The organism is Paenibacillus taihuensis (assembly GCF_003386535.1).
GTDB lineage: Bacteria > Bacillota > Bacilli > Paenibacillales > Paenibacillaceae > Paenibacillus_Z > Paenibacillus_Z taihuensis.
The window spans coordinates 57,672-172,651 of record NZ_QTTN01000011.1 but is presented as its reverse complement, the minus strand read 5'-3'; the positions used below and the strand labels follow the sequence as shown (position 1 = coordinate 172,651).

Genomic DNA, 114,980 nt, shown 5'->3' with positions numbered 1-114,980 from the left:
TTCGATTTTTGCAATAAGGAGTGAGTAGATCATGGCCCGCGTATTGATCGATTCCGGACGCCCGCGCTGAGGAGAACCACTGATCGCGTGTAGGATGGTCCCAATCGGCAAATGGGATAAAATAGCTGTATATTTTGCTTCTGCCTCAAATTCCATTAAATCCTCGAAGGAAAACAGCTCTTCTTGTTGAATAGAGTACATAGGAGTGCTCCTTTCTTTTCTCAGTTATTTGGTGTGGTAACCATAACTTCGAGAAATTGGGGAGGCACTCCTTTTTTGCATGCTAAAAAGCCTTTAATTCCAAGGGGTTATTCATTATGAAATTGACTCTAAATCCACTCATTTTCGTTTGAAAATGCTGTTTTGTTCATCTACGTTGGATAAATCCACCTATTTTCGGCAAAACGAGCAGAAAAGGGCTGTTTTGATCAATAATGAGTGGATTTATCCATTATAGACCTCGAAATAGGCTCTTAAAGCCTTTCTATAGTGGATTAATCCATTATAAGAAACGCAAGTAAGTTAGATTGAGGCTCTCAATCGAGCCGCGGGATTTTCTCAGTAGTCTGTGAGGACCAGGCTATTGTTTGCAGGAAACGGCAGTCCGTTCCCTTACATCCCGCTATACTGCTGCTCCGTCATCCCCAGTACCCCCATAATAAATGCTCGAAAACCTTTTCCCCGTGGTTCCATCGCCCAGTATTCTTCGCCGTCTATTTTCACCTGCTGGCATCCAGTAGCTGTAATGGTTACGCCGCGATCCTGATAGATGTTCTTGAATTGCAGCTCGTAGTTGACGCCGTTATCGAGTGGACAGTGCACGATGTCCTTCGGAAAAGCGGGCAGCGCATCCAATCGATCGATAATGCCTTGGATCGCCGTGATATCCTTGATTGTCCGCTCGAACTCTCCGTTAGACAGATTATGAAGTGGATCTTGTCGATCCACGATCAGATAGGGCTGATCCTGTTCCGGCACAGGCTGGTCCTGATTCGAGGATGAGCATGAGCTTAGTGACATGATAACAAGCACGGCTGCAAACAATATCCTTAATGTCTTCAGTTTCATCAGTATTCTCAATGTCCTCATAGCAAAGCAACCTCCGACATCCACTTAAACTTCTAATCCATAGACGATCAATCGTTGAAAATGTTACAAGCTTGGCCGCCGACGCCACGCGTCACTTCCTCTACTGCAACGGAATCCCCTGCTGCAAGCTGCGATACTCCTGCGGCGAAATGCCTTCCTTGCTCTTGAACGTGCGGCTGAAATGCGCGCCGTCATAGAAGCCTGTCGCATACGCGATCGTCGTAATCGGCATCGCCGTCGTCTCGAGCAGCCGTTTGGCGTGTTCGACGCGGATCGATGTGATGTAGTTGCCGATGGTTATGCCCGTTTCCTGCTTGAACCGGTGATTGAGATAGCGCTCGTTCAGTGAGTAGCGTTCGGCTATATCCGTGAGTTTAATCTTTTGCTCCGAACGGCAGAGCTCGTGCAAATCATTAATAACCGAATGAATGAGCCGCTCATGCGCACTCCGCCCAGCTTGTACAATCCCATGATAAATACGGACCAGCACATGCAGGAAATGCTGCTTCACCAGCACGGAATCAAACCTTCCAAAGCTGAGATCCGCCATAATCGAGCGAAAATCCTGCTGCAGCCCTTGCAGCTGAAGCGGCTTCGTATCGAGCTGGAGCTGACGGAACAAGTCGCGAATGGCACCCGCAATCTCAGGCTTGTCCGCGTAGAAGCCGATGTAATACAGCTGGAAATCGCCGTCCGAGCATGTGCTGTTGCGAAGTGTGTCCTGTACAAATAGCAGGTCGCCCTGCTTCACATCAACGGTATGCCGATCCTGCTGCAAACGGATGCTGCCGCTGACCAGATAGGAGAACTCAAACGTGCGGCCAGGCCCATTCCAGCCGCGGTTTTCCCAGAAGCCGCAGGAGTGAACACGGATATGATTCCAATTGCTGTCGAGCAGCTGGATCAATGACTCAAGCTTTGGAAGAATCAGGTTGTCAGCCATATTTTCGCCTCCGATCATCTTACAATTATACAAATCACTCGATTCTTTTACAATCAGGATCTGGATTTACCCGTTATATTGAGTGTATGGAAATACAAACAATCAAACAAACAACTGACGAAGGAGCGAGAACGCTAATGTTGAATAGCATGACACGTGAGCAAGAGAAAGCAGCTCAGGAATTTTACGAAGAGAATGGTTATTGGGTGAGCGATATTGTATTTACGCCGGAGGAAGTTGCCGAGATGCGTGCGGCACATGACCGTATCTGGGCACTCGATTATGACGGTGACGGATTCCCGCTCTGGGAGTGGAAGCCGGACGACAAGCCGGGACGTCTGCGCAAAATCGATAACGCATGGTGGATTAGCGATGTAGTGAAGAACGCGGTGACGAGCCCTAAGCTTGGTAAGCTGGCGGCGAACCTGATGAACTCGGAAGAAGCGCGCGTTTGGTATGACCAAGTCATCTACAAGCCGGGTACAGGTAAAGGCGAGAGCACTTCGGTCGGCAATGTGGGCTGGCACCAAGACTATACGTACTGGCAATGCACGAATACGACGAACCTGGTAACAGCATGGGTTGCGCTGCAAGATACGGATCTGACGAATGGCTGTATGTCGGTCATCCCAGGCTCGCATAAGTGGGGACTGCTGAACTCGGACGGTTTCTTTAACGAGGAGCTCGAAGCCGTGAAGAAACAGATGGAAGTGGAAGAGAAGCAGTGGCGCGAAGAGCCGCTCATTCTGAAAGCAGGTCAAGTGAGCTTCCATCATTCGCTTACGATTCACGGCTCGCGCCAGAACTTCTCCAATGATCCGCGACTATGCGTAGTCGGTCATTATTTCCCTAAAGGCATGGCGTACGAGAAGAAACAAAACGTCGATAACATCCGTTTGCTGGGTCCTCGTCCGAAGCAAGGAGACCTTTTTGACAATGAATATTTCCCGCTTGCTTATTCGGCTTCAGAGCAGGTGTAGCGCGGCTTTGTGCCGCAGTTTTTGACGAAATGGATCGCAAATAAATGGCAAAGGTCGAAGGGCTACCCCCTAAAACCGAATGCTGCTCCCCGAACGGTATTAGCGAAAGTAAAAAAGCGGCAATGACCGTATTCGCGAGGAGAGTGGCACCACATGAAAACAGCCATTTTGAAAAAGGCGGCAGTTACGTCCGTAGCATTACTAACTCTAGCAGGTGGCGCAGGCAGCGCTTTTGCACATGGAAATGACAATGGTCACGGGAACAACAACGGCAAAAATGATGACAAAAAAGATAAAAACAAGCACGAGATCAACCTTCAGTTCAAAGACGAGAAGGATCTGAAATGGGCGCTTGAGTACATCATCCGTCTTGCTTCCAAAGGCGTGTTCAACGGCTATGAAGACGGTACATTCAAGCCGCAGCAGAAGATTACACGCATCGAGTCGATCGTTGCAGCTGTTCGTCTGATGGGATTGAAGGATCAAGCGGAATCGCAAGCAGAGATGAGCACGAAGCTGAACTTCAAGGATGCTGACCAGCTTACGAAGAAATATCCTTGGGCAGTTGGCTATGTAGCAGTTGCATTGGAGAAGGATCTGTTCACAGAAACAGATACAGTTATCCAACCGGACAAGCCTGCAAGCCGTCTGTTTGCAGCAACGCTGCTTGTTAAAGCAATGGGTCTTGATGCAGAAGCGAAGGCTAAAGTGAACTCTCACCTTGACTTCAAAGATGCAGAGAAAATCCCAGCTGGTTCCGTTGGTTATGTAGCAGTCGCAATCGAGAAAGGCCTGATCACTGGTTACCAAGACGGTACATTCCGTCCGAACCAAGAAGTTACTCGCGCTGAGCTGGCTGCACTATTGGGCCGTACGGACGAGCAGCTTCCTGATAACGCCAATGATGCAGCAGCAATTACAGGTAAGCTGAAAGCAGCAGCATCGAACGGTTCGATCACAGTTGTTAAAGCGGACAACACGGAAGCTGCGCTGACGCTTGATCCGAACGTATTTATTTTCCGTAACGATGTGAAAGCAGCGGCAACTGCGCTGAAAGCTGGCGATGAAGTGCTTGTGCGCACGTTCAACGGCAAAGTCGTATTCATCGAAGTAACGAAGCCGGCAGCTGAAACGCCTGCAGTTACAACGCAAGCAGGCCTGTTCAACGCGTTCTCGCTGAACGCGGATGGCAAAATCGCAACTGTATCGATCACGCAAACGGTGAACAACTCTACGCAAGCGCTTGTGCTGAATGTAGCGCCTGATGTTATTATCGTTGGCGATCAAACGAAGCTTGTTGTTGGACACGCAGTTGAGCTTACTGTTATCAATAACATCGTTTATTCCATCAAAGTGCTGGCTTAGTCGGTAACCGATAGCCCCGCACGCCTCACAAACCTCACAAGCCTCGCGTTCTGCCGTTACGGCAGGCGCGAGGTTTTTTATGTCCGTGCAGCGTGCTTATTTTTCATTTTGCGTAAAATTTGGTAGTATCGGTGAGAGAAGAGGAGGTGCGCGTCAAATGGATTCCGTGCTTACGGTAAAAGGATTAACTGGCGGATACAGTCCGCGCAGGCCGGTGCTGCATGATCTGTCGTTCGAGGTCGGCGCCGGGGAAATGGTGGGGCTGATTGGACTGAATGGCGCTGGCAAAAGTACCGCGATTAAACATATTCTTGGCCTCATGCAGCCGCATGCAGGGGAAATTCGAATCGGCGGGCATACGCTGGCTGAGCAGCCGGATACGTATCGCAGCTCGCTCGCCTATGTGCCGGAGTCGCCGCTTCTGTTCGATGAGCTCACGGTGGAAGAGCATCTTCGTTTGACGGGAATGGCGTATAACGTGCAGGAATCGTTGTATGAACAGCGGAGTGAGAGCTTGCTGAAGGAGTTCTATATGGCACCGAAGCGGGGAGCGTTCGCGGCACACCTATCGAAAGGGATGCGGCAAAAGGTGATGATTATGAACGCGCTGCTGGCAAGACCGGCGCTCTATGTCATTGACGAGCCGTTCCTCGGGCTTGACCCGCTTGCGATTCGGTCACTGCTTGATAAGCTCGTTGAGGTGACCAAAGAGGGCTCCGCCGTCTTCATGAGCTCGCACATTCTGGCGACAGTCGAGTCGTATTGCAGCCGATTTATCGTGCTTCATCAAGGCGTCATTGTGGCGCAAGGAACGCTGCAGGATGTGTGCCGCGCGGCTGGAATGCCGGAGGACCGCAGTGCGGGCGTGCTGGAGGAGGCGTTCTATCGGCTTGTAACGGGAAAAGCCAATGGCGGAGGCGAGGGAGCTCATCATCATGGAACGTTCGGTTGATGCGCTGTGGCGCTCGAGGTCTGCCGCGTTCTGGCGGGAGTCGATGCCGTATTTTCGCTATATGGCTCAGAGCGGTCTGCCCGGAGTCATCATTATGGCGCTCCTGGCAGGCATTACCGGCTATGGCATGCTGCTGCGAAACCTGCCTGCGAACTTCCCGGTCGTGCTCGTCGGCGTTATCGTGCTGACGCCTCTCGTATGCTGGAGTCCGCTCCGTACCTGGCTTCGCGAGGCGGACATCGTCTTCCTCGTGCCGCGCGAAGCGGAGATGCCAGCCTACATTCGCCGCTCGATGAGATATAACGGAATGGCGGGCATAGCGGCCGTGCTTATTGGCTGCGCGGCGTACTTGCCGCTCTACCACGCCGGCAACGGACGGACAAGCTTGTTTGTTGTGGTGCTTGCCGTATTGTTGCTTAAGCTGCTGCATATCGTCGCGGCTTGGAGGGAAAGGCAGATCGTTACTGCAGGCAGCCGCAGAGTGCTGCGCGTCTTGCGCTGGGCGGCGACGGCTCTCGCCATTGCTGCGCTACTCAAGGCATCGCTTCTTATCCTTTTCGCGAATTGCATCGTTTTGCTCGCCATCATCTACAATCGGCTGCCGCGTTATCCAATTCCTTGGCTGACGCTGATCGAGGAGGAGAGGCGTACGAGGCGCAGATATACGCTGTTCTTCAGCGCTTTCGCAGATATACCGACCGAACCGGCTTGGGTGAAAACGCGCAGGTACGCAGCTTGGGCAGCGAAGATGATTGCATACCGCAAGTCTAACGCATTCTTCTATTTATATACGCAGACGCTTATTCGGACAGAGCTTGGCGGGATATTGCTGCGGCTGACGGCACTTGGTCTATTTACCGGCTGGCTTGCCGCCTATGAAGCATTATGGGCGGGCTGGGGTTCCGCCGGCGTCTATCTGCTCTTCGTATGGCTGACGGGCATTCAGCTAAGAGCGCTCGCGCAGGCGCATCGCCATTCGGTCTGGCGGCATGTGTATCCGCTGCCGGAAGAGACGCGCCAATCGGCTGTCCTTCGCGTCGACCGCAGAGCATCGCTGCTGTGCGCGCTCGTGATTTGGCTGCCGCAGTGCATCTGGCTCGTGCCCCAAGGCTATGCGCTGCAAGCGGTCGCCGCACTTGCTGTTGCATTAATCTACGTGCTGGCGCTGCGACCGAAGAGCGTGAAGCGGAAGATGTCGGCGGATCCGGAAGAGGATTAACTGACGTCACTCTATTCTAAATTCCGACGCATTTAATTGAGGCGTTTCTTCGAGCATCATGATTTCTCGCAAAATCCGTTTGGTGAGGCGTTTCCAGAGCTGGGCTGAAGATACCCGCGAACCGGTATACGGCGGTGAATGTGCCGGAACAGCAGCAAGGGCAGGCGGCGCAGTTTCAGTAACATGAAAAAGGCAGTTCCTTTCAAGGAGTGAAATCCTTGAGAAGAACTGCCTCTTTATTTTACTTGCTTGCTACTGCAGCTTCTTGCACTGCTTTATAGATCGTATCGAACAGCTCTTCCAGGTTCTCTTCCTCGATGCAAGAGAATGCAACGCGCAGGTCTGTCTCGCCTAGCGCGATTGTGCCGATCTGATACTCGTCGAGCAGGCGCGTACGCACCGTTTCGGCATCGACTGTGTTCAGCTTGAGGCACATGAAGTAGCCGGAGTTGAACGGGTAGTAGGACCATACGTCGCCGTAGCGGCCACCGTCGAGCAATTCTTTGACGCGGTTCGCGCGGGCTTTCATAATGGCGTATTTCTCTTCCTTCTGCGCTTCGAACTCCGGCGATTGCAGAGCTTTCAGCACGAAGGTCTGCGACGGATGCGGACCGCTGGAGATCGTCGCACGGATAATGCCCATTGTTTTCTGTTCAAGTGCATTAAGCAGTGCGTCCGAGGAAGCGGCATAGGTGATAAAGCCAACGCGGAAGCCCCATACGTACTCTTCCTTCGTAGCGCCATCGACCTTGATTGGCAGCACGCGCGGGTGCAGGCCAGCCAATTGGCCGAACAACGATTCATGCATCGAGCCTTCGAAGAAGAGGCCGAAGTATGCATCGTCTGTAACGGCAACAACGTTGATGCCGGCTTCAGCTGCTTCGTTAAGCGCTGCTACGATTTCTTTGCCTTCTTCAGCGCCTGGCGTGTAACCAGTCGGATTGTTCGGGAAGTTCAGCACGACAATCGCTTTGCCTTTGTCCTTCTGCGCCAGTAATGCATCGCGGAGGCCTTGAGCATTGAAACGGTTCTCGCTGTTATATAGCGGGTATTCTACAATGACTGCGCCGCGGCGGATACCGAAGGTCAGCTCGTAGTTCTCCCAGTTTTTATTCGGAATAATGACGGCGTCACCGACATCGGCGAACAGGTCTGCAACGATGCTAAGGCCGTGTGTAAGTGCGTTCGTTACGACAGGATTGCCATAACTCTTATTCGCGAGCGACGGGTTCTCCTTCAGCATCTTGCTGCGCCATGCAGCACGTAGCTCCGGCTTGCCTGCCGGCGGTGCATATTCATAGAGATCCTTCGGGTTATAAGCGGAGAGTGTGTCTTGGATAACCTGCAAATGCATCGGCTGGCCTTTCTCAATTGCGATACCGATCGTTGCATTATACTTCTTTGCCTTTGCTTTTGCTTCGGCCGATTGGCTCAAAATGCCTTCCTTCGGAAAGTAGATCGCTTTACCGAGTGTGGATAACATAGCGAAAACATGGCCGTTCTCGCGCTCAATCGTGGCGTTCAATGCTTCAGCAAGTGGGTTCATGGACTTCATTTCATCCTTCCGGCGATTCATTCTCATTATTGGGTCCCATTGGAAACCGTTAGCTGATATTATAACACTTATTCGGAGCGGAAGACCATGTTCTCTCATTATTTTTTATACTTTTTTGGAGGAGACTGTCCGTGAACGATTGAAGCCAATATTGGCAAAGGAATCGCAGTATTGTATGATGTCATCGATGATGTTGTACAAGCAAGAGGAGGAAGCTGTCATGCTGCATTGTCCGCCGACATCCTTCATATTGAAGACCGCTTTTGCCAAAATCGTCTGCGAGCCCGGATGGAAGTGGCAGAAGCGCGAAAAGCCGCTGGCAAATTACGATTTATTCTACGTATGGAGCGGCAGTGGTGAAGTCATATTAAATGGCACACCGTACCCGGTCAGCAAAGGCAGCTGTTTCTTATTTAAGCCTGGCGATCATACGAGCGCAACTCATAATCCGCAAAAGCCTCTCGTGCTGACGTATATTCATTTTGACGTGGCGGATCCGGTTGATGTCGTTCCACAGTCGTATCGGATACTGAACGAGACGGTGGATTTCGAGCATTTGCTGTCGCGGTATGTGCGCCTGTTCTTGGTGAAGACGTTCGCGGCTGAGGAAGAAGCGCAGCTGATTTTGAAGCAGCTTATGATCTATCTGCTGCGGGAGGATATGGAAGGTCCTGTTGAACGCAAGGGCAGCAATCAGCTGACCGAAGCGATTCATGAGATCGCGAACTTTATTCGGCAAAATCCGGGTATCGTGCACCGCGTCGAAGATTTGGCGCAGCGAGCGCAGCTGTCGCCGAGATATTTTTCGATCAAGTTCAAGGAAATGATCGGCACATCGGTGCAAACGTATATGATTCGGACGCGTATCGAACGGGCGCAGCATCTGCTCATGCATGCGGGAATGAATGTGACCGAGGTTGCTGACGCGCTGGGCTATCGGGATATTTTCTTCTTTAGCCGCCAGTTCAAGCAGTATACGGGGAAGAGTCCGTCGGAAATTCGCTAATCGGGGAAATTAAAAAAAGCGGCAGGATCGCAGAGATCCTGTCGCTTTGCTGCGTTTATTAGGCATTTAATGTGCCGAGCGGTTCGCCCATGCGGACTTTCAGCCCCGTCTTCATATCCGGACGCGGGGAGAAGCTGTTGTCTTCGGTCAGGAGCACAACAGTGGAGCCGAACTCGAAGTAGGCGAGATCGTCACCTTTGTCCATTTTGTCACGGAGGGGGAGTACGTATTTAATGCTGCTGACGTTCATCGCGCCAACTTTTACAATCGCTGTCTCCGCATTGGCATGTCTCATATAAGTAATCAATCGCTCGTTGCGGCTTAGCACCCGGCGCATATGGCGAAGTCCGAATTCGTTGACGGGATACACTTTGCCTAGCACATGCTCGCGTTCCACAACTGTACCTGCGATTGGCGTATGTATGCGATGGTAATCTGTCGGACTTAAGTAGAGCACCATATAGTAGCCGTTCTTGTAATTCTCCATGCGCGGCGAGCGGTTGAGCAGTTCCTCGATCGTATAATCCTGGCCTTTGACATTAAGAATTGTACCTTGTTCAATCGGGCCGCAGCCGGTAATGAGGGCATCCACCGGGCTTACAAGTGCAGCTGGATCCTGATCAATCGTTCGTGCGCCAGCCTTCAGCCGACGGGTGAAAAACTCGTTCAACGTGCTGTATTCGTGCAGCTGCTTCTCGGCTTCCTCTATAGCAATCCCGTACATACGGGCAAATTTCGGGATAAAGCGCCGGCTAGCGGGCGACTGGGCAAATCGACCGGTTATTCGCGAAATCCATTTGCGCGAGCTAAGCTCGGTCATTGATCGGAGCAGCCATTTAGTCATGCCGGTAATTCACGTCCTCTCTAGGTTTACGGGGGAAAGTCCTTCGATATCTGTTGTCTGTGAACTAGTGTGACATATCGCGACTTAATTAGCAATAGAGTTGATTTCCAGTACGTTTATCGGAAGCATGAATAGGCGAATACTGGCGTGTGAGGTGAAGAATATGGCGGGTTTTGTTCTTGTTGGGGTAATTATTGGAGCGGTGCTGCTTATTTGGCTGAGAGGGAAATCGGACGGGGTCAAAATGCTGCTCGATGGCTTGGCGGTTCTGGCCTATCTCGGCTTTTTCGTTCTAGGTGCTGCAAGCGTGGCAAGGACGATAATGGACGATACGGTGTTTATGACACAGGTGCACGAGGTGTTTAACAGCCCGATTTTTCTCGTGAGCGGTGCATATTTGGGGCCATACGGTTTGGCTTTGCTCGTACAGCAGATGGTGGGCAGACGCAGCTAGAGTTAAAGAAGAGGCGAATGGTACAAGAAATAGGGCCTTTCGCGCGTGTCCATGCTCGTCAGCTTCACGTATGCTACGTTAGCAAGCTTAATCGCATGAGAGGCGGGCTTTATGAATGGCTAGACCGAGAATCGCTTTTGTAACGCCGGGGACGTTTCCTCTCCCTTCACAGAACAGCAGCTCTGTAGAACGAGTGGTGGAGAAGCTGGTTCCGCTGCTTGTGCCTCGGATTGACGCGTGTATTTATGGCAGAAGCAGCCGGACGCTCGGGCGTTGCGGGAAGCTAAGCGGTTCGGCGGTGGAGCGGTTTCCCGCTGTGAATAAACGGCTTTACTTGAAGCGCGTTGGTCATGCCTTGCGCCGTTTCCAGCCTGAGCTAACGCAGGTGGAGAACCGGCCGCGCTATGTACTTAGACTTCGGAGACAGCAGCCGAACGGCAAAATATGGCTGAACCTGCACTCCTCCACGTTTATTCGCAAAAGTGTGATCAGCGAGACTGAGCTTGAGCGGAGTTTCCGGGCAGCAGATCGCATTATCGTTAATAGTGAATACCTGCGAGAGGACGCGGCGGCTCGCGTACCGGCGTACGCACATAAGCTGCGGGTCGTCTATCCCGGTGTAGATACGGAGCGGTTCGTCTCTCAATATACGCCGGAAGGCGCTCGCAGGCGGATGCAGCTGCGTTCGGAACGGGGCTGGGCAGGGCGCAGTGTTGTGCTCTTTATGGGCAGGCTGTTGTCGATCAAAGGCGTGCACCATCTGCTTCAGCTTATGCCGCGGCTGATCGAAGAGCACCCGTCGGTACTTCTTGTTATCGTAGGCGGAGCTTTCTACGGATCGAAGCGGACGACGGCTTATGTGCGCGAGCTGCACCGGCTTGGCAGGAAGATGAAGGGGTATGTGCAGTTTGTGCCTTATGTCCCTTATGGCGAAGTGCCGGGCTGGTTTCTCGGCGCCGATGTCGCTGTCGTGCCGTCGGGGAAGCGGGAGGCGTTCGGGCTTGTGAACGTAGAGGCGATGGCATGCGGATTGCCGGTCGTTGCTACTCGAGCTGGCGGGATGAAGGAGATCATTGAGGACGGCGTGACAGGGTATCTTGTGAATCCCGACCAAGTCGTGCCCGAGATGAGAGCGCGTCTATTGGAGCTGTTGCAGAGCGACAGGCTGAGGCACGAGATGGGGCTGCGGAGCCGGGAACGGGTGGAGCAGCATTTCACGTGGCAGCATTCTGCGGCGCGGTGGCTGGAGCTGTTCGATGAGGCGCGGCTTGAGGCGGGGGTTATAGATAGGTTATAGGTAGAGGTAGAGGTAGAGGTAGAGGTAGAGGTAGAGCGGGAACGAGTATATTAATTAAAGCAGTGAAGATAAATAGAGTAAAAAGCATGAAAAATATGGTTGTAATTTATCGAAATACTCGGTAATATGGGATTTAATAGTAATGAAATGTATGTACGAAGCAGGAAGCACCTGCTTGCGGGCTGGTTATTTGGCTTGCAGGCGGTGCTTTTTTGTTTGTTTTTTAAGGGATTTCTCAAATTACATCATGATAAAAGGAGAATGAGAGATGAGAAATGTAAGGACGGTACTAGTTGGATTGACTTGTGTGGCTGTTGTGATTGCGCCTATGAGTTTAGTGGGGAGTTCAGCCTCTGCAGCTGAAAAGGCTACCAAAGTGGAATCAAAACTATCAATTAAGGTGTTATACAATGCGCGTCAGTTGCCATCTGATGTACAGCCTGAGAGTGTTTACGGAACGACATTAGTGCCGCTGCGCGTGATATCGGACAAGCTTGGCGGCAAGATTACGTTAAAGGGTAAGCAAATCAGTATCGTTAAAGGAAAGAGCACACTTGAGCTGACAATTGACACAGCTTCGGCAACGATAAATGGTAAAACGGTTAATCTGCCTGTGCCCGTCAAAGTCAAGTCGGGACGGACACTGGTGCCGCTTCGTGTCATTAGCGAGGGGTTAGGTGTAGCAGTGAAGTGGGATTCTGTTAGTCAATTTGTTTGGATTGGCAATAAAGATGTGCCCAAATTAGAAGATGCTGTGAAAGCTGTAGATATTAAACCTTACTTGAAGTACTTCTCTGGAAAACAAGGGAAGATGATTGTTAGTGATGGTTTTAGCCCGACGAAAACAAAAGCAAGGATTATTAAGGAGACTGATTTTCCTCTCATAATTTCGGGTGATATCTATTACCGACTGGATCTAGCATATTTTGATGGTAAAGAAGTAACACGCGCTGTTACCAATGATAAAGGAGTAATGGGAACATCCTTTTATGTTTTAGAGAAAGGGAAGTCGGCTAGATTTAGGTCTGAGTTTTCTGGAATTCGCGAGTCAATTGGTGATTATCGAATTCATTATAACCGTGTTGCTTCTTCGATCGATGAAAACGATTTTGGTATGAAAAATTACGAATCTTTTAGAATTAAACAAGCTGATTACATCGGCATTTTTGCGCCATCTGATAGCGTTATACTCGTTGACAATTATTTCGCCAACTAGAAGGAAGGTCACTTTGTGAAATTGAGAAAATATATATCTGTCTCCTTGCTAGGAGCGGTTGTACTCTCTCTTCTTTCCCCGTTTATGGGTTTGTTTACTGCGAGTGCAGCGCAGTCGTTGGATTTCGGGAATGCGGGAGTCAACCTATACAAAGATCCTAGCGGAGATCCGCTTAAAAGGTATGCTGTTGGATTTATGTCTTATGATATTTGGAGTGATTCTAGCGGTGCCTGGACTACAAAAAAACCTGGTGATACCGTTTCTACAAGTGAACTAAAACACACCTATACATTTCCAGCAACAAACCGAATTATTAAGAGCGTTACTGTAAAACCGTTTGTTGCATCTTCAAAATATGGTGAGTATTTTAACGGATCAAGAAATACGGATAATTACAATTCGTATCAACCGTTTTTCTCAACTAATACTGGAGGTCCGTATAAAGGAACGACAACAGGAGAAGGCACAAACTCGGTAACAATCGATGTATCGATGACAGGGAAGTTAGAGTCAGCTAACACTTTTGACATAAGAGAAATGTCTGCCATAGACCCTTGTTCTGGGTGTAATTCTAACGTAAAGGGGTTTCGATACTACTACCCGGTCTTGTTCGAATTCACGCTCGAAGGCCAGTACGAAGTCCATAGCGTTGCAACGGATGGCACTTCGCTAGATTCTAAGATTCCCATTCAGAAGGGAATCATGAAGGTTGGTTCGACTTACCCGCCAGCACCAGGCACGAATCCCAATTACGTCTACGCCGGAAAATATAAGAAGTCCACCAACGGCAACGATCCACAAACCAATCCTTTCATGACTGACTCTGCAACGTTCACCTATGATGGGAGCTTCGACCAGTACATCATTAATTATTACTACGAACCGAAGCCTACAAGCGGCCAGATCAAGATTACCCATGTCGATGAGCAAGGACATAGCCTTGACGGAGTAGCCGGTCTTAAAGACTCGACGAAGACTCTAATCGACGGTCAGACATATTCGTTTCAGCACGATGAGCCAACTGCCGGATCAGGCTATACCTACAATGGTTACACGAAGGCGACAAATGGGGGCGAGGCTGATATTTCTTCCCTGACACCTGCCGCTTCTTACAATCTAGGTAAGTACGACTTAAAAACATTTGCGCCACTCGTGAAACTTGCCTATGTATATCATCTTGAAAATAAAGGCGAGGTACATATCAGACATATGGTGAGAAACGGACCGACAGGCACCTTCTCGCAGGAGAAAGAAGATATAATTCCTGTTGCTATTTTTCCATTTTCGGGCACCTATAAGGCTGACAGCCAGTATGGAAAAGCACTTGCCAGTAACTCGTCATATATCACTTATATCGATTACCAAGGAGCGCTAAAAGACCAACCGATTAATCTCACCGTATCGCAAACCGATGCGTATATCTCTTTCTATTACGAGAAGAACATCGCTGGCCAAGTGCAAATACGGCACATGGTAAGGGAAGGTCCAACAGGAGCTTATAAACAAGCTCAGCTCATTGTTGAAGACGCTAGCGCGCTGCCATTTAACAAAACGTACGGTTTTGATAGCCAGTATGGTGATATCAAAGGGAGCAACTTGTCATATGTTTATTTTTCCGACCTAGTGACCCCGATGACGAATCAACCTGTATATCTGGATGCAACTCGTAATAAAAGTGGTTTTGTTTCTTTTTTCTACGAGACACCAGCCAAGTTCACTGGAGATTTCGATGTGGTGCCCTCAAGTATTGCTTATAAGGACTCATTCAAGCTGCAGCCACGCGATTTTCTATTAAACGGCTGTCCTTATAAATACCACTACTATAAAATCGAACGAGACGGAACAACTTGGACAGGTCCTGCAGTTTACGGTATGACTTCGGATTCGAGTTATACATATGGTAATTATCCTTGGAATATCGGACTCGGCTACCATAGTGTCTACATGAAGATCGTAACAGATTGCGGCGTCTCCGACTGGATTGGCCCAGAAGTTCTGAATGTGTCTGGACCCGCGAATAATAATCCACCAAGTTTCAAGATCGGTTTTGTTCATTCCTATGACAATAAGCATCCTCTGCAGGAGGTCGTAATTAATACTGTACTCGACCTCATCTATATTGATGATCCTGCTGTTCCAACTCCTCATGATCCAGACGGGGACGATGTGATCTTCATGGGATTTGATACTGCGGCGAGCAGCGATCCTTTTGTTCAATCCATACCATCTAATAGTTATGCATACATCGATGGGCAGCACTCTCTTAAGATGGACACGCTTGGGTATCACCGAGTCTGCGGCATGATGCGTGATACTTTTGGAGCGACATCCACAACGTGTACCATGATAAAAGTAGTGCCGGAAAATCCAGTTCCTATTCCTGGATGTCCGGTAGAAGTTATTGCAAATCATCCTGTTGATATGACAAAGTTTGATGCAAGTCAGAGTTACAGCCCAATGGGAAGAACGATTAATCACAGTAAGGATGAATGGACGAACAGACAGACGACGTATACCAATGACTCGAATGAAGATATCCATATTGTTGTGAGCTTAGATGTGTATGACGATTCCGGTTTGAAGTCCATACAAGCAGGAACGTGTACGATTACTGTAAAACCTGATCTTCCGCCAATAGCAAAGCTGCTTGTACCAAGTGTAGGACTGCGGGGCGAAACGGTAACCATTCCGAATCTGTCTACGAGTCCAGACGGAGATCAAATTATTAAAGCCGAGTATAAGTACAAATATGATACCAATAACAATGGTTTCTACGACAATGATTGGCAGGACATACCAGGTACGCTGGAAGAACTGACGTTCATACCGAACAAGGTTGGCAGGTATCTGTTCTATGTGATGGTGACGGAAGAGTATGGGATGATTGGCGATACGTCCGGATGGACTGCATTATCCTATACACTGAACGTCTCGAACCTTGCGCCGGAGGTGTCATTCGATGTGGAGGGGAAGAATCCGCAGCCAGATTTGGATCTTCCAATGAGCTATCCCGCTCAGGACATTCTTAATACGTGGGATCTATTCGATATGAATACGGGAGACAGAGTTGCGAACCCGAAGATAAACTGGTCGATCCGCAACGGTACGCTTGAGGGCGGGACAGGAAAGCAGCCGGAACATCAGTACAGTCATTTTTACTCAGAAAGATATTTCAATAATGATTTTTACAATGATCAGGTTGAGCCTACATTTGACTTTGGGTATGGTGCGAACGGGTTGTCTCCATATCGATCAGCTGCAGGTTCGAGTACCGTGTCAAGTCCACTGCTTGACGCGAATAATTACCCCATCTACTTAAATAACAATCCGGTCTTCCGGACGAACGCAAAGTATTTCTATTTCTTATCTGACAGCAATACGATCTATGCCATGAATAAGTCGAAGATTGTTAATCCGCAGCTAGCTAATCCAACAGGATTTAATATTACCTATTCGTATCCGAATGGATCGCCATATGATTTCATGCTCGCATACCCAAATACCTCAGGTACGAGAGTGAGTTTCGAGCTAGGAGATCGGACGCTCTATGTAATCTATGGAAATGACGTCATCACTTATGATGCCTTTACAGGTGCGCTTATTAACAAGGCATCACTGAATGGATGGAAGCCTACTGAAGATTTATTTCCTCAAGGTAGAAGGAACTTGAGATATGCATCTACTTTCACGAAAAATGACAATCTTGTTCTCTTTATTCAAGGGAAAGCATTAGAGTTCAATAGGAATGCCGAGGTTGTCACAAGTAAACCAATTGCAGCTCGTCCAAATGTCCCTTCGTGCTACTTTGACCCTGCAACCGTGTACAAAGATACGAAAGGCAATTATTATGCGTACGAGTCTTGTTATAGTGCACCAGGTGAAAAAGTGGCTGTCATTAAACTCGACTCGAACTTCGATTTACAATGGAGAACTATTCTGGGCGGAGAATTCAATATCATTGGTCCGTGTAATCGCGGTTTTTATCAGTCCAATGACAATTACCCTGTTCTAATTATGAACCCAATGAAAGGAGAGGTGATCGCCAGAAGCTATACCTATCCTGGTGGATGGGATTGCAGCTCCTACTTGGAGAGCATCGATATGGATTCAGGTCATTCGATTAGCGTAACCGGTCAATATGACTTCACTTCGGAGTACGCCAATTTTATGTTCCTTGCGGATGGAACGAAGGTAGCGAATAAGAAAGACAGGCAGCCAGAAGTATTAACCATTGATGGTGCGCGCACTGTACTTGGCAACTATACCTCGTCGGGCGGATCGTACTGGACGAATGTGTTTCCATACCTAGCCAACTACTATTTTTCATTCCCAGAGAGCACCAATAGTCACCAGGTTGCGTCCTATACGAATAATGCGACCTTCTTAATGTATATCGGGGATGGGATGTATGTGACGCTCGGACACTATACGACGTGGGGAACAAGGGTTGATTCCCAGTGGGTCCCTTGGCTTATAAAAAGTGCGCCGTCAACGAACGCATTTCCAGAGCGTTTTAGACTTGGTCATTTTATCTCCAAAGACGAGTATGGTGACGCCGAATTAAACTTTTCAATGAAAATGCTGTCTACTACTTATGATACTAATGATTTCGGATTTTCCTTCCGGATTCAGAACTTAGACAATCGTTATGCAGTAGAAGCAACGAGTACATCTGTTGAACTCGTCAAATATGTTGGTGGTAACCGAACCGTGCTCGGAAGTGCAGCATATCCATTCAAGAATGACACGAATGCCGTATTCAAGATTAAAGCAATAGGAAAAGAGCTCACGATTTTCCTAAATAAAGTGCCTATTATCGAAACGCAGGACAGCAGCTTTACATCAGGACGTTTTGGGCCTTATTCAGACAAAGCGAATATCAACTTCTGGGGCATTTCTGCGAAGCAGGCGAGTGAAATGAACATCTGGTCGGATCAATATGCAATCTTGGACGAGTCCGGGACCGATGCTTCTGCAGAGGTCGAATACAACAACATTGTTTTTAACGATCCGGAAGGCGATCCGCCGACACAAGGCAAGTACACTTGGAGCGTAAGCCATACGCCGCGATTTATACATAATCAAGGCATATCTACACTTGATGGTAAGACGTTCAGTAATGCACAGTTGAAGTTCGATAAGGTCGGGGATTATGTCGTGGGCCTAAGGGCGAAGGATGACCCAAACCCTGACTATTTATCGCCTGACGACACCTTTGATGCTTATCGCAAATTGTCCAATATGTTTACGAAGAAAATCACCGTTCACCGCAGGCCGATCTCAGACTTTAGTCTTGCAATTCTAGCGGACAACACGGTGGAGTGGACTGATCGCAGCCATGACCCAGACAGATATGAAAGCTCGACCGATTACTCCACGGAGAGCACGGGGATTGATTATCTGGCTACAAAAGGGATTATGGAGAAGTTGTTCTATTACATCACTCCTAGTGGTGACTATGCAGCGAAGAAGCTCGTGAAGCCTGCGGAAGTTGGAACCTACGAGGTAGGCATGGCGGTTCGCGACGAATATGGTGCATGGTCGGAATACACAGTGGTCACAATGGATGTTACGGCTTTGCCAGCTCCGAATACTCCGCCAGTTCCTGGTTTTAGGACCAATGTGAAGAGTGCATTCCGAGGTGAATCTATTACTATCGTTTCAGAAGCCTACGACAAAGAAGATGGCGATCGCACAAACCTGCCGCACCAGTACTATATCAAGAACGAAACAACAGGCAGTGCTGAAGTGTTTGCAAGTGATTCGCGCACGAGCTGGGATAAGGCATTCAACACGATAGGGCTCTTCACAATCCGGCAGATCGTTGAAGATTCCGTTGGCGATGCCTCCCAGTTTAGCAAACAAGTAAGCATTGTGAACCAGATACCAAGCGCGGATATCTACATTCCAGGCAGCACAGATCAGCTTAATCCTACCAAGTTGACCCTGTTGCGGCCTGCGTTCAAATGGAATTATTCGGATGCAGACGCCGATTCGCAAGCGCAGTACGAAATGAAGATTTATCGCTACGGCGGTATTCTTGAATATCAGTCTGGTATCAAATCCATAAGTGATCGTTTCTGGACGCCAGGCGTGGATCTGCCAGAGAAGGTCAACATGTACGCCATGGTTCGCGTCTTCGACGGATACGATTGGAGCGAGTGGAGCGAGCCGAAGTTCTTCTATATCGAGACGAATCAGCCGCCGACTGTTGATTTTGATTGGAAGCCGAAGCCGCTCTATGAAGATGATGATATTATTTTGCTGCCGAAGATTACAGATCCTGATCATGATAATTTGACGGTCACCTATCTGGTCACGGACCCTTCGGGGGCAAAACAGACTTTTGCATATGCAGCCAGTTATCCTTATGTAGTAGCGGGTCCGACGATCAAAGCGAATCGTGCAGGTTCGTACACCGTTCAGCTTACCGTCTCCGATGGAAAAGCGCCGCCTGTGACTGTGAGCAAGCTCATCACGGTACTGCCGCTAACGGTCAGCGGGAAGGTAATGCACACCGACGAATGGGATAAGCGCCGCAAAGAGAGCAATAAGAAAGCATCCGGGGATGAGAACAGTCCGCGTGCGGCTCAAGTTTTCTGGGCGGGAGAGCGGTTTATGCTGAGTGCCAATACGACTGACACGGACACAGCAACTGCTGCTAATGAAGTGAAGGTGACGATGAACGGAGTAACGGTAAGCCTGACTGCTGCTAATTCGGCGCATACGGGCTGGAGCGGGGACATGTGGCAGGCGGATTTTGAGAAGCTGCCCGAAGGACCGCTGACTTTCACGTTCAAAGCGATTTACAGCAACGGAGCGGTGAAGATAACACCCGTGACGATCGTCATTGCAGGAAATGTTCAGCAGACGGTCGGTGTTCACCGCAGGCAATAAAAGCCGTTAAATTATAGTAAACTGCCTCCACTTGGGGGCAGTTTTTCTGTTTGCATGCGTATTTTGACATTGTGGTTGTGTGACCAGCCCATGGGTGAATGCATATGATACCTATGACATTGAAGTGGAAGAAGGAGAGGGCTATGGCGAAGAGCAGCAAAGGAAAAGGCCCCAAAGGGCGCAAGCCGTTATTTTACGTGGATAATCCGAACGCGTCGGAGTTAAAATGGCTCGAGGAATTGAAGAAGAAGAAACCAACGACAACGGCTAAAACGGGCACATCTGACAAGAAGCTGGTACAGGTTAACGGGGCAGCGCCTGCATTAGAGCAGGAAGCGGCAGTAGAGGGGCAGCAGGATCAGAATACAGAAGCTGTGCAGCAGCAAGCTGAAACAGCAACTGTTTCTTTTGAGGCGGTTAGTACAGCACCAGTAGAAGCAGTGGAAGCGAAACCAGAACCAGTCGTAGAGGCTGCGGCTCCACAAGTAACGGAAGTCGTGGAAGCAGCCAAAGCGGCTCCAGTTGCGCAACCGGTTGCTCCAGCAGCTCAACCAGAAACGAAAGCTGTCGTCCAAACAGAACAACAGCTGCAGCAGCAGAAGCAACAAGAAGAGGAGCTCCATGCGGAATACATGGAGGAGCTGCTTCAGCAGGAGCTCGTCAAGAAAGAGGAACTGCTTGAAGAGAAGCGTATGCCGGATTCACCATTGCCATTCATACACACAGATGATATTGCTGATGATGCGATTACGACGGAGAAGCTGGCTCATAGCGCTGTAGACTCGACGCGCATTAAGCCAGGCGCGGTGATCACGCAGACGATTGCTGATTTTGCGGTAGAGAGCATTAAAATTGCCGATGGCGCGATTACTTCCTCCAAGCTTGCCTCGGAATCCGTTACGAGCGATCACCTTGTGAAAAACGCGATCTCCGGCCAGAAGATCCGTGATCGCTCCATCACGGGCGAGAAGCTGCGCGACAACAGCATTACTTCCGAGAAGCTGGCGGACCGTACGATTAGCGCGGATAAGCTTGCCGAAGGCTCGATTGAAACGAAGCATCTGAAGCCGATGATCGTTACGACAGAGCTGCTCGATGATCAGTCCATTACGTCGGGCAAAATCAGAAGTGCTGCCATTCGCACCGAGAACATTGCGAACGAAGCGATCTCGACTTCGAAGCTTGCCGAAGGCTCCGTCACACGTTCGAAGCTTAGAGACGGCTCCATCACGAGCGAGAAAATTAGCAGCGGAGCTGTTGAGTCGGGCCACCTGCAGCCTGGGCTGTTGCTCGCAGAGCATGTTTCCCCAGGTGTACTGCGGGGAAAGCATCTGGCACTCGGCGAAATAACAGCAGACCATCTAGTCGAGGGCGCGGTGGGAACAAGGGAGCTTCAGGCGGGAAGCGTAACAACGGAAATATTAGCGCAAGGGGTAGTCGGACCAGGGGAGATAAAGGCAGGGGCCATTAAAGCGCACCATGTCACAGACGGCGAGATCGTGACGACGCACTTGCGTGACCAGTCGATTTCGACGCCGAAGCTGGCTGATTTCTCGATCTCGACCATTAAGCTCGTTGATCAAGCTGTAACCTCCTCCAAAATCGCGGATCAAAGCGTTACAACGAGCAAGCTGACAGATGACGCCGTTCATGGCAGACATCTCAGCAGGCTGACAATAAGCGGCGACAAAATCATTAGCGACATGATTGAAGAGCGCCACATGAAAGAAAATTCGGTCGGCTCCAAGCAGCTGATTGCAGATAGTATCGAAGCGGCGCATCTTACCGCGAATGCCGTTACGGACCAGAAGATTGCACCGCAAGCCGTGAAGCAAGCTCATATCAGCGGCGCGGCAGTAGGGCAGGCGCAGCTGGCTGACGCATCGGTAATCGAGCGCAAGCTGGCGGACGGAAGTGTAAGCAGTGCGAAGATTGGCGAGCTGGCGATTCAGACGAAACACATCGCTGACGAGTCCATCACGTTTGACAAAATCGCACCGGAAGCGATTCGCGCCTTCCACTTGTCGCCGGGAACGGTGACGGAGGAAGCGATTTCGCCGGAAGCGATATCGGCCGCACATTTGCAGCCTGGTCTTATCGACGCTTCGCACCTGAGAGAAGGAGCTATCGAAACAAGCGCGCTGCAAGACGGAGCAGTTAAATCCATCAAGCTCGCAAGCGGTTCGGTAACAGAGCGTCACTTAGCAGCGGGAGCGGTATACTCGCATCACTTGGCGGACCACATCGTCAACTCGGTGAAGCTGTCTCCAGAGAGCGTATCGACAGATAAGCTGACGGATTGTGCCGTTACTTCGAGCAAGCTGGCCGACAGCAGCGTAACGACGGCGAAGCTCGTGAACGGTTCGGTAACAAGCGATCAACTGGCACCTGGCACGATTACGCGCAAGCACCTGACGAAAGGTGTTGTAGAAGGCGACCATATCAAAAGCGGGGCAGTTGGAGAGCGGCATCTCGCAGCCGGCATCATCGGCACCAATTCGCTCGCATCCGGCTCGGTTACAAGCGAGAAGCTTGCAGCAAGCTCGGTAACTGGCAGCCACTTGGCGAACGAAGCGGTGAACAGCCAGCATTTGGCGGAGCAATCGATCTTTGGCGTACACTTAGCGCCGGTGAGCGTGCATGAGGTTCACCTCGGCAACGATTCGGTCACATCCTCGAAGCTGGCAGAAGGCAGCGTAGCAAGCTACCATTTGCAAAATGAATCGGTCGGATCGCGCGTCATCGAACCGTCCGCAATTCGCAGCCAGCACGTAGCAGCAGCTTCGATCGACACGAATCATTTGGCAGAGTCGTCGGTGGGCAGCAATCATTTGAAGGTCGACAGCGTGATGCAAATTCACCTGACGGATGAGTCGGTTGGCACCGATCAGTTGATCAACGAAGCGGTAACAGGCGGCAAGATAGCGCAGCTGGCAATCAACGGCGACCACATTCAGCTCGAGACGATTGCGGGCAAACATTTGAAGGCGGAGTCGATCCAGGGCTACCACATCCGCAAAGGTTCGATTACGCAAGCGCATCTGGCATCGGAGTTCTACACGTTTGAGAAAGCGCCGGACAGCATCATTCATGGCAGCAAAATCAAACGGGGCACGGTTGGCAGCGACTTATTGAGCGACGGAGCAGTAAACGGCGCGAAGCTGGCGAACGGCGCAGTCGGTCAGGAAGCGCTCGGCACAGGCGCTGTCGGCGAGAAGCACCTTCAGAACGGTGCAGTGACTCTTGGCAAAATCGCACCGAAGTCCATCGCGGGAGCGCACTTGATGTCCAGTTCCGTTGGCACCGAAGCGATTGCGGATGGAGCGGTAACGAGCGGCAAGCTGGCAAGCGGCGCAGTTGGCGCAGAAGCGCTCGGCGAAGGCGTCGTTGTTAGCGCGAAGCTGGCGGCAGGAGCAGTTGGCTCGGAAGCGCTTGGCGAAGGTGCGGTTGGCAGCTCGAAGCTGGCTAAAGGCGCGGTTGTCGCGGAGACGATCGGAGACGGTGCAGTAGTAAGCGCGAAGCTGGCAGCGGGAGCGGTTGGAGCAGAATCGCTGCGTGACGGCGCGGTTGTGAGTGCGAAGCTGGCAAGCGGAGCGGTTGGCGCGGAAGCGCTGCGTGACGGCGGAGTCATCAGCGCGAAGCTGGCGGACGGCGCAGTCGGCAAAGAAGCACTGCGCGATGGAGCTGTAATTGGCGCGAAGCTGGCAGCAGGCGCAGTCGGCACAGACGCGCTCCGAAACGGTGCGGTAGATAGCACGAAGCTGGCGGCAGGCGCGGTTGGCAAGGAAGCGCTGCGTGACGGTTCGGTCGTTAGCGCGAAGCTGGCAGCAGGCGCTGTAGGCGCAGAAGCATTGCGCGAAGGCGTTGTTGACGGATCGAAGGTGGCAAACGGAGCGATCGGCGAACAGCATCTGCAGGATGGCGCAGTAACGGCTTCGAAATTGGCGCAGCGTTCGATTAGCGCAGGCCACTTCCTCCCGGGATCGGTCGGCAGCGAAGCAATCGGCGACGGTTCGATTGTAACGAATAAGCTTGGCGACGGCGCTATTACCGGCACGAAGCTGGCACCTGGAGCGGTTGGCGAGAACAGCTTGCAGAACGGTGCAGTTACGCTTAGCAAAATCGCGCCTCGTTCGCTGACAACAGCGCATTTCATCCCAGGGGTGATCGAAAGCAGCTTGCTGTGCAACGGCTCGGTCACGGGTGAGAAGCTGGCTGAAGGCGCAGTCGGCACGGATGCTTTGGCAGACGGATCGATTACGGCATCGAAGCTGGCACCGGGACTGCTCGAGCAGGAACAGCCGGAACTGGTGGACGGCAGCGTAACGGAGAGCAAGCTGGCGAACGGTGCGGTTCAGGCGAGCAAGCTCGCTGAAGGTGCAGTGCAGTCCAGCAAGTTGGCGGACGGCGCTGTAGGAGCAAGCAAGCTGGCGGATGGAGCGGTCGGCAGCGAGAAGCTGGTTGACGGTTCGGTAACGGCAAGCAAGCTCGGCGATGGCGTAGTAGGAGCAAGCAAGCTTGCAGACGGCTCGGTCGGCAGCGAGAAGCTGGTGGATGGTTCTGTAACGGCAAGCAAGCTGGCGAACGGTACGGTGAGCAGCGAGAAGCTGGTCGACGGTTCGGTAATCGCAAGCAAGCTGGCAAATGGTTCGGTTGGCAGCGAGAAGCTGCTCGACGGATCGGTAACGGCAAGCAAGCTCGGCGATGGCGTTGTAGGATCGAGAAAGCTTGCAGACGGCTCGGTCGGCAGCGAGAAACTGCTCGATGGCAGCGTAACGGCAAGCAAGCTCGGCGATGGCGTAGTAGGAGCAAGCAAGCTTGCAGACGGCTCAGTTGGCAGCGAAAAACTGGTTGACGGCGCAGTAACGGCAAGCAAGCTGGTGGACGGTGTAATCGGCTCGAGCAAGCTGGCAAATGACTCGGTCGGCACTGAAAAGCTGGTCGACGGATCGGTTACTGCAAGCAAGCTTGCAGACGATTCGGTCGGCAGTGAGAAGCTGGTTGACGGCAGCGTAACAGCAAGCAAGCTCGGTGACGGTGTAGTAGGAGCAAGCAAGCTTGCAGACGGCTCGGTCGGCAGTGAGAAGCTGGTTGACGGCAGCGTAACAGCAAGCAAGCTCGGTGACGGTGTAGTAGGAGCAAGCAAGCTCGCAGACGGCTCCATAGGAAGAGATAAGCTGGCTGATGGTTGTGTAACGGCAAGCAAACTCGGCGACGGAGAAGTCATCGCAAGCAAGCTGGCATATGGTTCGGTTGGCAAAGATAAGCTGCTGAACGGATCTGTCGGCACAGAAAAACTGGCAGACGGCGCAGTTACCGCTGACAAAATCGCTCTCGGCTCCATTACGGCAGCACACTTGGCGCTGAATGCAATTCCAGCTCAAGCTCCGGCTGCTCCTGCGAGCAGCACAGTCGATTCCTCGACCTTGGAGAATGGCAGCATCGGAGCGGAGAAGCTCGGCTTTACGCCGGTAACGACGTTGAAGCGCCAAGCGCCGGTGCTCCAGCAGTTCGGCCTTGCGCCGTACAATTTCCAAGGCAGCATGGGCGAGATGCTTGACGTCACGATCGGCTTCGACCAGCCGTTCAGCAGCCCATCCTATGTGTTCGTCGCAACGACGGATCAGCCTTCCTGCTTCGCGGTCATCAAGACGAAAACCGCGGCATCCGTACAAATCACACTTGTACGTACGCGCATTACGCCGGAACCGATCGGTCTCGTGAATTGGATCGCGATCGGCCACTAAAGAACCGCATATCGCACGGATAACAAGCCGGAGCGTCTTCGCATAGAAGACCTCCGGCTTTTGCTATTCGGTCCATCCTATCTGTCATCATAGAACGATCACTAGATTATCGTCCCATTGCGCACCTCAAGGCAAGAAGTGAGGCGTACGCCTTAACGTACAACAGCCGTTCCTCTTACTCTCAACTAGCCATACACTATGTGGTAAAAGACAGTATAGCCAGAGGTGAAGATGTCTATGAAGCCCGTCGCAATAGCCGGCTTGCACACGCATAGAGGTTTGTACCTTACGGAAAAGCAGCCGCGGCAAATCGGCCTAGAGCCGGCTAACTTCAATCATGTTTCATCGTCATCATCACAACCTAGCAGAACTAACAAGAAGAGGCAGCTAGGAGCCAAGATCTCAGCCGCATCAGCTTCCGGACGGAAGAACAGAGCTTCCGGCTCTTCTTCAAGAAAAACAACAGCCGCATCCTCAACGACTCGACGCACCAAAACAAAAACAAAATCGAATGCAAAAGCCAAAGCCAAAGCCAAAGCCCAAGCAGCCCATCCAACTCAGCCGCCGAATACATCCGCCCAGCAACCGTCCCAAGCTTACATCCCGCCTGCTGCGAAGCCGCATATTATACCGGTCGAAGCGCAAGCGGCGGACTCGCCAGTCGTGTCGGTCATTATCCCCGTCATGAACGAACGCCGCACGATTGGCCGTGTAATCGAACAAGCAAAGCTAGTTCATCCGAGCAGCGAGGTTATCGTCGTCATCAATGGATCAACAGACGGATCGGCTGTGATTGCGAAGCGCAAAGGAGCTCGGGTGATTCAGTTCGAGAAGCCGCTCGGCCATGATGTGGGACGAAGTGTAGGCGCGATGGCGGCGAGAGGGCAGGTGCTGCTGTTTATTGACGGCGACATGGTGCTCCGCGCGTCGGAGCTGAGACCGTACGTCAACTCGGTGTTAAGAGACGGGGTCGATGTTGCGCTGAACAACTATTCAGGTCCGACGAACAAAGCAAACGTTCACAGCGTTGTGCTTGCCAAGCATGCGCTGAACGCGATGCTCGGCCGGCCAGACCTGAAGGGAACGTCGATGACGGCTGTGCCTCATGCGCTGAGTCGCCGGGCGCTAACGGCAATCGGGACAGAAGCGCTGGCCATTCCGCCGCTTGCGCATACGAAGGCGGTACAGCAGGGACTTGCGGTGACGACGGTGAATCGCATTAACGTTGGCAAGCTCAACCTGCCTCGGGTAAAGCGGGAGCGAACGAATCCGCTGGAAATTCTCATCGTTGGCGATCATCTGGAGGCGATTGACTGGCTCGCGAAGCAAACCGATGAGCGCGGCGGCTACGTGGATGCAATGCGAAAACGTGAACTGGCGAGGTGATGGCATTGATGCGATCTGGTAAGAGCAAGCGCGTTTCCGGCACCGGCAGCGGCAGCAGGAAAGGAAGCGGAAGAGGGAGACGGCCGGGCAAGACGGCGGGCACCTCGCATCATGCGGCATACAATGCCGGGGTTGCGGAAGGGACCTCGCTGAATCAAAGCGGAGGCGGGCGCTTGAGCGGCCACGAAGCGAAGCTGCAGATGAACGAGCGCTGGACGAGACGATGCATGGCGAAAGGCGCATCAGCCGGGACTGCGGGCAAAAGAATCCAGGAGAGCCGCGCGTTCGCTGCTGGCTTTGCCGCCGCACTCGGCCAACCGGATAGCGCATGGCAGCCGGTCCAGCTTACGAGGAGCGCAGCGGCAGTCGTGTTCGCGGGGCCCGATGCGAATCCGGCCAGCATCAGGCAGCTGCTGCGGCTTCCGCTCGAGGAGATCATCGTCGTGCAGGAAGGGGCGAGCGAGGCGCAGTTCGCTGAGCTCAAGGCGCTTCCGGAGATTAAGATTTTGAATCCGGGGGAGCCGCTTGGCGCTGATGTCTGGCGCGCTGTCGGCGCCAGAGTGACGCGAGCGGATATCGTGCTGTTCGCCGATGCCGCGCAGCTCATCGAAGCCGAGAAGCTGGCGCAGCTGCTGGGAGCAGTCCAAGCAGGGGCGGATGTCGCGCTGGTCAGCTACGCATCGCGGCTCGGCCCGTTCAGGGAATGGGATGATCTGATGCGCGTGCGAGCTTTTGTCAATTGGACGCTTGGCCGCAAGGAGCTTGGCGTAAGCTCCATCGGGCTGCTGCCGCATGTATGGGCGAGATCGGCGATGGATGCGGTCGGCGTGAAGATGCTCGCCGTCCCGCCCCTGGCCCATGTAACCGCGATTCAGCAGCGGCTTCGCGTTCAAGCGTGCCCGATCGCGAAGCGCACGGCGAACGAATCCGGCAAGAGCTACCAAGGGCTGCCTCCGCAAGCCAGCCGTAAACTTACGAACGAATCGTTACAGACCGTCTTCGGCGATCACATCGAAGCGCTGCGAGCTGCGATGAAGCTGAAGGGCGCACGGCTTGCGATGCCGGATAATTCCAGATGCCGCAGTGCGGCAGGAGGCGCTGAGTGATGAACAGCGATACAAAGTACGGCACAACGAGCATCATCATCCCTTTCTTCAACGGGGTGCATCTGCTGCAGGAAGCCATCTCCGCGATTAGGCAGTATACCGACAAGTCGCTGGTCAGGGAAGCGGGACAGACGGAGCCGATGTACCGGCTTTTCGGCTTCTGCATGCTGTTCAAGAGCTCCATGTTTGAGCGGATTGGGGAGCTGGACTCGCCAGGTCACTACGAAGACGACGACTACAGCTTGCGCGCACGGATGCGCGGCTACAATTTGCTCATGTGCAAGGATGTATTCGTTCATCACAAAGGAAGTGCCAGCTTTAAGCGGAAAGATCCGAAGGAGCTGCAGCAGCTCGTCGAGCGCAATTGGAGCCTTTTTATCTCCAAATGGCATGTCGACCCTGCGACGTTCTTGTAACAGATACTTAAGGAGGTCATGGATTTGAAAGCTGTCATCTTGGCCGGCGGAACGGGAACGCGATTGTTGCCGCTGACGAGGCTGCTCAACAAACATTTGCTTCCGGTTGGGAAGCAGCCCATGATTTGTTACAGCATCAATAGCCTCAAGGAAGCAGGAATAACAGACATCATGCTCGTTACGAGCCGTCATGCAGCGGGTATGTTCACGGCTTTCCTCGGAAGCGGTCAGGAGTACGGCGTGTCGCTGACGTATCGAATTCAAGAGGAAGCGGGCGGAATAGCACAGGCGCTTACCTTGTCGCAAACATACATTGCAGATGACCCGAAGTTCGTCGTGCTGCTCGGCGACAATCTGTATGAAGAATCACTGCGGCCGCATCTGGATGCGTTCGCGCAGCAGCCGGATGGCGCGATGGTGCTCCTCAAGCAGGTGCCAGACCCGGAGCGCTATGGCGTTCCTCTGTTCGACGAGAACGGGCGCATTACTTACATCGAAGAGAAGCCGCAATATCCGCAGACCGACAGCTGCGTGACAGGCATTTACATGTATGACAGCAGCGTGTTTGCATTCATCGCGACCCAGACGCCATCGCAGCGCGGAGAGCTGGAAATTACCGACGTCAACAATGTGTACGCCAGCCAAGGAAAGCTCGAGTATCGCCATTTGACTGGCTGGTGGACGGATGCCGGCACATTCCAGTCTCTTCATGAAGCCGCGATAAAAATGATGGGTGATGAGCGATGAGCAAAGGCATTGGTCTCGGCATGTCGATACGCACGAGCACGAACCGCGCACCGCTGAGCAGGGTGAAGCAGCCATCTGTCACAACAAGCAAAGTCCAATCGCAGCAATTGACGGATGCCCCGGCAAAATCAACCTCAAAAGCAGCGCATAAGCCGGCAGTCAAACGTACACCAGCCGCAAGCGGCGGCACATCCGGCGCATCTGGCGAAACTCACCGCCCGATCTCACGTCCGCGAGGCACGAAGCGGAGATCCGGCGGCGGTCGGAAGCGGCCTCTTGGCGGGAGACGCAACAGGCGTAGACGGAGAACGCCTGCACTTGCTCATCCTCCAACCGAACAACGGCAATATCACGACAACGCGTTCACAGCCGGTTATGAGCTCGGCAAATATGAAGGCGGCGAGCACATGCTGGAGCAAGCGCTGCCGCTTCACCTGCTCTTGCCTGAAGTCAGCCTGCAGGAGGTGATTGCGCTCGGCGCTGCCCAGCTTGTTCCGAGATGCGTGCCGCTAATTGGTGTGCATGAGGTTTACGGCGAGATAGAGCAGGCGATAGAAGAGCGCCGTCCATGCTCAATCGTCCGGATTGGCGACGGAGAATTGCTCACGCTGGCGCAGGACGTTGTCTATGATGCCGGCACGATTAGCCGCGAAGGCACCTTCCTGCCTTATGCAGGTGTCGTGCCGCCGGACCTTGCCGCGCGTGATCAGCTCGTGGAGGCGATTCGCGGAGCGACGATTGTCGGCGTGCCGCAGTCGCGGCGGAAACATTTTCACCCCCTGCTGCACGCGGTATTTCGCGCGAATCATATCGACCTCGGCGCACTCAGGCTGACGAGTTCGACTGTGAACTATGCGCTGGAGCAGACAGGGTTGCTTAGCCGGCTGCTCCTTGGCAAGCAGCTGCTCGTGATCGGCAATACAGCACCTGCTCTTGTGCATGTGCTGGCACAGCATGGGTGCGCCATCTCCGGAATGATTACGCCGGTTCGAGGGGTCAAGGATGTGGACCGCGTCATGCATGAGGCGCATGGGATTGTGTTCGACCTTGCGCTCGTTTCCGCAGGCATACCGGCCGTCACCATTTGTACGCGGATTGCGAATGAACTTGGCAGAGTAGCGCTTGATTTTGGCCATATGGCAGATGCCATTGTAAAAGGACAGCTGACCTTTTAACGGCTCGGCGACAGAACAGGAGCGTGATGAACCGATGAGAAAGCTAGCGGAATCGCGACGTCCGAAGCGAAATCTCAAGCGTCGGCAGCGGCGGGCGGTGGTTCCTACCCGGTCTAGCCAGTATCAGACCGGGATGAATTCAGGCTATCAGGAAGGGCTGCGAACGGGACAGAGCAGCTTCGGTACGTATTTTGAAGGCACAAGCATCATCATTCCGAATTATAATCAAGTCGATTACTTAAAGCAGTGCATCGCAAGCATCCGCAGATTTACGAATCCGCCTTTCGAGATCATCGTCGTCGATAATGCTTCCACTGATGGCGCGGGGGCCTATCTGGCTTCGCTGGGGAGCGCTGTTCGCTACCGCGTGCTGGAGTCGAACCGCGGCTTTGCTGGGGCAATCAACGTCGGCATGATGATGGCCCGGGGCTCGTATTTGCTGCTGCTCAATAACGATACGGTTGTGGCGGAGAACTGGCTGAGCAATATGCTGGCTTGCCTGAACAGTTCGCCGACGGTTGGGATGGTCGGCCCTGTGACCAACTATATTAGCGGTGACCAGCGGATTGAAGTGCCCTACAAGACGGTCAGAGGAATGCCGAACTTCGCGAGACAGCACAATGTGTCTAATCCATCGCGGTGGCAGCAGACGGACCGGCTGACGGGCTTCTGTTTGCTGATGCGCCGTGAGTTGTGGGATCGGACCGGCTTCATGGATGAAGGATACACAGTCGGCAATTATGAGGATGACGACTACAATATCCGTGTCCGGTTGCAGGGCTACTCGCTTATGATTGCGCGCGATACGTTCATTCATCATTTCGGCAGTGTCAGCATAAGGGCGCTCGGCGAGCGGGTGACGGTCGTGAATGATCACAATAGGCATGTGTATATGGAAAAATGGGGCAATCCTCACGATCTTGTCCATTTCGTGCGGGGCATTGGGCATGGAATGATTCCTGCAGGCGAGACCGCCTTCTTCCCGCAGCATGTTATCGTTCGGGGCAGCCGAGACAATTTCTACTGGATCGAAGACGGCATCAAGCGCCTGATCGCCGGTCCGGTTGCAATTCCGGCTACGCGGCTGTCGCGTGTCGAACTCCGGCGCTGGCCAATTGGCGAGCCGATCTCGGTAGAGGAAGCGCAGGCGAAGTGGCATGGCGTGACCGTGGAAGGGCTGCCGTGGTCGGAGGGGCTGATGGCTAGAGGCATGGACGGTTTGCTGTACATGGTCGAAAATGGGACCAAGCGCAAAGTCGCGAGCGCGAAGGCGGCGGAAGACTGGCACCTGGTCTTGAAGCCCAATATTGCGTTCACACCGGAGCAGATCTCTTCACTTCCTGAAGGGCTGCCGATCATTGCGCCGATAAGAACAGCGGATCATCTGTAACTCATCGACTAACCAAAAGGCGTGTGCCATGCGGCAGCCGCCTCGCATATGCTAGCGTATAGACCGATCCGCCTCTCGTAATACGAAGGTACAGAGAAGGGAGCCTCTCGTAATGCAGCATATTGTAACGGAAATGATCGAGCATATGTCCCATTCTCAAGCACAGCTGGCACGCGTACTGGAGGCTGAGCGCCATGTTGCTGTACGCATGTCGCAGCTCGTGCATGGGCTGCCGGATCAACATCCGAATTTTGGCGGCTTCGACGGTTTGATGGATAATTCGCAGGCGGTGACGAAGAGCGTCGTCGCCTATTTGAACAGTATTGCCGAGCTCCAGGAATCGCTGGCGCTCACCATTACAGCGGTCATGAAAGAGTGTGCCATTGAAGACGATGAATAGCGGCAAGGAGCGTGCGCGGGAATGAGCCGGGAAACTTCATATGCGAGAATGCTGGACGCTTCCGCCAGGGTGCAATGGAACGTTGCCATGATCCTTGAAGCGAAAGCAGTAGAAGCCGAGAAGGTGCGCGTGTGGCTGTGCAATCATGTGACGGCCGACGCGTTCGTCGATGAGCAGGACCGTTTCAAATCGTCACTGAACGTACATGAGCAGCTCGTTGAGGTCATCTATGGTCTTGCGAAGCTGAATCAGGGCATGACCAGCGTGCTGAAGGCTGCGCTGCGCCATGTGGACGACATGAATATGGGAAATGGGATGGAGGGCATGATGGGCGGCGGCACCTTCGACCTGGGAGAGAAATTCAAATGAACTGGAATGAAAAAGAACGTGAAGTTCGGCTCGAGCTGATCGCTTCGCTAACCCGCAGCCAGCGGGCGATTGCCCGCATTCTGGAGTCAATCGCAGATTCGGCGCAGCATTCGCCTGGCCTTGCGGATGTGATATCACGCAATATGAAGTCGCTTGCCGCCTTACAGCAGACGCTCACTGCGATGTCGATGGCGGCAGCCGAGCCTGCGCGCGGACAGCTTGCATCGAAGCCGTGCAAGCCCGCCAGCAAGCGAGTCCCTGCGAAGCCATGGTTCAGCAGCAGCTTATGCCACGAGCAGCGTGACGCAGCAGCTGGCAGGCACCATTCCCCGCCGAAGCGGAAGAGGAGGAATTGAGAGTGATCGGAGCTGCAGGCAATGGCAACATGAAGATCAGCAAAGCAGCAGGAGTACGTAAGCCGCGGAGCATCAGTCCAGCTGTTCAAGCTACGGGAAAGCGTCGCAAAAGAACGGTAAAGACCGGGGGCGGCAGCACCAGAGGCGGCGCGCCCGGACAACGCAGGCTGCAGCGCGGCCGCAAGCGCCGGTACAAAGGGCAGAGCAGCTACAATCGTGCATTCGATCAAGCGTACAACCAAGGCTACAACCTCGGCTTTGCCAAAGGATTCGAGGATGGGCATCAGCTTGCATACGAGCAGCAGCCTTGATGGAGATTGAGCGGGAGCGTCAAACATAAAGCCAAGAGTCGTTTTGGGATGACTCTTGGCTTTATTGTTGCTGCTTAGGTCGCCATCGTGGCAACCTATGTTGGATGTATCCACTCATTTTCGCCGATTTAGCCTATAGGATAATTGTTGGATTGATCCATTATAGATCATCATTTTCACGAACAACGCAGCCGCACACACCGTCGCTCCATCAATAAAGCCTCCCTCTGCCCAGCGCAGAGAGAGGCTTTATTTGTCATTTTTATTGCTCCATTATTGGAAGCTCCGTTTTGTACCATTCGTCAGCACGGGCAAGCTTCTTGTATCGCTCGTCATGCTGGAATGGCAAATGGGACAGCTAGGGAATTCTCCGAACGAGAATTCACTTCTCATCCAGCAGGAGCATTCTTCATTACTGCATGTCCAAATGGCTGTCTGTTCCTCCGGAATCGGTTCAACGTGCTTCTTTGAGAAATGAATAATCAAGACCCCCTTCGTATTTCGCACAAAAATCGGCTCCGCATCAGCATTTCGCACGGGAGCCGATCCTCTTACGCTTGCCTAACCTCTTTTAATATGTGACTGTAATCCCAGATTTATACTACTTTTTTTTGAAGCTGCGTTAGGTCAGGGTCAAACGCCAATTTTGAACGCTTACGCGGACAAGTGACCAAGAGCCTTGCCTGTCACTCGCATATATATGGTGCAGAACATAATGGGGCAGGTGTGCGTGAGTGCGTTTAAAGCGAAACGGAATTGCCAAAGCGGCAAGGGCAGGATTCGCGGCGGGGTATGCGAGCGGCCAAAGGGATGGCGCCTGCGATTCGATCTGCCAGCACATCCAGCTTCCGGCGCCGAAGAAGCTGAATTTGTGCGTCCTTTACATCCCGCAAGGCTTTGAGGCGATTGATCAGGGGATTGTCGAGGCGCTCAGGCAGACGGTGCGCGAGGTGCATGTGGCTGATCCGACGATAATGGCGGAGCAGGCTTCGTTCATCCGTCCGGATTGGATGCTGGTGCTGAACGGGCTGCATGTGTTTCCAAGCAATCATTTAGAGCAGGTTGACGCTGTGCGTGCGATGGGGGTCCGGACGGCGATTTGGTTTGCCGACGATCCGTATGTGACTGCCGATACGATACACATCGCGCCGCGCTATGAAGTCGTGCTGACCCATGAGCTGAGCACGGTTGATCTGTACCGGGAGCTTGGCTGCCAAGAAGTGATCTACATGCCGCTTGCCGTTCATCCGGGGTGGTTCAAGCCGATGAAGGTGGAGGCCAAGTACCGCAGCGATATTTGTTTTATCGGGCAAGCTTTCTGGAACCGAGTGGAGCTGTTCGACGCGATTGCGCCATACCTGAAGGGGCGCAAAGTATTTATCGCCGGCGGTTTGTGGGATCGGCTGCGCAGCTATAAACAGATGAAGCCGTTCATCCGCCACGGCTGGCTGCCGGTGGAAGAATCGATCCGCTATTACAACGGAGCGAAGATCGTCATCAATATGCACCGCACGACAGAGGCGGGCAAGGACAACAAGAACACGTTGAATTTGCCTGGACGCTCCATTAATCCGCGCACGTTCGAGATCGCCGCATGCGGCACGCTTCAGCTTACGGATCAGCGTGAAGATCTGCCGTGTTATTTTCTCCCGGGAATCGAGCTTGAAACGTTCAATTCGCCTGAAGAGCTGGTAGCCAAGCTGAACTATTATTTAACCCATGAAGAGCAGCGCCGCCAAATTGCCATGCGCGGCTTGAAGCGTACGCTTACCGAGCACTCCTTCGTGCAGCGAATCCATACGGTTGCCGAGGTGTTGAAATGGTAGTGCGGGCTAATGTAAGCATAAGTGCGGGAAGGACGAGAGGAGTGTCTGTAATGAGGAAATCGCCGCGCAAACGAAACAGCCGCGGACGCAAGCTGGTCAAGTTCCCGGCTGTATCCAGAGGAAGAGCGGACGGGTTCAGGGTCGGTTGGCAGCATGGCCATTGGTTTGGACAGTGCGAGTCGGTGCTGCAGCGTACGATCCGCCCCTACGGCCTCAAGCAGGCGCATGTCATGTTCGTGGCGACAGGGAAAGGCTTTCCCTATTCCCCAATCGATGAGTCAGTTGCGAATGCGCTGCGCGGACAAGTGACCGAGCTGACGATTACCGATTCGCAGCAGCCTGTCGCCGATATCGCTTTGCGGATCCGGCCGGATATCGTCATCGTGCTGGACGGCTTGCAGTTCAACGTCATCCATGCCGAGCGGATGCGCCAGGCTGGCATTCGGACCGCGATCTGGTTCACGGATGACCCGTATTATACGGATATTACGAAGGGTATCGCGCCTTTCTTCGACGAGGTCTTCACGCTGGAGCTCGTATGCGTCGATTACTACCGCCAGCTCGGTTGCCCGAGCGTGCACTACTTGCCGCTTGGCGCCGATCCGGTCCATTTCAGGCCGCGCAATCCGCTTCGCTCGCAGCGCCACGACATCTGTTTCATTGGCTCCGCCTATTGGAATCGGGTCGAGTTCTTCAATCAGGTGACGAGGTACTTGGCGACGAAGGACACGCATATTTCCGGCATTTGGTGGGAGCGGCTGCGTGATTTCAAGCTGATGCAGAGCAGGATCGGGCTCGGCCGCTGGATGGGTCCGGAGGAGACAGCGAACATGTACAATGGCGCCAAAATCGTCATCAACATGCATCGCGCTACTGACGACGAGACATTCAACAACAATAGCGCAGGCATTACGGCGGTATCGCCGAATCCGCGTACCTTTGAAATATCAGGGTGTGCCACGCTCCAGCTGACGGATATACGCAGCGATCTTGTTTCCTTTTATACCCCTGGCGTCGATATTGTCACCTACGAGTCCCCGCAAGAGATGGTGGAAAAGATTGGGTACTATCTGACGCACGAAGATGAGAGAAGAGCAATCGCCATGAAAAGCATGCACCGGACGATGACCGAACATACGTACAGCAGCCGGATCGAAAAGATGCTATCGATTCTTTTTCCAGGTTAATAAGCATGTTTGAATAAGGTTCATCTGTCGTGCCAATTAAGAGGCCTCGGACGGATGTGGGCGCCTGCTCGTTTGAAACAAACGGGTGAGGCAGGCCGATTAAAGCGTGTGGAACCGAAATTCTGGTCGCGGTAGCGGCGGTGGCAGTGGCAGCGGGGGGACGTCTCTCTACGGGATGGACGTCATCGTCGCGCACCGAGACACGCGACCTGCTCTCTACTGGATAGCGGATAGCCGGCAAAGGACCGTCCCGCAGCAATCATCATGTAGATGATAGGGACGGTCCAATTTATTTTCCAAAATGTTCAAAAGCTACTTGTAGGCGGCAGCCCAAATCGGTATGATGAGATTAAGCGCTTAATCTGCAACTGAATTGTGGTGATTGGCGCTCTTTTTATAAGCTCGGGTAAAGCGCTTAACCTTATAAATGAATAGGAGGAACAGAGCATTCATGAGCACGATTCGGTTAACGATGGCGCAGGCGCTGTTGAAGTTTTTGGACCAGCAGTACATAGCGGTAGACGGTGAAGAAATTAAGTTTGTCAAAGGGGTCATGGGCATATTCGGTCATGGCAACGTGACGGGGATCGGGGAAGCGCTTGAACATGCGGCGGGCGAGCTCGTCTATGTGCAAGGCAAGAATGAGCAGGGGATGGTTCATGCCGCGGCTGCTTTCTCCAAACAAAAGAACCGCAGACAAATCTACGCGTGCACCTCTTCGATCGGTCCCGGCGCACTGAATATGATTACGGCAGCTGCCACCGCAACGGTGAACCGGATTCCTGTGCTGCTGCTTCCAGGCGATAATTTTGCCAGCAGGCAGCCGGATCCGGTGCTTCAGCAGCTTGAGGTTGTAAGCGATTACAGCGTTTCGGCGAACGAGCCTTTCAAGGCAGTAAGCAAGTTCTGGGACCGTATCGTTAGACCGGAACAGCTCATGACTGCTGCTGTTCAAGCGATACGGGTGCTGACGGATCCGGCTGAGACGGGAGCCGTTACGCTGGCGCTCCCTCAGGATGTGCAAGCAGAAGCTTATGACTATCCACTCTCGTTCTTCGAGCGGAAGGTTCACTATATTGATCGCCGTCCGCCGGCGCCTGAAGCGATCAAACGCGCGGCAGCGCTGCTCTCGAACAAGAAGAAGCCGCTGATTATTGCAGGCGGCGGCGTGCTGTATGCAGATGCGACGCGCGAGCTGGCGGCTCTGGCCGAGGCGTATCACATCCCGGTCGCAGAGACGCAAGCAGGCAAGAGCGTGCTGCCATGGAACCATCCGCTAAATGTCGGCGGCGTTGGCGTAACAGGTACGCTTGCAGCGAACAAGCTGGCGCAGGAAGCCGACATTATTATCGGCATCGGCACGCGATACTCGGATTTCACAACGGCATCGAAATCGGCATTTACGAATCCCGATGTCCAGTTCATCAATATAAACGTCAGCGCGTTCGATTCCTCCAAGCTGAACGGTGTTGCGATTACCGCCGATGCGAAGGAAGGACTGCATGCGCTGCACTCCGCGCTTACGGGCCTGCAGTACGCAAGCAGTTACAGCGCGAACACGATCGCTGAGCTGAAGCGAGAATGGGACAGCGAAGTGGACCGCCTATTCGCGACGGAGCATGAGCTTGGCCTTGCGCAAACCCGCGCACTCGGCGTTATATCGGAAACGATTGATCCAAGTTCGGTTATCGTCTGTGCTGCGGGCAGCCTGCCTGGCGACTTGCACCGCGTATGGAGACCGGCAGAACCGAAGACCTATCACATGGAATACGGCTTTTCGTGCATGGGATATGAAATTGCAGGGGCGTTCGGCGTTGCCCTCGCGGAACCGAACCGAGAGGTGTATGCACTCGTCGGAGATGGCGGCTATCTGATGCTGCATTCGGAGCTTGTCACCAGCTTGCAGGAAGGGCGCAAAATAACGGTGCTGCTGTTTGATAATCACGGCTTCCAATGTATTCATGGCTTGCAGAAGAGCCAAGGCAGCGCTGGCTTCGGCAACGAATTCCGTTTCCGCTCGGAAGAGACGGGGCGGTTGACTGGCGGGTATTTGCCGATTGACTTTGCCGCACATGCGAGAGCGCTCGGAGCCAAATCTTTCAAAGCGGGCAACGCGGAAGAGCTGCGGGAAGCGCTGCAGCAGGCGAAGCGTGAAACGGTGACAACGCTGATTGAAATTCCGGTTGTTCCGGGCACGGGAACCGTCGGCTATGAATCCTGGTGGAACGTCGCTGTTCCCGAAGTATCGAATAGCGCCAATGTCGTGAAGGCGGGAAAAACGATGAATGAGAAGATCCGCTCCATCACTCTACTGTAGACGAGGAGACATTCGACAATGAGCAAACTGCCATTTCGGCTTGGCATACATCCGATTAACTGGGTCGGCGAGGATGTGAAGGAACATGGTGACGAGACGACGTTCGAGCAAATCGTCGATGAGATTGCGGCGCTCGGTCTCGCCGGTACGGAGATGGGGCGCAAATTCCCTGCCGACACGGAGGTATTGAAGCAAGAGCTGGAACGCCGCGGCATCGGCTTGACGTCGCAGTGGAAGTCCGTTCTGTTCTCGGATCCGTCTTATCATGAGGCAGAGCTGGAAGCTTACAGAGCGCATGCCAAGTTTCTTCAGGAGATGGGCAGCACCGTCATCAGCACCTGCGAAGCAGGCGGCTCGCTTCACTTCGATCCCCGGCAATCGCCTCGCGAGGTGCAGCGTCTGAATGAGGAGCAGTGGGCGGCATTGGCTCAAGGATTGAATGCGGCAGGAGCAATCGCCAAGGAATACGGGCTGAAGCTCACGTACCATCATCACGGCGGAACGGTCGTTGAGCGTCCGGAGGAAATCGATAAACTGATGGAACTCACCGATCCGGAGCTCGTTTACCTGTTATTCGATACAGGCCACGCCTACTATGGCGGTGCTGATCCGCTCGAAGTGCTGCAAAAGCATTACGACCGCATTGCATACGTACATTTGAAGGATGTACGTCAGGCAGCACTCGACAGAGCGCGGGAGGAGCAGGCCGACTTCATCACGTGTATCCGTAACGGCGTGTTCACGGTTCCAGGCGATGGCTGCATTGATTTTGCCCCGATTATGAATGAGCTTGTGACACGTAATTATACGGGATGGGCGCTGCTCGAAGGCGAGCAGGATCCGAGCCTTCATCCGGCTTATGAGTATGCAAGCAAAGCGCTGCGCTATCTGGATTCCCTCATTGCCGAGGAAGGGGAGCGTTGATTAATGGCGACATACGTAACCTTTTCACAGGAGAAACCGGTTGATTTTACAGCGATTGGAAGGCTCTGCATCGACCTTAATGCCAACGAGATTAACCGACCAATGGAAGAGACGATGACGTTCACGAAATATGTAGGCGGTTCTCCGGCTAACATTGCGATTGGCATGTCCCGGCTCTCCCGTAAGACTGCTTTTATCGGCAAAATCGCAAATGATCAGATGGGACGCTTCATTCACAGCTACTTGGAACGATGCGGCATCGATACGTCGAATGTCGTTACGGACAGCACAGGTGCGGTAACGGGGCTGGCTTTTACCGAAATTAAGAGCCCCGCGGAGTGCAGCATCTTGATGTACCGGGACAATGTCGCGGACTTGCTGCTTAAGGCCAGTGAGGTGGATGAGGAACTCATCGCTAGCTCGAAGATGCTCCTAATCTCAGGAACGGCACTCGCGAAGAGTCCTTCTAGAGAAGCTGTGTTTCAGGCGCTGCAGTATGCGAAGAAGCACGGCACTGTCATTGCCTTTGATCTGGATTACCGCCCTTATACATGGACGTCGAAGGAAGAAACGGCCGTTTACTACAATCTCGCTGCGGCGCAGTGCGATATCATTCTCGGCACGCGGGAAGAGTTCGACATGATGGAAGTGTTCGAGCAGAATCCGGAGCACAGCGATCAGGTGACAGCTGCCAAGTGGTTTCAGCATGATGCCAAGATCGTCATCATTAAGCACGGCAAGGACGGCTCGATCGCATATTCGGCCGACGGCAAGAGCCATCGGGCGAAGAGCTTCCCGGCGAAAGTGATCAAGACGTTCGGAGCCGGCGACTCCTACGCGGCAGGGTTCCTGCACGGCATTATGCACGGCTGGACGCTTGAGCAATGCATGGAATTCGGCAGCGCGGCAGCTTGTATCGTTATTTCGAGCCATAGCTGCTCCGACGCGATGCCGACCGAGAGCCAAGTGCTGCAATATATCGAGGACTGCAACAACGGTCTCATAACGGCGAATTAAGCTGATTAGGAAGGGGCAATCAAGCATGACAAATACGCATACGGACTCGCAATCTCAAACGCAACCGCAAGTGCTGCAAAATTGGATCGGCGGGCAATGGGTCGTTTCGGGCGCATCCAGCTATGAGAATGTCTACAATCCTGCGACGGAGGAAGTGCTGGCGCAGGTTCCGCTCTCGACGCGCGAAGACGTCGACGCTGCTGTGAACGCTGCGAAGGAGGCGGCGGCTGTGTGGGGCCGAACGCCGGTTCCGCGCAGGGCACGCGTGCTGTTCAAATACCAGCAGCTGCTGATCGAGAACTGGGAGTCGCTCGCAAGACTCGTAACGCTCGAGAATGGCAAAAGCTACACCGAAGCTTACGGCGAAGTGCAGCGCGGCATTGAGTGCGTTGAGTTTGCTGCGGGGGCGCCGACGCTGATGATGGGCAAGCAGCTGCCGGATATCGCATCGAATTTGGAATCTGGCATGTACCGCTATCCGGTTGGTGTCGTTGCAGGCATCACGCCGTTCAATTTCCCGATGATGGTGCCTTGCTGGATGTTCCCGCTTGCTATTGCTTGCGGCAATGCCTTTGTTCTGAAGCCGTCCGAGCGTACGCCGCTGCTTGCGAACCGCCTCGCCGAGCTGTTCCATGAAGCAGGTCTGCCGAGCGGTGTGCTCAATATTGTGCATGGCGCGCATGATGTCGTGAACGGGATTTTGGAGCATAAAGGCATCGCTGCTGTGTCCTTTGTCGGCTCGCAGCCTGTAGCCGAATATGTGTACAAAACCGCCTCCGCACATGGCAAGCGCGTTCAAGCGCTGGCTGGCGCGAAGAATCACTCGATTGTCATGCCGGATGCTGATCTCGATCTGACCGTCAAGGAAATTATTAGCGCTTCCTTTGGTTCTGCGGGCGAGCGCTGCATGGCGTGCTCCGTCGTTGTGGCTGTCGGCGAAGTCGGCGATACGTTGGTGAACAGACTGATTGAAGCGGCTGACCGCCTTACGATCGGCAACGGTTTAGAAGAAGGCGTGTTCCTCGGCCCTGTTATTCGCGGAGCCCACAAAGAGCGTACGCTCAAATATATCAATATCGGCGAGAGCGAAGGCGCATTGCTCGTGCGTGACGGACGGAAGGATGCTGCGTGCTCCGGTGACGGTTATTTTGTAGGCCCGACGATTTTTGACGAAGTGAAGGGCGGCATGAAAATTTGGGAGGACGAAATCTTCGCGCCGGTGCTGTCCATCGTTCGTGCGGAGTCGCTTGAGGATGCAATCGAGCTCGCCAATCGTTCCGACTTTGCCAATGGTGCCTGCTTGTTTACGCAGAACGGTTCGAACGTCCGCCAATTCCGGGAGACAATCGACGCGGGGATGCTTGGCGTTAACCTTGGGGTTCCGGCACCGATGGCGTTCTTCCCGTTCTCTGGCTGGAAGAAGTCGTTCTACGGCGATCTGCATGCCAATGGCGCAGACGGCGTTGAGTTTTACACACGCAAGAAAATGGTGACGGCACGTTGGTAGAAGGTTCATGACGAGGGGGCAACTATAGCATGCAAAAGGTTAAAGTCGGCATCATCGGAGCGGGCCGCATCGGCAAAATTCACACGGATAACTTGCTCCGCCTGCCCCAGGTCGAGGTCGTTGCAGTCAGCGACCTGTTCGCCGGAGCTGAGCTCGAGGCTTGGGCGGCAGAGCGGGGAATTGCTGCCGTAACGAAGGACAGCGGCGCGCTTCTCGCAAATCCGGAGATAGACGCTGTATTCATCTGCTCTTCTACCGATACGCATGTGCCGCTTATTCAGCAGGCGGCTGCGTCGGGGAAGCATATTTTCTGCGAGAAGCCCGTCAGCATGGACATCAAGCAGACGATGGAAGCGACGAGAACGGCTGAGGAAGTCGGCGTGAAGCTGCAAATCGGATTTAACCGCCGGTTTGACCATAATTTCAAGCGAATAGAAGGGCATGTCCGCGACGGCACAATCGGCACGCCGCATATCGTGAAGATCACCTCGCGCGATCCGAATCCGCCTCACAAAGACTACATTCGCGTGTCCGGCGGCATGTTCATGGACATGATGATCCACGATTTCGACATGGCACGCTTCGTGTCCGGCAGTGATATCGTAGAGGTCTATGCGCAAGGCGCCGTGCTCATCGACCCGGCCTTTGCCGAATACGGCGATGTGGATACAGCAGTTGTGTCGCTGAAGTTCGCGAATGGCGCGATCGGCGTCATCGATAACAGCCGGCAAGCGGTGTACGGCTACGATCAGCGGGTCGAAGTGTTCGGTTCCAAAGGCTTGATTGCGGTTACGAACGATTACCCGAATACCGCGGAGATCAGCACGGCCGAGGCGGTGTATCGCGACAAGCCGCTGCACTTCTTCTTAGAGCGGTATCAAGCGGCTTATGAAGAGGAGACGCGCATGTTTATCGACTGCATCGTGCATGACAAGCCGGTTCCGGTCAGCGGAATCGACGGACTCTCGGCGGAGCGGGCTGCGCTTGCGGCGAAGCTGTCGCTCGTGCTGCAGCGGCCAGTGAGAACAGATGAAGCGGTGCAGCTTGCGGAGCAGCACTTGCATTTCGCATAATGGAAAGGATGCATGAGCGGATATGTCGAAATTAATCGTTAAACCGGCGGAACAGCCGGACGATCAAGGTCGGTTGCTTGCCATTACGCCGGAATCGGCGGGCTGGCAATACGTAGGCTTCGAAGTGGTTCGGCTTGCGGCCGGCGAGTCGATCAGGCGCGTTACGGGAGACCGCGAAGCATGCATCGTGCTGTTAAGCGGCAAAGCGGACGTGAAGACGCGGAAGAAGGCATGGCGCGAGATCGGCAGCCGGATGAGCGTGTTCGAGCGCACGCGGCCTTTCTCGGTGTACGTCCCGAACGGCGAAGAGTTCGAGCTCGAAGCATTGACGGAGCTAGAAGCCGCGATATGCACGGCACCGGGCTTCGGCAATCATGAAGCGCGGCTCATTAATCCGGAGGAAGTAGGGCGCGAAACGCGCGGCTACGGCAATATTGAGCGTCAGATTCACAATGTGCTGCCTGAGCAGCAGTCTGCGGACAGCCTTCTCGTTGTAGAGGTATTCACGCCGAATGGACATTGGTCCAGCTATCCGCCGCATAAGCATGACCGGAATGCGCTGCCGGATGAATCGCTGCTGGAAGAAACGTATTATTTTAAGATCGAGCAAGAGAGAGGCTTTGCGATCCAGCGCGTGTACACCGACGACAGATCGCTTGACGAGACGCTCGTCGTGACTGACGGCCAGGCTGTCCTCGTCCCTGAGGGCTATCATCCGGTGTGCGCTCCGCCAGGGTATAATTGTTATTATTTGAATGTAATGGCCGGTCCGGTTCGGACGTGGAAGTTCCATAACGACCCGGATCATGAATGGATCATGGTCAATCCGAGCGCGAAATAAGCATTCGCTCGTTCGGAGGATCGGCCTAGGAAGGAATGGATGATGAAAGCGACGATTTACGACGTAGCTCGTGAGGCCGGTGTATCTATAGCTGCAGTATCGCAGGTGATCAACGGCAAAGGGAAAATAAGTGAGGAGCGTCGTGCCGCAATTGTCAGCGTGATGGAGAAGCTGAACTACAAGCCGAGCGTCATCGCAGCCGCGTTAACCGGCAAGAAAACCTATACGCTCGGTTTGCTTGTTCCCGACATTTCCAATCCTTTCTTCGCCGAGATTGCACGTGCCGTGGAGGATCAAGGCAGCCTTCATGGTTACAGCATTGTCATCTGCAGCACGGACAACCGCGACGAACGCGGCGAGAACTACTTGTCGCTGCTGGAGCAGAAGAGCGTGGATGGCATCATCATCGGAACCGGTATGGGCGGCAAAGACATGCTGGAGAAGCTGCTCGCGAAGTCGGTGCCGATCGCAGCCATTGCCCGCGAGATGTCAGGCTATGATGTGGAGACGGTTGTCATCAACGACTACGAGGGCGGCCGGCTTGCGGCTCGCCACCTCATCGAACTCGGGCATACGCGAATGGCGGTACTCGCGGAGAGCGCGAAGATTCCGAGCTCGCAGGAGCGGATTCGCGGTTTCCGCGATGAGCTGGCCGCAGCAGGGCTGGAGCTGCCGCCAGAGGCAGTACGTGCGAGCGAGCGCGACCTGGTGAAAGACGGCAAGCGCAATGCAGCCGCGCTTCTGGATTCCGCTGAGCGGCCAACGGCGCTGTTCTGCTGCAACGACCTGCTCGCGATCGGCGCGCTTCAAGGAGCGAAGGAGCTCGGACTTCGGGTACCGGAGGACGTTTCCGTTGTCGGCTTTGACAACACTATCCTTGCATCGGTAACCGACCCTGCGCTGACGACAATTGCTCAGCCGACTGACAAGCTCGGACAGCTTGCCGTCGACCTGATCCTAGGCAAATATGAAGCAGAGCCGCCAAAGCAAACAGGTGCATCGAAGCAGCGGATCGTGCTGGAACCAGCTCTGATTGTGCGGCAATCGACAAGTCAGCCGGCCGGCCGTTCTAATTAAGTTTAGACGGCCGAGTCCGCTCGGAGCTTTGTTACGTTGAACTAGTTACGGTTTATGGTTTTATGGTAGCGATACCAGAAACGATGGGAGGCAAGAACAATGGAACATCTAACGATAAACGGCGTTACCCTGTCTCGTCTTCTGATGGGGACCGGCGATATCAGCAAGTTCAACGGCATGGAGATGCTTGATGTTTTCGCTGCCGCCGGGGGAACGACGATTGATACGGCGCATCAATACCGCCGAGCCGAACTGACGATTGGCGAGTGGATGGCGGCACGAGGGAACCGCAGCCGGATGGTCATCATGACGAAGGGAGCGCACCACGATGACGGCAGTCCCGGAGCGCGGGTAAATGCGGAAGCGATCCGCAAGGATTTGTACGAAAGCTTGGAGCGGCTGCAGACCGATTACATCGATTTATATGCGCTTCACCGCGATGAGCCGGGCACGCCGGTAGGGCCGATCATGGAAGAGCTGAACCGACACTTGGCAGAGGGACGTGTACGGGCGATCGGCGCTTCGAACTGGACGTACTTGCGCATTCAGGAAGCGAACGATTATGCCCGTGCAAATGGCCTCAAAGGCTTCATGTTCAGCAGTACGAATCTCGCGCTAGCGACGGCGAATGAGCCGAGATGGGTCGGCTGCGAATCCGCGGATGTGGCTACCTGCCAATGGCATGAGAGTAATGGGCTCCCCCTTCTTTCTTGGTCGGCGCAGGCAGGCGGCTTCTTCACTGGACTGTTCTCGCCGGAAGATCGTTCGAATGCGGACATGGTGCGCGTCTACTACAACGAAGACAATTGGCGGCGTTACGAGAGGGCACGAGCGCTTGCCGCGCGCAAAGGAGTATCCGCGATGCAAATTGCGTTATCCTTCGTGCTGAACCGTTCCTTCCCGACAGGGGCGATCATCGGGCCGCGGACGGAAGGGGAGTTGATGGATTCCGTGGAAGCGATGGGAATCGAATTGACTGCGCAGGAACTGGAGTGGCTTGATCTAAAACGCGAGGAGCTGAGTGCATGAGAGAGAAATTAGCGGCGCAGCTGTATACGCTGCGAAATGAGTTGAAGAAGGATTTCCCGGGTACCCTTCGGGAAGTGAAGCGGATGGGCTGGAGCGCCGTCCAGATCGATGGCCTGCACGGCAATGATCCGCGCGAAATCGCCTCCGTATTGGATGAGCTAGGCCTCCGGATTGCCGGCATGCATGTCGGCCTCGAGCGGATGAAGCATGATCTGCCAGCCGTGATCGAGGAAGCTCGCCTGTTCAAGACGAAGGACTTCATCTGTCATTCGCTGCCCGATGAACTGATGAATCCGGCAGGATACAAGAGTGTTCGAAGCGATTTGCGAGAAGTGGCGAGCAAGGTTGCGGCGCTGGGTCTTCGGGCAGGTTACCACAATCATGATTTCGAATTCCATACCACGCTGGAAGACCAATACGCGCTGGATTATGTGCTGGAGCTGGACCCGGCTAATCCGGTTTACGCAGAAATCGATACCTATTGGGTCAAGAAAGCGGGTCTCGATCCCCTTGCCTATATGCGGCAGTATGCCGGACGCATGCCGATCATGCATTTGAAGGACATGACGAAGGACGATCGCCAATATTTTGCCGAAATCGGTACGGGCATCATCGATTTCGCTCCCATTATTGCGTGGGGGGAGCAAAGCGGCGTTGAATGGTACGCGGTAGAACAGGACTACTGTCCAGGAAGTCCCCTTGATAGCTTGGCAATAAGCCTGGAACACTTGCTGAAGCTGGAGCCGGAGATCAAGCGAATCATGTCATGATAAATCTTTGTAAAGTTCGATTTAAGCTCTAGCCATATTCATGTAAAGTTGTTATAATTGTCATATGGTAACGCTTTCTTAGTCGGTTTCTCAGCAGCATAGAATATTTTTTTTCGAGCATTCTGGAAACGTTACCAGATTGGAGCATCTCGCAAAGAATTTATTAGATGAGAGAAGAAGGTGATTGTTGAGCCTATGTCATCACATGTGTCGGCGACTACTCCGGGGGCGAAGCCGAGAAAGCCAAGAACAACCTTATGGAGAACAATTGTACTGCACCGTTACTTGTACTTCATGCTGCTCCCATGCCTCGCGTTTTTCATCATTTTCAACTATATTCCGATGGGGGGACTGCTGCTCGCGTTCAAAGAGTATAAGTTCAACAAAGGTCTTCTCCACAGCCCGTGGGTTGGTTTCGATTATTTCAAGCAGTTCTTCAACTCCTATCAGAGCAAGCAACTAATCGTGAACACGCTCATTATTAGCAGCATGAAACTCTTCTTGTACTTGCCTTTCCCCATCTTGCTTGCGTTAATGTTCAATGAGGTCCGAAACAAGTGGTTCAAGAACATTTCGCAGAGCATCCTGTATTTGCCTCATTTCTTGTCTTGGGTTGTTGTCATTGGTTTGGTACAGCGACTGCTGGCGCCCGATACGGGGCTGCTGAACGAATTCTTCTCCAGTATGGGCGGCGATGGCAGCACGTTCTACATGATGGACCCGAAATACTTCTATCAAATCATGTTCGGCAGCCATATGTGGAAGTCTCTTGGCTGGGATTCCATCATTTATATGGCCGCGATAGCAGGCGTCAATCCTGATATGTACGAAGCAGCCAAGATTGATGGGGCAAGCAAATTAAGAGAAATTTGCAGCATTACGCTCCCCTCGATTATGCCGACCGTCGTGATTTTGTTCATTCTCTCGCTTGGCAATATTTTGTCTGCCGGATTCGACCAGCTTTACCTGCTCCGTACCCCGGGTAATATGCAGCTCTCCGATATACTAGATACATATATTATCCGCGTCGGTCTGCAAGGGGGTCAATACGGCTATGCAACAGCCGTCGGTTTGCTTCAGGGGTTAATTGGATTGGTTCTTGTCGTCATCGCTAATCGGGTCTCGCGCAAGGTTTCAGACACGTCACTCTGGTAACGATACCATATCTATGAAGTCATTAATCAAGGTGGAGACGTCATTGGCGTATTCATAAAAATTGATCAAAAGGGGTAAAACGCATGAGCAGAAAATGGTTAAAGGTTCTGACTCTTCCTGTCATGGTTTCTATGCTATTGTCCGGCTGCGCAGGCAACAACAGCACGAACGATGCGAGCAAGGATGAAGGTTCGAACAGTAAGAATGCGACAACCAACAATGCAGCTGCTACAAATGCTACCGCTTCAAACTCCACTGACGGCAAACCGGCTTCATGGATCGCTGACCGCAAGCTCAAAGGTCTTATTTTCATGGATTCAGATGATTATACCGAGGATATGAACCCAGATATCAAAGCTGAAATCAAGAAGGAAACAGGCATTGATTTTGAGATCGAGCTGATGAAGGCGGACCACTCCATCGACGGTCTGATTGCCGGCCTTGCGGCGGGCGACCTTCCTGATTTCGTCGCCTTTTATTTGAACAACAGCGGACGTCCTGAGATGCCTGTCGTTCTTAAGGCAGCGCGCGAGGGAATGTTCACGGATTTAGCTCCGCTCTATAAAGATACGAAAGTGTTCAGCAAATATTTGCAGGACGGCTTCCTTCCGGCAGATACGCAGTACGGCGTTATGTTCCGGCCGGAGTTTAACGGATCGGCCTACTTCACGCATATGAACATCGACCGTAATGGCGGCCAAGTAACATGGAGAGGTGTCGGCGGGCCGTACATCCGTAAAGACATCGCAGATGCGCTCGGAGTGGATCCGCGTACGATTACGACCACCGACCAATTGTACGATCTAGCGAAGAAGATTAAGGCAGGTAACTTTAAAGACGATAACGGCGCGCCTGTAACGCCGATCGGACCTCGTTACTGGGGCGGGCAAGAGGTTGGAGCGCTCTTCGACGATTTGGAGTGGGGAGCAACAGACCAGCGCATCAAAGCAGATAAGGACGGCAACATTCTGCACGAAGCAGAGACGGATTACGCAATCAAGAAGGTTGAGTACGTCCAGAAGCTTCTGAAAGAAAAGCTGCTCCATCCGGAGTTCTTCACGATGGATGAGAGCCGGGCGACAGAAGGCGCGATTAACGGTTCGTGGGGTATTGTTGCGGATATGCACAGCTATCAGGACTTCGAACAGAGCCTGCGTTATGAGCCGATTGGTCCGATTAACAAAGTGGACGGTTCTAACCAGAAGGTACTGGACTTCAAAACCGGTTACTCCGCATGGGCAATTCCTTCAACGACCAAGAATCCAGAGGATATCGTGAAGTTTGCGGATTGGCTCGCAAGCCGTCAAGGCAAGCTGCTGTGGAAATACGGCATCGAAGGCCGCGATTACACGCTTGATGCCAAAGGCAACCCTGTTGTGAAGCAGGAGGTTCTTGACTTGAAGGCCAAAGATCCGAACGCGGCGAAGGCGCTTGGATTCGCAGGCGTAGGCAACAACTGGGGCGATATTCTCGGTAGCACGGACAACGATAATCTGGCGGACTTCGGTGAAGCGAATTACGGCGATAATGCCAATGCGAATCAGTTCCCGGCGGTTGAGAAAATTGCCGAATACTACGGCCTTGATCAGAAAAACAAGGATGCCCTTGTCGTTGACGCCTATCAGCCGACCGCTTTCCTTGGAGAGTTTGCAAGCGGCACTGATTTGAAGACAGCGATGGACAATTATAATGACAGCTTAGTTCAAGCTTACTATGCGAAAGACTTGGATCAAGCGAAGAAAATCCTCGATAGCGCATTGAAACAGCTGAAGGCTGCAGGCCTCGACGACTACTTGAAGATGCTGAAAGACAAGAATGCGGATCCGAAGACGAAAGTGAAGCTATAACAATCCATACGCCCTTAGAATGAATAGAGTCAGGCGGTTTCGTCCGCATTCCGGATGAAGCCGCCGTTCTATTCCGGATCCATATTGCTCGTCAATGGAGGGATTACGCGGTGAATGATTTTTATAAGTTAAGCGCGGGCGAACGAATCTTTCGAGTTGTAAACATCATCATTATCACGTTTCTATGCCTATCGGTTATTCTTCCATTTCTCAATATATTCGCATTGGCGTTCAATCCCGGCAAGGATGCGGAGAGAGGCGGAATCTATTTCTTGCCTCGTATGTGGACGATGGAGAACTTCAAGAAAGTGTTCGAAGCTTCCAATATCGCTACAGCGTTCGGAGTTTCGTTATTCCGTACCATTGTAGGCACGATTTCGAGCGTCCTGCTGACGGCGATGGCCGCATATGCACTGAAGAGCAAGACGCTTCCTGGCGGAAAGTTCTTTATGATGATTATTTTCTTTACGATGCTGTTTGGCGGCGGGACGATCCCCTTCTATATGCTGCTGTCCAATCTTCACTTGACCAATACAATCTGGGTTTATATCATCCCGAGTTTATACAGCGCATGGAACTTGATCATCTTCCGAACATTCTTTCAGCAGATTCACCCGAGCTTGGAAGAGTCGGCTAGAATCGACGGCTATAATGATTTGTCGATTTTCATGCGGGTCATTATGCCGCTCAGCCGACCTGTCATTGCGGTTATCGGATTGTTCACGGCCGTCGGCCATTGGAACGATTGGTTCACCGGCGCGTTCTTCGTTCGCAAGGCAAGCCTTCGCCCGATGTCCACGCTGCTTCAGGAAATGCTGACAAGCGCCGAAGCGATGCGCGACACCTTGAATCAGGCTGCAGGTTCGACCAGGTATCAGCTGCTGGATAAAATCCAAATCACCGGAAACTCGCTTAAGATGGCGACCATCATTGTCGTCGTGGTTCCGATTATTATCATTTATCCGTTTGTTCAGCGTTATTTTGCCAAAGGCGTTATGATCGGTTCGATGAAAGAATAGCACGAGGGGATGGGCTTACGCATGCGCATTGAGAATGGTTACTCGAATAAGGGGCAATGGTGGAAGGGGAGCTTCCACAATCATACGACGAACAGCGACGGCTGGTTCCCGCTCGAAACCGTGTACAAGATGTATGCCGGCTATGATTTTCTGGGCATTTCCGATCACGATATCATAACGAAGCATGAGGGCGAGCGGCAGATTAAGAACGTATTCGAAGCGATCGAAGTCAGTAGTCCGCAAACGCACATGCTGCTTGTGAATCCCCCGGGGTCGCTGCTGGATGGGTACAGCAATGCATTTACGATTGAGAACTATCAGCGGCTTGCGGATATGACTATCGATAACGGGGGCTTCTCGGTGCTTGTTCACCCGAACCGCTTCTTCTCGCAGTTCTGGAAGATGGAAGACATGATGCGGATGGAGCGCTGCATCGGGATTGAAGTCTACAATGGCGACGGCAATCCGGAGTACGATATTGCCTTCGACAAATGGGATGCGCTGCTATCCGCAGGGCGGAAGGTGTGGGGTTTCGGCAACGATGACTCGCATGTGTATGGGCAGGAGAAGCGGGCTTGGAATGTAGTTCAGGCGGAGGAAAATACGAAAGAAGCGATTCTTGCCTCCATTAAGCAGGGCGACTTCTATGTTTCGACTGGCTATGGCTTTGACCGTATCCAGGCAGAGGGCAGCACGATTGTAGTTGATCTTCGCTCGAATGAGCTGCTCGATAAGATGTACAAGTATGTTACTTTCTTCGGTCGAGATGGCAAGGTGCTCAAGGAAGTAACAGGCCGCATTAGTCAAGCCGTTTACGAGTGCCAAGGCGATGAAGGCTATGTGCGAATTGCTGCTTATCTGGAGGGCGGATATGCGGCCTTTTCTCAACCGCTCTTCGTTAACTAGTGAATTTCAGTGAATAATCCGATCCGATTAGAGGGATTGGAGCATTGATGTCGAACGGTCTTTTTACGAAATATTAGTAAAGTAGGTGAGTTAGATGCAGCCCAAAATAAAAGACGTGGCACGCCTGGCGGGCGTTTCGGTTACAACCGTATCCCGCGTGTTAAACGGCGAGAAGTATGTGAAGGATGATCTCAAGCGGCGCGTGAACCTAGCCATCGAAGAGTTGGGATATGCTCCAAGCCATATTGCCCGTAGTTTGGTGCGTAACAAAACGAACCTGATCGGCGTCATCGTGCCTGACATTACATCGAGCTTCTATGCGACCATTCTCAGCAGCATCGAAGAGGCGGCGAGTGATAACGACTATAATTTGCTCGTGTGCAATATTAGCGAGGATATCGATAAAGAACAGAAATATCTGAATGTCTTTCAGGAAATGCGGGTAGAAGGCATCATTATCATGCATGAGAAAATCAATGACGAGATTCGCGGAATCATCCATAAGATGAAAATTCCGGTGATTTTCTCAAGCGTGAAGCCGATCGATCAGCAGTTCGTATCGGTCATTGTCGACGACTACAAGGCTGCGTACGATGCGACGAATTATCTCATCGGACTTGGCCATGAGGCGATCGGTTTCATCGGCGGGGACATGAGAGATATCACTTCCGGACAGAACCGTTACAGCGGCTACCGTAACGCTCTGACAGGTGGCGGAATCCGGATCGTCCACGAATATATCCGCTTCGGCGACTATAAGGTGAAGAGCGGATATGAGCAGATGAAGGAGCTGCTGCGGGTGAAGAATCTCCCGACGGCTGTGTTTGCAGTGAGCGACGATATGGCGGTTGGCGCCATGAACTGTATCCGCGATAACGGTCTGCGCGTACCCGAGGATATATCGGTTATGGGCTTCGACGGAAGCCAACTGACCGAATTGACTCGTCCGACGTTGACCTCGATGGAACAGCCTATTCAAGAGATGGGCAAAGTAACGATGCAAGTGCTGTTGAAGCAGGTGGAGACCGGCGAAGTGCCGGATCGCGATATTATTCTGGAGCACCGGTTGGTTTCGCGAGAGAGCTGCATGGCAAGAGGCAAGCAATAGTTAGCATAAGAGGCAGACCTATACTTTGGATGAGACGAAAGATGAGGGCGCTATGAAGAAATACGATGCGATTGTCATAGGCGATGCTAACATCGATCTGGTTGTTGCCGGAATGAGCGAGCTGCCTAAGCCGGGACAAGAAGTATTCGTCCGCAATATGTCCGTTCATGTAGGCGGCGGGGCTGCCTTGTTCAGTATGGCTCTGGCGAAGCTGGGGCTAAGACTGGCTTTTAACGGCATACTGGGCAAAGATGGTTTCGGACAGTATGTACGAGATCATTTTGATTCCTATGGAATCGATACCAGCTACATCTTGAGCAGCAGCATAGGTACGGGGATATCGATTGCGATCAACCCGGAGAATGACCGCTCCTTTATTTCATATCTGGGTTCAAACGCCGAGCTGAGCTTGAAGCAGCTCCAGATGGACAGCGTCGCAATGGCGAAGCACGTGCATCTGACGGGCTACCGGGGCAGGCGGAACCATGCCGAATATATGAATGCAGTGCGGGAAATCAGAGCACTCGGCGTCACAACTTCAATCGATGTCGGATGGGATGAGACCGGCGAATGGTTCTCCGGCATTTTTGAATTAATGGGCGCAGTGGACGTATTCTTCATGAATGAAGTGGAAGCCGCGCATTATACGGGGCTTGCCGATATACAGGACATCGTGCGGCATTGCACACAGTATGCGCGCCATATCGTCATTAAATTAGGAGCAGCGGGAGCCGTTGCGGCGATCGACGGCAAGCTTAAGTTCCGTTCTGGCTTTCAAGTGCCGGTCGTCGATACGACAGGCGCGGGGGATTCGTTCAATGCCGGTTATATGTACGGCTTCTTAACCGGGAAGCCTGCCGAACAATGCTTGTTATACGGCAACGCTTGCGGCGCGATGTCGGTCTCGAAGGCCGGAGGCAGCACGGGAACACCTGACCGGATCGCATTGGAACGGTTTATCTCCGAGAAGAGCGGCTGTACGACTGATAGTTGGGAAACGGCGTAGCGAAAAATCGGCGGATGGAGGGCTTGCGATGAAATTCGAAATGAGCCGCAATGCGGCGGTGCAGACGATCATTTTGCCATGCTTCACGCAAAGCGCAGCGGAGCTCGCACAGAAGATAGAAGCGCTGCGGCATGCAGCGCTTCTGCCGTATATGGGTTCAAACGGGACCGTGACGTGGTTCTACAGCCGGAACGGAGAGCCTAATCTGCTGCTCGTTGGGCTCGGCGAAGCAGAGAAATTCCAGCCTTCTCTCGTTCGGGATGCTGCGGGAAATGCGGGACGAGCGCTCTTCAAGGATAAACAAGGAACGGCTCTCGTATCCTTCGAAGCGCTGCAGTGCCTGCCTTCACCGGGCTTGTCCAGCTTGCTGCCTGACATGCTTGCCGCTTGGGTTGAAGGCTCGCTGCTTGGCACATACGCGTTCGATGCCTATAAATCCAAGAAGACAGAGCGCATAGACGTGGATATCTACTTTGATTGCGAGATCTTGGAGGAGCTTAGGCAGGCCATCGATCTCGGGCAGATACGCGCGGAGAGTACGATGTGGGCACGAGACCTGACGAATGAACCGCCTAATTACCTGCGGCCTCGCGACTTGGCGGCTAGAACCTTGCAGCGTTTCGCAGGCACACCGGTTCAAGTATCGGTATATGAAGGTGAGGAGCTGCAGAAGCGCGGATTCACAGGCGTTGCTGCGGTCGGCAAAGGAAGCATTCATCCGCCGGTGTTCATAGAGCTTCGGTATTGCACGGATGCGTCGAAGCCGCTTGTTGCATTGATCGGCAAAGGCATTACGTTCGATACCGGCGGCATTAGCCTCAAGCGAGACAACGACATCAGCGACATGCGCATGGATATGGCAGGAGCTGCAGGCGTGCTGGGAGCGCTCGATGTTCTCGTTCGCAGCGCCGCAGCAGCAAACGTAATCGTGCTCGTTCCTTCGGCGGAGAACAATCCTTCCGACCGCTCGATGCTGCCGGGCGAAGTCATCCGTTATGCGAATGGCGTCGCCGTCCAGGTTGGCAATACCGACTCGGAGGGCAGGCTTATATTGGCGGATGCCTTAGTGCATGCGCACCGGCTTGGAGCCGAGAAAGTCATTGATATGGCGACACTGACGTATTCGGTCGTCGGAGCGCTCGGTACAAGCATTGCGGGTATTTTCGGCAACGAGGAGCTAGTGCAGTCATTATTGCATGCGGGAGAGCCATTCGGCGAGAAGGTATGGCAGCTGCCCCTTGTCGATGAGTACGAGAGCTATCTGTCGAGCGACTATGCCGACACCTCCAACATCAGCAGCGGGAACGGAGGCGGAGCTATTATGGCGGCGCTGTTTCTGCGCAAATTCGTCCATCCCTCTCTCGAATGGGCGCATATCGATATGAACGGCCCGAAGGATTGCTCTTCCGCCAAAGGTCAGCTTGCCGCCGGAGCGACCGGTTGGGGTGTTCGATTATTAGCTTCATACTTGATGCAATAGCAGAAGACCCCGCGGGAAAGGAACGTTTCCCGCGGGGTCTTCTTATTACAGCAGCTCCAATATCGTAACGCCATAAGCAGGCAGCTCGACAACACCGTCAACGGGCGAGCCTGTCAGGATATCCCTGGCGGCTTGCTTCACCTGAACCGTAGCCGGCTGCTTGGAATAGTTCAATAGAAACGCATAAGCAGCAGCCCGATCGCCCTCAGATGCCCGAATGCCAAATTCAACCTCGGCCGGAGCCTCGATGAGCGACGACAATCCAAGCTCATCCAGGATGGCATCAACAATCGGCTCGCTCTGCGGGCCTGCCCGGCCAGACAGATAGCATAGCTATCAAACCGATTCATATATTTATAAAAAAACAATTCTCGTGAAGGGAAATACAAATATGTATTGAATGTATACAATATAAATACTTTATGTATTTATAAATGCGAAGGAAGATTGCAAGAAATGCGGGTGCAGCCGCGCGGTTGTCCATGCTTCAACATGGCTGAGCTTGCATGCAGTGACGTACAAAGGGAGGAGCGAAAGAAGATGGTTTGGAGAATTGGACTTGTTGGGACAGGATACTGGTCGGAAAAGCATCTGCAAGCTTGGAGCCGCATTCCGAATGTGAAAATTGCCGCACTGTGCAACCGAAGCCGAGACAAAATGGTCGAGAAGGCGCGCCGTTACGGCGTCCCTGAGACTCAGCTGTACGGAACGCCTGAGGAAATGCTGGAGCAGGCGGATATCGATGTCGTCGATATTGTGACAGGACCGGAGACGCATCCGGCATTTGTCGAGATGGCGGTTAAGGCAGGGAAGCATGTGCTGTGCCAAAAGCCTTTTGCCGAGTCGTATGAGGAAGCCCAGCGAATGGTACAGGCAGCAGCTGATGCAGGCGTACGCCTGATGGTGACGGAGAATTGGCGCTGGCTGTCGATCTTCCAGACGATGAAGCGGGTGCTGGATGAGGGCGAGCTTGGCCGCGTGCTGGCGGCGCGTTATTTGCATTCGGATTATTTTACGATGCGGATGTCGCCGGATATGAAGCTGCCGCAGCCGTTCTTGGCGCAGATGCCGCGCCTTCTCTTCTATGAGATGGGCGTGCACTGGTTCGATACCTGGCGGTTCCTGCTTGGCGAGCCGAAGCGGCTGTATGCGGAGCTTCAGCACAACAGTCCGCATGTCGTCGGGGAGGATTCGGGCATTGTGACGCTCGGACATGACGGTTTCTATGGAATTCTGGATATGAGCTGGGCAACTCGCCGAGAGCTGCATGGAGCACTTGAGCCGGACATCGTTCTGGCGCATCATGTCGAGCAGTTCGTCATTGACGGCGACCGGGCAACGCTGAAGCTGTATGGCGACGGCAGCATCGCAATCATTGATAATAACGGTGGCAAAAGAGTGATTTCCGGGCCAACCGATCTGGATCACGAGGAGAGCCATTACCGGTTATCGTCACATTTTATCCAATGCATGGAGTCAGGCGAGCCGTTCCAGACGAGCGGCGAAGACAATTTGCGTACGCTGCGTTTAACGTTCTCCGCCTACGAAAGTGCGCGCACGCATCAGGCGATCAGCTTTGAATCGCACGCAGCCGAGGGGGTATAGAACTTGACCATGAAAGCAGCCATAATGACAAAGCCTTTTCAGATTGGCATCGAAGAGGTGCCAAAGCCCGTACCAAAGCCGAATGAAGTGCTTGTAAAGATGGAGGCGGCGGGGATTTGCGGAGGAGATATCCACTACTATGACGGCACGCATCCTTACGCGGTATATCCGCAAATTTACGGGCATGAGCTGTCCGGCGTTGTCGTCTCGGTTGGCGCGGACGTGACGAAGCTTGCGGTCGGCGACCCTGTCATCGTTGAGCCGACGGTCGCTTGCGGCAGCTGTTATCCATGCCGGATCGGCAAATACAACTGCTGCGTGAAAATCGATATGATCGGCGGATTTCGTCCCGGCGGCTTCGCGGACTTCGTAACCGTTCCGGAAGCGTATGCGCATCTGATGCCGGATGGCATGAGCCACGAGGTCGGCGCGCTGTGCGAGCCGTTCTCCATTGGCGCGCAGGTCGTGCACCGCGCCGGCGCTCATGAAGGTGCCGTTATCACGATTCTGGGCGTCGGTCCAATCGGCCTGACAGCGCTCATAATGCTGAAGCGGATGTACCGGGACGTGACGGTGTATGCCGTTGACGTCGTTGCCGAGCGGCTCGCGCGGGCGAAGCAGTTCGGCGCGGACGGGCTTATAAACCCGCGGGAACAGAACACGCTGGAGACGATCATGAAGCTGACCGGAGGCGAAGGCTCGCACATCGTTATTGAATCGGCGGGGCTGAAGCTGACGATGGAGCAATCGATTCAGCTTGTCAGTCCAGGGGGACGCATCGTCATCGTCGGATTGACGAATGATGAAGTGACCTTCCCCGGCGTTCTGTTTACGAAGAAGGAAGTGGAGATATTCGGCAGCCGCAACAACGCGGGGCGGTTCCCGGAGGTCATAGATTTCCTGCATCGCAATTCGGACATTGCGGACGGCTTCGTATCGCTGCGGATGCCGTTCACGGATATTGCGGAAGCGCTTCATCTTGCGAAGACGAAGCCTGGCGAAGTGAACAAAATTATACTGACCTATGAGGGATAAGGAGCGGTTAAACGATGATTAGAGGGATCGATCATATTGCGATCGCGGTACGGAGTATCGATGACTCGCTGGCTTATTATACAGAGGAGCTGAAGCTGCCGCTTGTTCACGACGAGCTGCTGCCCTCGGCAGGCGTAAGGCTCGCGTACGTGCAGGCTGGACCGATTATGATTCAGCTCGTTCAGCCAATCGGCGAGACGCCTATCCGCAAGTTTCTTGAGGAGAAGGGCGAAGGGCTGCATCATCTGTGCTTCGAGGTTCAGGACATTCCGGAGACGCTCACGCAGCTGGTTGGAGAAAGTGAGACGAGAGTGGTTATGGGAGGGCGTGACCGGCGGGCTGCCTTCCTCAGTGCGCATTCGAATGGCCTCATCCTCGAGCTGACCGAGACAGATCCGGTTCGGGGAGGATGAGGGCTGCATGCCGATACGGGCAAAATGGGTCGTATTCGACGATGATCCGACAGGCACGCAAAATGTAGCGGACGTTCCGGTTATTCTGCGATCGACTCGGGAAGGATTCCGCCGTTTCATGGCTCAAGATCGGCACGCCGTTTACGTGCTGACGAACACGCGGGCAATGCAGACAGAGGAGGCGGTGCGCTATCTCGAGTCGATTGTTGCGATGATGGACGAAGAGGCCGTGGAGGCAGGCGTTGACGTCCGTTATGTGCTTCGCGGCGACTCGACGCTTCGCGGGCATATTTTCGAGGAGCTGGAGGTGCTGTGCCGCCGCGATGGCAAAGCTTCGCCGGTTGCGCTGTTCGTGCCAGCCTTCCCGGAATGCGGGAGGATGACGGTAGGCGGCATCCATTATTTGCTGCAAGGGGAAACGCGGGTGCCGGTGGCGGAGACGGAATTTGCGCGTGATCCCGTGTTCGGGTACGCGAGCAAGACGATGCAGGATTGGGTGCGCGAGCGGGGACCTGGCTGGACGGCGCGCACCGTGGTTTTGGCGGAGCTGCGCAGCCGCGGCGCGGCAGCGGTTCGCGACGCGCTGCTGCTGGTGGAGCCGTACACGGTCGTCGTCCCGGATGCGGAGACGACGGATGATATTCGCCTCATCGCGGCAGGGCTGGATGAGGCGGAGAAAACAGGGCGGCAGGTCGCGGTCCGCACCGCGGCGACCTTCGCGGCAGTCCGCTGCGGGCTGGCGGGCCTCACGCTTGATAGCGGCAGCGCTGGCGTAGGCGAGGCGCGCCGGCTGTTGATCGTCTGCGGCTCGCATACCGCAGCTTCGTCGCGGCAGTTGGCGCTGCTCGCGGAACGCACCGGCGTGGCACCGATTATGGTGCCGACGGAGCGGGTGATGGAGGCGAGTGCAGATGCGGAAGCGAATGTGGCTGCGCTCGTTGATGAACTGGCTGCAAAGCTCCGGCAGCAGCTGGAGAACGGCGGAGTGGCGCTGCTCTCCTCGGAGCGCGTGCGCCAGGAACAGCACGGCACGCTCGCCGACGGCGCGAAAGTGATGCATGCGTTGACGGAGACGGTGCGCGCTGTCGCTCCGTTCTGCGATGCGGTCATCGCCAAGGGGGGCATCACTTCCGCGCAGGTCGCGACGGATGGGCTGCAGGCAGATGAAGCGGAGGTATGCGGGCAGCTCGAGGCTGGCATCTCGCTGTGGCAGCTCGAGGCACGGCTCGGCGACGGCGGGGAAGAGCGGCGGAGAATTAGCTATGCCGTTATCCCCGGCAATGTCGGCGATGATGGCGCGATGCTTCGAATCGCAGGCAAGCTGAAAAAAATGATCTAATCGGAGGATGAATCGATGATTGCAATCGTGGGAGCAGGAGCGATGGGCGGCATGTTGGCTGCCCGGTTAACGGCGGCAAAGCATGACGTAACGCTGATCGACGTATCGGAGGCGCTAGTTGCCCGAATCAACGAGAACGGGCTTATTGTGGACGGCAAGGAGGGGAGCGAGCAGGTTAATGTTCGTGCGGCCTCGAATCCTAGTGTTATTGGCGCGGCGGACACGGTCTTCTTCTTTGTCAAAGCGCAGCATACCGATGGCGCGGCCAAGCTGGCCGCACCGCTTGTCGGACCGGATACGACCGTGGTCAGCTTGCAAAATGGCTGGGGAAATGCCGATGTGCTCAGCAGCCATTTTCCGCTGGAGCAAATTGTTGTTGGGGTGACGTATCACAGCGCAACGGTGGTCGGACTTGGGCATGTGGCGCATACCGGCAAAGGCGCGACCTTTATCGGTCCGTATGCCGATGGGCAGACGCTGGATCGGGCAGCGCAGGTCGGGGAGCTTCTGAGCGACGCCGGAATTCCGGCTGAAGTGACTGCGCTTGTGAAGACAGAAGTATGGAAGAAGCTGATCCTTAATGCCGCGACGCTTCCGACATCTGCATTGACGGGGCTGTGCGCCGGTGTGCAAGGTGAACCGGGACCGCTTCTTCAGCTCGTGGACGACTTGGCGGCAGAAGCGGCGGCAGTTGCCAGAGCGCTGGGGTATGCGATTGAGACGGAGGAGCGGATTCAGCGCATCCATACGGTTCTCGAAGGAGCAGGCAAAGGAAAATCCTCGATGCTGCAGGATGCCGAAGGGCGCCGCAAGACCGAGATCGAAGTGATCAACGGCGCTGTTGTGAAGGCCGCTGCGTCTCTCGGCATCGATGTACCGCTGAACAAGGCGATGGTTGCGCTGATTGCTGGACTCGAAAGGGGCTGGAGGCAATGACGACGAAGATTCATTTTCTCGGGATGGCGGGCTATGAAATTATCAGTGACCGGCATCGTATTCTGATCGATCCGTTTCTTGGGGACAGCCCTCATGCGCCAATGCGCCATGAGGAGTTGGAGAGACCGGACGTAATTCTCGTGACCCATGCGGCCTACGATCATCTCGGCGATACGGCGGCGATTGCGGCTCGTGCCGGCGCTCCCGTCGTGTGCGGCGGCGATGTGAAGGCGGTGCTGCTTGAGGCAGGCATACCGGAGGCGCAAATTCATCCGACGGTATGGGGAATTGTCGTCGAAGTTGGCGGCGTCATCGTGCGTCCGGTCGAGAGCCACCACTGGTCGCAGACGCGGCTGAAGAACGGCCAGTATGTATCCGGCGTGCCGATGGGGTTTATTGTGGAGCCTGAGCCAGGCGTGCGCATTTACCATTGCGGCGATACCGCGATTTTTGGAGATATGAAGCTGATTGCCCAGCTCTACAAGCCGACTGTAGGCTTGATGGGCTGTGCGAATTCGCAGGCTTTGCTGGCACGGGCGAATTTTGCCGGGAAGCTGCTCACGGGCGAGATGTCGCCGTACGAGGCGGCGCTTGCCTCGGAGTTTCTAGGCCTGAAGCTGGCTATCGCTTCGCATTATTTGGATTTGACGAATGAGACGGAGCGGGGCGAAGTGGAGCAGTTTCTGGCTGCAGTTCCTGAATGCGATACCACGGGTGCGCGGCAGGCAATGTACATGGAGGTTGGAGAAACGATCGAGCTGAACGGCGATTCGGTACTGGTGCGAAGGGGAGTTGATCGCGATGCGGCTCATGGCGTGTGAGGCAGCTGGACGGATTTTTGTCGGTGTAGAGAAGGATGGCGGCGTCGTTCCGACCAGCTACGTTACGATGAAAGAGCTTGTGCAGGATGGGGAAGAAGGACTGGCGAAGGTTCGCCAGGAAGCAGCCGCAGGGGAGGTAGTTACAGCAGGCTATCGGGTGCTTGCGCCGATTGCGAATCCGGGCAAGGTACTGTGCGGCGGAATTAATTATCTCAATCATAAGGAAGAGAATCCGAAGGCGGTGTTCCCGACGCGTCCTTCCGTTTTCTCGAAGCTGCCGACGGCGATTATTGGTCCAGGCGAGCATATCGTGCTTCCTTATGCAGATTGTCAGGCGGACTATGAGGTGGAGCTGGCTTTTGTCATCGGGAAGAGGGCGAAAGGCGTCAAGAAGGAGGAGGCGCTTGATTATATATTCGGCTATACGGCGTTGAACGATGTCAGCGGACGGGAGCTGCAGTTCGCCCTGCAGCATGAGATTATCGGCAAAGGAATCGATACGTTCTGCCCGCTTGGCCCGGTGATTGTGACGCGCGATGAGATCGCAGACCCGAACAAGCTGCAAATTCGCAGCTACGTGAACGGCGAGCTCCGCCAAAATGCCAACACCGAACTGATGCTGTTCCATGTACCGACGCTTATCGAGGCCATTACCGCTTATATTACGCTTGAACCGGGAGACATTATCTCGACCGGAACGCCTGCGGGAGTAGGTACTTTCCGCAATCCTCCGGTGTACTTGGCGCCGGGCGATTACGTGGCGGTTGAAATTGAAGGCATCGGCAAATTGGAAAATCGCGTGGTAGCCGGATGGTAAGCCGCAGCTTCGAGAGAGATGTGAGGCAGCTGCGTTACGGCACGGCGGAAGCGATGCCTGAGCGGAAGAGGCTGCAGGCCGGTCCGCTTACAGCAGTGCTGGAGGATGGCGGGCTGCGGTATATCCGTTACCGGGGACAGGAGATTGTCCGCGGTATATATGCAGCGGTGCGTGACCAGAACTGGGGCACGATTAAGCCTGTCTTTCGCCATTATCAGGTGACGCGGCGTGGGGACTCGTTCGAGGTCGCGTTTGTCGCGGAGCATCGGCAGGGCGAGATTGAGTTTGAATGGAAGGGTTCGATTGTCGGTTCGGCGGACGGCACGATTACATACACATTCGACGGTGTTGCTGGCAGCAGCTTCCTGCGAAATCGGATCGGATTTTGCGTGCTGCATCCTTCCTCGCTCGCGGGATGTCCGGTTGAGGTGGAAACGGCAGATGGCAGCATCGTCGCGGGGACATTCCCGGAGCGGATCTCGCCGGATCAGCCGTTTCTCGATATGACGGCGATTCGTTGCAAGATCGGGGAGGAGCTTGCGGCAGAGCTGCGGTTTACGGGCGAACTGTTCGAGATGGAGGATCAGCGCAACTGGACGGATGCCTCCTTCAAAACTTACTGCACGCCGCTTCGCATCCCTTATCCCGTGGAAATCGCAAGCGGGCAGCGCGTGCACCAGCAGATTGCATTGCGGTTGGTTGGCGATGTGCCGCAGATTAACGATGATGCTGCTGGCGACGGCGCAATAATGGCTAAGGCAGTGGCTGTGGCGGATGATACTGCCGAAGCGGTCACTGTTGAGTTGGGTGGCGATGTTGTCGGACATGTGCCTGGAATTGGGCTATCCGTAACGCCAGGACATCTGCATGATGATGCGGAAATTGAAGCGCTTCGGCAATTGCGGCTTACTTATCTGAGAGCCTTGTTGAAGTTGGAGAATGGCTGGGAGCAAAAGTTGGCTTGCGCGGCAAACGCTGCGATAAAGCTCGGGGTCGGGTTAGAGCTGGAAGTGCTCGTAAGTGTCGCCGATGAGGAATTGCTGCGGGACGTTCGGCTTAAGGCGCTGGTTGAGGCTATTGTGGGCTGTGGTGCCATAGTGGATGCCGTGTTTGTTTACGAAGACTCTTGCATTGTAAGCTCGGAGGCGTTATTGGTAAAGCTGCGAAGGCTGCGCGATGAGGCAGGGCTTCAGTTTCGTGTCGGCGGAGGCACGCGGGCGTATTTCGCGGAACTGAATCGCGCGGAGCTGCCGCTCGCTGAGATGGATGCGGCGATGTACACGATCAACCCGCAGGTGCATGCGTTCGATACGGCCTCGCTGGCGGAGACGGTGTCTGCGCAAGGAGATACGGTGCGCAGCGCTCGCGCGCTTATGCCGGGCTTGCCTTTGAGCATCGGGCCGATCACATTCAAGCCGCGGATGAATCCGGTGGCGTCCAGCGAGGAAGGCCGGCGCAAAGCAGAGGACCGCGCGAACCATGTTGATGCGCGCCAGTGGTCCTTGTTCGGCGCGGGCTGGACGCTAGGCAGCATACACCATTTGGCCAAGGCCGGCGCGGAGCGGGCGTGTTATTACGAGACGGTCGGCCCGCTAGGTGTGATGCGGGAAGGCGCGGCATCGGCATTTCCGCTGTATCATGTGCTCACTGCTATCGGCGAGGTGTCGCATGGCGCGGCAGAACTGCTGGAGTGCCGCGTCTCCGACTCCTTGAGCTGCGAGGCAGCGTCGGTGCGGGGACACGACGGGCGAGCGACGCTGCTGCTCGCCAACTACAGGAATGTCGCGGTGTCGTTGCGAGTGACGACCGCTGGCAGCCTCGGGTTCGCGCCGTCGCGGCTGCGCGTGCTGGATGAGCGCAGCTTAGCCGTTCGCGGCGGCTCGGCTCCGGCGGACTTGTCCGCAGACGCTGCGCTTCGGCTGGAGGAGCGTCCGCTGCCACAGCCGGCAGCAGCGGACGGCGTGCTCGAGCTGCTGCTGCAGCCGTTCGCTTTTGCAGTTTTGGATTGATGCGGAAGCTGAGAGTCGGAGAATCCGACTCTCAGCTTCTTTTTCGCGCGATCCCGCCACTGAGAGTCGGTAAATCCGACTCTCAGTTAGCTTGCGCCGCGACTTTGCGGGAGAGTTACGTCTGAGAGTCGAAAAATCCGACTCTCAGTTTTAATTTCCCGCGATTATGGAGCTGAGAGTCGGAAAACTCGACTCTCAATGGCTCGCTCGACGCCGCACTCCCAATCCCCTTTCTCACGCGCTGACCAGCGCCAAAGTCTGCCCCGAGCGAGGCAAAACCCTCTCTCAGTAGTCGCCATTCTCAGCTTCACCACCTCCTGCCACCCACAGTCGAGCAACATCCTACTACCCAATCAGCAAGTAAATGAAGTTCACCAAGTCAGCTCAATATTACGATGTAGGTAGATGGATTCCCGAGGTTGGCCGCCACCGCCAACATGTGGCTCAGCGCCGCGCGCCGTTCTTAGCACTGCACGCCGGGAGGCGCGCGTGGTGCTATCGGCGCAGGCTTTTTCGTTTCTTGGCAAGTTATCGAGCAGCAGCCATTTGCTAGATTCCACACATTTTGCTTCATAGAAAATGTTTCCATATAATAGACTAATAAAGCAGAGCGAATGACTGAGGTGAAGAGAGCGACCATGACGACCCCCGCACAGATGACGACTTCCATACAACCAATAATCCGATTAGCGACTACAGCCGATATCGACGTCCTTGTCCAAATGCGCTACGACTTCACGATGGAGGATTATCCCGAGCTGCAGCAACAGCGACGCCATTCCGACACTGACACCGACATCGAGGATTTCCATCGCACTTGCTCGACATTCCTCGAAAGCGCCATCAATGGCGGTGAATGGTTCATCTGGGTCGCAGAAGCAGACGGTCAACTCGTCTCGCATATGTACCTGCAGCTCATCCATAAAGTGCCGAGGCCGGGCAAATGCGAGGACCCGTATTTCGGCTACGTCACGAACGTCTATACCCGCCCTGCCTATCGAGGCCGCGGCATCGGCACGCAAATTCATCACGCGATGGAGCAGTGGGCGATCGCCAATAACGTAGAATTTCTCATCCTTTGGCCAAGCGAGACAAGCGTTGCTTTCTATGAACGGAGCGGGTTCCGCCCAAGTGCGGAGGCGCTGGAAAAGCACTGGTAGCCCATTTTGAAAATGTGGAGATGACGCGCCTTTGATCAACAATCTCATTATCGTATTCATTATGACGATGATAATCCATACGACTGAAACGCTGTCTTATGCGGTGCGGCTTGCAGGCGTCCGGCTGAATAAAATCGCCGTCGCACTCTCGTTAACCGGCATTATCGTGCTCGTCTCTCGCACGGCGAACCTCGTTCAAGCACCGCTCACCGCCAAATTCGTCGATTATGCGAAGCATCATACAACGTTCCATCTACTCTCCTATTTGCGGTATATTTTGCTAGCCTCGTCGATAGGTACTCTGGTTGCGATTGTTCTGTTTCCAACCTGCGTGAGTCTGTTCGGCAGATTGATCTCCAAGCTGGAGGTCGCGGGCTCGCTCCCGAAGCTCTTCACAAGCGTCACGATCGGCCAGCTGAAGAATACGAAATATTATCTAAAAGCACCCAAAATCAACTTCAAACGTTTCCGCTACCTCGGCATTCCGAAAAAGTTTATTTTGCTCAGCATGATCGTTACTTCGTTCTATACCGTCGGCGTCCTGGCCTCCCTGTACGCTGCGCATATTTACCCGCAACTCAGCACCACCGCTTCGCAGGCGTCCGGCCTCATCAACGGCATGGCGACAATCCTGCTCACCATCTTCATCGACCCGCAGCTCGGGCTCATTACGGATAAAGCGTTGAACGACGAAACGCATCGCGACCGGCTCGGCAAAATCTACGTCGTACTCATGACCGCCCGCTTCTTCGGGACGATGCTCGCACAGTTCGTGCTTGTCCCTGCGGCTTATTTTATCGGCTATATTGTTAAATTGATCTAAAAACAACAAGCCTGCCAGGCCCATATGAACTGTGACCCGCACACTTTTTTCAAAGTGTCCATCTTGCGGGTCACAGTTCAATAGGAGCCAGCAGGCTTGTTGTTTTATCCCGGGAGCTGTGCGAGCAACGAGTCGAGCAGCCCGGCATACGTGGCATTAACCATATTCGCTTCTTGCATGACGGTGTTGAAGTTGCGGACGGTTCCCATCTGCTGATGGCGGCGGTAGACAGTCAGCACTTCGTTCAGGTAGTGAAAGTCAACCCGCGACAGCAGCACGCGAATCCATAGATCGTAATCATGCGTATATGGCAGCGCTTCGTTGAAGCCGCCAACTGCCCCAAACAGCTCTTAAGTCATCATGACCGTGCAGCCGTTGACGGGACAGCCGTGGCGAATGCCGTTGATGAATGCTTTTGCCGATGGAAACTTAATTGCTGCAGCATGCTGCGTGATCGTGCCGTACTCGTTAATGACATGATAGTCCGGGCAGATACGCGCTCCGGTCCGCTCCATGTACGCCACTTGATTCTCCACTTTGTTCGGGAGGAACCGATCGTCAGAGCTTAGTCATGCGACATACTTGCCTGTAGCCATTTTGATCCCATAGTTGAGTGCGCTGCCCGTACCGCCGTTCGCCTTGCCCAGATAAATGATGCGGGAGCGGTATGGTGCAATCACATCCTGGTGCTTCGTTGAACCGTCGTCTACAACGATAATCTCCACGTTCGGGTAGGTCTGATAGAGTGCGCTGACGATCGCTTGATCGACGTAGGGATCGTTGTAGAACGGGATAATGATAGACACTTTAGGCAGCATAGCCGTTCACCTCGGAGGAGTTTATCTATCTTCACTATATGGGGACAGGGCGGATGCAGACACAGCAGTGTTCTTAGGTCATAGACTATTTTGCAAGTATTAGTAGCCATAGGGACGGAGCCTCAGGGCGACCAAAATGTTAACGATATCAGCGGCATAGCGGCTTGGCGACGCTTGGGTTAATGCTCTAGCAGAGGCCAGTGGTGCAGGCGCCTAGGTAGTGGGGAGCGTGGCGTGTAGGAGGAGGGGCGGGGGAGGACGGCGGAAGGACGAAGGACGAAGGTGGAAATGGTGAGTTTGGGAAAAGAAGTCCAGCAGACCAGCTACATAGGTGGGAATGGCGGGAAAAGTATCCCTTAGGTATCTACATTCGCCGAAAGTATCTCAATTCCACCAAAGAGAGTACTCCAGGTATCTACATTCGCCGAAATTGCCTCGAAACCACCAGAGAGAGTACTCCAGGTATCTACATTTGCCGAAATTGCTTCGAAACCACCAAAGAGAGTACTCCAGGTATCTACATTCGCCGAAATTGCCTCGAAACCACCAAAGAGAGTACTCCAGGTATCTACATTCGCCGAAATTGCCTCGAAACCACCAAAGAGAGTACTCCAGGTATCTACATTTGCCGAAAGTATCCCAATTCCACTAACATCCCTCCCCACATCCACCTCCTCCAACTAACCAAACACAAAAAAAACCTCCGCCGCCCAAGCGGTAGAGGTTTTCTTCGCGCATCACGCGCTAACTATTTCGCGTTCGCACTATCTTCATACTTCTGGATAAACGTGAACGCATTGTCATGGTGCGCGCCGTTGATGCGGATGCCGGCGATGTATTCTTTGCCGATAACCGGCAAGTCTTTGAGCAGCGGGCTGCCTGAGATGTCGACGCCGTAGACATGCTGCGTCGGATCGTCCTGCGTTACGGTCTTCAGCGCCGATTCCGGCTTGAAGGTGAAGCTCACTTTGCTGGCATCATCGCCGTCCAGCGGAAGCAGCGAGCCGTCCTGCGCCAGCTTGATGAAATTCGGTTTATCCATAATGTACACATCGGCTTTGTTCATCATCAGGTCGATAATACTCTTTTGCATCAAAGCGGAGTCTTGTTCGCTCTTCATCTCTTGAGGGACGTAAGTGAAGTAAGCGACTACCCGCTTCCACTGCGGGAACTGCGACACGAACTTCGACTCAAGGGGCTTCAGGTCGGACATCGGATACGTGCCATCCGCGCTGAAATATTCCCCGAAGAAAGACACGCTCACATCCACTGGCGGCAGCTTCGCGAGCTCAGCTTGTTCCTGACGGTGATTGTTATAGGCGTTAATCCCATAGATCACAGCAGCGATTAATACAATGACGCCGAGAACATGGAACTTATAATAGCTGAAGAAATGGTCGATCTTCTGGACCGTCGGTCCCATCTTTTTATATTTGCCGTAAGACGCCTCGTTGTACTTCTCCATCGTCTTCTCGTCCTCATGGCCAAGGATAAGCCGGTACGCGCGATTGATCTCTTCCAAGCTGGGCGAACTCGAATCTTCCTGCTCACCTGCTTCGCGCTGCTTGTTCGAGCGGTCGCGCCGGAGCAATATAAAATACCGTTTTTCCACTTCTTCCTTCGATGCACCTTCAGTCAGGCCGAGCAATTCATAGGCTTGTTTCATATCGTCCATAGCGGGGCTACCTTCACTTTCTATTAAACTTGTAAACGCATTACTACTAGTATACTTTGTTTGGCCCCAATCGACAAAATAAAACAAAACAGTCCCTCAAAAGCTCGTAAAAAGCTCGTCAAAAGGGACTGTTCATACGCCTAAGTTACAGCGTCCATTTAAGCAGCAGCGCCGATTCGGTCAAGCCGCCGCCGAAGCCGTACAGCAGGATCGTATCGCCGGAAGCGATCCGTCCGTCCTTGATTGCGAGATCCAGCGCCAACGGAATGGAAGCCGCAGATGTATTGCCATACTGCGCCATACTCGTTATCGTACGCTCGAGCGGAATGCCGGTGCGCTCGCAGATCGATTCCACGATCCGCATGTTCGCGCTGTGCGGCACGAACCAGTCGATCTCCTCGACCGAGTAGCTATTCTCCTCGAGCAGCGTCTTGATGCCCTTCGGCACAGTGGTAACCGCCCACTTGTACACTTCACGGCCATTTTGCACGATCAGCCCGTTCCCTTGAATCGGTTGACCATTGATTGTAGATGCGAGGCTGGAACGGTACAGATGCCGTCCGTCTTCGCCGTTTGTTGCGGAGTACGAAGCGAGAAAAGCGCCTTCGTCAACCCGCTCCAGCAGCGCCGCTCCGGCACCGTCTCCGAACAGGATGCAGGTGGTGCGGTCTGTATAATCGGTCGCTTTGGACAGCGTCTCCGCGCCGATGACTAATATTTTATGATAAACGCCGGAGAGCAGAAGGCCGTTCGCCATTTGGAGCGCAGCAACGAAGCCCGCGCATGCAGCTTGAATGTCGACAGCGCCGCAGGATGGGATGCCGAATTCAGCTTGCACCCGAGCCGACATGCTCGGGAAGAAGGTGTCCGGTGTCGTCGTAGCGACAATAATGTAGTCGACGTCTTCAAGTACAACGCCATAGCGCAGCTGCAAATCGCGGACAGCGCCGAAGCACATATCGCTGCAGAACTCATCGTCTGCGGCTATGCGGCGTTCTTTGATTCCCGTTCGTTGAAAGATCCATTCGTCGGACGTATCCACCATTTTCTCCAAATCATGATTCGTCAGCACGCGTTCAGGCACAAAAGTGCCAAAGGCAGTAATTGCAGTATGAGATCGCAGAGAGGAGTGCGGCATGGAAAATCAACTCCTTAGTATCTAGTGTTAGTACCAAGTACTAATTTTCTTATAGCGTACTTAATTTTATGCTTGATGTCAAGAAAATTAGAGAAGAGTGAGTGTCGGCATAGAGTTGCTTAAATTTTATTATGTTTCCGTACTGCTAAATTATCCTAGGATTCCAGTAGGATGGCTTTCTCTAGAATAATTTACATACCAGAGCGGAAACCTAAAATTGCCAATTCAAACGTAAGGGAGGCCAAGCTTGATGGATAACCTCCGGAATAACGAAAACAAATTTCGACGCTACAAGGCCCATGTCAGCATCGCTGGCACGACCCAATTGCACTTGCGAAATCCTTACATCATCGCTTGGTGGTCAGCTGCTTTCCCAGGCTTCGGTCATCTGATTCTAAGTAAGTATTTACGCGGGCTGGTGCTGTTTGTGTGGGAAGTCATTGTCAATTACAATGCCAAAATCAACGTAGCTATGGTTTATTCCTTTTGCGGAGAAATTGGCTCGGCCAAACAAGTTATAGAACCTAGATGGATGTTAATGTATATCCCCGTTTACTTATTTGGCATCTGGGATAGTTATCGAACCTGCGTGGATATGAACAAGGTATCTTTATTGGCTGAACGAGAAGATGCGCCCATCAACTCCTATACAATTGGAGCGCTTGAAATCAATTACTTAGATAAGCGTGTGCCGATCATGTCGGTACTTTGGTCAACGTTTATGCCAGGGCTTGGGCAATTGCACATACACCGCTTATTAACGGCTTTCTTCTCGCTGATCTGGACCATCGTATTCTTATACTTCTCAAAGACGCTCGTTGCTGTTCATTACTTATTCGATGGGGATATAACTAAATCCACATCCGTACTTGATAAGCAATGGCTGATGTATATGCCCTCCATGTGGGGATTTGCTGTATACGATTCGTATATCAATACAGTCGAAAACAACAAGTTATATGAGTGGGAGCAAAGAAATTTCCTCATCAAAAAATTTCAGTCCCCGGAATTTAAGATCAAGAAGGGCAAAGTGGTGAGCTAGACGACATGGTGCAAATTTTCGCAACCTTCGAGCATTCGGCAAGCCTGGAACTGGCCATCAGTTCATTGGAGAAAAATGGCGTCAGCAAAGAAAACATATTTGCAGTTCCGCTAACGAACCGCGCAGCGGAAAGAAGATTATTTGACACCATCCACAGTGAAGACGGTATTTCGCTTCTCGGCACAGGGGCTGCATTGGCAACCGCATTTGCCGTTGTTGGAGCGAGCGTCGGGTTCCGATTAGCATGGGGTCCCATCTATTGGGGACTGATTGGGACTGGCGGAGGGTTCCTGTTAGGCCTTCTTATTGATTTGTTTTACTACAAAGTCGTTAAGAAGCAACAGCATTTATTGAGAGGGAAGAACTCTGAGGTCATCCTCATCGTGGAGTGCAAAGAAGAACAAAGCGACACGGTGGAGAGTATTCTATGGCACCACTTTGCTTTTGGACTAGCCCGGATCGAATCAAATTAACAATAAGGATGAGTAACGATGCTTCCCGAGCATGTAATAATCGTTTTGATTTGGCTAGTTACTGTCGGTCTTGTTGTGTTTGCAATCCCGCGCAATCGAATTCGCGAAGCATGGGTGTCTCTGCATTAAGGGAACCCTGCGCATGGCCACTTCTGAGAGATGGAGAGCACCGAAATGATATTGGCTTGCAATCTTGCTTTTTTGGCCGTTTGTATCTTCACCGGGACGATCAAGAAATGGGAACGCTTCTATAAAACGATGCTGTATCTGTCGTTCTGCAACCTGCTGTACAATTTGCTGTGCAGAGACTATAAATTATGGGTGTATATCCCTGATTTCCTCATGAATCATGTCAATGCGGACCTGCTAAATACATTTGTCCTGCTTCCTTCAGTAGCCATGCTTTTCCTGGGTTATCTTCCAGCATCGAAACGAAGCACCAAAGTGGTGTATTACCTTGCCTGGGTCGCCGGTTTTTCAACGTTAGAATACATCTGGTATGTATATGGCAGCATGGTTTACGATCACGGTTGGAATTTGGTCTTTTCGATTTTATTCTACTTTGCCATGTTTTACGCTTTGGAATTGCATCATAAGAGCATCAAGAAGGCGTTGTGGTTTTCTCTTGTTGTTACTACGCTTATCATAATAGCCTTTCACGTTCCCGTGTGGTTATGAGCCTTACGACAAACGAGCATCCATTATAGAACGAACGCAGCCTGATCAGGGTTGCGTTTTTTTTGCTCTTTTCCTATAGAGGAGACCAAAGAACGGATTTTTGCTTTTTAAATGAGGAAATCAAAATATTACAAGATTTCGGTTATTGATCCGCTATAATTAGGTTTATGAAAACGCTTTTACGACTCGCGATTGCGTCTTGTCGAAACGTTTTCGCACATGCGGCATTTTTCGAATCGAAACACCTTGATAGAGAAAAGGGAGGATTCACATGAAAAAGTGGGCAGGCATTACTCTTGCTGCTGCTCTGACGGTCGGCGCTCTCTCAGGCTGCGGCTCAGACAATAACAGCGGGAATACAGCAAGCGGCAATAATGCATCAGGCGGCAATAACGCGACTTCCAGCAAGCCGGACAAAGTAACGACGATTGATTTCTGGCAGCTGGACGGAACGGGGACGCAGGATTTTTATGTCACATTGATCAAGCAATTCGAAGAGGCTCATCCTGATATTAAAGTCAAAATGGCGAATATTCCGGAAGACGGCTTCTTCGAGAAGCTGAACGCTTCATTCGCAGCAGGCAAAGGTCCTGACATGTGGGGCGGCTGGTATTCTACGGATGAGTTCGAACGTGGATACATAGCTCCGCTCGACGAGTTCATCGCGCGCGACAATTACGATATGAGCAAGTACTTCCAGCCGGCGACAGCGCTTCGTCTGCAAGGTGCGGACGGCCACTACTACGGTCTGCCACGCGATATGTCTAATGCGGTCATCTACTATAACAAGGACTTGTTCGATAAATACGGCGTACCTTACCCGAGCCCGGATTGGACGCTTGACGACTTTCACGATGCAGCGAAGAAACTGACGCATCCTGACGAAGGGGTGTACGGCACAGACCTATTCGCGAGCGACTTCAACGCGATTACGGGTAACCCGATCATCTGGAATATGGGCGGCGATGTTGCGAGCGACGACGGCAAGAAGGTCAAAGGCTTCGTCGATTCCCCGCAAATGATCAAGCTGTTCCAATACGCCCAGACTCTGTCCAAGGAAGGCGTTAACGCTCCGTCCTCGGTGATGCAAACCGCAGGCGACCAAGGTCCGTTCTCTGCAGGCAAGATCGGCATGTCCCTCGGCTTCTTGTGGGGCTATAACGATGTGAAGAAAGCGACGTTCAAAGCCGGCGCAGTCGCATTCCCGAAAGACGCAGGCAGCGATCTCAACTTCGCATGGACAGAGGAAGTCAGCTGGTACATGAACAATAAGAGCGAGAAGAAAGACGCGACTTGGGAGTTCATGAAGTACTTGTCCAGTCCTGAGGTCGGCAAACAGGCGATCGATACGAAGTTCATGTGGGGCCCTCCAATGCCAAGCGTTTGGGAAGAGAAGGGACTTGAGCAGGATGAGCTGCTGAAGGTATTCCTGGAGCAAGCGAAGCTGAAGACAAAGGCGCCATCCTATGACCGTAACAGAACGTGGAACGAAGTTGGCGGCATGTTCAGCCAAGCGTATACGGATATCGTGAATCCGGTAGACGGCAAATCCTATAAGGATCCAGCGGAAGTGCTGCCGAAAGTGGCGGATGAGATGCAGGCGAAGATCGACGAGCTGCTCGCTCAGCAATAATCCGCTGCTTCGCAAGCTAGACCATCTGCATGTCATAACGTTTCGACCCTATGCGCAGGCACTGCTTGCGTATAGGGTTTGTTTCCTTAATAGAACGAAGGATGTGATCGTTTTGGAAAAGCTGCTGGAGAAGAACCTTCTGGATCCGGAAACGGAAATTCATTATGCCTATCACAAATCGATCAAGTCGATCACCGATATGCACGACCATGATTTCTACGAAATTTTTCTGATTACGAAGGGCTCCGTCATGCATCTCATTAATGGGAAGAAGGAGCTGCTGGAAGCGGGCACACTCTGCTTCGTCAGGCCGTCTGACACGCATTGCTATGCTAGTGACGGCAATCGTTCGGTTGAGCTGCTCAACCTCGCCTTCTCCTCTCGTACGGTGAATGCGATGGTTGCCTATTTGGACGGCGGCATCGAAGCGGACCGGCTTCTGAACAGTCCGATGCCTCCTATCAAACAGATTGGGACGTATCAAACCGAGATTATTCGGGACAAAATCCACGAGATTACCGTGCTGCCGGGCATGCATAAGAAACAGATTCGTTCAGAAATTCGCGTGCTTGTCGCAGATATGATGATGAGCTGCTTCTCAGATCGCCCAGATACGGTTGCGGCAGTTGCGGTGCCGGATTGGCTGGTTGATCTGGCGAATGAAATGCGGATCAAAGAGAATTTTACCGAAGGATTGCAGCGGCTGTATGAGTTGTCCGGAAAGAGCCCGGAGCATCTGACCCGTGTCATCAAGAAGTACTTCGGCAAGACGCCGACGGAATGGATCAACGAAATCAGGCTGCAGTATGCGGCCAACCTGCTCATGCAGACCGATGACGCGATCGTTGCCATCTGCATGGAAGCAGGCTACGAGAATCTCAGTCATTTCTACCATCTGTTTAAGGAACGGTACGACTGCACGCCGGCGAAATTCCGCAAAGGAAACCGCAAGGTGGCGATCCCGGCATCCGGTCAGACGGCGCAAAGTCTCCACGAAATTCCGGAATATCAAAATAGAACAAAATCGCGTACCGTCTAAGACAAGATTGAGACAAGGGCCGCCCTCTATAATGAAGATATCGAAGTAAAAACGATTTCACATTTTATTTTCATTCATCGAGGGGAGAGAGAAATGAATGACTTCTAAACTGACTGCAGAAGAGGTTGCATTCTATCGGGAGCATGGCTATCACCTGTATAAGAAACCGGTTTTCTCCGCAGAGAAGATGGCAAAGCTTACGTCCATCTTCGAAGAGCAGCTGGCGGAGAAAGGCGATAAGCTCTCGGATGAGCTGGATACGCCGCACTTCCGCGACCCGCGCTTGCTGGAGTTTTTGCTCGCGGATGAAGTGCTGGATCTGGTTGAACCGATTATCGGCCCGGACATTATTCTTTGGTCCAGCCATTTTATTTGCAAAGATCCGTACAAGGGCCGACAAACGCCTTGGCACGAAGATTCCGCTTACTGGAATGGACGCTTCGACAAGTACGACAACATCGTGACGATCTGGCTCGCGATTGACCGCAGCAATCAAGAGAACGGCTGTATGCGCGTCATTCCTGGCACTCATCACAACGGATTCTCCGAGTACGAAAGTGTCGATATGGCGATCAACACGTTCCATGCCACGATCAAGAATATCGATGAATCGCAAGCGGTCTACTTCGAACTTGAACCTGGCGAATGCTCGCTGCATGATTCCCGCATCATTCACGGCGCTACTGCAAACACCAGCCCGTACCGCCGCTGCGGCTATACGATGAGATTCTTGTCGGCCGATACGAAGGTCGTTCCGGAGAAGAACGAGAATTGGCAAATCTTCTTGGCGCGCGGTCAGGATCGTGCCGGAAATCAGTACGTGAACGTGAAGTAACTTGTAGCTGTTAGCTATTAGCTAGATGAACAAATGGATGAATGTCAGCCAAGAAAAGAAGCATCGGAAGAGCTTGAACAGCTCTTCCCTTGGCGGTTTCGCACGTCCATTTGCGTAAACGTTTTGACAAAAATGACGAGGAACGGGGGGCTATTATGGCAAATACGATCATGAGCAAGGCCGAGAGAAGAGAAGAACGCTTCGGTTATTTGTTCATTTCGCCCTGGATAATTGGTTTCATCGCTTTCGCCGCTTTTCCGATTGTGGCATCGCTGCTCATTAGCTTTATGAAGTGGGATATTTACCAAGCGCCATCCTGGGTCGGCTGGGACAATTTCAATCATCTCTTCCACGACAAGCTGTTCTACAAGTCGATGCGCGTCACGCTCGTGTACAGCGCATTCGCCATCCCGCTCGGGTTGATCTTCGGACTTGCCTTGTCGCTGCTGCTGAACATGAACATTCGAGGCATCAATACATACCGGACGTTGTTCTACTTGCCTTCCGTCATTTCAGGGGTAGCCATCGCGATGGTGTGGAAGTGGATCTTCAATAGCGACTACGGCCTGCTGAACTACATGCTATCGCTGATCGGCATTCATGGACCGAAGTGGCTGGAGGATCCGAATTGGATTCTGACAACCTATATTATCATGAGTCTTTGGGGTATTGGCGGAAGCGCTATCATCTTTTTGGGCGGCCTGCAAAATATTCCGGGTCATCTGTATGAAGCAGCGAAGATCGACGGTGCGAAGGTGATGCAGCGATTCTCGAAGATTACGCTTCCGCTGCTGACGCCAACCTTGTTCTTCCAGCTTCTCATGGGTATTATCGGCTCGTTCCAAGTATTCACGTCCGCATTCATTATGAATGGCCGCGGCGGCAGCGCCAGCGGCGGCGGACCGGAGAACGAAGGGCTGTTCTACATGCTGTACCTGTACCAAAAGGCGTTCAAATCGTTCGATATGGGCTATGCGTCAGCGATGGCATGGGTTGGCGGATTAATCTCATTCGTTCTTGCCATCATTGTCTATAAATCCCAAGGCAGATGGGTGTTCTACGATGCTGACGACAACAACGGAAAGGGGAGAACGGCATGACCTTCCGCATTCGCAAATTCGCCGGATTGACGGTATCGCATCTCGTGCTCGCGGCGCTGTCGCTCGCCTGCATTATTCCGTTTCTGTGGATGATATCCACCTCTCTGAAGACCAAAGCAGCCATGTGGGAGTTTCCGCCGAAATGGATTCCGAAGAACCCGCTCTGGCACAACTACCATGACGCATTCACGCTGGCGCCGTTCGGCACCTACATTACGAATACGCTTACACTCGAGATTCTTACAATCGCGGGTCAAGTCATATCTTGTACGTTAATCGCATACGGTTTCTCCAGATTCCGTTTCCGCGGACGTGATACATTGTTCTTCCTCATGCTGGCGACGATGCTCATCCCGGAGCAAGTGACGATGATTCCGACGTTCTTGTTCTACAGCAAGCTCGAGTGGATCGATACGTATCTGCCGCTTGTCGTCCCAGCGTTCTTCGGGAATGCGTTCTATGTCTTCTTGATGAGACAGTTTCTGCTGACGATACCGAAGGATCTTGACGAAGCAGCGAAAATCGACGGCGCGAACGAGTTTCAAATCCTGTGGAAGGTGCTTGTTCCGATTCTGAGGCCGTCGCTGACGATTATCGTTGTTTATACGTTTACCGGCGTCTACAACGACTTCCTGTCGCCGCTCATTTATCTTAATTCGCCGGAGAAGTTCACGCTTGCCATCGGACTTGCGAACTTCGTTTCGTCCCGGTCAACCGAATGGAATTTGCTCATGGCTGCATCGACGGTCATATTGCTTCCGCTGCTTGTTATCTATTACATGGCGCAGAAGAATTTGATCGGCGGTATCGCGAGTCTTGGCATTAAAGGTTAACAAGCTGCAATGAAGGAGTGAATTGGGAATGAAAGCAGCCGCGATATTCGGTCCTGGCGATGTCCGGGTGATGGACATTGAGAAGCCGGAGCCAGGTCCCGGGGAGTTATTAGTTGAGGTGAAAGCATGCGGACTCTGTTCCTCGGAGCTTGGCATGTGGGTCGATCCGAATTTCAAGACAGATGATCCGATCTTCTTCGGACATGAGGTAAGCGGAAACGTTGTCGCAGCGGGTGCAGGGGTAAGCAAGTTCGCGGTTGGCGACCGAGTCACCATCTTCACCGATCGAGGGGGCTATGCGGAGTTCGTCACTGTCCCGGAGGATTGGGCGATTAAACTCGCCGATCATGTTCCGTACGACTGGGCACTCGGTGAACCAATCGGATGCGCGATGAACGGAACTTCCAGGTCCGGCATCGAGGTAGGCGATACGGTCGTTCTGATCGGCATCGGCTTCATGGGCGGACTAATCCAGCAAGGCGCGCGCCTGAAGGGAGCGTCCCGCATTATTGCCGTCGATACAAGACCAGAATCGTTCGAGCTGGCTCAGAAGCTTGGCGCAGATCATGTGATCGACGCAAGAGAGGGAAATGCCATTCAGCGTATTCTCGAACTGACCGGCGGAGAAGGAGCCGATGTCGTCATCGAAGCGACCGGTAAGCAAGGCGCGCTCGATATGGCGACCGAAGCGGTGCGAATCCGCGGGCGGCTTGTCATCTTCGGTTACCATCAGGGAGGCAAGCGCACCATTGACGTCCAGGCTTGGAACTGGAAAGGACTCGATGTGATCAATGCGCATGAGAGAGATCCGCAGGCCTATCTCAAGGGGATCAGAACCGGCATGAAGCTGCTCGAAGCCGGGCAGTTAGACATTGCACCGCTGCTCTCTCATTATTTTGAGCTCAAAGATATTAACCATGCTTTTCTGCTTGCGAAGAGTAAACCGGACGGTTTCTTGAAAGCCGTCATCACATTCTAAGGTCAAAGGGGATCTGTAAGCGATGAAAAGATTAAAAGTTGGTTTGGTTGGACTCGGCGAGGTTGCTCAAATTACACATTTGCCTATTTTGGAAAATCTAGCGGATCGTTATGAAATTGCGGCATTATGCGATATTTCGCCTACCCTGCTTCAAGTACTGGGCGAGAAATACCGCGTGACGAATCTATATACAGACTACAAGGCGCTTGCAGCGCAAGAAGATCTCGATGCCGTGTTCGTCCTCAACAGCGATGAATACCATGCGGATTCGGCGATTCATGCGCTCAAGAACCATAAGCATGTGTTGATCGAGAAGCCAATGACGCTCAATCATGCCGATGCGGATGCGATGATCGAGGCGCGCGATGAAGCGGGCGTACAGGTGATGGTCGGTTACATGCGCCGTTTCGCCCCTGCTTTCACAGAGGCACTGGAAGAGATTAAGACGCTCGGACCGATCCAATATGCGAAGGTTCGCGACATTATCGGACCTAACCGCAAGATCATCGATCAATCGAGCACGGTATATCGCTTCACCGATATTCCGAAAGAGCTGATGGAAGAACGCTATACTCGCCGCGCTGCGATGATCAAGGAAGCGATCGGCGAAGTGCCGCAGGATATCTACAACGCGTACGGACTTCTCGCTGGCTTGAACAGCCATGACCTGTCCGCCATGCGCGAGCTGCTCGGCATGCCGAAGCGTGTTGTTTCGGCGGCACAATGGAACGGCGGCGGGTACATAACAGCTATTCTTGAATTCGACGGCTACTACGCGGTATTCGAGACAGGCGTAGACGAGCAATGCCGTTTCGATGCTTCAATCGAGGTAATGGGCAAGTATAAGCAGCTGAATGTCAAATACGATACGCCGTATATTCGCCACCTGCCGACAACGCTGGAAGTGAAGGAAACGGTAGGCGAGCAGTACAACGAGTACGTGAAACGCCCGACGTTGAAGGATCCATACACCGTTGAGCTTGAAACCTTCTACGAGGTTGCCACGCAGAACAAGGCTCCGAAGACGACGATCGAAGACTATAAGCAGGACCTGGAATTGTTCAAAATGATTACGGACGCGCTGCTCGCAAACGAGCCTAAATCGAGTGCGTTGGAGCTTGAAGTTTAAGGAGGGTTTCAGCATGGGCGATTCGATTGGATTGCCGCTTAAGCATTGGGCGTGCGGAGACGTCGTGTACACATTCGGCGAGGAGGATGGACGGCTTCACGCCGTCCAAGTCCGCGGCCGAGGGGTATGGCACGGCGATTTGTCGCTCGATATCGGCGCTGACGGCACATATGGGACGGGGCGGCTTGCCTGGCACAGCTTCGAGGGGGCTAACACGTGGGAGCTTCCTCGGATTGTGCCCGCGGATGGTGAAGGTGCTGAAAGTGCTGAGTCACGGTGGCAATTTGTTGGCTGGGATGAACAGGATGCAGAGGGAAATTCTAGAGAGAGCGTGGGAGGTGCAGCGAGTCTAGTTGCCCGTTACCGGAATGCTGGGCTATCGCTGTCGGTCTGTTATAGTACGTTTGGCGCAAATGCGGCAATCGATGCTGTATTCGAGAATACAGGTACCGAAATTGTCTATGTGAATGGCGTTGCTTTCATGGCGAGCCAGCGGCTTGGATCGGAGGGAACGGAGTTTGATTTCCCGGGCAATGTTCCCTACAAAGTATTCGATGCTTCAGCACTAGACGACAGGTCGCCTGTCGAAACAGGGCTTGTTAATCCGGTTATTAAGCTAAAGTCCAGCGTTGAGCGGACGAACCTCATCTTCGTGGATGAAGAGGAGAAGTGGGGAACCGGCGTCTACCGTGATGGTGAGACGCTGCATCTGGTAAACCTTGCAGCGGTAGAAGCGAATCTGGCACCAGGCGAGAAGCTCGCGTGCGGCACACTCTATATTCAGCCAGTCGGAAGCGGCGATCCATTCGAATTGATTCGCGAGCTGTATATCGGCAAAGGCTGGGTGCCGCCGACGGACGGTCATCGCGAAGGCGTGCTCTATTCCTGCCATCCGCATGGCACGATGGATTCAGACTTCCCGATTAAGCGGGATATGGCTGCTTTTGCAGATGAGCTTCCCGCCCTTCGCGATATGGGCATCGATCATGTGTGGGTGCTGCCGATCTTCGAGCATTTGGAGCGCGGCGTCTATCATCCTACTGATCAGCGCATTGTGGATGAACGCTATGGCGACGACAGGGCTGTCGAAACGTTCAGCCGCAAGCTGCACGAGCTAGGTATGACACTGCTCTTCGATTATGTCCCGCATGGTCCGGAGCTAGAGGATCCGCTCGGCATCGAATTCCGCAGATGGGCATCCCTCCGCAGAGACGGTAATCCGCAGATCGAATGGAATTGCTTGAGCTTTGATATGACCAATCCCGAATACCTGGAATATACGAAGGAGCTCGTCAAGGAGCATGTCCGGCGCTTCGACGTCGACGGCGCTAGGATCGACTGTGCGATGGGCGGCTTAACGAATTGGCGTCCTTACGGCACGAATCGTCCGAGCAACTCGAACTTGAAGGGCGGCATCGAGATCAGCAAAGCGATCCGTGATGGATTCCTCGAAGCGGGCAAGAAGCCGCTCTCGACGCCGGAGAACTTCAATCCGGTGCCGGCGTACGCTCCGTACACCGATGTGTTCTACGATATGGCGCTGTATCGGGTGTTCTTCGAGATGGAGGCGGAAGGCCTCGTGCCGGCTGACTTCGCGCGGGAGCTTACGCGCTGGCTGGAAGCAGAGATGCTGAGCACCGTTCCGGGTTATGTGAAGCTGCGTTTCCTAGGCAATCATGACACGGTTACGTGGGTGTGGAACAAGTCGCGCGCGACTGCTTGGTACGGCGAAGAGCGGGCGAAAGCGCTTTGGGTGCTGCTCAGCTGCATCGACGGCATTCCAATGCTCTATCAAGGTGACGAGGATGCTTCGATCTATCTGAAGGAAGGACCCGTATTAAGAGACTTCTTCCGAGAGCTGTTCCAGATGCGGAGACAGTACCTCAATAACGATTTCACAACGGAATATGAATATACCGGCACGCCTGTTGTCGCCTTCTGGAGGAAGAATGGAGCGGACGCGCGGTTCATCGCTGTTAATCTATCGAATGAACCGGTGACGTTCGCTGTGCCGGCATCGCTAATAGAAGCCGCAATTGTTTACGGAGCTGCGGAAACGAATGTGGTTGCGGATGAGAGTGGCGGGTCTGCCACGATTGGCGCGTATGGAAGCGCGGTTTGGTCAATTTGAGTCGGTTTGAACAGGCAGGCGAGAGCTTACGCTTAAGCGCGAGAGTAATGAACTTCGTAAAGGAGTGTTCTGACGATGGAACTGGAGCTATACGATGTGATCGTCGTTGGAGCAGGCGCCATGGGAATGTCCGCCGGCTACCACGCTGCTAGAGCAGGACGAAGGACGCTGCTGATCGACGCGTACGATCCGCCGCATGCACAAGGTACGCACCATGGCGAAACCCGGATTATCCGCCATGCCTATGGTGAAGGCAGGGCGTACACGCCGATGGCGCTTCGGGCTCAAGCGCTCTGGTATGAACTGGAGCGGGAAACCGGCCGCCGGCTGTTTCTGGAGACGGGCTTCCTTCAAGCCGGCGAACCCGGCTCCCGAATGCTGACCGAAATGCAAGTCAGCGCCAAGGAGCACGGGCTTCCCGTTGAGGTGCTGGACAGCAGTGAGATGAAGCTGCGATGGCCCGGATTGGCACTGCCAGAGTCGTTCGTCGGCTGTTACGAAGCGGACAGCGGCGTGCTGCTCAGCGAAGCTTGCGTTCAAGCCTATCGGGATGCGGCTGTCGCGCTCGGTGCTACAATGCTGCCGAACACACCGGTAATCGCAATCCATCCGGATGCAGAAGGCGCGGAGGTTGTTACTGCGGCTGGTACATATAGAGCAAAGTCCCTTATCTTGACGGCAGGCAAATTCGCCGGTCCGATGCTGGCGAAGCTCGGCTTGAACGAGATGCCGCTGTCGCCGCTTCGCAAGACGGTGGAATGGTTCAAGCCGCTTACCGAGGATTACTCGCCGGACCGATTCCCGGCCTTTCTGTTCGATCTCCCCGAAGGCATCTTCTTCGGCTTCCCGGATATCAGCGGCGAAGGAGTGAAAGCAGGGCGACATGACGGTTTAGTGAGACCGATGCCGGAAGACGGCGTGCTGCTGCCTCACGGTACGTTCGAAGACGACGGCCGCGACTGCGCTGCATACGTTGCGCGCTATATGCCCGGCGTCGAGCCGACAATCATCAAAGGCAGCTCCTGCACCTATACAATGACGCCGGATGAGCACTTCATTCTCGACCGTCATCCGGATTATCCGCATATCGCGATTGGGGCAGGCTTCTCCGGCCATGGCTTCAAATTCGCCAGTGCAAACGGCGAGATATTAGCGAAGCTGGCCGCGGGAGATGACCCAGGCTTCGATCTTTCTTTATTTACACTGCATCGCTTTAATCCTTAAACGCTGGAACGCTGAAAGAAAGGGTGAAACGAATATGGAACGCGGCATATATTTCGACGCTTGGTACCGGGATGAACATTGCTTCCATCCGAGCTTGCCGATGCGGAGAACGCAAATGGTAGAAGATCTGAGAGATTACGAGGCGACGCTGCTCGTCTGGTCCGCTCTAGGCGGCGGCAGCCTGTCGCTCCCTTATTTGGAAGAAGAGGCGTACGGTGAAGTGCCGCAGCGCCTTCGCGTTTATGGCTACATGAACGACCAGGAATTTATCCGCGAATGCGATAAGCACGGCATCAAGGTGTTCGGCGTCGTGTTCGAGGTGCAAGGCTGGGAGTTCCCCGCGGAAATTAGCGAAGACGAGACTCAGCTGCTCAGCTTGAATATTCTCCGCGGCGAAGGCAACAAAACGTGGTACGGCTTGCGCGAGTTCAGCCAGGACAAATATCCGAAGCTGTTCAAGAAGACGTTCCGCGATTACTTCCCGGATGGTCTCACGAACAGCGACGGCGAGCAGGTGACCGACCTGTGGGAAGAATGCGCAGCGCGCAAATGGGACGGCACGGCTGTACATGCAGCATGGGTCGAAGTAGTTGGGCACGAGCAAATCTGCTATCAAATGTGCCGCAACAATCCGGTATGGCGGGCCTATTTGAAGAAGATCATCGAGATTCAGATCGACGCGGGCGTTCATGGCGTTCATCTGGATGAATGCGAGCTGCCGATTACGGCGATCAATTATGGCGGCTGCTTCTGCAAAGACTGCATGAAGCCGTTTAACGCATATTTGAAGGAACGCCAGCAGCTTGGATTGCTGCCGGCTGAATTTGCCGACACCGATTTCGACACGTTCCACTATGGCGAATATATCAAGGCGAACGGCATTGATTTCCCTGGACCGAATCGCGGGGCGATCCCGTTGTTCTCGGACTATTTTCAATTCCAGATGAAAATTATGACCGGTTACTTCAAAGAGCTGACCGACTATGTCCGCGCTTACGGCAAGTCCAAAGGACGCGACGTTCTGGTGTCAGGGAACTTCTTCCACGTCATGCACCAGTACATGCCGCTGCAGCCGGAAGTGGACATTATCGCGACGGAAATGCGCAATACGCTGTACCGTCAAGCGTACTGGTACCGCTATGCGAACGGCTTCGCCGGCGGCAAGCCGATGACGGTCGTCGAGAACCCATACGGGGGCATCGTGCCGGAGCTGCTTGAGAACTTGAAGAGCGGCCGCATGGCCGAGCAATTCCAGCTCATGCTGCTCGAGGCGACGACGTTCGGCTGCAATCTGTCGATTCCGTACGGCGGTTGGATGGGCAACACGATCCGCGACGCGTTCTATGCGCCGAAAGAGCCGACGATGGCGGTGCAGCAGTTCCTCAAGAAAAATGATCACTTGATCTCGAACATCTCCGGTGCCGAGATCGCGGTTAACTATAGCTATCCAAGCTACTGGCATCGGGAGAATGATGCCGTAGGCGATGACGGCGACCAAGCGACGATGCTGTCATCCACGGTGAACAAGGACGTCATCATGCCGTTCTGGGACATTATCCGCCAGATGAGCAAGCAGCATGTGCCGTACGATGTCATCATCTCGGATGATGGGGAGCTGTTCCAAGACGAGTTCACGTTGGAGCGTCTCTCCAAGTACAAGTGCCTCGTGCTGCCGGACAATGACATTATGACCGCGAAGCAGCTGGCGACAGTGCTTGAGTATCTAGACGCAGCAGAAGTAAACGGAGGAGGCGGCGGCAAAGTCGTCGTGTACGGTCGACTCGCGAATAACGGCAGCGAGGAAGCGCGTATGCTTGCTGCACGCGTTCTTGCACATCCGGGCACGCAGCTTTGCGAGGAGTCTGACAAGCTGTACGGCTTCATTACCGCGATTCGCGGCATGCTGCCGGACGCCAAGTTCCAGATCGAAGTCGATGGAACACCGGACATTGGTATTAATCCACATGCGCTTGAGAACGGCGGCTTAGCGATTCATCTTGTGAACTATCGCTTCGACCGTCAGCAGGATCGCGTCGTTCCTATTACGACCGCGTTCCGTATGCGGACGCCGCGAGCAGTAACGGAAGTAGCCGTTCATACGCTGAACGGTGAAGCCATTCAAGCCGAATGGCGCTACGATTCCGATTCTGACGCCGATGCTGGCGGCTATCTATCCGTACAAATCGCCGAGCTGCCGCTCTACGCGCTCGTTGAATGCAGGATGGTGTAGCCAATGAAATTGCTGCGCGTGAAATCATTGTGGGAGTATGTCTCTTTCGAAGGATCACCGCTTGCGATCAGGCTGGGCCAGGATAGCGGTGCGCTCTTCGCGCGAATTGCGGAAGCCGGATACGGGGCGGTCGAAAGTCCGCTCCCTGTACCCGAACAAGAGGAGCTATTCAAAGAACTGCTGCGAACGAACGGGCTTCGCTTCATTGCTCAAACCCTGACGGATGGACCTGACCATGCGGCTTCGTTCCGGGCACAGGCCGAGCGCGCGGCTTCATTTGACCCGATGTTCCTCGTATCGCAAAGTGCTAAGGACAGTGACTCCCTCAGCGACCAGCTGCACTACTTCGAGCAGGCGCTGCAGACGGAAGCTGCGATTGGACTTGCGGTTGCGCATGAAACGCATCGCGGGCGGGCGCTCTATACCCCGTGGAACGCGACGGAGTTGCTAAACAGGCTGGCTTCGCTCAAGCTTAACGCGGATTTCAGCCACTGGTGCTGCGTGACGGAATCGCTTCTAGAAGGTCATGCGAGTGCGCTCCAACTAGCCTGCAGCAGGTCCATTCATATTCACGGACGAGTCGGACATGCCGAAGGGCCGCAGGTTGCGGACCCCCGTGCACCGGAATACGCTCGTGAGCTGGCGGTTCACGAAGCGTGGTGGAAGCAAATCGTATGCGCAAGGCTCGCTGCAGGCGCAGATACGATTACGTTCACTCCGGAGTTCGGACCTCCGGGTTATATGCCGACATTGCCTTTTACAAGGCAGCCGGTTGCGAATCTATGGGAAGTCAACCTGTGGATGGCAGAGCGTTTCGAAGCGCTCGCAATGACATGGGCGGAGGAATTCGCGCGAGAAGGAGCGGTGGAGCATGAGTAAAGGGACTAGCACGGCGGAAGCTCGGCAGTGGACGATCGAGAAGCTTGCAGAGATCGGCGTCGTGCTTACGGAAGACGAGAAACAACAGGTCGAAGTGGCGGATATGGGGCTTGGAGAGCTGGCGTTAAGCGGTCTTCAGCTCATTACCTATATCAACAACGAGCGGTACTGTGCCAAGGATCTAGTGCTGATGCCAGGCCAGACTTGTCCGGAGCATCTTCATCCGCCGCTCTCGGCAGACAATCCAGGCAAGATGGAGACGTTCCGCTGCCGCTCCGGCGTCGTGTATCTATACGTGGAAGGGGAGGAAACGCCGAATCGCAAAGCGAGTCCTCCAGCAGGATGCGAGTGCTATTATACGGTTTTCCATGAGATCGAGCTTCATCCCGGGGAGCAGTATACGATTAAGCCGAACACGCTTCATTGGTTTCAAGCGGGGGCAGAAGGCGCGATCGTATCGGAATTCTCGAGCACAAGCCATGATGAATCGGATATTTTCACCGACCCTCGCATTCAGCGTTTGCCGGTTGAAAGTTAGTACCCTTAAAGTCCACTCCCCGCGATGAAGGTGGGATACGATGAAAGCGACCATTAAGGAAGTAGCCAAAGAAGCGGGAGTGTCGATATCGACGGTCTCACGCGTGCTCAATGGCAGAGACAGAGTAAGCCGCCATACGATTAATCGCGTTCGGGAAGTAATCGATCGCCTGCAGTTTCAGCCGGACTTCGTCGCGCGCACGATGATTATGAAGAAGACGAGTACGATCGGACTCGTTGTCCCCCAGCTGTCCAACGAATATTGGGCATTCATTTCCGAAGTCATTCAAGATGAGCTGTGGGCGCATGGCTATACGACGCTGATCTGCTCGACAGACAATGAGCCGGAGAAGGACAGCGCATATCTGAAAATGTGCCTCGAGCGTCGGATGGATGGCGTCATCTACTGCTCCTCTCCGCATTACGGCGCGGAAACAAACGAGCAGATTGACGCGCTGAAGGCAGCCGGTGTGCCGATTGTCTCCCTTGACCCAAGCATATTAGGCGTAAGCTGCGTTGTCGGTGATCATATGCAAGGCACGCTCACGGCGGTGGAGCATTTGATCCAGTGCGGCTATAACCGTATCGCATATATCGGCGGGCCGGCGGTTTCGATCGAGCGTGAGTTCGGTTACCGCAAGGCGCTTATGATGTATGGCTATCAGGTGGACGAAGGGCTGATCCGGCTAGTGAAAGGCCAATCGTTCGCGGACGGCTATGAGGGGCTGCAATCGCTAAGAGCGACAGGCATTTCGTTCGATGCCCTGTTCTGCGGCAATGATCTGCTTGCATTCGGCGCGATTAAGGCAATGGAAGAAGCGGGCATCCGTGTCCCGGAGGACGTTGCCGTCATTGGCTTTGACGATATTTTCTCGGCGCGGCTGTTCAAGCCTGCCCTGACCACCGTGAGGCAGCCGATTCAGGACATCGGGCAAGAGCTCGTTAATCTCTTGCTCCTAGCATTAGAAACAGAGCCGGAGAGGCGTACGGTACGCAAAATCGTCATTCCGACGGAACTGATCATCAGAGAAAGCTCAGGCACTGGGCCCAAGAGATTCTAGCAAAGATTCTAGTAAGAGATTCTAGCAAAAGGACTGCCTTTATCCGAATGCCGCCTCGCTAAAAGCGTGAGCGGTATTCGTTTCATATCAGGGGAGCGTGACGTGACGTGATGAAGACGATTAAAGTTGGAGTCGTAGGCATTGGGGCAATTGCGCATATTTTTCATCTGCCTAACTATAAGAATCACCCGCAAGTGGAGCTGGCGGCGGTCGCGGACATTGACTTCGGACGTGCGCAGCAGGCGGCCGAGCAATGGGGAGCAGCGGCATATCCGTCAGCGGAAGCGATGTTCCGGGAAGCCGGGCTTGATGCGGTGAGTATCTGCACGTTTAATACAAGCCACGCGGAGCTCGCGATAGCAGCGCTCGAAGCGGGGCTCGACGTGCTCGTAGAGAAGCCGATGACGGCCACAGCCGAGGAAGCAGTGAGTCTCGTCGAAACGGCAGAACGTACGGGGCGCATTCTGATGGTCGGCATGAGCAGCCGTTATCGCTATGATGTTCGCGCGCTGAAGGGCATTGCGGAGTCGGGCGAGCTTGGCGAGATCTATTTTGCCAAGGCAAGAATCATTCGCCGCCGCGGCGTGCCGAAAGGCTGGTTTACCTCGAAGGAGCTGTCTGGCGGCGGACCGATGATGGATATCGGCGTTCATGCGCTCGACGCGGTATGGTGGCTGATGGGGATGCCGGAGCCGAAGAATGTGCTCGGCAAGCTGTTCCATCGGATCGCCCCGTACGAGACGAGAGTGAATGGCTTCTATGAAGCGGCGTCGGAGGATAACAAAGCCGAGGGAATCTATGACGTAGAAGATTTCGGTACGGCGTATATTACGTTCGCGAACGGCGCGGCATTGACGGTTGAGGCGAGCTGGGCAGCTAATGGAGCGCAGGATGATGCGATGAAGATCGAGCTGTACGGCACGAAAGGCGGTGCAAGTCTGGATCCGCTGTTCCTGTTCACGGAATCGAATCTCGTGCCTGTTGAAAGCAGCTTAAAGGTGGAAAGCAACGATTATTACAAAGAGGAAATTGATCATTTTGTCCAGTGCGTGACTCGTCGGGAGCAGCCGGTTTCGGATGCGCGTCAAGGGCTGACGATTATGCGGATATTGGATGCGATCCGAGTTTCCTCCGAAACGAATCATGCTGCACGAGCAGCGAGCGTGGAGCAATGAGGCGCGTCTATGCGGGCGTTGATGTCGGCGGAACGGGCACGGTAATCGGTCTATTCGACGAACAGCGCCATATACTTGCCAAAGTGCAGCTAGATACGCTTGGCAGTAAACGGGAACGGTTTGGAGATGTGGATGCTTATACGAAGCTGGTTGCTCATCATATACGGGATGCTGCAGCGCAGCTGCCAGGGGATTCGGCGACGCTTGTGGCCGCAGGCTTCGGTATCCCGGGTCAAGTGAACCCCGAGGATGGCGTCGTATCGGATGCGACGAATCTCGGCTGGGGGCATGTTCCTTTTGCATGGATCATGGAGGATCTGCTTCAGGTTCCCGTTCGGATCGACCACGATGTTCGCACGTTCGCGAAGGGCGAGCTGATGGCAGGCGCCGCTCGAGGACGGAGTCATGCGATCTGCCTGACGATCGGGACGGGCATCGCCGCTGCGATTGCCATAGATGGAAAACTCGTTCGCGGCGGTCATAACCTTGCTGGCGAGATCGGTCATGATGTTGTCGCTACTCTGACACGCCGGTGCCCATGCGGGAAGGTCGGTTGCCTCGAGACCGTCGTTTCGGGTCCTGGCATCTCGCGTCTTGCTGCAGCAGCCGGTTTGACCAGCTGGCAGAACGAAGGCGAAGGCGGCATCCCAACAGCCGAAGATGTCGCCCGGCACTGCTCGGATAACAATGAGCAAGCGCTTGGTATTTATCGTTACGCCGCTGAACTGCTGGCGGAGAAGCTGGAAACGGCAGTTGCGCTGCTCGATCCGGAAGTGATTGTAATCGGTGGCGGTGTCGCAAAGGCAGGGGAGCCGCTTTTCGGGCCGATTCGGACCCGGCTGCATGATCGGTTTCCTTGGCTGAGAGGCAAGCTGACTGTCGTGCAGGCAGAGCTGGGAGATGAAGCGGCATTGATCGGCGCTTTCCATCATGTGTTTCAAGTGTAGAAAGGAGCTGCGAATGACGTGAACTTGGCAACGAAGGCTTATGTGAATGCTCAGATTTATACCGGTTACGAGCTGATTAACGGCGGGGGATTCATTACAAGTGGAGACGGAACGATTGTTTCTGTCGGCAGCCCGAGTTTGATAGAATCAGAAGTAGAGAAAGCGGATCGCGTCACAGATTTGGATGGCAAAATCGTTCTGCCCGGCTTCGTCGATGTTCACGTGCATGGCGGAGGCGGCTACAGTCTGCCTCGCGGGGAGCCGGAGGACTTCCGAGGTGCAGCGAAATACCATGCCGCGCACGGTACAACCTCGATGCTTGCAACGACCGACGGGGCAATTGAACCGACAACGCTTGGGATGCTGCGCAATGCGCTGCAGGCTCAGACGGACAGGACTAATGACGGTGCCGACTATATCGGCGTTCATTTGGAAGGTCCGTTTCTGAACCCGATTCGCAAAGGCGCATTCGACGAGTCGCTGCTCCATCCGCCGGATCAGGGCGAGATGGAGCGGTACATCGAGGCTTCCGGCGGCACGATCCGCCTCATTACGGTCGCTCCCGAGCTCGCTGGCGGCGAATCCTTCGTGAAGTGGTTGACTGCTCAAGGGATCCGCGTATCGATCGGGCATTCAAATGCTACCTATGAACAGTCGCTTCAGGCAATCGAGTGGGGCGCGCGCCATACGACCCATCATTTTAACGGGATGAGTCCATTCCATCATCGCGATCCGGGTGTTGCAGGTGCGGGGATGACGCAGCCGAGCTTGACGACGGAGCTGATTGCCGATGGCATTCATGTTCATCCGGCGGCGGTCCGGTTCTTATTCGACCTGAAAGGCGCATGGAATGTCTGCGTCATTACGGACGCGGTTCTCCAAGCAGGTCTGCCCGATGGCGATTACGGAGAAACGGTCGTCTCTGAAGGCAAAATCTATCTGAAAGGAACCGAGACGCTGGCAGGCAGCTCGGCTACGATGCTCGAATCGCTGCGTCGTGTCCTGGACTATACCGGGCGCTCGCTCGGTAACGTGCTCCCGTCCATTACCATCGTTCCCGCACGAGAAGCGGGGGCGGATAAGCGCAAAGGCTCGCTGTCAGCAGGGCTTGATGCCGACTTTCTCGTTCTGGACGAACAGCTGAATTTACTAGAGACGTATGTCCGAGGGCACCGCGTCTATCAGAAGGAGGAATGAATCTATGCTTAGAATCGGCATTATTGGAGCGGGCATGATGGGAGGAACTCATGCTTCCGCGTATGCCAACATCGACGGCGTGGAGCTTGTCGGCTTGGCAGATGCAAGAATAGAAGCTGCTCAGAAGCTGGCAGCCGAGCATGGCGCTAGAAGCTACGCTTCCTTGGAGGAGCTGATGGAGGCAGAGAACCCGGATATCATTGATATTTGCTTGCCTACTGATCTGCATAAGGCACATGTCTTATATGCAGCCTCTTGCGGGAAGCATGTATTCTGCGAGAAACCGATCGCGATGTCAGTGGAGGATGCGCTCGAAATGACAGAGGCTTGCCGCGCAGCCGGGGTCACGTTCATGATCGGCCATGCGCTGCGCTTCTCTCCAGACTATCAGATGGCGAAACGAATCGTAGAAGATGGGAAACTTGGCACCGTCGGCACGGTTCGGATGATTCGTGAAGGCGCGCCTCCTGGATGGTCGGCATGGTTCAAAGACAAGTCCCGGTCCGGAGGCGTCATCGTCGATCTCGGCATTCATGAGCTGGATTGGCTGCAGTCCGCATTCGGCGAGCCGCAGCGGGTTTATGCCAAGATTGCAGAGGAAGGACTTCCTGGCGAGCACGCCTTCGTCTCGATTCGGATGAAGAGCGGCGTCATCGCGCATCTAACGGCGAGCTGGGCGCTGCCGGACGGATTCCGATCCTTCCTTGAGCTGGCGGGAACAGAAGGCGTGCTGAAGCTGGATTCGGATGACCATAAGCCGATTGCCGTCACGCGCAAAGGTAATGGTGCTGGTGCTGATGCGGAGCTGCCATCGTCATCGTGGGAGAGTCCGCTGAGTCGTTCGCCTTATGAGGTAGAGCTGCGGCATTTTGTAGACTGTGTGCGCACGGGAACCGAGCCTCTCATTACGGGTGCAGATGCTGCGAGGTCGCTAGCGTTAGCGCTTGCGGCTGTTCGATCCGCACAGACTGGCGAAGTCATCACATTCGAATAGAGGAGGAGGACAACGGATGAGAATCGGAATGATAAGCTTCGCCCACATGCACGCATGGTCTTATGCGCATGCGATAAAGCGCAATCCACACGCCGAGTTGGTGGGTATATTCGATGATGATACGGAGCGCGGCCAGCGTATGGCAGCGGAGTTCGGCACAGCTTGGTTCGCGTCCGAGGACGAGCTCCTTGCATCCGTGGATGCGGTTATCGTCTGCTCGGAGAATAGCAAGCACGCGGCTTATACAATTGCTGCAGCTAAGCAAGGTAAGCATATTCTATGCGAGAAACCGATTGCCACGAACATAGAGGATGCCAAAGCGATGATTGCTACCGCTGAACAGGCCGGCGTACAGCTGATGATCGCCTTCCCTTGCAGATTCAGCACGGTAGCGCAGCGGATGAAGGAGCGCATCGCATCCGGCGAGCTCGGCCGAATCGTAGCCTTCGGAGGAACGAATCGCGGCTCCATGCCATGGGGCTGGTTCGCAGACAAGGAGCTGGCGGGCGGCGGTGCCGTTATGGACCATACCGTGCACGTGCTCGACGTGATGCGCTGGTATATGCCAGGCGCTGAAGTGACGGAAGTGTACGCGGAAGTCGATAATCGATTCCATCTCGATGCCGGGATTGACGACTGCGGACTGTTGACGTTCTCTTTTGACAACGGCGTTATCGCTTCGCTCGATCCGTCCTGGTCACGCCCTCGCTCGAACCCGACGTGGGGCGATCTAACGCTGGACCTTGTCGGTACCGAAGGCAGCGCGAAGGTGGATCTCTACAAGCAGAACATGACGCTCCACTCTGACGATACGATGAAGACGACGGCGCCTTTCTGGGGCGATGACCCGGACCAAGGGCTTATTGATCATTTTGTCGACTGCGTGATCTCTGGGAAGCCGGTTTCCGTGACAGGGGTAGACGGACTGCGGGCGATGGAGGTTGGTCTCGCTGCATATCAATCCGGGGAGCTGGGTAAGCCGGTGAAAATAGAAAGATAGATAGCTGAGAGAGCTGAGAGAGCTGAGAGAGCTGAGAGAGGCAAAACCCTCTCTCAGGGCCGAGAATACCAAGTTTTTGAGGAACTAGTTTAAGTAAAGAAGCTTCAGTTATGCGCAGCCTCTGAGCAGTCAGGGGCTTTTTCCATTGGTATTGAAATGCTAATTTTAGGAAAACGTATTGACTTGGAGTTAACTCCAGACTGTACACTTTGGTAGTGCGTAGTTGAATCATCCAAAACATTCTAGGGAAGCAGGAAAATATGAGATGGAATATGTGAAATTGGGCAATACAGGGCTGGATGTTTCCCGTCTTTGCCTGGGCTGTATGAGCTTTGGCGATGCAACGCGGTGGAATCATCCGTGGGTACTTAATGAAGAGAACAGCCGTCCGGTTATCAAGAGAGCGCTCGATCTGGGCATTAATTTCTTTGACACGGCGAATGTGTACGGGATTGGATCAAGCGAAGAAATCGTTGGACGAGCGTTGAAGGATTACGCCAATCGGGATGAAATTGTCCTTGCGACGAAGGTGTTCTTCCGCATGCAGGATGGTCCTAATGGAGCAGGGCTGTCGCGCAAAGCGATAATGAGCCAAATCGATGCCAGTCTGAAGCGACTGGGCACAGACTATGTGGACCTGTACCAAATTCATCGCTGGGATTACTACACACCGATCGAAGAAACGATGGAAGCGCTGCACGATGTTGTGAAGGCGGGAAAAGCGAGATATATCGGCGCATCCGCTATGTACGCATGGCAATTTCAGAAGGCGCTTCATGTCGCTGAACAGCATGGCTGGACACGTTTTGTAGCGATGCAAAATCATATGAATCTGATGTACCGTGAAGAAGAAAGAGAAATGATGCCGCTGTGCGTCGCTGAGCAAATCGGAGTGATTCCGTACAGCCCGATCGCTTCAGGCCGCCTGGTTCGCGATCCGTCCGTAACGACATTCCGCTCCGAAACGGACCCCGCTCAGAAGATGAAATATGATCCAACTTTTGAGACAGACCGGTTCATTATTGACAGGGTCGCAGAGGTCGCAGAAAAGCGCGGCGTTCCACGTGTTCAAGTTGCGCTTGCTTGGCTGCTGCAGAAGAAGCAGGTAGCATCTCCGATCATCGGTGTAACGAGCATAGAGCAGCTTGAAGAGATGATGGGAGCTCTTTCCTTAACGTTGACCTCAGATGAAATTAATTTCCTTGAAGAGCTGTACGTTCCTCACCGCGTAGTTGGGGCACTATAAAACCTATATGGAGATTCATGCATCCGGATGACGTCCATCGTTCAACGGAGCGGATCCGTGACGTCATGCAGACGGACGAGCCCAATGAATTTGAAGAGTGCTGCCTCATCGACATCAATGGCAATACCATTGACGTGGAAGCCTCCAGTACCCGCATTCGCAACTACCCCGGCAGAGGTACAGTCGTCCAGAGCGTCTTTCGCGATATACGCGGGCGGAAGAAGGAGGAGGAGGCGCTTATCCATTCGGAGAAGCTCTCCGTTGCCGGACAGATGGCTGCAGGCATTGCACATGAGATCCGCAATCCGCTGACGTCTCTGATCGGTTTCTCGAAGTTTCTGAAGACGAAGATTGATAAGTATCATGAGTACTTCGACTACAAGCAGACAGCACGCAAAGGCAAAGGCAAAGGCAAAGGCAAAGGCACAGGCAAAGGCAAAGGCAAAAAGGCGGTACTTAACCTAAAAAGTTGCCAGCATAGCTCATCTCCCTCCGGCTAACGCTATAACCGGACCGCCAAGAGTGGTCCCTTACGAAACGGAGGATGAGACACATGCAGCGGAAATTTGCAATGCTGGCAGCCGGCGCATTGTTGACAACGATGTTGGCAGGGTGTGGGGAGAAGCAGGGCGATTTGGGTAACCGTAATATCCGGGGCAATAGTGTAGCTTATGATATGAATGGCAATCGGATCATTCATTCCAGATTTGCGAATGATCAGATGAACGAGATGAACCGGGTAGACGGCCACCGCTTGAACAGCAACAACATTATCGGGCTTCATAAGAACTACCGCCTGGAGATGAGCGATTCCATTGCCACGCGGCTTCAAGCGATGCCCGAAGTGAACAAAGCATATGTCATGATGACGGATGACAATGCTTATGTCGCGGTTTCGCTCAAAGACAACCGCGATGTAACGGCAAAGGGAACGCATCCAAGAGCAATGAGCTTCTCGGCAGCCCCAACGCCGCTCAGCCGTACGCAGCAAGCATACCAGCGTCCGTATCTGTCGATTAGATCGATGGGTACCTCCGGTATGAAGATGACTGCTACATCGGGCACGTCGATGAGCAAGACCAAGGGCACACGAGCAAGCTCAATTTCAACGCCGAACATGCTGACGGGCCACAAGAACTACCGTGCACAAAGTGCGATGCCGTTCTCGACGACACGGATGCTTACGAACAATAATACATCGACGACGGCAACAGGCGATCTGAAGACTCGGATAGCCAATGAAGTCAAAGCGATGGCACCGCAAATTAAAAATGTTTACGTGTCTGCGAACCCGGACTTCGTCGACCGTATGACTGGCTATGCGAATGATGTGAAGCTTGGTCACCCGATCCAAGGCTTCATCGCAGAGTTCAACGCCATGGTCGATCGTATTTTCCCAGCTCGCAGATAGCACATAGTACGTAAGCACGGTCTTATCCCTTACTATTCGCAAACGGAGAGCAACTGATTCGCCAGGTTAGCGAATCAGTTGTTTTCTTTCATTCGTGCTCGATTCGGTCCGTCACGATAGTGGAGCAGAATTGGCTAAAGCTGGTGCCAAGCTTCTTCTTGAACATGCGGCCGAATGTATGTACATCGGAGTAGCCGACAGCGTTCGCGATCTCGCTGATGGACATATTCGTTTGAATGGCAAGCTCTTTGGCTCGCTCAATGCGCACACGCGTTAAATAATCGAAAGGCGTAATGCCGAAGGCAGAACGAAACTTGAGAATAATATAGTTACGGCTTAAGCCCGACAGCTGCTCAAGCTCATGATGCTGGATGTCTTGATTGTAATGATCGGCGATATAGTTGCGGACGAGGACCATTTTCGTTTTGATCTTGTGCTGAGGTTCTGTCTTCGTCTCCTGCTCCTGCTTCCAGCCGGACAACTCGCCAAGAATGCGCATCAATAATCCCTGGCACTGCGCATGGTGGGCAAGCCCTGGCTGCTGATAGTGCGTGATCAGCTGCGTAAGCATCGTCTCTATATCATGCCCGGCAAAGTTGCCGAGGTAGCGATTAGATCCTAGCAACTGCTCCACCGGATAAGGGATATCGCCAAATTCGAACAGAATCGAGATACAGATGTATTTTTCATTCGGGATTGTATGGACTTCGTGGATTTGCTGCGGTGAATGATAGATGAGATCGCCGCGTCTCGTAATGTAAGTCTGACCTTCAATCGTATACGAAGCAGCGCCTTCTACGACATATTGAAACTGATAGCTGCTCAGCATTCGGCTCGGAATATGCCACTGCGATGGTGCGTGAAACAGATGGCCAAGCGTAATATACGGCGGGTGAAAATACGACCCTTCCGCATGCTCGGGCAGCGGATGATGATATAGCGGAACCTTGGACAATTGGGAATCACCTCTTACATAGCACAATGGCAGATTCGTGTGATTTCGGCAACCTCTTTGTTACTTTTAACTACTTACTTGGATGGCCCGTTCCCTTATACTTACAAGTATAAGAGCAAGTTATTATACACTTGGGAGCGATTAGTGATGGGTGTGATCGATATCAAGCTACCTCACGTTGATGCGGTTGTGCAAGATGTTATTACCGAAGAACAAGCGCAATTTTTCTTGGAAAATGGTTTTCTCGTAATTCGCAATGTCATTCGCGGTGAAGAGCTGAGCCTCGCGCAGGCAGAGATGCAGAAGCTTGTCGATCAGGGGATGGCGGAGGAACTGGATCATCCCGATTTCATGTACGGTGTCGGTGTGAAATCAGGCCAGCCGATACTGCGCCGAGTGGAGTATGTCATTGAGAAAAGCGATCCGATGAAGGTGCTGCTGGGACATCCGTTTATTTTGCGGACGGTGGAGAAGCTGCAAGGCGTGAACTTCATCCCGACATGGGATTCGATGGTGCTGAAAGCGCCGAACGAAGGGGTCATCGTGCCATGGCATCGTGACGCTGCCGTTCCGGAGGGCTGCACCGATCCGCGGCCAATCTTCAATGTCGATTTCTATCTCGATGAAGCCGATCTGCAGACTTGCCTGTGGGTTATTCCGGGAACGAATCGCTGGAGCGCGGAAGAAGCGGACAATCGCATCAAGCAGCCGGGCTTCTCGACGGACGATGCGATCCCAGTGCCGATGCAGCCTGGCGATGTCATTCTGCACAACATCGAAGTGCTGCACGGATCGCCTGCAGGCGACGGCAATCCGCTGCGCCGCACCGTGTACTACGAGTTCCGCCCCGGTGAAATCGAGGCCGAGTTCGGCCCGCACACGCTCGAGTACCTCGCGCTGAAACAGCATATGCTGTACGATTGCATCGAGCGCCGCAAGCAAGCGGCGTATACGCAGGGCGAGACGCCATTCGAATACAAGCCGCAAGGCGGCTTCGCGATTCACGAAGCGAAGAAGCCGGAGCAGTATCGCTATGCGCATGGGGATTATTGGCGGCGTAAGGTGGAGTTCGTGCAAAGGCAAGGCAGGAGCAAGGATAGGAACTAAGACACCAGTCCCTTGGGGGGCTGGCTTTTTTAAGGTTCTATTTAGCTAAATAACGATTATATGGTCCGTTAACTTGCAGTAATATGTAATTTTGAGCGATTAACGACTCTGTAATCCGATAAACGCCGTTTATTAACTTAATCAAAGAACCCTCTGTCATTAAGATGACAGAGGGTTCTTTGACCTAACAGCGTAGTTAGTTATTATGCGACGTATATAGTTCCAATTGATGCAGATCAATTATAAATCCATACTTTTTTAAAATATCTAGCCCAAGTAGCCCTTTATGATGTCGTGGTAGCATTCCAACATCAATTTCTACTTCCGTAAGTCGCACCTTATCAATGAAAATCTCATCTAATATCTTGGTGTAGAACGCAACAGAACCACCGATCCCATATGTCAGCAGTTGCCCATCGTAGTTAAACCTCATGATTCACGCCTTACTCGCAAGAGTGGATCCTTCCGAAGATGAATAACACAATCCTTATTAGCAGTGTGATATACGATACTTCCAGGATCAGCACTGAAGAACTCTTTGGTAGTCTTCTCATCAGGTACAGCCCGGATCGGGGCTACCTCAGTGATAAGTTTTTTATCATCATACTCTCGGTAATCAAGAATGGATATCAGTACAAATTGGTCAGGGAATAATTCTCGTACTTGCTGCCATTTCATGCTCAGCCCTCCCATTTGAATAACCTTAGTGGTTGTCCTCATTTTACCATAATTACATCTCCAAATGGAGCTGTACGTTTCCGACAGGGACAACTGCAATACGACAAATACCCGCCCATTTTTCTAGACATACCGCACCACTACAGGCGCCTGATCATAAGATAATTTGACTGTATCCCTTAACCTTGTTAAACCATAAAAACCCGAGCAAGGAGGGGTGACAAAATTAATGGGTAGCGACCAGAAGAGCAAGTTTCTTTTAACACATCGTGAACGCGAAGTTTTCGAGCTGCTTGTACAGGATAAAACGACAAGAGATATCGCGCAGCAGCTGTTTATCAGCGAGAAAACTGTTCGAAACCACATTTCCAACGTCATGCAAAAGTTGAACGTTAAAGGTCGTTCACAAGCGGTTGTCGAGCTTATAAAGCTTGGGGAGTTAAAGATTTGACACAGTTTTCCACCGCATACCTTGCTCAGCCTTCTAGCATCGACTCCGGTTCTCCGGGGACGGCGCAAGAAGGCTTTTTGACCTTTCTCATTTTTACATAAAAATAGCCAAACATATATTGTGTAACATTTTCTGAATATGATACATTATTTACTAATTAAGACGTCTGATTGTACGGGAGTGGATGGACATCACCTTAACGGCAAGACAACTCGAAATATTGAAGTTTGTGAAGCTGCATGCCCCGATAACGGGCGATCAACTGGCAGAAATGCTGGGGACGGGCAAACCGACGCTGCGCGCGGATCTATCCTTGCTCGTTATGCTGCGGCTGCTCGAAGCGAAGCCGAGAGTCGGGTATTTTCCGGGTGCGGCGGTAGGTAGCCAGGACCAGTCGCTGAAGCGCTGGGCGGATGCCTACGTGAAGGATGTGCAAGGACTGCCGAACAGCGTAATGGAGACAGCGACTGTACAGGATGCGGTTATCTCTCTGTTCATGGGGAATGCGGAGGCGCTGACCGTTATCGATGCGAACCGGCATTTGGTCGGTGTCGTTACGCCGAAGGAACTGCTTAAGGTCACGCTCGGAAATGCGAGTGCATCAGCGCTGCCAGTCAGCATGGCGATGGCGAGAATTCCTGCGGTTGCGGCGGTGTATCCGGATCAGCCTCTGCTGGAAGCAGTGAAGAAGATGCTCGTACAAGAGCTGGACGGCCTGCCTGTTGTGGCGAAGGAAGAGCAGTGCTCGCGCAAATTCGAAGTGATTGGCTGGATTAGCAAAACGAATATTTTGCATTGGATGATGGAGCTGGAATCGGACCGGCACGAATAGGAGGACAGGCGCGTGGATAACGAGGGGAAAAGGACGCAGCCGATCTATATTTGCTCTGATGCGGTTGGGGAGACGGCGGAAACGGTCGTGAAGGCTGCGATGCGGCAATTCGCTTCTGCAGGAGTGAAGTTAATCAGATTTAGTCATCTGAAAACAGAAGATGAAATTGTCCATATTGTCACTGAGGCGGCCGCGACAGGTGGATTCATCGCATACACACTCGTACAGCCAGAGCTGCGGGAGACGATGAAGGAAGAATCGCGTATCCGCGGCGTGCGGGTGGTTGATGTTCTCGGTCCGGTCATGCAGGCGTTTATCGATACGCTTGGCGGTTCGCCTAAGCGCCAGCCGGGATTGCTTCATACACTCGATGATGACTACTTCCGCCGGATTGAAGCCATTGAGTTCGCGGTCAAATACGACGATGGTAAGGATACGAAAGGGCTGCTGCTCGCAGAGGTTGTCCTGATCGGCGTGTCACGGACTTCGAAGACGCCGCTGAGCATTTATTTGGCGCACAAAGGAGTTCGGGTTGCGAACCTGCCGCTTGTGCCTGAGGTGAAAGTGCCGGACGAATTATTCGCCGGCGGGCGCTTAGTCGTTGGGCTGATGATGAATCCAGATAAACTGGCGAGCATCCGGACGGAGCGGCTCAAAGCGATGGGGCTGCCGTTCTCTGCGAAATACGCTTCGGCCCAGCGTATCCGTGCAGAGCTCACGTATGCAAGCGAGCTGATGAGAAAGCTGAATTGCCCCATTATCGACGTATCGGAAAAAGCAATCGAGGAAACGGCAGGCCTCATTATCGGATTATTGCAGGATTACGAGATCTAGCGCCAATTTCTAGAAAATAGGAGTGTGACTGCACGTGGAACGTGAACTTGCACTGGAAATTGTCCGCGTCACGGAGCTGGCGGCGCTCGCTGCCGCTCCATGGATGGGGCGGGGCGATAAGCATCATGCCGATGAAGCAGCAACGAATGCGATGCGCGGCATGCTCGATTCGGTGTCGATGCGGGGCACCGTCGTCATCGGCGAAGGCGAGATGGACGAAGCGCCGATGCTCTATATCGGCGAGGAAGTAGGCAGCCTCCAAGGGCCTGAGGTAGACGTGGCCGTTGACCCGCTTGAAGGAACGGAGCTTGTTGCGCGCGGGCTCAACAATGCAATGGCGGTCATTGCAGTCGCGCCGAAGGGGAAGCTGCTGCATGCGCCGGACATGTATATGGAGAAGCTTGCTGTCGGCCCTGCGCTGGCCGGCAAGCTCAGCATTGAGGACCCGATTCGGACAACGGTCGAGAAGGCAGCCCTTGTGCTGAACAAGCAAGTGTCGGACCTGACGGTCATGCTGCTTGATCGCAAACGCCATGGGGACATCATTCGGACGCTGCGCGAGGTTGGCGTGCGCATCAAATTCCTGTCCGATGGCGACGTTGCAGGTGCGATTGCGCCGGCTTTTCCAGAGGCGGGCATCGACCTGTATGTCGGCTCCGGCGGCGCGCCGGAAGGAGTGCTCGCAGCCGCGGCGCTCAAATGCTTGGGCGGCGAAATTCAAGGCCGCCTCATGCCTGAGAATGAAGAACAAGAGCAGCGCTGTATCGCGATGGGATTAGCGGACCCGCGCAAGCTGCTGCGGATGAATGATATGGTGGGAGATGCGGATGTTATTTTTGCAGCTACAGGGGTGACGCCTGGCGAGTTTCTCGGCGGTGTCACGATGCTGCCAGGACAGCGCGCCGAGACCCATTCCATCGTGATGCGGGCGAAGACGCGAACGATCCGCTACATCAAATCGCAGCATTACTTGCCGAACAAGCCGCTGCTTAACCAGCTAGGTCAAAACGGCACGTAGATGTAGCCGATATTTGACATGAAAGAAGGACGCTCCCACGGCGCAAACTAGCGAGGGGAACGTCCTTTTTTGGTATGGTCATTTATCAAAAAACAACCGGTCATAATATCGCACATACTGCTCTTTCAACTGCTCCGCCGTCTGGCCGCGCTCTTCCGTGAAGTACGCGAACGCGATCGGACTCATTGAAGTGGTAATCTGGAACGCCGCGAAGTCAGCGTCGATCGCGCGAGCTTCACCGCCCGCTACCGCTTCTTCAAGCAATTGCTTCAGCGTACCGATCACGAAGTTGAACGGCTCGGACTGGAAAATATCGATCTGGTCATCCACGCACCAAGCGTCCGGCTTAATGGCATTGAACCAATGCAATTCCGTACCTAGAAAATCGATCCAGCAAGTTAAGAATAGAGCGAGCTTCTCGCGGACAGGCTGTTCGGCCTTGCTCGCGAACTGCGCAGTAATTTCACTTGCGAATCGCCGTATACGTTCCGTGAACAGATCCAGACACAGTTCCGCTTTCGAGGAATAGCGCCGGTACAATGTACCTTGGCCGACGCCTGCAGCTTTAGCAATTTGATGCATACTGACGGTGTCGATACCATGCTCCTGGAACAAGTGGGACGCTGTATCTAGAATAAGTTCGCGATTGCTGGCGGCATCCTTTCGTTCGCTCCGTTGCACCATGAACCATGAACCTCCTGATTTTGAAAAAAATTCACATTGTCTTACGTTGACAACACAAAGACGGTTCATGTAAGCTGAGAGTAAGCGGACAATTGTCCATTTACGCAAATAAACCGTCAAGTTTCGTTTTCTATTGTGCCTACATTGTACTCCTCCGTGATAAAGGGGTCAATGCAGACAGGTAGCGGAAGAAGCTGGAGAGACGGAAATTATGGGAGCTGGAGGGTAAAATCTATGTCTGCACAAGCAGCAGCTGCAGCAAGTAGCGAAGAGCCGTTTTCGATTCGGAAAATATTAGGCCCGCTCGCAGCAATTATTATCGGTATTTTTATGGTTGTCCTCGACGGCACGGCAGTTAACGTTGCCATTCCTGGTCTGGTTGAGGAATTCAAGACGACGACGCAAGTTGTATCGTGGACGGTAACGGGCTACGCGCTTGCCCAAGCAGCGGTTATTCCGCTCGCAGGCTGGTTGTCTGACCGGTTCGGCGCGAAACAGGTTTTTCTAATCTCGGTGTTTCTGTTTACGGTCGGTTCGCTGCTTTGCGCGTTTGCGAGCTCGGTCGAAATGTTGATTACGTTCCGTATTATTCAAGGCATCGGCGGCGGTATGGTGCTCCCGATCGCAATGGCGTTCACGTATCGTTTAAGCCCGCCTGACAAAGTCGGCGCGGTTATGGGTATGATGGGTATTCCAATTCTGCTTGCTCCAGCGCTTGGTCCGGTTCTTGCCGGCTACCTCGTGGACTACGTGAGCTGGAAATGGCTGTTCCTGATCAACCTGCCGATCGGTGCAATCGGTATTCTGCTTGGTATTCGCACACTTCCGCGCATTGAGCGTCAAGCGGTTGCTGCGCTCGATAAGCTCGGCTTTATTTTGGCGCCGATCGCTTTCGCTGGTCTGTCTTACGGTGTAAGTGAAGGTGCTACGAGCTGGACAGCTACGAAAACCATCGCGGGTATCGCTATTGGTGCAGTCGCGCTCATCCTGTTCGTAATTGTTGAGTTGACTCGCAAAGAGCCGCTGCTGGAGCTGCGCGTCTTCCGCTCTTCGGACTTTACGCGCGGCATCCTGGTGCAGTGGATTTCCCAAATCGCACTCTTCGGCACGATGTTCCTCGTTCCGATGCTGCTTCAGCAAGCGCAAGGCTATTCTGCTTTCAAAACAGGCCTGATCATGCTGCCGCAAGCAATCGCAGCGGCTCTGTTCATGCCAATCGGCGGTAAGCTGTTTGACAAAATCGGCGCAAGACCGCTCGTGTTCCTGGGCATGCTGTTCGTTACAATCGCCTCGTTCATTCTGTCCAAAGTCGATGAAACGTCTGGCCTCATGATGATCATGGGACCGCTGGCTTTGCTCGGCGCCGGCATGGGTCTGTCAATGATGCCGCTCAACACGCATCTGATTCAGTCCGCTCCGCGTGACCTCGTGAGCCGCGTCACATCGCTGACGAACGCCGCGCAGCAGGTTATGACGTCGTTTGCCGTAGCAGGTCTCGCAACAATCCTCGCGAAGCGCATGACGGTGTACGCACCGACAGCGAAGAGCCAGTTGGCCGCGTTCTCGGGCTCGTTCGGCGACACGTTCCTCGTGCTCACGTTCATCGCTGCATTCGGCGCATTGCTCGGTCTCGTACTGCGCAAACCGACGCCGGTTGAAGGTGAAGAGGGCAATCGTCCTGAAATGATGATGCATGTCGGTTAAAATAGTAAAGCTGCCCGCGGGTCGTGATTGGCGACCTGAGGGGCAGCTTTTTTGTCGCGGTGTGGTGCTGAGGTGCTGAGAGGTCGGAACTTTCAGCATTAGAAAAGGCGAATCGGCGAGCTGAGAGAGCGTATTTGCTCTCGCGCGGAGGAATCGCCCCTCCAGCGCCGATCGCGCAGCTGAGAGATCCAAATCAGCACTCTCAGCCTCAAAAAAGGCGATCTGGCGAGCGGAGAGAGCAGATTCTGGTCTCTCGCGCCGAGGAATCGCCCCTCCAGCGCTGTTCGCGCGGCTGAGAGATCCAAATCAGCACTCTCAGCATCAGAAAAGGCGAATCGGTGAGCTGAGAGAGCGTATTTGCTCTCGCGCGGAGGAATCGCCCCTCCAGCGCCGATCGCGCAGCTGAGAGATCCAAATCAGCACGCTCAGCCTCGCCGACCAAACAAAGGGCAGTCCAGCATACGCTGCACTGCCCTAACTTCTATATCCACTTCTAAAAAATCCGCCAATCCAGCTCCTTCGACATCGTCTCCAGCAGATGGACGCCTGCGGTGCTGTTGCCTTTGCTGCCGAGCGCGGGACCGACAACGGCGATCCCGTATTGGCCCGGCACGAGCGCCAATATGCCGCCGGACACGCCGCTCTTCGCGGGGATGCCGACTTTGATGGCGAATTCGCCGGAGGCGTTGTACATGCCGCACATGATCATGAACGTCTTTGCGATCTGTACATAACGCCGAGGAACGACGACGCGGCCTGTCAACGGGTCGGTGCCATCGAAAGCTAACACCAATGCCATTCGAGCCAGCTGCTCGCATGTCACCAAGGCCGAGCAATGCTTGAAGTACACCTGCAAAACATCCTCCACATCGATGTCATCGCCAAGCACTTCATTATCTTTAAGGAAGTAAGCGAGCGAACGATTCCGGTGCGCGGTTGCCGACTCCGAGCGGAAGACATCCTCGTTCACCGCGAGGCTTGCCCCGCCTGCCGCTTCGCTGAAGAAAGCGAGAATCCGCTCCGTCTTCGCAGCTGGCGTATCGCCTTGGATGAGCGATGAAACAGCAATCGCCCCGGCGTTGATCAGCGGGTTGAAAGGCTTGCCTGGCTCAACCAGCTCGAGCTTCAGCATCGAGTTGAAATCATCGCCCGTCGGCTCCATGCCGACTTTAGCGAACACGCCGTCTTCGCCGTTATCGATGAGCGCAAGCAGCAGCGTAAACACCTTCGAAATGCTCTGCATCGTAAACGCAAAATCCGTCTCGCCGCTGCTCGCCATTTCGCCGCTCCGCCCCATTACGGTTACCCCGAGCGCATTCGCTGGAGCTTTTGCCAGCTCCGGAATATACGAGGCGACTACGCCCTCACTTGCATACTTGCGACTTGCTTCCACCCATTGCGGCAGTGCCGCCCGCAGCTGATCCATGTTCATATGACGCCTACTTTCCCCCTGATGACTATACTAAACCTAAGCTTTAATCTTCTATAAGTGTACGTTCCACCGAAGAGGCACGGCAAGTACAATCTATTTCAATCCATGGCTATTCGTGCTATTATCTTTTGGTATTTTTCAGTTATGAGTTATGGAGGGGATCCCGCCTGAAAATTGGAGTCGTTGGCGATTTTAATCGTCTGTACGTTTCACAGGAAGCTACGAATGATGCCTTGAACCATTCTATTGCCTCAAGCGGAGCTCAGATCGAGTACGAGTGGATTCCCACAGCAGCAATTACTGAACAGCTAGCTGCAATAACGGACACGTACAGGGGGTTCTGGATTGCCCCGGGTGTGCTCGAATCGATAAGTGGAGTGTTACAAATTATCCAATACGCCCGCGAGAACAATGTTCCGTTAATAGGTACATGCGGCGGATTTCAAACGATCATGCTGGAGTATGCCCAAAATAAATTAATGCTCGAAGAGGCGGATCATGAGGAATTCAATCCCGATGCTACTACTCTGGTCATTAATAAGTTGACCTGCTCGCTTCTCGGACAACAAGGCGAAGTGTTTATAAAGAGCCCATCGCTGGTTTCCGGCATCTATGACCATGCAGCGAGTACAGTCGAGCAGTTCCGATGCAGCTATGGGCTGAACCCGGAATATGAAGCGGCCATCCATCATTCAGGGTTAAAAATCGTAGGAGCAGACGCGGAAGGAAAGCCGAGAATTGCCGAACTTTCTGGACATCGTTTTTTTATCGGGACACTATTCGTTCCGCAATTGAGCTCAACACCAGAGAAGCCGCATTGTCTGGTAAATGCTTTTGTAGAACAGGCGAGCCATGCGCAGGTGACAAAAACTCTACCCGGCTAATGAAGGTTCGTGTACAATAAAATGGAAACATATTTCCATTCATCAGGTAGTTACGGGGGCAGGAGGCAGTTAGATGAAATTTTTATTGTTCGGCTTATTATGGTATCTAACGGGCAGTCCGTTTCTGGCCATTATTCTAATGTTGGTCATTCTGTATGCGCTGGATCGCCGCTATGTAGGCTTGACGCCAAGCTTCGTGAAGCCGCTGCGCAGACTGGGCACAATTAGACGGCTGCGCCAGCAAGTGGCGATGAATCCGAACGACATTCCGGCAAAACATGAGCTTGCCCGCTTATTAATTGAACGCAAACGGTATAAGGAAGCCAAAGAATGGCTCATGCCGCTGCAAGATGCACTGGATAATTCGGCTGAGTTCTGGGATGACCTTGGCGCGTGCCTCATGCACCTGCAGGAGACGGACGCAGCAGAGGCGGCGCTGCATAATGCGCTCTCCATTAATCCGCGAGTGAAGTACGGCACGCCGTATTTGCGGTTAGCTGCGATCGACGCGAAGCGAGATCCGCAGAAAGCGATCAAGCACCTGGAGTCGTTCCGCTCGATTCATTCCTCATCGATCGAAGCGTATTACAAGCTCGCGAACCTCTACGCGCAGCTAGATCGGACCGCCGAAGCGAAGCAGACGCTGGAGGAATGCGGCACGATCTACCGCTCACTTCCACGTTACAAGAAGCGCCAGGAACGCAAATGGGCGCTGCTTGCTTTTATGAAACGAATGAGAGGATAAATAAGCTAGTTCATGGCCGTCCGGTTGCGGACGGCTATAATTATGTAAACAAGTCCTTTAATTCTTACATTGTCACATGGCGCAAAATCATTCATAATTGGAGAGGTTTCTACTTATATCGACAGTAATCTACTAAAAATGTAATTTGATGGGAGAAATTGGTTCATGCGCCGTAACGTATGGCTACTGGCAATTATTATGATTGCCCTCTTGCTTGGTGTGAACAACACCATCTACTATTTCACAACGAAGGAAGCGCTAGAGGACAGCTTGCAGCATGAATTGGATTCGGTCGCGAAGCAAATTGAAGTTTCAATCGAGCTATCCAGAAACGGTGCGGAAAAATATCAGGAGCAAATCGGACGGGAGCTGCGTGCCGCCTCGATTGCAACACAGTTCGCGCTAAGCCCGAACGTCGAGGATGTATCCAATGCCCAATTGGTTGAGCTAGCGAAGAAGCTGGACATGGTCGACATTACGTTGCTGAAGCGGAACTCTGACAATATCGTACTCTATAAGTCCTCCAATCCGAAGGAGCTTGGATATAAGACGAATACGTGGAAGCCTTGGTATCAGGCGTTCAACGAGCTATTTGACCAGAAGGAAGTATCCGTCGATTGGGGCCAGAAGCTGACGAACTTCTGGACAGGCCCGTTCGAATTCTCCACAACAGATACGAGCTCTGTGCACAAATGGGGCTATTATTACGACGGAACGACTAACTATATTCTAGATCCGTATGTGAGCTACGATGGCAGGCAGCGGGAGTATGACGAGGTAACTGGCGTCAGCAAGCTCATCTCCGAGACGGTGAAGGAGAACAACACGCTGGAAGAGATTACGGTCATTAATCCAGCCATGTTCCCGCTTGGCGAGAAGAAGACGATTTCGAACAACGGTGAAGTTGTAACGCACATGACGCAGAATCCGATCGTCAGCGGTACGTACATGTTCAAGCATCAGGACGATCAAGCGAATGTGAAGCTTTCGTACGAGAAGAACGAGAAGGTTTACGAGGATGCCGTCATTAATGGCAAACATGTGATGAAGGTGTTCATTCCGGTGGATGTCCACGAGAAAGCAGCCAGCATGCTCGATGATAAAGGCAATCCGATCAACCGTTATGTCCTGTCACTCGTTGCAGACTATGGCAACATTCAGAAATCACTCGACAAGCAATTCGTGAATATTGCGATCATCATCGCGATTGTAACCGTGCTTAGCTTGATTGCGGTCTACTGGGCGGTCACTGCGTACCGGAAGTCGAAGGATGAGCTGGCGCGCAGGGCGCAGGAGACATACTTGGACGAGATGAACAGCCTGTTCCAAGCGATCCGGTCGCAGCGGCATGATTTTGTCAACCATGTACAGACGATTCAATCGTTCGCGAGCCTCGGCCGCATCGAAGAGCTGAAGGCATACGCATCCGAGATGACGGGCGAAATCCGGCAGATGAACGATATTATCAATATTGGCAATCCAGCGATTGCCGCCGTTGTAAGGTCTAAGATTCTGCAAGCGGAGCCGCTGATGGTCGATTTCCAGACCGATTTCAGTAATATGAGCAAGCTTGAGCTTGGCATGAAGTCGCTCGACTTGACGCGACTGCTCGGCAACTTGATCGATAATGCGTTCGACGAAGTCGTGAAGTATGCGGAAGACGAACGTATGGTACGCCTCGAAGCGAGCCAGAAGGATGGACATTTCGAGTTTATTGTGAGCAACACCTGCCACAATGCCGAGGAACTGGCCAACAAACCGATCTTCCAAGCCGGCTATTCATCCAAAGGCGACACGCACTCCGGTCTTGGTTTGCACATCGTGAAGTCTCTCGTCGAGCAATACAAAGGTACCATTCGACTTGCGATTAACGAACCGAATGTCATTTCTTTTATCGTCAAAATTCCTAGTTGACATCGATGTCCCTTGCTTTGGAGGCTGCTCCGAGGCAAGGGTTTTATTTTTGTTAATGAACATGGTTGTTCGGGTGAGCAGCGAAACTGGTTAGCGAATGTGATATAATGGTTGGAATGGTTATCAAAGATCGGGGGGAGCAAACCTGAGCACGTTTTTTCAGCTGGATGAGCATAGACTGCAATCGCTTGAAACGGCAATAGCAAGCAGTATCCCCCTTGAGGTGCTGGAACGCGGCTTCGATTACTACCGCCGTGAGAAGGTGCTCTCCGTACAGGTGATGGAAGGCTCTTCGATATATGGCGCGGTAAAAGGAACCGTTATTTATGCGGTGACACTGGATACCGACGATTTTGGCTTTAGTACCTGCACATGTCCGAACACAGGTTATTGCAAACATATGGCTGCGGTGTTCTATGCGTATTACTCGTATGCGGGCAGAAGTGCGGATGAAATTCATAACCGGATGCTATATGGTCATGCGTTGATGGATTCGCCAGAGAGCAAGCCGGCTGAAGTGGAAACGTCAGGCGGCATAGCTGTGGCTGCACTTGGGACCGAGACTGCCCCTCAGCAATGGATGGAAGAGATGGATCGCAAGCATGGTGAAGTGTGGCGGCAATGCCGGCATTCGCTTCATCCGCTGCAGGCGGTGTTATTAAATATTAAAGCCGTATCGAAGGCATGGGACGACCGGCTTCGGCGGCTGCACTGGATTCATGGCATCATTTTCGTGCTGGAGCAGGCGGAGCGGGCGTATTCCATTACGGATACGTATAGCCGCTACTATTATGAGATGGCTTTTGCCCGGATGACGGAGCCATGGATTAGCCAGTATTACGAGCTGGTTGCTGAGCTGGTGCCTGCGGAGATGACTGCGCCGGAACGAACGGCCGTCGACCACTTGATCGGAATGTTCCACGAGCGCGACATGGACCGGGAGCATCAGCTGCATCGGTGGGAATCGTTATATTTCTCGCTCTGGGGCCGATTAGTGAAAGATGAGGCGTGGACGAGAGCGGAAGTCGATTGGCTGAGGAGCAAGCTGGAGTCGGCGGATACAGGTGTTGGTTTGGGTACGGGTGGTTTCTTCGCACCGATGGCGCTCGCGTTCCTTGACTTTGAAGACGGCCGCGATGAAGAGGCGATTGCGCTGCTCAGCAAGACGGTGTTCAACCGGACAGCGCTGCTCGCCTGCGATTGCGCGCTTCAGCGGCTGGAGGAACGAGACTATAGGAAGCTGGAAGGTTGGATCGGATATTTGTACGGCGGTCTAACGATTGAGCGGAAGTCCAAAGCATTCGGACCTTTTCTATCGATGTGCAGGCTCGCAGATATTCAGCAGCCGGATAATCCGAAATGGCAGCAGTATCTTGTCTCGTTCCTGCCGCACTCGTATTCCGCATTGTCGGAGCATTGGCTGGATCGGAAGCAATTTGAACAATGGGCTGATCTGCAGCTGCTCTTCGGCATTGAGCCGGATGAAATGGATGTTCAACTTATTCGAGAGATGAGCAGGCTTGCGCCAACAGCGCTCTATCCACTTTATCATCAAGCGATTGACGGCGCGATTCGGTCACGGAACCGGCAAGGCTACAGGCAAGCGGTCAAGCTGATGAAGAAGCTGGAGAAGCTGTATAAGGCAGAGAAGCAAGCGGATCGCTGGAACCGCTATGTAGACGGCATTGTGCGTAAGCACGGCCGGCTGCGCGCGCTGCAGGAAGAGCTGTGGAGGGGTAAAATCATCACATGAGAGGCTATTCGATTGCAGATATAATCGTCGTAGACGGGTTCTGGAAAGCAGGAGAAGGCATCGTGCTGTCCACTCCGCATGCGGCTGGACTTACGATTCGGATGCGCAAGCTGCTGTTTGCCTGGCATGAAGCTTCCTGGTATGGCGCGGATATCGAGGAGCGCTCGGATGAGCGGCTGAAGCGCATTGAGTTGACTGTTCCGCCATCCTTGGCGATGGATTATTTGTCGTCTCCGAAGCCGGCAAGGCTGCTGCGCGTGGAGTGGACGGAACGGGTACAAGTGCTGTCGAAGCTGGCGGCGCTGCTTCGGGAGGCGCTTCTTGGCGGCTGGTACGCGCCGGATTGGTCGAATTGGCGCGCGGAGGCAAGGGCGTGGCGGCTCGATATTCCGCGCAGCGAGCAGACGACGCTCGAAGCGTGGCGCGAGCTCGTGCCGCAGCTCGAGCAGCAAGGCGATCTCGATGCGGTGCAAGCTTGGCTGACCGGCATCGTGGAAGAGCTGATCGAGAGCGACGAGGCAGCGGGAGCGGCGTGGCGGAAGGCTGCGGCGCTCGCGGGCGAAGGTGCGCTCGTGATGAAGGCAGCCGACGAGGACGACTGGCTCGTGTCGATCGGGATGAAGCAGGATCAAGTGCCGTTTCGTACGGCACTGCAGCTGCTGGAGCCGAACGAGCAGCAGGGCTGGCGGCTGCGACCCGCGCTGCAGGATCGGGCGGAGGGCGGCCGTTGGCTGACGCTTGCGCCGGCCGCAGCGCCGTATGAAGAAGACGGCGCTGCCGGGCCGAGGTTCGTGCTGCCGGAAGATGCGCCAGCCGACTGGCAGGCGTACTTTGCCGATCGGCTGCGCAAGGAAGAGCAGAAGTGGGCGGCTGCGATGCCGGAATGGGTGCTACCAGAATCGGTGAGCAGCGCTGCTGTCGGGGGCGCCCCGGCTGGCCTCATTCGGACGGAGCTTACGGACGATCAGGCTTACGCGTTTCTCGAGCACGAGAGCGTGAAGCTGCTCGCTGCCGGATGCTCCGTCTTGCTGCCGGCGTGGTGGGAAGCGGCGCGTAACCGGAAGCTGAAGCTGAAAGCGAAGGTTCGGTCGTCGGTCGGATCGGGCGAGCAGTCGATGTTCGGGCTGCAGCAGATCGTTGATTTTGATTGGAAGCTTGCCGTTGGCAATGTCGATATGAGCGAAGCGGAGTTTATGAAGCTCGCGATGGACAACCGCCGTCTCATGCAGATTGGCGGGGAATGGGTTCACCTTGATGCCGGCGATATGGAGCGGCTTCAGAAGTGGCTTAAGAAGAATGGCGGCAAGCGCGGCTTGTCGATGCGCGATGTGTTCGAGATGCATTTGCGCGGCGGCGCGGAGCTGGAGCCGGAGAACGAGTTCGACGATGCGCTTGTCGCCGAAGTCGAGCTGAACGAGCATTTGGCTGCTTGGATCTCACAGCTTGGCGAAGCGTCCGAGCTGCCGCTTATTGAGAAGCCGGAAGCGTTCCAAGGCGAGCTGCGTCACTATCAGCTGCAAGGGGTATCCTGGCTTGCGTTCCTGCGCAAGTTCGGGCTTGGCGCTTGTCTTGCCGACGATATGGGTCTTGGCAAGACGATTCAGTTCACCGCTTATCTGCAGCATGTGCTGGAGAGCGGCGGACTTGGGCCGTCTCTGCTCATCTGCCCGACGTCCGTTATCGGCAACTGGGAGAAGGAGCTGGAACGGTTCGCGCCGGGGCTTCGCGTACTCGTGCATTATGGCCCGAAGCGGGCTAGAGGCGAGCAGTTCGCGCTAGAGGCGGCCGAGGTGGATCTCGTCATTACTTCGTACACGCTTGCTCCGCTCGATGAAGAAGAGCTCGGCAGCGTGTCGTGGGACGTCATCTGCTTGGATGAAGCGCAGAACATTAAGAACTACTATACGAAGCAGTCGTCTGCCATTCGCGGCTTCTCGGCTCAGCATCGCATTGCGCTGACCGGTACGCCGATGGAGAATAGGCTGACAGAGCTGTGGTCGATTTATGATTTTACAAATCCGGGCTATCTCGGTACGCTTAACGATTTCCGCAAGGCTGTCGTGCTGCCGATTGAGAAGGAACGCGATGAGAAGCTGATCGGCGAGCTTCAGCACTGGGTGAAGCCGTTCATGCTGCGGCGATTGAAGAAGGACCCGACGATCCAGCTGGCCCTGCCGGAGAAGAACGAGATGCGCACTTACCTCTCGCTTACGGTGGAGCAAGGTGCGATCTATGAGAACATTGTCTCGACGCTCATGAATCAGCTCGAGACGGCTGGCGTTTTCCAGCGGCGCGGATTGATTTTGTCGGCGCTGACGCGGCTGAAGCAGGTGTGCGATCATCCGAGCTTGCTGCTTAAGGAAGATGCGAAGCTGCTGAAGAACGCTTGGGATCCGGAGCGATCCAACAAGGTGCTGCGCGTGCTGGAGATGGTGGAGGAAATCGCGGCCGAGGGCGAGCGCTGCCTGATTTTCACGCAGTATGTGGAGATGGGCAATACGCTGCAGCGGCTGCTCGAGGAGCGGATCGGTTTGCCGACGCCTTACCTGCACGGCGGCGTGCCGAAGCTGGAGCGGGATCGCATGATCGAGACGTTCCAGAATGAACAGGAGCCTGGCTGCGCGTTCGTGTTGTCGCTCAAGGCAGGCGGAACCGGTCTGAACCTGACGGCGGCGAACCATGTCATCCACTTCGACCGTTGGTGGAATCCCGCGGTGGAGAATCAGGCGACGGACCGGGCGTTCCGGATCGGTCAAACCCGCAACGTGCAGGTGCACAAGTATGTGACGCTCGGCACGCTCGAGGAGCGGATTGACGATATGATAGCGCGGAAGCAAATGCTGAACGAGCAGGTCGTCAGCCAATCCGAGAATTGGATTACCGAGATGTCGACCGACGAGCTGCGCGAGCTGTTCACGCTGCGCAAGCATCGGTTGAAGGGATAACGAAAGGTGGCAGCGTAAGCGATGGCTGAGAAGGAAACAGTCGCGGGGGCGAAGACGAACGCGGAAGCAGCCGCGCTGAAGGCAGATGCGCAGCAGCCGGAGCAAATTGTTGGCGCTGAGCCAGAGGCAGGGGCAGTAGTAATGGAGCCAGCCGTCGGTCCCGAAGGAGCCGCTCCGCACTGGCGCGAGTTCTATCAGGCGATCCGCGATGCCGTGGAAGCGATGCGTTCGTAAGCAGGCGCTTCCGCGCGCTAAGAGAACAAATGCGCTCTATCGCACTTGGAATCCCACCGAAGCGGGCACTTCCGCCCGCTGAGAGATCCAAATATGCTCTTTCAGCGGCGAAAACGCCGCCATACCGAACCGAGAGACCCAAATAAGCTCTCTCGCACAGGGAATCTTGCTGAATCAGGCGCTTCCGCCCGCTGAGAGATCCAAATAAGCTCTCTCAGCGGCTAAAACGCCGCGATATCGAGCTGAGAGATCCAAATGAGCTCTCTCGCCCAGGGAATCTTGCTGAATCAGGCGCTTCCGCACACGATCCAATAGGCACTGCTCTCGAGAACCTCCGAGGGCAGCGCCTCTTTTTTATTTTCGCCAAATAGGACTTTCGCGTTTGGTATTCCGAGTCGAAATCTCTATAATAGAGAAGGGAGACTTTCCCTGCTGGTTTGCTAGGTTGCTGGTTTGCTAGACCATATCCATGAAAGAGGAGCTGTGGAAATCGAGATGAAGTACACGTATTTGGGACGTTCTGGTTTGAAGGTAAGCCGTCTTTGCCTTGGCACAATGAACTTCGGAGTCGATACGGACGAGCAGGAATCATTCCGCATTATGGATGCCGCTATAGACGCGGGCATTAACTTCTTTGACACGGCGAACATTTATGGTTGGGGCGAAAATGCAGGCCGTACCGAAGAAATCATCGGCCGCTGGTTCAAGCAGGGCGGCGGACGCCGTGAGCGTACCGTGCTTGCGACGAAATTTTACGGAGATATGCACGATAAGCATGACGGTCCGAACCGTGACGGCGGATTGTCCTCTTATAAGCTGCGCCGCCATCTGGAAGCTTCGCTGCAGCGTTTGCAAACGGACCACATCGAGCTGTACCAAATGCACCACGTGGACCGGAACGTAAGCTGGGACGAGCTGTGGAATGGATTCAGCTCCGTACAAGCGCAAGGCAAGATCGGCTACGTTGGCGCGAGCAACTTTGCAGGCTGGGACCTGGCAGTCGCTCAAGGCGAAGCGAAAGCGCGCGGCATACTTGGACTTGTATCGGAACAACATAAATATAACCTGCTCTGCCGCTTACCGGAACTTGAAGTGCTTCCAGCAGCGCAAGGACTCGGCATCGGCGTCATTCCTTGGAG

98 protein-coding genes and 2 pseudogenes (1 of these 100 only partly in view) are annotated in these 114,980 nt (G+C 53.6%); 85 read left to right on the top strand and 15 right to left on the bottom strand.

Features of this window, described 5'->3' with window-relative positions; all coding sequences use genetic code 11:
- The 3 genes and pseudogenes from A8990_RS11955 to A8990_RS11945 form a co-directional block, all read right to left on the bottom strand.
- A pseudogene (locus A8990_RS11955) lies at positions 1-201 on the bottom strand (transposase); the annotation flags it as partial.
- Between the two features lie 411 nt (positions 202-612).
- A complete protein-coding gene (locus tag A8990_RS11950; protein WP_147306800.1) occupies positions 613-1,089 on the bottom strand; it encodes a hypothetical protein in 477 nt (158 codons plus the stop codon).
- Between the two features lie 100 nt (positions 1,090-1,189).
- Positions 1,190-2,032, bottom strand: a complete 843-nt coding sequence (locus tag A8990_RS11945; RefSeq protein ID WP_181909532.1) for a helix-turn-helix transcriptional regulator — start codon at positions 2,030-2,032, stop codon at positions 1,190-1,192.
- 137 nt (positions 2,033-2,169) lie between these two features.
- Here A8990_RS11945 and A8990_RS11940 point away from each other — a divergent pair, with 137 nt between their 5' ends.
- From A8990_RS11940 to A8990_RS11925, 4 genes are all read left to right on the top strand, one after another.
- Positions 2,170-3,012, top strand: a complete 843-nt coding sequence (locus A8990_RS11940) for a phytanoyl-CoA dioxygenase family protein (protein ID WP_245995970.1) — start codon at positions 2,170-2,172, stop codon at positions 3,010-3,012.
- 153 nt (positions 3,013-3,165) lie between these two features.
- Positions 3,166-4,377: an S-layer homology domain-containing protein gene (locus A8990_RS11935; protein WP_116189253.1), complete on the top strand. Its 1,212-nt coding sequence runs from the start codon at positions 3,166-3,168 to the stop codon at positions 4,375-4,377.
- 157 nt (positions 4,378-4,534) lie between these two features.
- Positions 4,535-5,329 (top strand): ABC transporter ATP-binding protein, encoded by a 795-nt coding sequence (locus tag A8990_RS11930; protein WP_116189252.1) that lies wholly within the window; start codon positions 4,535-4,537, stop codon positions 5,327-5,329.
- Positions 5,313-6,548: an ABC transporter permease gene (locus A8990_RS11925; RefSeq protein WP_181909531.1), complete on the top strand. Its 1,236-nt coding sequence runs from the start codon at positions 5,313-5,315 to the stop codon at positions 6,546-6,548. The genes A8990_RS11930 and A8990_RS11925 overlap by 17 nt, the downstream gene beginning before the upstream one ends.
- Before the next feature lie 241 nt (positions 6,549-6,789).
- Here the strand turns inward: A8990_RS11925 and A8990_RS11920 are convergent, their stop codons facing one another.
- Positions 6,790-8,094, bottom strand: a complete 1,305-nt coding sequence (locus tag A8990_RS11920; protein ID WP_116189268.1) for an aminotransferase class I/II-fold pyridoxal phosphate-dependent enzyme — start codon at positions 8,092-8,094, stop codon at positions 6,790-6,792.
- 229 nt (positions 8,095-8,323) lie between these two features.
- On the opposite strand from A8990_RS11920, the gene A8990_RS11915 reads away from it, so the two are divergent.
- Entirely contained in the window at positions 8,324-9,109 is a 786-nt protein-coding gene (locus tag A8990_RS11915) for a helix-turn-helix domain-containing protein (RefSeq protein ID WP_116189267.1), read from the top strand.
- Positions 9,110-9,167: 58 nt separating this feature from the next.
- Here A8990_RS11915 and asd read toward each other — a convergent pair whose 3' ends face one another.
- A complete protein-coding gene (asd, locus tag A8990_RS11910) occupies positions 9,168-9,953 on the bottom strand; it encodes an archaetidylserine decarboxylase (protein WP_116189250.1) in 786 nt (261 codons plus the stop codon).
- A gap of 163 nt (positions 9,954-10,116) precedes the next feature.
- Here asd and A8990_RS11905 point away from each other — a divergent pair, with 163 nt between their 5' ends.
- The 15 genes from A8990_RS11905 (at position 10,117) to A8990_RS11835 (ending at position 33,220) form a co-directional block, all read left to right on the top strand.
- Positions 10,117-10,407 (top strand): hypothetical protein, encoded by a 291-nt coding sequence (locus A8990_RS11905; RefSeq protein ID WP_116189249.1) that lies wholly within the window; start codon positions 10,117-10,119, stop codon positions 10,405-10,407.
- A gap of 115 nt (positions 10,408-10,522) precedes the next feature.
- Positions 10,523-11,704 (top strand): glycosyltransferase family 4 protein, encoded by a 1,182-nt coding sequence (locus A8990_RS11900; protein ID WP_116189248.1) that lies wholly within the window; start codon positions 10,523-10,525, stop codon positions 11,702-11,704.
- 268 nt (positions 11,705-11,972) lie between these two features.
- Complete coding sequence (locus A8990_RS11895) at positions 11,973-12,920, top strand: copper amine oxidase N-terminal domain-containing protein (RefSeq protein WP_116189247.1); 948 nt, start codon at positions 11,973-11,975, stop codon at positions 12,918-12,920.
- Between the two features lie 15 nt (positions 12,921-12,935).
- The gene (locus A8990_RS11890; protein WP_147306799.1) at positions 12,936-19,817 is read left to right on the top strand and encodes a hypothetical protein; all 6,882 of its coding nucleotides are present in this window, start codon (positions 12,936-12,938) and stop codon (positions 19,815-19,817) included.
- Between the two features lie 143 nt (positions 19,818-19,960).
- On the top strand, positions 19,961-25,564 hold the full coding sequence (locus A8990_RS11885; RefSeq protein ID WP_181909530.1) for a WIAG-tail domain: 5,604 nt from the start codon (positions 19,961-19,963) through the stop codon (positions 25,562-25,564).
- Between the two features lie 237 nt (positions 25,565-25,801).
- Positions 25,802-26,950, top strand: a complete 1,149-nt coding sequence (locus A8990_RS11880; protein WP_116189244.1) for a glycosyltransferase family 2 protein — start codon at positions 25,802-25,804, stop codon at positions 26,948-26,950.
- 8 nt (positions 26,951-26,958) lie between these two features.
- A complete protein-coding gene (locus A8990_RS11875; RefSeq protein ID WP_181909529.1) occupies positions 26,959-28,056 on the top strand; it encodes a glycosyltransferase family protein in 1,098 nt (365 codons plus the stop codon).
- A complete protein-coding gene (locus A8990_RS11870) occupies positions 28,056-28,472 on the top strand; it encodes a glycosyltransferase family 2 protein (RefSeq protein ID WP_116189242.1) in 417 nt (138 codons plus the stop codon). The genes A8990_RS11875 and A8990_RS11870 overlap by 1 nt, the downstream gene beginning before the upstream one ends.
- A gap of 24 nt (positions 28,473-28,496) precedes the next feature.
- A complete protein-coding gene (locus A8990_RS11865; RefSeq protein ID WP_116189266.1) occupies positions 28,497-29,219 on the top strand; it encodes a sugar phosphate nucleotidyltransferase in 723 nt (240 codons plus the stop codon).
- Complete coding sequence (locus tag A8990_RS11860; RefSeq protein ID WP_116189241.1) at positions 29,216-30,394, top strand: GT-D fold domain-containing protein; 1,179 nt, start codon at positions 29,216-29,218, stop codon at positions 30,392-30,394. Before A8990_RS11865 ends, A8990_RS11860 begins: the two co-directional genes overlap by 4 nt.
- Positions 30,395-30,428: 34 nt before the next feature.
- On the top strand, positions 30,429-31,784 hold the full coding sequence (locus tag A8990_RS11855; protein WP_116189240.1) for a glycosyltransferase family 2 protein: 1,356 nt from the start codon (positions 30,429-30,431) through the stop codon (positions 31,782-31,784).
- A gap of 112 nt (positions 31,785-31,896) precedes the next feature.
- Entirely contained in the window at positions 31,897-32,184 is a 288-nt protein-coding gene (locus A8990_RS11850) for a nucleoside-diphosphate sugar epimerase (RefSeq protein WP_116189239.1), read from the top strand.
- A 21-nt stretch (positions 32,185-32,205) separates the two neighbouring features.
- Entirely contained in the window at positions 32,206-32,553 is a 348-nt protein-coding gene (locus tag A8990_RS11845) for an alpha-helical endospore appendage domain-containing protein (RefSeq protein WP_116189238.1), read from the top strand.
- Positions 32,550-32,909, top strand: a complete 360-nt coding sequence (locus tag A8990_RS11840) for a hypothetical protein (protein ID WP_116189237.1) — start codon at positions 32,550-32,552, stop codon at positions 32,907-32,909. Before A8990_RS11845 ends, A8990_RS11840 begins: the two co-directional genes overlap by 4 nt.
- Positions 32,910-32,911: 2 nt before the next feature.
- Positions 32,912-33,220 carry a hypothetical protein gene (locus A8990_RS11835; protein WP_116189236.1) on the top strand — a complete coding sequence of 103 codons (309 nt, stop codon included), beginning with the start codon at positions 32,912-32,914 and terminating at the stop codon, positions 33,218-33,220.
- A 273-nt stretch (positions 33,221-33,493) separates the two neighbouring features.
- Here A8990_RS11835 and A8990_RS11830 read toward each other — a convergent pair whose 3' ends face one another.
- Positions 33,494-33,727 carry a cold-shock protein gene (locus A8990_RS11830; RefSeq protein ID WP_425463902.1) on the bottom strand — a complete coding sequence of 78 codons (234 nt, stop codon included), beginning with the start codon at positions 33,725-33,727 and terminating at the stop codon, positions 33,494-33,496.
- Positions 33,728-33,954: 227 nt separating this feature from the next.
- Between A8990_RS11830 and A8990_RS11825 the strand changes: the two genes are divergently transcribed.
- The 18 genes from A8990_RS11825 (at position 33,955) to A8990_RS11740 (ending at position 55,309) form a co-directional block, all read left to right on the top strand.
- Positions 33,955-35,046, top strand: a complete 1,092-nt coding sequence (locus A8990_RS11825; RefSeq protein ID WP_116189235.1) for a CgeB family protein — start codon at positions 33,955-33,957, stop codon at positions 35,044-35,046.
- Between the two features lie 50 nt (positions 35,047-35,096).
- Positions 35,097-36,233: a CgeB family protein gene (locus A8990_RS11820; protein WP_116189234.1), complete on the top strand. Its 1,137-nt coding sequence runs from the start codon at positions 35,097-35,099 to the stop codon at positions 36,231-36,233.
- 451 nt (positions 36,234-36,684) lie between these two features.
- Entirely contained in the window at positions 36,685-38,550 is a 1,866-nt protein-coding gene (gene iolD / locus A8990_RS11815; protein ID WP_116189233.1) for a 3D-(3,5/4)-trihydroxycyclohexane-1,2-dione acylhydrolase (decyclizing), read from the top strand.
- A gap of 18 nt (positions 38,551-38,568) precedes the next feature.
- Positions 38,569-39,474: a myo-inosose-2 dehydratase gene (gene iolE, locus A8990_RS11810; RefSeq protein WP_116189232.1), complete on the top strand. Its 906-nt coding sequence runs from the start codon at positions 38,569-38,571 to the stop codon at positions 39,472-39,474.
- A 3-nt stretch (positions 39,475-39,477) separates the two neighbouring features.
- The gene (iolC, locus tag A8990_RS11805; RefSeq protein ID WP_116189231.1) at positions 39,478-40,491 is read left to right on the top strand and encodes a 5-dehydro-2-deoxygluconokinase; all 1,014 of its coding nucleotides are present in this window, start codon (positions 39,478-39,480) and stop codon (positions 40,489-40,491) included.
- 25 nt (positions 40,492-40,516) lie between these two features.
- A complete protein-coding gene (locus A8990_RS11800) occupies positions 40,517-41,998 on the top strand; it encodes a CoA-acylating methylmalonate-semialdehyde dehydrogenase (protein ID WP_116189230.1) in 1,482 nt (493 codons plus the stop codon).
- Between the two features lie 29 nt (positions 41,999-42,027).
- Positions 42,028-43,071, top strand: coding sequence for an inositol 2-dehydrogenase (iolG, locus tag A8990_RS11795; protein ID WP_116189229.1), 1,044 nt, complete (start codon positions 42,028-42,030; stop codon positions 43,069-43,071).
- Between the two features lie 22 nt (positions 43,072-43,093).
- Positions 43,094-43,912, top strand: a complete 819-nt coding sequence (iolB, locus tag A8990_RS11790) for a 5-deoxy-glucuronate isomerase (RefSeq protein ID WP_116189228.1) — start codon at positions 43,094-43,096, stop codon at positions 43,910-43,912.
- 42 nt (positions 43,913-43,954) lie between these two features.
- Entirely contained in the window at positions 43,955-44,989 is a 1,035-nt protein-coding gene (locus A8990_RS11785; protein WP_116189264.1) for a LacI family DNA-binding transcriptional regulator, read from the top strand.
- Positions 44,990-45,088: 99 nt separating this feature from the next.
- The gene (locus A8990_RS11780) at positions 45,089-46,018 is read left to right on the top strand and encodes an aldo/keto reductase (RefSeq protein ID WP_116189227.1); all 930 of its coding nucleotides are present in this window, start codon (positions 45,089-45,091) and stop codon (positions 46,016-46,018) included.
- On the top strand, positions 46,015-46,788 hold the full coding sequence (locus A8990_RS11775; RefSeq protein WP_116189226.1) for a sugar phosphate isomerase/epimerase family protein: 774 nt from the start codon (positions 46,015-46,017) through the stop codon (positions 46,786-46,788). Before A8990_RS11780 ends, A8990_RS11775 begins: the two co-directional genes overlap by 4 nt.
- A 195-nt stretch (positions 46,789-46,983) precedes the next feature.
- Positions 46,984-47,943 carry an ABC transporter permease gene (locus A8990_RS11770; protein ID WP_116189225.1) on the top strand — a complete coding sequence of 320 codons (960 nt, stop codon included), beginning with the start codon at positions 46,984-46,986 and terminating at the stop codon, positions 47,941-47,943.
- 83 nt (positions 47,944-48,026) lie between these two features.
- Positions 48,027-49,790, top strand: a complete 1,764-nt coding sequence (locus A8990_RS11765; RefSeq protein ID WP_116189224.1) for a type 2 periplasmic-binding domain-containing protein — start codon at positions 48,027-48,029, stop codon at positions 49,788-49,790.
- A 110-nt stretch (positions 49,791-49,900) separates the two neighbouring features.
- Positions 49,901-50,809, top strand: coding sequence for a carbohydrate ABC transporter permease (locus A8990_RS11760; RefSeq protein ID WP_116189223.1), 909 nt, complete (start codon positions 49,901-49,903; stop codon positions 50,807-50,809).
- A 21-nt stretch (positions 50,810-50,830) separates the two neighbouring features.
- A complete protein-coding gene (locus A8990_RS11755) occupies positions 50,831-51,715 on the top strand; it encodes a CehA/McbA family metallohydrolase domain-containing protein (RefSeq protein WP_116189222.1) in 885 nt (294 codons plus the stop codon).
- A 94-nt stretch (positions 51,716-51,809) separates the two neighbouring features.
- Positions 51,810-52,823 (top strand): LacI family DNA-binding transcriptional regulator, encoded by a 1,014-nt coding sequence (locus A8990_RS11750; RefSeq protein ID WP_116189221.1) that lies wholly within the window; start codon positions 51,810-51,812, stop codon positions 52,821-52,823.
- A gap of 25 nt (positions 52,824-52,848) precedes the next feature.
- A complete protein-coding gene (locus A8990_RS11745; RefSeq protein WP_245995969.1) occupies positions 52,849-53,829 on the top strand; it encodes a carbohydrate kinase family protein in 981 nt (326 codons plus the stop codon).
- Positions 53,830-53,857: 28 nt separating this feature from the next.
- On the top strand, positions 53,858-55,309 hold the full coding sequence (locus A8990_RS11740) for a leucyl aminopeptidase family protein (RefSeq protein WP_116189220.1): 1,452 nt from the start codon (positions 53,858-53,860) through the stop codon (positions 55,307-55,309).
- A gap of 45 nt (positions 55,310-55,354) precedes the next feature.
- On the opposite strand, the gene A8990_RS11735 is transcribed toward A8990_RS11740, so the two are convergent.
- Entirely contained in the window at positions 55,355-55,570 is a 216-nt protein-coding gene (locus A8990_RS11735) for a Beta-galactosidase C-terminal domain (RefSeq protein WP_245995968.1), read from the bottom strand.
- A gap of 279 nt (positions 55,571-55,849) precedes the next feature.
- On the opposite strand from A8990_RS11735, the gene A8990_RS11730 reads away from it, so the two are divergent.
- From A8990_RS11730 to A8990_RS11685, 10 genes are all read left to right on the top strand, one after another.
- The gene (locus A8990_RS11730) at positions 55,850-56,914 is read left to right on the top strand and encodes a Gfo/Idh/MocA family protein (protein ID WP_116189218.1); all 1,065 of its coding nucleotides are present in this window, start codon (positions 55,850-55,852) and stop codon (positions 56,912-56,914) included.
- 9 nt (positions 56,915-56,923) lie between these two features.
- A complete protein-coding gene (locus A8990_RS11725) occupies positions 56,924-57,949 on the top strand; it encodes a zinc-binding alcohol dehydrogenase family protein (protein ID WP_116189217.1) in 1,026 nt (341 codons plus the stop codon).
- Between the two features lie 14 nt (positions 57,950-57,963).
- Positions 57,964-58,362, top strand: coding sequence for a VOC family protein (locus A8990_RS11720; protein ID WP_116189216.1), 399 nt, complete (start codon positions 57,964-57,966; stop codon positions 58,360-58,362).
- A 7-nt stretch (positions 58,363-58,369) separates the two neighbouring features.
- Positions 58,370-59,701 (top strand): four-carbon acid sugar kinase family protein, encoded by a 1,332-nt coding sequence (locus A8990_RS11715; protein WP_116189215.1) that lies wholly within the window; start codon positions 58,370-58,372, stop codon positions 59,699-59,701.
- A gap of 15 nt (positions 59,702-59,716) precedes the next feature.
- Positions 59,717-60,637, top strand: a complete 921-nt coding sequence (locus A8990_RS11710) for a ketopantoate reductase family protein (RefSeq protein ID WP_116189214.1) — start codon at positions 59,717-59,719, stop codon at positions 60,635-60,637.
- Entirely contained in the window at positions 60,634-61,458 is an 825-nt protein-coding gene (locus A8990_RS11705) for an MBL fold metallo-hydrolase (RefSeq protein WP_116189213.1), read from the top strand. The genes A8990_RS11710 and A8990_RS11705 overlap by 4 nt, the downstream gene beginning before the upstream one ends.
- Positions 61,439-62,275 carry a fumarylacetoacetate hydrolase family protein gene (locus A8990_RS11700; RefSeq protein ID WP_116189212.1) on the top strand — a complete coding sequence of 279 codons (837 nt, stop codon included), beginning with the start codon at positions 61,439-61,441 and terminating at the stop codon, positions 62,273-62,275. Before A8990_RS11705 ends, A8990_RS11700 begins: the two co-directional genes overlap by 20 nt.
- Positions 62,269-64,284 (top strand): D-apionate lactonase family protein, encoded by a 2,016-nt coding sequence (locus A8990_RS11695; protein WP_116189211.1) that lies wholly within the window; start codon positions 62,269-62,271, stop codon positions 64,282-64,284. The genes A8990_RS11700 and A8990_RS11695 overlap by 7 nt, the downstream gene beginning before the upstream one ends.
- 638 nt (positions 64,285-64,922) lie before the next feature.
- Positions 64,923-65,444, top strand: a complete 522-nt coding sequence (locus tag A8990_RS11690; RefSeq protein WP_245995967.1) for a GNAT family N-acetyltransferase — start codon at positions 64,923-64,925, stop codon at positions 65,442-65,444.
- 31 nt (positions 65,445-65,475) lie between these two features.
- Entirely contained in the window at positions 65,476-66,267 is a 792-nt protein-coding gene (locus A8990_RS11685; protein ID WP_116189210.1) for a lipid II flippase Amj family protein, read from the top strand.
- Positions 66,268-66,371: 104 nt separating this feature from the next.
- Here A8990_RS11685 and A8990_RS32725 read toward each other — a convergent pair.
- The 4 genes and pseudogenes from A8990_RS32725 to A8990_RS11665 form a co-directional block, all read right to left on the bottom strand.
- Positions 66,372-67,085: pseudogene (locus A8990_RS32725) on the bottom strand (glycosyltransferase).
- A 356-nt stretch (positions 67,086-67,441) separates the two neighbouring features.
- Entirely contained in the window at positions 67,442-67,750 is a 309-nt protein-coding gene (locus A8990_RS11675; RefSeq protein ID WP_116189209.1) for a hypothetical protein, read from the bottom strand.
- A gap of 83 nt (positions 67,751-67,833) precedes the next feature.
- Positions 67,834-68,760, bottom strand: coding sequence for a J domain-containing protein (locus A8990_RS11670; RefSeq protein WP_116189208.1), 927 nt, complete (start codon positions 68,758-68,760; stop codon positions 67,834-67,836).
- Positions 68,761-68,905: 145 nt separating this feature from the next.
- Positions 68,906-69,898: a ketoacyl-ACP synthase III gene (locus A8990_RS11665; protein ID WP_116189207.1), complete on the bottom strand. Its 993-nt coding sequence runs from the start codon at positions 69,896-69,898 to the stop codon at positions 68,906-68,908.
- A gap of 250 nt (positions 69,899-70,148) precedes the next feature.
- On the opposite strand from A8990_RS11665, the gene A8990_RS11660 reads away from it, so the two are divergent.
- From A8990_RS11660 to A8990_RS11545, 24 genes are all read left to right on the top strand, one after another.
- On the top strand, positions 70,149-70,940 hold the full coding sequence (locus tag A8990_RS11660; protein WP_116189206.1) for a hypothetical protein: 792 nt from the start codon (positions 70,149-70,151) through the stop codon (positions 70,938-70,940).
- A gap of 5 nt (positions 70,941-70,945) precedes the next feature.
- Positions 70,946-71,413, top strand: a complete 468-nt coding sequence (locus tag A8990_RS11655; RefSeq protein ID WP_116189205.1) for a hypothetical protein — start codon at positions 70,946-70,948, stop codon at positions 71,411-71,413.
- 174 nt (positions 71,414-71,587) lie between these two features.
- On the top strand, positions 71,588-72,091 hold the full coding sequence (locus A8990_RS11650) for a CBO0543 family protein (RefSeq protein WP_116189204.1): 504 nt from the start codon (positions 71,588-71,590) through the stop codon (positions 72,089-72,091).
- 271 nt (positions 72,092-72,362) lie between these two features.
- Positions 72,363-73,724, top strand: coding sequence for an ABC transporter substrate-binding protein (locus A8990_RS11645; protein ID WP_116189203.1), 1,362 nt, complete (start codon positions 72,363-72,365; stop codon positions 73,722-73,724).
- 112 nt (positions 73,725-73,836) lie between these two features.
- The gene (locus tag A8990_RS11640; protein ID WP_181909528.1) at positions 73,837-74,763 is read left to right on the top strand and encodes a helix-turn-helix domain-containing protein; all 927 of its coding nucleotides are present in this window, start codon (positions 73,837-73,839) and stop codon (positions 74,761-74,763) included.
- A gap of 97 nt (positions 74,764-74,860) precedes the next feature.
- Positions 74,861-75,598, top strand: a complete 738-nt coding sequence (locus tag A8990_RS11635; protein WP_116189201.1) for a phytanoyl-CoA dioxygenase family protein — start codon at positions 74,861-74,863, stop codon at positions 75,596-75,598.
- A gap of 155 nt (positions 75,599-75,753) precedes the next feature.
- Entirely contained in the window at positions 75,754-76,698 is a 945-nt protein-coding gene (locus A8990_RS11630; protein ID WP_245995966.1) for a carbohydrate ABC transporter permease, read from the top strand.
- Complete coding sequence (locus A8990_RS11625; RefSeq protein WP_116189200.1) at positions 76,695-77,531, top strand: carbohydrate ABC transporter permease; 837 nt, start codon at positions 76,695-76,697, stop codon at positions 77,529-77,531. The genes A8990_RS11630 and A8990_RS11625 overlap by 4 nt, the downstream gene beginning before the upstream one ends.
- A gap of 28 nt (positions 77,532-77,559) precedes the next feature.
- Positions 77,560-78,510 carry an MDR/zinc-dependent alcohol dehydrogenase-like family protein gene (locus A8990_RS11620; protein WP_116189199.1) on the top strand — a complete coding sequence of 317 codons (951 nt, stop codon included), beginning with the start codon at positions 77,560-77,562 and terminating at the stop codon, positions 78,508-78,510.
- Positions 78,511-78,532: 22 nt separating this feature from the next.
- Positions 78,533-79,639: a Gfo/Idh/MocA family protein gene (locus A8990_RS11615; RefSeq protein ID WP_116189198.1), complete on the top strand. Its 1,107-nt coding sequence runs from the start codon at positions 78,533-78,535 to the stop codon at positions 79,637-79,639.
- Positions 79,640-79,652: 13 nt separating this feature from the next.
- The gene (locus A8990_RS11610) at positions 79,653-81,770 is read left to right on the top strand and encodes an alpha-amylase family protein (protein ID WP_116189197.1); all 2,118 of its coding nucleotides are present in this window, start codon (positions 79,653-79,655) and stop codon (positions 81,768-81,770) included.
- 75 nt (positions 81,771-81,845) lie between these two features.
- Positions 81,846-82,994, top strand: a complete 1,149-nt coding sequence (gene solA / locus A8990_RS11605; protein WP_245995965.1) for an N-methyl-L-tryptophan oxidase — start codon at positions 81,846-81,848, stop codon at positions 82,992-82,994.
- Positions 82,995-83,028: 34 nt separating this feature from the next.
- Positions 83,029-85,224 carry a hypothetical protein gene (locus tag A8990_RS11600; protein WP_116189196.1) on the top strand — a complete coding sequence of 732 codons (2,196 nt, stop codon included), beginning with the start codon at positions 83,029-83,031 and terminating at the stop codon, positions 85,222-85,224.
- A 3-nt stretch (positions 85,225-85,227) separates the two neighbouring features.
- A complete protein-coding gene (locus A8990_RS11595; RefSeq protein WP_116189195.1) occupies positions 85,228-86,103 on the top strand; it encodes a sugar phosphate isomerase/epimerase in 876 nt (291 codons plus the stop codon).
- Complete coding sequence (locus A8990_RS11590; RefSeq protein WP_116189194.1) at positions 86,096-86,641, top strand: D-lyxose/D-mannose family sugar isomerase; 546 nt, start codon at positions 86,096-86,098, stop codon at positions 86,639-86,641. The genes A8990_RS11595 and A8990_RS11590 overlap by 8 nt, the downstream gene beginning before the upstream one ends.
- A 40-nt stretch (positions 86,642-86,681) precedes the next feature.
- Complete coding sequence (locus A8990_RS11585; protein WP_116189193.1) at positions 86,682-87,701, top strand: LacI family DNA-binding transcriptional regulator; 1,020 nt, start codon at positions 86,682-86,684, stop codon at positions 87,699-87,701.
- 110 nt (positions 87,702-87,811) lie between these two features.
- Positions 87,812-88,876, top strand: coding sequence for a Gfo/Idh/MocA family protein (locus tag A8990_RS11580; RefSeq protein WP_116189192.1), 1,065 nt, complete (start codon positions 87,812-87,814; stop codon positions 88,874-88,876).
- A complete protein-coding gene (locus A8990_RS11575) occupies positions 88,873-89,823 on the top strand; it encodes an ROK family protein (protein WP_116189191.1) in 951 nt (316 codons plus the stop codon). The genes A8990_RS11580 and A8990_RS11575 overlap by 4 nt, the downstream gene beginning before the upstream one ends.
- A gap of 18 nt (positions 89,824-89,841) precedes the next feature.
- Positions 89,842-91,020 (top strand): N-acetylglucosamine-6-phosphate deacetylase, encoded by a 1,179-nt coding sequence (gene nagA / locus A8990_RS11570; RefSeq protein WP_116189190.1) that lies wholly within the window; start codon positions 89,842-89,844, stop codon positions 91,018-91,020.
- Between the two features lie 4 nt (positions 91,021-91,024).
- Positions 91,025-92,014, top strand: coding sequence for a Gfo/Idh/MocA family protein (locus tag A8990_RS11565; protein WP_181909527.1), 990 nt, complete (start codon positions 91,025-91,027; stop codon positions 92,012-92,014).
- Positions 92,015-92,030: 16 nt separating this feature from the next.
- The gene (locus A8990_RS11560; RefSeq protein ID WP_116189188.1) at positions 92,031-93,014 is read left to right on the top strand and encodes a Gfo/Idh/MocA family protein; all 984 of its coding nucleotides are present in this window, start codon (positions 92,031-92,033) and stop codon (positions 93,012-93,014) included.
- A gap of 265 nt (positions 93,015-93,279) precedes the next feature.
- Positions 93,280-94,260, top strand: a complete 981-nt coding sequence (locus A8990_RS11555) for an aldo/keto reductase (protein ID WP_116189187.1) — start codon at positions 93,280-93,282, stop codon at positions 94,258-94,260.
- Complete coding sequence (locus A8990_RS32485) at positions 94,257-94,760, top strand: histidine kinase dimerization/phospho-acceptor domain-containing protein (protein WP_342772824.1); 504 nt, start codon at positions 94,257-94,259, stop codon at positions 94,758-94,760. The genes A8990_RS11555 and A8990_RS32485 overlap by 4 nt, the downstream gene beginning before the upstream one ends.
- 53 nt (positions 94,761-94,813) lie before the next feature.
- Positions 94,814-95,671 carry a YhcN/YlaJ family sporulation lipoprotein gene (locus A8990_RS11545; protein ID WP_181909526.1) on the top strand — a complete coding sequence of 286 codons (858 nt, stop codon included), beginning with the start codon at positions 94,814-94,816 and terminating at the stop codon, positions 95,669-95,671.
- An 88-nt stretch (positions 95,672-95,759) separates the two neighbouring features.
- On the opposite strand, the gene A8990_RS11540 is transcribed toward A8990_RS11545, so the two are convergent.
- Positions 95,760-96,626 carry a helix-turn-helix transcriptional regulator gene (locus A8990_RS11540; RefSeq protein ID WP_245995964.1) on the bottom strand — a complete coding sequence of 289 codons (867 nt, stop codon included), beginning with the start codon at positions 96,624-96,626 and terminating at the stop codon, positions 95,760-95,762.
- 147 nt (positions 96,627-96,773) lie between these two features.
- Here A8990_RS11540 and A8990_RS11535 point away from each other — a divergent pair, with 147 nt between their 5' ends.
- Positions 96,774-97,733, top strand: a complete 960-nt coding sequence (locus A8990_RS11535; RefSeq protein ID WP_116189184.1) for a phytanoyl-CoA dioxygenase family protein — start codon at positions 96,774-96,776, stop codon at positions 97,731-97,733.
- A 429-nt stretch (positions 97,734-98,162) separates the two neighbouring features.
- Here the strand turns inward: A8990_RS11535 and A8990_RS11525 are convergent, their stop codons facing one another.
- Positions 98,163-98,411, bottom strand: a complete 249-nt coding sequence (locus tag A8990_RS11525) for a hypothetical protein (RefSeq protein WP_116189182.1) — start codon at positions 98,409-98,411, stop codon at positions 98,163-98,165.
- Between the two features lie 229 nt (positions 98,412-98,640).
- On the opposite strand from A8990_RS11525, the gene A8990_RS11520 reads away from it, so the two are divergent.
- The 4 genes from A8990_RS11520 to glpX all read left to right on the top strand — a co-directional run bounded on the left by A8990_RS11520 (position 98,641) and on the right by glpX (position 101,546).
- Positions 98,641-98,862, top strand: a complete 222-nt coding sequence (locus A8990_RS11520) for a helix-turn-helix domain-containing protein (protein ID WP_090641524.1) — start codon at positions 98,641-98,643, stop codon at positions 98,860-98,862.
- Between the two features lie 184 nt (positions 98,863-99,046).
- Complete coding sequence (locus A8990_RS11515; protein ID WP_116189181.1) at positions 99,047-99,694, top strand: CBS domain-containing protein; 648 nt, start codon at positions 99,047-99,049, stop codon at positions 99,692-99,694.
- 12 nt (positions 99,695-99,706) lie between these two features.
- The gene (locus A8990_RS11510; protein ID WP_116189180.1) at positions 99,707-100,528 is read left to right on the top strand and encodes a pyruvate, water dikinase regulatory protein; all 822 of its coding nucleotides are present in this window, start codon (positions 99,707-99,709) and stop codon (positions 100,526-100,528) included.
- A 34-nt stretch (positions 100,529-100,562) separates the two neighbouring features.
- Positions 100,563-101,546, top strand: coding sequence for a class II fructose-bisphosphatase (glpX, locus tag A8990_RS11505; RefSeq protein WP_116189179.1), 984 nt, complete (start codon positions 100,563-100,565; stop codon positions 101,544-101,546).
- A 78-nt stretch (positions 101,547-101,624) separates the two neighbouring features.
- On the opposite strand, the gene A8990_RS11500 is transcribed toward glpX, so the two are convergent.
- Positions 101,625-102,230, bottom strand: coding sequence for a TetR/AcrR family transcriptional regulator (locus tag A8990_RS11500; RefSeq protein ID WP_181909525.1), 606 nt, complete (start codon positions 102,228-102,230; stop codon positions 101,625-101,627).
- Between the two features lie 234 nt (positions 102,231-102,464).
- Between A8990_RS11500 and A8990_RS11495 the strand changes: the two genes are divergently transcribed.
- Entirely contained in the window at positions 102,465-103,934 is a 1,470-nt protein-coding gene (locus A8990_RS11495; protein ID WP_116189177.1) for a DHA2 family efflux MFS transporter permease subunit, read from the top strand.
- A gap of 493 nt (positions 103,935-104,427) precedes the next feature.
- On the opposite strand, the gene glsA is transcribed toward A8990_RS11495, so the two are convergent.
- Complete coding sequence (gene glsA / locus A8990_RS11490) at positions 104,428-105,366, bottom strand: glutaminase A (protein WP_116189176.1); 939 nt, start codon at positions 105,364-105,366, stop codon at positions 104,428-104,430.
- Positions 105,367-105,494: 128 nt separating this feature from the next.
- Between glsA and A8990_RS11485 the strand changes: the two genes are divergently transcribed.
- The 7 genes from A8990_RS11485 to A8990_RS11455 form a co-directional block, all read left to right on the top strand.
- The gene (locus tag A8990_RS11485) at positions 105,495-106,250 is read left to right on the top strand and encodes a CTP synthase C-terminal region-related (seleno)protein (protein ID WP_425463901.1); all 756 of its coding nucleotides are present in this window, start codon (positions 105,495-105,497) and stop codon (positions 106,248-106,250) included.
- Between the two features lie 73 nt (positions 106,251-106,323).
- Complete coding sequence (locus A8990_RS11480; protein ID WP_116189174.1) at positions 106,324-106,995, top strand: tetratricopeptide repeat protein; 672 nt, start codon at positions 106,324-106,326, stop codon at positions 106,993-106,995.
- 165 nt (positions 106,996-107,160) lie between these two features.
- Positions 107,161-108,909, top strand: coding sequence for a sensor histidine kinase (locus A8990_RS11475; protein ID WP_116189173.1), 1,749 nt, complete (start codon positions 107,161-107,163; stop codon positions 108,907-108,909).
- A 223-nt stretch (positions 108,910-109,132) separates the two neighbouring features.
- A complete protein-coding gene (locus tag A8990_RS11470; RefSeq protein WP_116189172.1) occupies positions 109,133-110,662 on the top strand; it encodes an SWIM zinc finger family protein in 1,530 nt (509 codons plus the stop codon).
- Positions 110,659-113,607, top strand: coding sequence for a DEAD/DEAH box helicase (locus tag A8990_RS11465; RefSeq protein WP_116189171.1), 2,949 nt, complete (start codon positions 110,659-110,661; stop codon positions 113,605-113,607). The genes A8990_RS11470 and A8990_RS11465 overlap by 4 nt, the downstream gene beginning before the upstream one ends.
- A 21-nt stretch (positions 113,608-113,628) precedes the next feature.
- Entirely contained in the window at positions 113,629-113,841 is a 213-nt protein-coding gene (locus A8990_RS11460) for a hypothetical protein (protein WP_116189170.1), read from the top strand.
- 495 nt (positions 113,842-114,336) lie between these two features.
- Positions 114,337-114,980, top strand: partial view of an aldo/keto reductase gene (locus tag A8990_RS11455; protein WP_116189169.1) — the 5' portion only. Its footprint extends 334 nt past the window's final position; 644 of the gene's 978 nt are visible here — the first part of the coding sequence; its start codon is at positions 114,337-114,339; the stop codon falls past the right edge of the window.

Excerpts from the sequence above, each read along its gene's own strand:
- A8990_RS11950 (WP_147306800.1), bottom strand. The coding sequence starts at position 1,089 with ATGAGGACATTGAGAATACTGATGAAACTGAAGACATTAAGGATATTG.
- A8990_RS11945 (WP_181909532.1), bottom strand. The coding sequence starts at position 2,032 with ATGGCTGACAACCTGATTCTTCCAAAGCTTGAGTCATTGATCCAGCTG.
- A8990_RS11940 (WP_245995970.1), top strand. The coding sequence starts at position 2,170 with ATGTTGAATAGCATGACACGTGAGCAAGAGAAAGCAGCTCAGGAATTT.
- A8990_RS11935 (WP_116189253.1), top strand. The coding sequence starts at position 3,166 with ATGAAAACAGCCATTTTGAAAAAGGCGGCAGTTACGTCCGTAGCATTA.
- A8990_RS11930 (WP_116189252.1), top strand. The coding sequence starts at position 4,535 with ATGGATTCCGTGCTTACGGTAAAAGGATTAACTGGCGGATACAGTCCG.
- A8990_RS11925 (WP_181909531.1), top strand. The coding sequence starts at position 5,313 with ATGGAACGTTCGGTTGATGCGCTGTGGCGCTCGAGGTCTGCCGCGTTC.
- A8990_RS11920 (WP_116189268.1), bottom strand. The coding sequence starts at position 8,094 with ATGAACCCACTTGCTGAAGCATTGAACGCCACGATTGAGCGCGAGAAC.
- A8990_RS11915 (WP_116189267.1), top strand. The coding sequence starts at position 8,324 with ATGCTGCATTGTCCGCCGACATCCTTCATATTGAAGACCGCTTTTGCC.
- asd (WP_116189250.1), bottom strand. The coding sequence starts at position 9,953 with ATGACTAAATGGCTGCTCCGATCAATGACCGAGCTTAGCTCGCGCAAA.
- A8990_RS11905 (WP_116189249.1), top strand. The coding sequence starts at position 10,117 with ATGGCGGGTTTTGTTCTTGTTGGGGTAATTATTGGAGCGGTGCTGCTT.
- A8990_RS11900 (WP_116189248.1), top strand. The coding sequence starts at position 10,523 with ATGGCTAGACCGAGAATCGCTTTTGTAACGCCGGGGACGTTTCCTCTC.
- A8990_RS11895 (WP_116189247.1), top strand. The coding sequence starts at position 11,973 with ATGAGAAATGTAAGGACGGTACTAGTTGGATTGACTTGTGTGGCTGTT.
- A8990_RS11885 (WP_181909530.1), top strand. The coding sequence starts at position 19,961 with ATGGCGAAGAGCAGCAAAGGAAAAGGCCCCAAAGGGCGCAAGCCGTTA.
- A8990_RS11880 (WP_116189244.1), top strand. The coding sequence starts at position 25,802 with ATGAAGCCCGTCGCAATAGCCGGCTTGCACACGCATAGAGGTTTGTAC.
- A8990_RS11875 (WP_181909529.1), top strand. The coding sequence starts at position 26,959 with ATGCGATCTGGTAAGAGCAAGCGCGTTTCCGGCACCGGCAGCGGCAGC.
- A8990_RS11870 (WP_116189242.1), top strand. The coding sequence starts at position 28,056 with ATGAACAGCGATACAAAGTACGGCACAACGAGCATCATCATCCCTTTC.
- A8990_RS11860 (WP_116189241.1), top strand. The coding sequence starts at position 29,216 with ATGAGCAAAGGCATTGGTCTCGGCATGTCGATACGCACGAGCACGAAC.
- A8990_RS11855 (WP_116189240.1), top strand. The coding sequence starts at position 30,429 with ATGAGAAAGCTAGCGGAATCGCGACGTCCGAAGCGAAATCTCAAGCGT.
- A8990_RS11850 (WP_116189239.1), top strand. The coding sequence starts at position 31,897 with ATGCAGCATATTGTAACGGAAATGATCGAGCATATGTCCCATTCTCAA.
- A8990_RS11845 (WP_116189238.1), top strand. The coding sequence starts at position 32,206 with ATGAGCCGGGAAACTTCATATGCGAGAATGCTGGACGCTTCCGCCAGG.
- A8990_RS11840 (WP_116189237.1), top strand. The coding sequence starts at position 32,550 with ATGAACTGGAATGAAAAAGAACGTGAAGTTCGGCTCGAGCTGATCGCT.
- A8990_RS11820 (WP_116189234.1), top strand. The coding sequence starts at position 35,097 with ATGAGGAAATCGCCGCGCAAACGAAACAGCCGCGGACGCAAGCTGGTC.
- iolD (WP_116189233.1), top strand. The coding sequence starts at position 36,685 with ATGAGCACGATTCGGTTAACGATGGCGCAGGCGCTGTTGAAGTTTTTG.
- iolE (WP_116189232.1), top strand. The coding sequence starts at position 38,569 with ATGAGCAAACTGCCATTTCGGCTTGGCATACATCCGATTAACTGGGTC.
- iolC (WP_116189231.1), top strand. The coding sequence starts at position 39,478 with ATGGCGACATACGTAACCTTTTCACAGGAGAAACCGGTTGATTTTACA.
- A8990_RS11800 (WP_116189230.1), top strand. The coding sequence starts at position 40,517 with ATGACAAATACGCATACGGACTCGCAATCTCAAACGCAACCGCAAGTG.
- iolG (WP_116189229.1), top strand. The coding sequence starts at position 42,028 with ATGCAAAAGGTTAAAGTCGGCATCATCGGAGCGGGCCGCATCGGCAAA.
- iolB (WP_116189228.1), top strand. The coding sequence starts at position 43,094 with ATGTCGAAATTAATCGTTAAACCGGCGGAACAGCCGGACGATCAAGGT.
- A8990_RS11785 (WP_116189264.1), top strand. The coding sequence starts at position 43,955 with ATGAAAGCGACGATTTACGACGTAGCTCGTGAGGCCGGTGTATCTATA.
- A8990_RS11780 (WP_116189227.1), top strand. The coding sequence starts at position 45,089 with ATGGAACATCTAACGATAAACGGCGTTACCCTGTCTCGTCTTCTGATG.
- A8990_RS11775 (WP_116189226.1), top strand. The coding sequence starts at position 46,015 with ATGAGAGAGAAATTAGCGGCGCAGCTGTATACGCTGCGAAATGAGTTG.
- A8990_RS11770 (WP_116189225.1), top strand. The coding sequence starts at position 46,984 with ATGTCATCACATGTGTCGGCGACTACTCCGGGGGCGAAGCCGAGAAAG.
- A8990_RS11765 (WP_116189224.1), top strand. The coding sequence starts at position 48,027 with ATGAGCAGAAAATGGTTAAAGGTTCTGACTCTTCCTGTCATGGTTTCT.
- A8990_RS11755 (WP_116189222.1), top strand. The coding sequence starts at position 50,831 with ATGCGCATTGAGAATGGTTACTCGAATAAGGGGCAATGGTGGAAGGGG.
- A8990_RS11750 (WP_116189221.1), top strand. The coding sequence starts at position 51,810 with ATGCAGCCCAAAATAAAAGACGTGGCACGCCTGGCGGGCGTTTCGGTT.
- A8990_RS11740 (WP_116189220.1), top strand. The coding sequence starts at position 53,858 with ATGAAATTCGAAATGAGCCGCAATGCGGCGGTGCAGACGATCATTTTG.
- A8990_RS11730 (WP_116189218.1), top strand. The coding sequence starts at position 55,850 with ATGGTTTGGAGAATTGGACTTGTTGGGACAGGATACTGGTCGGAAAAG.
- A8990_RS11725 (WP_116189217.1), top strand. The coding sequence starts at position 56,924 with ATGAAAGCAGCCATAATGACAAAGCCTTTTCAGATTGGCATCGAAGAG.
- A8990_RS11720 (WP_116189216.1), top strand. The coding sequence starts at position 57,964 with ATGATTAGAGGGATCGATCATATTGCGATCGCGGTACGGAGTATCGAT.
- A8990_RS11715 (WP_116189215.1), top strand. The coding sequence starts at position 58,370 with ATGCCGATACGGGCAAAATGGGTCGTATTCGACGATGATCCGACAGGC.
- A8990_RS11710 (WP_116189214.1), top strand. The coding sequence starts at position 59,717 with ATGATTGCAATCGTGGGAGCAGGAGCGATGGGCGGCATGTTGGCTGCC.
- A8990_RS11705 (WP_116189213.1), top strand. The coding sequence starts at position 60,634 with ATGACGACGAAGATTCATTTTCTCGGGATGGCGGGCTATGAAATTATC.
- A8990_RS11700 (WP_116189212.1), top strand. The coding sequence starts at position 61,439 with ATGCGGCTCATGGCGTGTGAGGCAGCTGGACGGATTTTTGTCGGTGTA.
- A8990_RS11695 (WP_116189211.1), top strand. The coding sequence starts at position 62,269 with ATGGTAAGCCGCAGCTTCGAGAGAGATGTGAGGCAGCTGCGTTACGGC.
- A8990_RS11690 (WP_245995967.1), top strand. The coding sequence starts at position 64,923 with ATGACGACCCCCGCACAGATGACGACTTCCATACAACCAATAATCCGA.
- A8990_RS11670 (WP_116189208.1), bottom strand. The coding sequence starts at position 68,760 with ATGGACGATATGAAACAAGCCTATGAATTGCTCGGCCTGACTGAAGGT.
- A8990_RS11665 (WP_116189207.1), bottom strand. The coding sequence starts at position 69,898 with ATGCCGCACTCCTCTCTGCGATCTCATACTGCAATTACTGCCTTTGGC.
- A8990_RS11660 (WP_116189206.1), top strand. The coding sequence starts at position 70,149 with ATGGATAACCTCCGGAATAACGAAAACAAATTTCGACGCTACAAGGCC.
- A8990_RS11655 (WP_116189205.1), top strand. The coding sequence starts at position 70,946 with ATGGTGCAAATTTTCGCAACCTTCGAGCATTCGGCAAGCCTGGAACTG.
- A8990_RS11650 (WP_116189204.1), top strand. The coding sequence starts at position 71,588 with ATGATATTGGCTTGCAATCTTGCTTTTTTGGCCGTTTGTATCTTCACC.
- A8990_RS11645 (WP_116189203.1), top strand. The coding sequence starts at position 72,363 with ATGAAAAAGTGGGCAGGCATTACTCTTGCTGCTGCTCTGACGGTCGGC.
- A8990_RS11635 (WP_116189201.1), top strand. The coding sequence starts at position 74,861 with ATGACTTCTAAACTGACTGCAGAAGAGGTTGCATTCTATCGGGAGCAT.
- A8990_RS11630 (WP_245995966.1), top strand. The coding sequence starts at position 75,754 with ATGGCAAATACGATCATGAGCAAGGCCGAGAGAAGAGAAGAACGCTTC.
- A8990_RS11625 (WP_116189200.1), top strand. The coding sequence starts at position 76,695 with ATGACCTTCCGCATTCGCAAATTCGCCGGATTGACGGTATCGCATCTC.
- A8990_RS11620 (WP_116189199.1), top strand. The coding sequence starts at position 77,560 with ATGAAAGCAGCCGCGATATTCGGTCCTGGCGATGTCCGGGTGATGGAC.
- A8990_RS11615 (WP_116189198.1), top strand. The coding sequence starts at position 78,533 with ATGAAAAGATTAAAAGTTGGTTTGGTTGGACTCGGCGAGGTTGCTCAA.
- A8990_RS11610 (WP_116189197.1), top strand. The coding sequence starts at position 79,653 with ATGGGCGATTCGATTGGATTGCCGCTTAAGCATTGGGCGTGCGGAGAC.
- solA (WP_245995965.1), top strand. The coding sequence starts at position 81,846 with ATGGAACTGGAGCTATACGATGTGATCGTCGTTGGAGCAGGCGCCATG.
- A8990_RS11600 (WP_116189196.1), top strand. The coding sequence starts at position 83,029 with ATGGAACGCGGCATATATTTCGACGCTTGGTACCGGGATGAACATTGC.
- A8990_RS11595 (WP_116189195.1), top strand. The coding sequence starts at position 85,228 with ATGAAATTGCTGCGCGTGAAATCATTGTGGGAGTATGTCTCTTTCGAA.
- A8990_RS11590 (WP_116189194.1), top strand. The coding sequence starts at position 86,096 with ATGAGTAAAGGGACTAGCACGGCGGAAGCTCGGCAGTGGACGATCGAG.
- A8990_RS11585 (WP_116189193.1), top strand. The coding sequence starts at position 86,682 with ATGAAAGCGACCATTAAGGAAGTAGCCAAAGAAGCGGGAGTGTCGATA.
- A8990_RS11580 (WP_116189192.1), top strand. The coding sequence starts at position 87,812 with ATGAAGACGATTAAAGTTGGAGTCGTAGGCATTGGGGCAATTGCGCAT.
- A8990_RS11575 (WP_116189191.1), top strand. The coding sequence starts at position 88,873 with ATGAGGCGCGTCTATGCGGGCGTTGATGTCGGCGGAACGGGCACGGTA.
- A8990_RS11565 (WP_181909527.1), top strand. The coding sequence starts at position 91,025 with ATGCTTAGAATCGGCATTATTGGAGCGGGCATGATGGGAGGAACTCAT.
- A8990_RS11560 (WP_116189188.1), top strand. The coding sequence starts at position 92,031 with ATGAGAATCGGAATGATAAGCTTCGCCCACATGCACGCATGGTCTTAT.
- A8990_RS11555 (WP_116189187.1), top strand. The coding sequence starts at position 93,280 with ATGGAATATGTGAAATTGGGCAATACAGGGCTGGATGTTTCCCGTCTT.
- A8990_RS11545 (WP_181909526.1), top strand. The coding sequence starts at position 94,814 with ATGCAGCGGAAATTTGCAATGCTGGCAGCCGGCGCATTGTTGACAACG.
- A8990_RS11535 (WP_116189184.1), top strand. The coding sequence starts at position 96,774 with ATGGGTGTGATCGATATCAAGCTACCTCACGTTGATGCGGTTGTGCAA.
- A8990_RS11525 (WP_116189182.1), bottom strand. The coding sequence starts at position 98,411 with ATGAAATGGCAGCAAGTACGAGAATTATTCCCTGACCAATTTGTACTG.
- A8990_RS11520 (WP_090641524.1), top strand. The coding sequence starts at position 98,641 with ATGGGTAGCGACCAGAAGAGCAAGTTTCTTTTAACACATCGTGAACGC.
- A8990_RS11515 (WP_116189181.1), top strand. The coding sequence starts at position 99,047 with ATGGACATCACCTTAACGGCAAGACAACTCGAAATATTGAAGTTTGTG.
- A8990_RS11500 (WP_181909525.1), bottom strand. The coding sequence starts at position 102,230 with ATGGTGCAACGGAGCGAACGAAAGGATGCCGCCAGCAATCGCGAACTT.
- A8990_RS11495 (WP_116189177.1), top strand. The coding sequence starts at position 102,465 with ATGTCTGCACAAGCAGCAGCTGCAGCAAGTAGCGAAGAGCCGTTTTCG.
- glsA (WP_116189176.1), bottom strand. The coding sequence starts at position 105,366 with ATGAACATGGATCAGCTGCGGGCGGCACTGCCGCAATGGGTGGAAGCA.
- A8990_RS11480 (WP_116189174.1), top strand. The coding sequence starts at position 106,324 with ATGAAATTTTTATTGTTCGGCTTATTATGGTATCTAACGGGCAGTCCG.
- A8990_RS11475 (WP_116189173.1), top strand. The coding sequence starts at position 107,161 with ATGCGCCGTAACGTATGGCTACTGGCAATTATTATGATTGCCCTCTTG.
- A8990_RS11465 (WP_116189171.1), top strand. The coding sequence starts at position 110,659 with ATGAGAGGCTATTCGATTGCAGATATAATCGTCGTAGACGGGTTCTGG.
- A8990_RS11460 (WP_116189170.1), top strand. The coding sequence starts at position 113,629 with ATGGCTGAGAAGGAAACAGTCGCGGGGGCGAAGACGAACGCGGAAGCA.